Raw genomic sequence first — 112839 nt, 5'->3', positions numbered from 1 at the left:
GAGCTGCGCTCGCGCGACAGGTGGGAGAACACCGCCGCCTGGTCCAGGATGGCCTGCGGGTCGTCGCTGCTGACGAAGCCCGTCACGTCCGAGTCGCCGTTCTTGTACGCCTCCGCCGCCATCTGCGCGATCCGGGTGCGCTGCTGCTCGAACGCGGTCTCCTCGGCCTTGCTGGCCTTCTTGGCCGCGTTCAGCTTCCGCTTGGCGATCTTGAGCTGCTCGCCGATCTGGTTGTACTTCTCGACCAGCTGATCGACCTCTTCGTTCAGCTTGGTCAGTTTCTTGCGAACCTCCGCCGCGCTCGGCTTCGGTGCGCTCGGTGCGGTGGGGGCCGCGAGCGCCGAGACCGGGGGGAGGGCGACGGAGGTGGCCACGACCAGGCAGGTCGTGGCCGCAAGGCGGCGGGAGACACTCCGCCTGCGCGGGACGCCCCGTCCGGCGCCGGGGGACGCCGGGGTCTCGCTGGGAACACTGGCCACGATCGAATTCGCCCCTCTCGTCCACGTCATCAGCGGACGACATTAGCGATAGGCGACACCCGTCACAACCGATTCGTCACTTATTGAGCGGCTTTCCGACGGGAAATCACGTTATGTATCCGCGTGTTGACATTTTGAAGTCAAAGCAGGTGGATCCCGGTGGACCTCTCATGCTCGGGCCAGCCGGCGCAGCAGCAGGGGAGAGGGCACCGGCCGGGCCCCCGCGCGGCGCGCCGCGTCCGCGACCTCCCGGTCCGACGACACGACCACCACGGCCCGGCCGTCCGGCTCGGCCCGCACCAGCTCCCCGATCAGCTCGTCCGCCGTCCGCCCCGGGTCGCTGAACAGCACCCGGACACCGCGAGGCGCGCCGGTCGCGACCGGGCCCTCCAGCTCGGCCCCGTCGAACACGCAGGTCACCTCGGCGCGCGTCTGCGCGGCCAGGCCGCCGAGCCCCGACAGCAGGCGGCGGCGCTGGTCCGACAGCGGCAGCTCCCCGTACCCGGTCTTCGTGACGTTGTAGCCGTCCACGATCAGATGCACCCGCGGCAGCGTGAGCAGCCGGTCGAGCAGCTGCGGGTCGGCGTCCGACAGCGCCCGCCCCGGCAGCGCCCGGTGCTCCAGGCCCGGCTCCACGCCGCCGACCGTGTCGGCGGGCCGCCCGATCGTCGACGGCAGCGCCAGCTCCCGCCCCACGCCGCGGGCCGCGTCCATCAGCGTGTCGAGCAGCATCCGCAGCCGGACGTCGTCCACGTTGCGGCCCTCGCGGGCGGCGCGCTTGGCCGTCTCCGCCGCGGCCTCCGCCGCCGTGACGCGGGCGCGCAGCCTGCGCAGCTCCTTCTCGGACGCGCCGCTCTGCTCCCGCGCCGCCTGCAGCTCCCGGTCGGCCTCGGCGGCCAGCGCGTCCGCGCGGTCCTGCGCCGCCCGGTACTTCGTGCGGGCGTCGTGCAGCTTGCGGCGCAGCTCCGCCACCTCGGCCTTGGTGTCGCGCAGCTCCGCCCTGACCTTCTCCAGCTCCGCGGAACGGGCAGACCGGGCCGCCGCGAGCTCCTCCCGCAGGGCGGCGAGCCGCCGCTCGGCGGCCTCGCCCTCCGACGCCGACGCCGACCGCTCCAGCTCCGCGCGGGCCGCCTCCACGAGGTCGGTCCAGCCGTCCGGGCGCAGCAGGTAGCCCAGCACCGCGACCTGGACCGGATCCGCGGCGGGCGGCACGGCACCGGACTCGACCGCCGTCACCAGGTCGGCGTGCGCGTCCCGCAGGGCCCCGGCGACCCGCTGCCGGAAGGCGTCGTCCTTCTCCAGCAGCGCCGCGATGTGCGGGCCGGCGAGCTTGGCGCGCTTGCGCCGCTCGAACCGGGCGAACCGCCGCAGCGGCGCCGGGACCTCGTCGCCGGGCAGCGCGCCGAGCACCTCGGCCGCCGTCTCCACGACCCGCTGCCGGACGGCCTCGGGCAGCGGCCGCCGCGGGCCGCCCGGATTCGCTTCGGGGCCGCCGTCGATGATCCGCTCCCTCCGGGCCGAGCCACCATTTCGGTCGTCCGGCAACCCTATCTGCCTGGGGAAGGTCGCGCCCCCGGCGAGCCGGGCGCCGCCCGGGTCTGTCAGAGGTGTCGTCTACGGTCCCGCTACATGACTGCCCCACACGTCCAGGGGACCCTGGACGACCTCGGGACGCCCTTGGCGGAGGTCACGTTCGTGGTGGTCGACCTGGAGACCACGGGGGGATCGGCGGCCGAGGACGCCGTCACCGAGATCGGCGCCGTGAAGGTGCGCGGCGGGCGCGAGCTCGGCGAACTCGGCACCCTGGTCGATCCGGGCGGCCCCGTCCCGCCGTTCATCACGGCGCTGACCGGCATCACGACCGCGATGGTGACGGCCGCCCCCCGGATGGACTCAGTGCTTCCCGCTTTCCTGGAGTTCGCCCGCGGCTGCGTGCTGGTCGCCCACAACGCCCCCTTCGACATCGGCTTCCTCAAGGCCGCGTGCGCCCGGCACGGCTACGCCTGGCCCGCGTTCCCCGTGGTCGACACGGTCGACCTGGCCCGCCGCGTCCTGTCCAAGGACGAGGTGCCCAACTGCAAGCTCGCCACCCTCGCCCGGTTCTTCCGGACGGGCACCGAGCCGACCCACCGGGCCCTCGCCGACGCCCGCGCCACCGTGGAGGTCCTGCACGGCCTGATCGAGCGGCTCGGCTCGTTCGGCGTCACGTCGCTGGAGGAGATGAAGGGGTTCGCGAAGGCGCCGACGCCCGAGCAGCGCCGCAAGAGGCACCTCGCCGACGGCGTCCCCAGCGTCCCGGGCGTCTACCTGTTCGAGGACGCCGGGGGCGAGATCCTCTACGTCGGCAAGAGCGGCGACCTGCGGTCCCGGGTCCGCGGCTACTTCACCGGCTCGGAGACCCGGCCCCGCGTCCGCGAGATGGTCGGGATCGCCGAGCGGGTCCGGACGATCGAGTGCGCGACCGGGCTGGAGGCCGAGGTCCGGGAGCTGCGGCTGATCGCCGCGCACAAGCCCCGCTACAACCGCCGCTCCAAGTTCCCCGAGCGGGCGATCTGGCTGAAGCTGACCGCCGAGCCGTTCCCCCGGCTGTCGATCGTCCGGGAGTGCCGCGACGACGGCGCGTCCTACCTCGGGCCCGTCCCGTCGCCGCGGCAGGCGGAGGAGGCGCGGGCGGCGCTGCACGAGGCCGTCCCGCTGCGGCAGTGCACCCAGCGGCTCACCCTCAGGCTCATCGAGCGGGGCGGGGCCCGCGCCTGCACGCTCGCCGAGATCGGCCGGTGCGGGGCGCCGTGCGACGGGCGGGAGTCCGCCGGCGACTACGCCGTGCACGCCGCGACGGCCCGCGCCGTCATGGCGGGCGACGTCCGGCCGGTCGTCGCCGCCGCGCAGGTCCGCATCGACCGGCTCACGGCGGAGCTGCGCTACGAGGAGGCCGCCGCGCAGCGCGACCGGCTCGCCGCGTTCGTCCGGGCCGCCGCGCGCGGCCAGCGGCTCACCGCCCTCGCGCGCCTGCCGGAGCTGGTCGCCGCCCGGCCCGCGTTCGACGGCGGCTGGGAGCTGTCGGTCGTCCGGTACGGGCGGCTCGCCGCCGCCGGGACGGTCCCGCCGCGCGCCCGCCCCCGCCCCTACGTCGACGCCCTGATCGCGACCGCCGAGACGGTGTTCCCGCCCGCCGGCGGCGCCCCCGGCGGAGTCCCGCCCGGCGCCCCGTCCTCCGCGGGCGCGACCGCGGAGGAGATGGAGTGCGTGCTGCGCTGGCTCGACCTGCCGGGCGTCCGCCTCGTCGAGGTCGAGGGCGCCTGGACGTGCCCCGCGCACGGCGCCGAGGGGTTGCGCGCATGGATCGACAACGCCTACGCGAGCGCCGACCTCCCCGGCGCGCATTAGGGTGGCAGCACCGAGCCGCCCCCCGGCGCGGCCCCACCGCGCGGAGAGGACCGTCCCCCCGAATGGCCCTGCCCCTCTACGACAGCCAGCCGGTCCGGCGCGTGCCGTGGGTGACGTACCTGCTGGTGGCGGCGAACGTCCTGGTCTTCCTGCTCACCCCCATGTCGAACTTCGCCGTCTGGTACGGCGAGGGCGAGGTGCGGGAGTGCCGGGCGGCGCACTTCGCGTACGAGTACGGGGCCGTCCCGAAGGAGCTGACGAGCACCGAGCAGCAGCCGCTGCCCGCCCCGGTCGCCGACCGCTGCGGGCCCGCCGCGTTCGACAAGGCGCCCTGGACGGCCGCGTTCACCTCGATGTTCCTGCACTCGAACGCGCTGCACCTGCTGGGCAACATCGTCGCGCTGTTCGTCATCGGCATGGGCGTCGAGGACCGTCTCGGCCGGCTCCGGTACCTGCTCAGCTACGTGCTGTTCGGGCTGGTCGCCGTGTACGGGTTCGCCTGGACGTCACCGGACTCCATGATCCCGCTGATCGGCGCGTCCGGCGCCATCGCCGGGGTCCTCGGCGCCTACCTGATCCTCAACCCGCGCGGCCGGGTGGTCAGCCTGGTGCCGCCGGTCATCGTGATCCGGCTCCCGGTCTGGGTGGTGCTCGGGTACTGGTTCGTCCTGCAGTGGCTGTCGCTCGGCGACGACGACAGCAACGTCGCCTACACCGCCCACATCTACGGGTTCGCGGCCGGGATGCTGTTCGCGCTCCTCGCTCGCCGCGCCGGTCCCGCCCGGCGCCCGGCCGCCCTCAGCCGGGGCTGACCGGCGCCCCCGATAGAGTGCGGGGAGTCGAAGAGCGAGGGGGAGGCGCCATGGTCACGGCGATCGTGTTCGTGAAGTGCGACGTCGCGCGGATCCACGAGGTGGCCGAGACGATCGCCGCCCTGGACGGCGTCAGCGAGGTCTACTCGACCACGGGCGAGAACGACCTCGTCGTGATGGTGCGCGTACGAGGCCACGAGGAGCTCAACGACGTGATCCCCGGCCGGATCAACCAGGTCCCCGGCATCGTCGGCACCGAGACCCACATCGCGTTCCGCACGTACTCCCAGCACGACCTGGAGGCCGCGTTCGCCCTGGGCCTGCCCGACGCCGACTGAGCGCCCCCGAGGCCCGGCCGCCGGTCCCGGGAGCCCGGACGATCCGGCCGGTCAGGTGCGCGGGCCGCCGAGGCGCGCCGGTCGCCGGCCGCGCGGGTCTCTAGGCGCGCAGGGACCGGGAGGTCTCGACCCAGCGGTCCAGCAGCGCGCGGGCCGCGCCGGAGTCGACCGCCTCGGCGGCCCGGCCGAACGCGCCCCGCAGCGCCTCGGTGAGCGCGTCCGGGGACGGCGCGCCGTCGTAGGCGGCCATCAGCGCGGCGGCGTTCAGCAGCACCATGTCGCGGACGGGCCCGGTCCGGCCGTCGAACAGGTCGCGGGCCACCCGGGCGTTGAACGCGGCGTCGGCGCCGCGCAGGTCGTCCGGCCGCGCCGGAGGGATGCCGAGATCGGCCGGGTCGAACGTCGTCTCCGTCGCAGTCCCGTCCCGGACGACCCACACCGTCGAGGTGCCGGTGGTGGTCAGCTCGTCGAGGCCGTCGTCGCCCCGGAACACCAGGGACGAGCAGCCGCGCGACGCGAACACCCCGGCGATGACGCCCGCCATGCGGGGATGGAACACGCCGACGGCCTGCGACGCGGGACGCGCCGGGTTCGTCAGCGGGCCGAGGAAGTTGAACACCGTGGGGGTGCCGAGCTCGGAGCGGGCCTTCCCGGCGTACTTCAGGGCCGGGTGGTACAGCGGCGCGAAGCAGAACGTGATGCCGAGTTCCTCGGCGACGCGGGCGGTGGCCGCCGGCGGCAGGTCGATCGCGACGCCGAGCTCCTCCAGCAGGTCGGCGGCGCCGCAGGACGACGACGCGGCCCGGTTGCCGTGCTTGACGACCTTCACCCCGGCCGCCGCCGCCACGACCGCCGCCATCGTGGAGATGTTGACGGTGTGGGCGCGGTCGCCGCCGGTCCCGACGAGATCGGCGATCCGGCCCCCGACGGAGATCGGGGTGGCGTTGTCCATCATGCCCTGGGCGAGGCCCGCGACCTCGTCGACGGTCTCGCCCTTGGCGCGCATCGCGATGGCGAAGCCCGCGATCTGCACGTCGGTGGCCTCGCCGGACATGATGCGGTTCATCGCCCAGGCGGTCTCCTCGCCGGTGAGCGAGTCGCCCGCGAGCAGGGCGTTGAGCAGCGCGGGCCAGCTGGTGCGCGCGTCCATCTACAGGGCCGGGGTGCGGTTCTCGAGACGGGTGCGCATCAGCCCGGCGAGCGTGTTCGCCAGCGCGATCGGGTCGAGCGGCAGGCTCACCACGGCGTCGGCGCCCGACCAGGCCGCGAGCCAGGAGTCGTCCCGGCGCCCGATGATCGCGAGGACCGGCGGGCAGTCGTACACCTCGTCCTTGGCCTGGCGGCACACGCCGAGGCCGCCGGCCGGCTGGGCCTCCCCGTCCGCGATGAGGACGTCGACGCCGCCTTCGTCGAGGCGCGCCACGACGGCGGGCTGGGTGGCGCACTCCTCGAACTCCACGCGCGGGAGGTCCGCGGCGGGGCGGCGCCCGATCGCCATGCGGATCTGGGCGCGGGTGCTGGCGTCGTCGCTGTAGACGAGAACCTTCATCGGCTCCGGAGCGGTGCTCATGCACGTGAGGCTACCGGTTCGGCGGCCACGAGCACGAGGCCCCCTGGCGGCGGGGCGTTCCGGGGGCCGCGACACCTGGGCCGCCAGGGTCCGCGGGAACCTTTCCGGGGCTGCGGACGTCTCCCGTTGAGCGGGTTTGGACGCGCTACACGGGGGGTCATGCGCCGGTCGCCCGACAGGGGCGCAATAATGCTGCCCGTGGCAACAGCAACCGCGATAGAGACAACACCTCACGCTCGGGCGAACCGTCCCAATCTGGTCAGCGTGGGGACGATCGTCTGGCTGTCGTCCGAGCTGATGTTCTTCGCGGCGCTGTTCGCGATGTACTTCACGATCCGCTCTGTGACGATCGGCCAGCACGGTGCAGACGCATGGCCGGGGGCCCCGCTCGACCTGCCGCTGTCGGCGGTGAACACGACGATCCTCGTGCTGTCCTCGGTGACGTGCCAGATGGGCGTGTTCAAGGCCGAGGCCGGCAAGGTCGGCCGGGACGGCGGCCTGTTCAACTTCATGCGCTGGGGACTGCGCGAGTGGTACGTGCTGTCGTTCCTCATGGGCGCCTACTTCGTGGGCGGCCAGGCGTTCGAGTACTACAACCTCGTGACGCACGACGGGCTCACCCTCTCGTCCTCCGCCTACGGGTCGGTCTTCTACCTGACCACCGGCTTCCACGGCCTGCACGTCACCGGCGGGCTGATCGCGTTCCTGTTCGTCCTCGGACGGACGTACGCGGCCAAGCGGTGGACGCACGAGCAGGCCACCAGCGCGATCGTCGTGTCCTACTACTGGCACTTCGTCGACGTGGTGTGGATCGGCCTGTTCGCCGCGATCTACCTGCTCGACCTGTAACCAGTTCCACCCCACCAGACGACAATGACCCGAACGGGGATTTCCGTGAAAAGGTTCACCGCATGGCGACGGCGCCCCTGGGCGGGCTACGCCGTCGTGCTGGCGGCCCTGGCGGCGATCGGCGTCATCTACGCCGGCTTCTCGCCGCGGACCGACCGCGCCGAGGCGGCGAACTCCGCCCAGGCCGCGCCCGACCTGGCGAACGGCAAGGCGCTGTTCAACCAGAACTGCGCGAGCTGCCACGGCCTGAACGCCGAGGGCACCAAGGACGCCGAGGGCAAGCCGATCTCGCCGAGCCTCATCGGCGTCGGCGCCGCATCCGTCGACTTCCAGGTCAGCACGGGCCGCATGCCCGCGATGAACCCGGGTGCGCAGATGCCGCGCAAGAGGCCGATCCCCGCCTTCGACACCTCGATCAAGACCGATCACGAGGACCCGGAGGAGCGGGCGGCGGCCGAGAAGCAGAAGGCGCAGGCGGAGAAGAACCTGGCCGACCTCCGGGCGTACATCGCCTCGCTGGGCGGCGGCCCGGAGGTTCCCCCGGCGTCGGCGGTCGACCCGAAGAAGGGCGACGTCGCGCTCGGCGGCAAGCTGTTCCGCACGAACTGCGCCCAGTGCCACAGCTTCACCGGCCAGGGCGGGGCGCTGACCGGCGGTAAGTACGCGCCGCCGCTGTCCAACGACGACGTCACGCCCACCCAGATCTACGAGGCCATGCTGACCGGCCCGCAGGCGATGCCGGTGTTCAACGACACCACGCTCACGGCCGAGGAGAAGCAGGCGATCATCGCCTACATCGTCCAGATCCGCGAGGAGCCCAACCCGGGCGGCAACGGCCTCGGCCGGATCGGCCCGGTGTCGGAGGGTCTCGCCGGCTGGCTGATCGGGATCGGCCTGCTGGTGCTGGCCGCGATGTGGATCACCGCGAAGAAGCCGAAGAAGCTGAAGAAGTCATGAGCGACGAGAACAAGGAAACCGCGGGCGCCCAGGAGCCCCGCGAGCGCGTGATCGGCACGCCGTCGCCGGCGCGCGACAAGGCGCTCCTCGCCGACGGCGACATGTCGGCCCCGGCGGGCGCCGGCGAGCAGCTGGACGAGGCGTCGGCCAAGCGAGCCGAGCGCATCGTCGCGCTGTTCTTCCTGCTCGCCTTCGCCGGCAGCGTGGCGTTCATCGCCTACTACATCGGGTGGAGCGGCCGCGACGGCGGCATGCACGGCGTCCTGCGGGCCCGCGAGTCGAACTTCTGGCTCGGCGGCACGATGGCGCTGTCGTTCCTGGCGATGGCCGCCGGCGTGACGATCTGGGTGCGGCGGCTCATGGCGAGCAAGCCGATCATCCAGGAGCGCCACGAGTTCGCGGCCGACCCGCAGAGCCGGGCGGTGTTCGCCGAGGACTTCATGGCGGGCGCCGAGGACAGCGGCCTCACCAAGCGGCCGCTGCTGCGCCGCACGCTGCTGCTGGCCGCCGCGCCGCTCGGGCTCGCCCCGCTGGTGCTGCTGCGCGACCTCGGCCCGCTGCCGGAGAAGCGGCTTCGCTCCACGCACTGGGGCGACGCCGTCGAGAAGGCGAAGCGCCAGGGCAAGAAGGGCGTCCGGCTCGTCGTGGACGGCACCCACCGGCCGCTGAAGGTCACCGACTTCGCCCAGGTGGGGTCGATGATCACGGTGCTGCCGGAGGGCATCGAGGAGGACGTCCCGCACGACCAGGTCCTCACCCAGGTCGCGAAGGCCGTCACCATCCTGATCAACGTGCCCGAGGAGAAGTTCAAGCCCGCCGAGGGACGGGAGAACTGGCACGTCAACGGGATCGTGGCGTACTCCAAGATCTGCACGCACGTCGGCTGCCCCGCGGCCCTGTACGAGCAGACCACGCACCACATCCTGTGCCCGTGTCACCAGTCGACGTTCGACGCGACGGACGCGGCCAAGGTCGTGTTCGGGCCGGCCGCCCGTCCGCTGCCGCAGCTGCCGCTGGACGTCGAGGACGGCTACCTGGTCGCGACGGGTGACTTCCCCGAACCGATCGGCCCGAGCTTCTGGGAGCGCGGATGAGCGAGTCGACAGCCCCGAAGGCGGTCGAGGCCCCGCTGAACTTCCTCGACGACCGCCTCGGCTCCACCACCTTCTTCAAGCGGAACATGAAGAAGGTCTTTCCGGACCACTGGTCCTTCATGCTGGGCGAGATCGCCCTGTACTCCTTCATCATCCTGCTGCTGACCGGGACGTTCCTGACGCTCTGGTTCAAGCCCAGCATGGTGGAGGTCGTGTACGACGGGTCGTACACGAAGCTGCAGGGCGTGAAGATGTCCGAGGCGTACGCCTCGACACTGCACATCAGCTTCGACGTCCGCGGCGGCCTGCTCATGCGGCAGATCCACCACTGGGCGGCGATCCTGTTCATGGCGTCGATCCTGGCGCACATGCTGCGGGTGTTCTTCACCGGCGCGTACCGCAAGCCGCGCGAGCTGAACTGGCTCATCGGCATCGGCATGTTCACCATGGGCATGCTGGAGGGCCTGTTCGGCTACTCGCTGCCGGACGACCTGCTGTCGGGCACCGGCCTGCGCATCACGCAGGGCGTGGCGGAGTCGATCCCGCTGGTCGGCACGTACATCTACATGTTCCTGTTCGGCGGGGAGTTCCCCGGCACGGACATCGTGCCCCGGATGTACATGCTGCACATCCTGCTGATCCCCGGCCTGATCCTGGGCCTGATCACCGCGCACATGATGATCATGTGGCATCAGAAGCACACCGCGATGCCGACCCAGCACCAGACCGAGCAGCAGGTGTACGGCTACCCGTTCTACCCGGTCTTCATGGCCAAGACGGGCGCCTACTTCCTGTTCACGTTCGGCGTGCTGGCGCTGCTCGGCGCGTTCGCGCAGATCAACCCGATCTGGCTGTTCGGCCCGTACGACCCGGGCGCGATCTCGTCGGCCTCCCAGCCCGACTGGTACATGGGCGTCCTGGAGGGCTCCCTGCGCATCATGCCGAACTGGGAGATCACCGCCTGGGGCCACACGCTCAGCCTGAACGTGCTGATCCCGGCGCTGCTGCCGCTCGGCATCGTGTTCGGCGGCGCGGCCGCGTGGCCGTTCATCGAGCAGTGGGTGACGGGCGACAAGCGGCACCACCACGTGAACACCCGTCCGCGCAACGCCCCGGTCCGCACCGCCACCGGCATGGCCGCCGTCACCTTCTACGGCCTGCTGTGGATCGCCGGAGCGAACGACGTGGTCGCGGACCGGTTCAGCGTGTCGCTGTTCGCGACGACCTGGTTCTTCCGGTTCGCGGTGTTCCTCGGCCCGGTCCTGGCGTTCATCGTCACCAAGCGGATCTGCCTCGGCCTCCAGCGCAAGGACGCCGACGTGATCGGCCACGGCGTGGAGAGCGGCATCATCCTGATGTCGCCGGAAGGGCGGTTCACGGAGCGGCACGAGCCGGCGCGCGAGGAGGAGCGGGTGGTGCTCCTGTCGAAGGAGAACGCCCGTCCCGAGGCGCCCGCCGTGGACGCCCGCGGCGTCCCGGCGCCGGGTGCAAAGGGCCCGCTGGGGCACCTGCGTTCGCGGCTCAACCGGGCATGGCAGTTCGATGACGTCCCCGTGGAGGAGCACGCCGAGAACGGCCACGCGGAGCTCGAGGGCGACAAGGAGACGGCGCGGCACTGAGCCGGACGTCCCCGATGTCTCGACAGGGCGGGCCCGCCACCGGATCACCGGTGGCGGGCCCGCCCCGTCTCCGCGCCCTATGCTGGGGCGGGCGATGACGAAGACCCTTGTTGTCACCAATGACTTCCCGCCGCGTCCGGGCGGCATCCAGGCGTTCGTGCACGGGCTCGCACTGCGCCGACCGGCCGGTTCGATCGTGGTGTACGCGCCCGCGTGGAAGGGCGACGCCGCGTTCGACGCCGCGCAGCCGTTCCCGGTCGTCCGGCATCCCGGGTCGCTGATGCTGCCGGAGCCGCGGGTGCTGCGCCGCGCGGCCGACATCGCCGGTGCCGAGGGCTGCGACTCGGTGGTGTTCGGCGCCGCTGCGCCGCTCGGGCTGCTGGCCCCGGCGCTGCGGCGGCGGGGCGTCGAGCGGCTCGTCGGGATCACGCACGGGCACGAGGCGGGCTGGGCGGCGCTGCCGGGCGCGCGGACGCTGCTGCGCCGCGTCGGGGACGGTGTCGACGTCCTCACCTACCTGGGCGAGTACACGCGGACGCGGATGGCGCGGGCGCTGTCACCCGGCACCCGGATGGCGCGGCTCGCGCCCGGCGTCGACGAGACGGTGTTCCGGCGCGGCGCGGGCGGCGAGGAGATCCGCCGGCGGTACGGCCTGACCGGCCGGCCGGTCGCGGTGTGCGTGTCGCGGCTCGTCCCGCGCAAGGGGCAGGACGCCCTGCTGCACGCGTGGCCGCGCGTCCTGGAGCAGGTTCCGGACGCGGCGCTGCTGCTGGTCGGCGGCGGCCCGTACCGCGCCGAGCTGGAGCGGATGGCGGCGCCGTTCGGCTCGTCCGTCGTGATCACCGGCGGGGTGCCGTGGGAGGAGCTGCCCGCCCACTACGACGCGGGCGACGTGTTCGCGATGCCGTGCCGGACGCGCCGCCGCGGCCTGGACGTGGAGGGCCTCGGGATCGTCTACCTGGAGGCGTCCGCCACCGGCCTGCCGGTCGTCGCGGGCGATTCGGGCGGCGCGCCGGACGCGGTGCTGGCCGGCGAGACGGGGGTCGTCGTGCCCGGCCGCTCGGTGGCGCGGATCGCCGCGGAGGTCGCGGGGCTGCTCAGCGACCCGGCGCGGGCGCGCGCGATGGGCGAGAAGGGGCGCGCCTGGGTGGAGCGTGAGTGGCGGTGGGAGATCCAGGCGGCCCGCCTTGGCGAACTCCTCGCCTGACCGCGCGCGCGGCGGTCCGCCTGGAAGCCCTCCGGGCCGGCCCGCGGCCGGCTCGCCAGGGGGCCGCGCCCCGTTCCCGGAGACCATTTCCACGCATGTGCCCCTGCCGAGGATGGGGGAGCGATCCGCCGCCTGCCGGTCCCCGCGCCCGGTGGGGGAGAACCTGGAGTTCGGGCGTGCCGGGGGAGCCGGATCGCTTCCCTGCGGCGGATCGAGTGCGCGTGGACGGGAACGGGGCGGGGCCCCGGCCGGGGTGGGGTGCGTGCCCACCCGGCGCGACCGCGCGGGAGGGGTGGGCCGCCCCGCGGGGGCCGGGTACGGATCGCCCTTCCATGGCGGGGCACCTCCCGTCCGCTGTGCGGTGTTTCGCGGTCGTTGACGTCTGCGACGCTAGGCGGCCGGACGGCCCCGGGGAACCGCGTTAAACCGGGCTTAAGGGACGGCTCACCCACCGCTAAGTCATCGAGCGAGAAGCAATCATCAACCACCGTATACACGGCATTTCATTCGCTGGGATGATCAAGCGTCCGGTCGGTCGCGGTACGGAGGCGGAATGCGCTCACGGGGTCTCGTGGTGCTCGCGGTGCTGGTGGGGGCCACCCTGGTCATCGGCCTCTTCTCGCTCTGGCGGGTGCACGGCGCGGAGGCCCGCCGGTCACCGCAGGACATCGCGGACGCGTACTTCGCCGCCTGGGGGAGCGGCGACCTCGAGGCGATGCGCGCGCTCGTCGACGGCCCGCCCGCCGACTTCGCCGAGCAGCACCGCGCGCTGTCCCGGGGGCTCACCGTCACCTGGGTCCGCCTGGAGCCGCGTCCCGTCGTCCAGTCCGGTGCGGACGGGGCGCGCGCCGACTTCACCGTCACCCGGGGGATCGCCTACCACGGCGAGTGGCGGTTCCGCTCGGCGCTGCGGCTCGTCCGGGCCGATGACCGGTGGCGGGTGAGCTGGACGCCGTCCACGCTGTATCCCGGGACGCGGACCGGAGGCACCTGGGCGCTGAAGCAGGTCGAGGTGCCCGCCGTCACCCTCACCGCGCGGGACGGCGAGCCGCTCGCCAAGGACGGGACGCTCGAGCCCTACGTCTCGGCCCTCGCCGACCGGCTCGGCGACGAGGACGCGGGCGGCGACGGCTGGGCCGTCGAGCTGACCGAGCGCGGCGCGCCGCCGCGCCGGGTGAAACTGTTCGGCGTCAAGGACGGCCGGAAGATCAAGACGACCATCGACCGGAGGATGCAGGCCGCGGCCGAGAAGGCGGTCGAGGGCTCCGGCCGGCAGGCCGCGCTCGTCGCGATCCGCCCCGGCACCGGCGAGGTCCTCGCCGTCGCGGACGGGCTCGGCGGCCTCGGCGCGTTCATCGGGATGTACCCGCCCGGCTCCACGTTCAAGGCGGTGACCGCGGGCGCGCTGCTCGCCGGCGGCGCCGGTCCCGGCACCGGCGCCGACTGCCCGGCGCAGGTCGTCACCGCGCAGCGGACGATCCGCAACCACGACGGGGAGTCGCTCGGCCGGACCGACCTGCGCAACGCGTTCGCCCAGTCGTGCAACACGACGTTCTCCCGGCTCGCCGTCGAGGGCCTCGGCGCCGCGCGGCTGGGGGAGAGCGCCCGCCGGTTCGGGTTCGGAGCGGACCTCGCGCCCGGCGTCCAGGCCGCGACCGGGAGCTTCCCGGTGCCGGAGAGCGGCGCCGAGCTGGCGGAGGCCGCGATCGGGCAGGGCCGCGTGCTGGCGAGCCCGCTGCTGATGGCGTCGGTCGCGGCGGCGGTCCGGGACGGCACGTGGCGCGCGCCCCGGCTGGTCGCCGCCAAGCTGATCGACGAGGACCGCCCCGCGCCCCGCGCGGTGCCGGGCGCCGCCGCGCTCCGCACGATGATGCGGGCGGTGGTCGCGGAGGGCACCGCCGCGGGCGCCGGGCTGCCGCCGGGCACGGCGGGCAAGACCGGCACCGCCGAGTTCGGCGGCGGTGGGTCCCACGCCTGGTTCATCGGCTACAAGGGCGACGTCGCGTTCGCCGTCCTCGTCCCGGACGGCGGCTCGGGCCCGAAGGTGGCGGCGCCCCTCGCGGCCCGCTTCCTGCGCTGACGACCCGCTGGAGAGAGACGCGCGAACGAACTGAACGTGTCGGGCGTTCGATGCGTACTTGGACAGATGGGCGGTACAGCGCCCTACCCAGATTGAAGCGATTTTTCGGCACCAATTCACATCGGGCCCCCCTCCGGGCGTATGCTCCGGGGTGATCGAGCGGATCCGCACGGATCCGTCCGGGGTGAACGGCTGGGAGCGAGCGGGCTCCCGCGGCCGCGATCCCCATGTCTCAGCAGGACCTCCGGAACCGCCGGCGTCCGCCGCGCACTCCGTCTCCTCCACAGGAGAGGGCATGGTGCGACGCGACACCAGGCATGCGTCCCGGAACAACGCGCATGCCCCAATGTGGCCCGAAGGGTCCTGGTGGGCGGAGCAGCCCGGCTGGACCGACCGCGGCGCACGAGAGCGCCCCGAGCGATCCGACGCCCGGCCGCCCAAGAGCCGTCCCCGCCCCGCGCGCCGGGGCGGTGCGCCCGGGATCCCGGATCGGCGTCCCTACGACGCCGGGGATCCCGTTCGGCAGGGCGGCAGGCGAAGCGACCCTGGACGCGGCCCCGGCGATGCGCGGAACTCCGGCCCGGAGGGCCGGGCGCGTGGCGGGCCGGGTCGGCGGGAATACGACGCCCGCGAGTTCGCCGGGCCGGCCGGTGGCGGGCGGCGCCCCTCCGAGGTGGAATGGTCCGCTTCCCGGGCCCACGCGAGCGCGGGTTCCGAGTGGCGTTCCCTCGACGACCGGGACGTCCGCCGGCGGGGTTCCGGCGCCGGGCGGAAGGGCCGTGCGCGGAAGGGGCGTGCGGGCAAGGGGCGTGCGGTCAAGGGCGGACGGGGCGGTCCCGAGCGGCCGCCCGTCGCGCGGCGCAGGCCGGCGGCGGCGCGGGCGCGGCGGCCGGCCGACCGGCTGAGCGTCTTCGCGCTCGTGCTGTCCGGGGTCGTCGGGCTCTCGCTGCTCGGGATCGTCGAGCGGGCCCTCCTGGACGGCGGGCCGATCGCGAGCGGTGACGCGGCGGGCGCGCGCGACCGGGTCCGGCGGCCGCAGGCGCCGCCCCGGCCCGAGACCCCGGTGACGCCCCGTGCGCGGCCCGTCCGGTCGGGTGCGCCCGCCCCGGTCGCGCGGCCCGACGCGCAGGCGCTCACCGCGCAGATCCGGAAGCTCACGCTGGACGAGCGGGGCGGCGCCGCCCGCGAGGCCTATGGCACCGCCCCCGCCGCGGCGCCGCTCGTCACCACGACGCGGACCAGTGCCGACCGGACGTGGGCGTTCGGCACCACCGCGATCCCCGTCCCGGACGGCAGCGCCGCCACCCCCGAGATCGCGCTGTTCGCGGCCCGCTGGCGCGGCGGCCGCTGGCAGGCCGGGCTGTCCGGCGGCACCGCGTTCGGCGCGCTGCTGGGGGCGATGCCCGCCTCGCTCATGTCGGCGGACGAGCGGCGCGTGCTCCGCCGCTTCGGCGCGGTGACCGCCGAGCAGGCCGCGGCGGCCGTCAACGGCACCCGCGTCGGCGACGGGCTCGTGCTCCCGTGGCGGACCGGCGCGGCATGGGCGATGGGCGCCGCGGGCGAGGACGCGCCCCGGCCGCTCGGCAACCTGTCGTTCTGGGGCGGCGACGGCCGTGTCCGCGCCGCCGGGGCGGGACGCATGTACCGGTTCTGCGGCGACGCCGCCGGCCGCGCGCTGGTCATGGTCGTCCACCCGAGCGGCGTCGCCAGCGTCTACTACCGGCTGCGGTCGGTGCCGCGGCTGCGGGACGGCGGCGTCGTCCGGCGCGGCGCCCCCCTCGGGACGACCGGCACCGACCGGCCGTGCGGCGGGGCGCCCTCGCCCCGCCCCGAGGTGGAGTTCGACCTGCGCCGGGGTGCCGAGGAGGTGCCCCTCGACGGCGCCGTGATCGGCGGCTGGACGTTCCGCGAGCGCGCCCGGCCGCTGCTCGGCTACGCCGAGCGCGGTGACCTCCAGGTCCTCACCGGGGGGCTGCTGGCCAACCTCGGCGCGCTGCCCCCGGCGGACGACTCCGAGGACGACCCGAAGAAGCCGGAGACCTCGCCCTCCGCCGAACCGAAGCCGGACGACCCGGCGCCTTCCGCGAAAAAGTAGAGGAGTCCGACCGGTGCGAGTACGCAACAGTGATGATCCCGTGGTCCCGGCGTGGGCGCTGCGCCTCGTCCTGGCGGGCGCGGTCCTGGTCATGATCGGTGCGGCGACCCCGCAGGGCGCCGTCGCCACCGCGAACGTCCAGTACTTCCTCTCGTACTTCGCGGGCGTCTTCACGCTGATCGCGCTGACCACGGCGGTGATCTTCGGGTTGCTCGCGACGGAGCGGCTGATTCTGCAGATCCGGCACAGAGTGCTGGCGCAGGCGGTGCACCGAGCGGCGGCCGTGCTGGCGCTGACGATGGTGGTCGCGCACCTGCTGGTGAAGATCCTGGGCGGGCTGGCGCAGCCCCTGCAGGCCGTGGTGCCGGGCCTGGACGCGGTCGGCCTCGGCACGGTCGCGTTCGAGCTGATGGTGCTCGTGGCGGTCACCGGGATGCTGCGGCCGCGGTTCGTGTCGCGGGGCAACCCGTGGATGTGGCGCTCGCTGCACGCGGTCGCCTACCTGGCGTGGCCGATCGGCATCACGCACGGCCTCACCGCCGGGCGCCCGGCCGCGAACTGGGTCGTCCTCAGCTACCTGCTCAGCGTCGTCGGCGTGGTGCTGGCGCTGATCGTCCGGATGATCGTGGTGATCAAGCCGCGGGACGTCCGGCGCGCCGGCGACGACTTCGGCGAGCGGGAGGTCGCCCGCGCCCGGGCCGGGGCGCGCGACGCCGTCCGGGCCCGCGAGCGGGCGGGGGCCGAGCTCCGCGAGGAGGAGATGGCGGCGGCGCGCGCGTCCCGCGGCGGCCGCGACCCCTTCGACACGCGCGACCCCTTCGACACGCGCGACCTCTTCGAGGCGACCGATGCCCGCGGCGCGTTCGACGCCCCGGACGACGGCGGGCGCCGCGATCCGCGCGGCGGGGGCGGCCCGCGGGACGCGTTCCGGTCCCGGGACCCGCGGTCGACCGTCACCGACGGCAGCGGGATCCCGGTGATCGGGCCGCACGGCGGTGATCGGCTCCGATGACCTCGACCATCGCCGTCTCCAACATCGGCGGCCCCCGCCTCACCCTCGGGTTCGACCGGTTCGACCGGCTGGACCTCGACCGGCACCTCGCCGTGCACGGCAAGCTCCGCACCCCCGAACTGGACGACCTCGCCCGGATGGCGGAGCAGGTCGACATGCGGGGGCGCGGCGGCGCCGGGTTCCCGTTCGCGCGGAAACTGATGGCGGTGGCGGCGCGGGTCCGGCGTCCGGGCTCCGACCGGCTCCCGCTGCTGCCCGGTGAGGAGGAGGCGCGGCGCTCCAGCGAGGACGTCGTCGTCGTGGTGAACGGCGCCGAGGGCGAGCCCGGCAGCATGAAGGACAAGGTGCTGCTCGGCCGCGCTCCGCACCTGGTGCTGGACGGCGCGCAGATCGCCGCGACCGCGCTCGGCACGCAGCGGATCGTCGTGGCCGTGGAGAGCGACGAGGCGGCCCGGTCGGTGCGCGCCGCGATCAGCGAGCGGCGGATGCCGGCCCGGGTCGTCCGGCTGACCGAGCGGTTCATCTCCGGCGAGAGCGGCGCGGTGGTCCGCGCCGTCAACGGGGAGTTCCCGATCCCGCCGGGGGTGAAGGTCCGCGCCGCGGAGTCGGGCGTGGACGGCTGCCCGACGCTGCTGTCCAACACCGAGACGTTCGCGCAGCTCGCCGTCCTGACGTCGCTGGGCCCCGATCTGTACGCCTCGGCCGGGACGGACGACGAACCGGGCACGACACTGCTCACGATCGGCGGGACGAAGGTCGTCGAGGCGCCGCTCGGCACCTCGCTGCGGGCCGTCCTCGACCACTGCGACGTACCGCCGGGCCAGGGCGTCCTGGTCGGCGGCTACCACGGCATGTGGCTGGACGAGGCGGCCGTGACGCGGGCCGTCCTGTCGCGCGCCGGGATGCGCAAGGTCGGCGGGACGGTCGGCGCCGGGATCATCCTGCCGCTCGGCCAGGGCACCTGCCCGCTCGGCGAGGCCACCCGGATCGCGTCCTACCTCGCGGCGCAGTCGGCCGGGCAGTGCGGGCCGTGCCGGCTCGGGCTGCCCGACGTCGTCCGTGCGCTCAACGCCCTCACCGAGGGGTCGGGGACCGTGGAGGACGTCCGCCGCGCCGCCGGCATCGGCCGGGGCCGGGGGGCGTGCACGCATCCCGACGGCACCGCGAAGTTCGTGCTGTCGGCGATGGAGGCGTTCGCGGAGGACATCGAGCTGCACCGGTTCGGCGGCGGCTGCGGCCGGTCGACCTACGGGGTGCTGCCGCTGCCGGTGCCGGACGGCTCGGAGGCCCGGGTCGCGATCGACTGGAGCCGCTGCGACGGGCACGGGCTGTGCGCGTACCTCGTCCCGGAGCTGATCCAGCTGGACCGCTACGGCTTCCCCGTCGTGCTGGGCACCGACATCCCGTCCTGGATGGAGAAGGACGTGCAGCGGGCGGTGGCGATGTGCCCGGCCCTCGCGCTGCGCGTCGTCGGCGGAATCCCGGGAAGTCCCGTCCGCCGTTCCTGAACGTCCTCTCATGCCCGTGTCGAAGGAATGGCAGGCGGGAGCCTGCCCGCAATTCCCAGGCATCCAAGAAAATGGAAATCGAGCGGAAATCGGTGAACCGGGTCGATGGGCGTCACGTATTACCCCTCGACCCGCGCCGGGCTCGTCACCGAGCCTTTCCGGAAGGAGGCAGAAGTTCCGTTGAGGAAGCCGTACGGCAGCGCCGAGACGCGCACGTTCCGCAGGCCGGGACGTGGCCGACTCCTCCTGGTCGTCGCGGCGGCGGCCGCCGCCCTGGCGGCCGTCGTGGTCGTCCTCAGCCCCGCGGGCGCCGTCGCGCCCGCCGACGGGGCCTCCAAGGGCGGCACCGTCGGCACCCGCTGGGGCCGGCTGAGCGCCCTGGACCGCCAGCTGCTCGTCAAGGTCAGGCAGGCCGGCCTGTGGGAGATGCCCGCCGGCCAGCAGGCGCAGCAGCGCGCGTCCAGCGCCCGGGTGAAGGAGGTCGGCGACATGATCATGCAGCAGCACATGACGCTGGACGCCGACACCCGGGTCACCGCGCAGAAGCTCGGCGTCCTGCTGCCCAACGAGCCGGGCAACGGCCAGAAGGCCTGGCTCCGCGAGATGTCGGGCAAGTTCGGAGCCGATTTCGACCGGACGTTCGTGCACCGGCTGCGCGAGGCCCACGGCCAGGTCTTCACCGTCATCGCCAAGGTGCGCGCGCAGACCGAGAACAGTGAGATCCGCGCGTTCGCCGAGCGGTGCCTGAAATTCGTCAACACTCACATGACGCTGCTCGAAAGCACCGGTCTGGTCACCCGGCAGGCCCTTTCCTGACGGCGCAACACCCCGCACAGGGAGTTTCCATGGAAAGAAAGAGAATAGCGTTCGCGGTGCTCGCCCCGGCGCTGGCGCTGGCCGTCTCGGCGGCCGGGACGACGCCGGCCGGGGCCGCCGCCCCCTACCTGCTCACCGCCCCGGCGGATCCGTCCCGGCCGCCGGACGGCGGCGCGCCGGGCGCGCCCGGCGACGGGACGGCCCCGCCGTCGCAGGACCCGGGCGGCGGGCAGACGGCCGATCCGTCGCAGCCGCCGGGCGACGGGCAGACGGCCGACCCCTCGCAGCCGCCGGGCGACGGGCAGACCGCCGACCCCTCGCAGCCCCCGGACGACGGGCAGAACGAGGGCGGCGACGCCGGGCAGGAGCAGCCGCCCCCGTCGGTGATCAAGCCGGGGCCGACGCCGGAGCAGTTCGTCAGCATCCGCCGCGCCCCCCGCGTCCAGGTGCCGCGGAGCAGCCGCCGGGCCTCCACCGGCCGGTTCACGTCGCGCTGCGGGGTGAACGCGGGGCAGCGGCACAGCAACCCCGACAACTTCATCGTGGCGCCGGGCGTCCAGAACGGCGCGCACCACATCCACGACTACGTCGGGAACCTGACCGCGGACGCGTTCTCCACCGACGAGAGCCTCGCCGCGTCCGGGACGACCTGCAGCAACGGTGACAAGTCCACCTACTACTGGCCGGTCGTCCGGCTCCGCGACGGGCAGGACGGCTCGGAGCGGGCCGAGCAGAGCAAGGCCGACGGCAACGTCGGCTCGATCGTCACGCCGTCGTCCGCCCGCATCCAGTTCCTCGGGAACCCGCGCGGCAAGGTCGTCGCGATGCCGCGGTTCCTGCGGGTCATCATGGGCGACGCGAAGGCCGGCACGAACGGCCTCGCCAACGCGAAGGCGTCCTGGGGCTGCTCCGGCGTGCCCGGACGGGCGTTCACCGACAAGTACCCGCTGTGCCCGCGCGGCAGCCAGGTGACCCGGACGCTGACCTTCCCGAGCTGCTGGGACGGCCAGAACACCGACAGCGCGAACCACCGCACGCACATCGTGTTCCCGGGCGCGAACGGCGCCTGCCCGCAGGGCACCCGCGCGGTGCCGCAGCTGCGGCTGACGCTGTCCTACCGCGTCCCGGCGCGGGCGCTGGCGTTCGCGCTGGACACGTTCCCCGAGCAGGGGCACGACCCGGTGACCGACCACGCCGACTTCGTCAACGTGATGTCGGAGGGCCTGATGCAGCGCGCGGTGAACTGCATCAACTCCGGGCGCCGCTGCTGACCCGCACCCGGAACGAAAGCGGCGTGCCGCCCCGGGGATCGCTCCCCGGGGCGGCACGCCGTCCGCATGCGGTGCCCGCGTGGATCAGGTGTAGAGGGCCTCGATCTCGTCTGCGAAGTCCTTCATGACCACGTTGCGCTTCACCTTCAGGCTCGGGGTCATGTGCCCGGCCTCCTCGGTGAAGTCGACGCCGAGGATCACGTGCTTCTTGATGGCCTCGGCGTGGCTGACGGACTTGTTCGCGTTCGCGACCGCGCCCTCGATCTCGGCGATCAGTTCGGGGTCGCGGCGCAGTTCGTCCACCGACATCGCGGCGGGCTTGCCGTGCCGCTCCTTCCACGGGCCGAGCGCCTCCTCGTCCAGCGTGACGAGGGCGCTGATGAACTTGCGGCCGTCGCCGACGACCAGGCACTGGCTGATCAGCGGGTGGGCGCGCAGCCGGTCCTCGAGCGGGGCGGGTGCGACGTTCTTGCCGGCCGCGGTGACGAGGATCTCCTTCTTCCGGCCGGTGATCTTCAGGAAGCCGTCCGCGTCGAGCGCGCCGAGGTCGCCGGTGCGGAACCAGCCGTCCTCGATGGCCTCCTTGGTGGCGGCCTCGTTGTTCCAGTAGCCGCGCAGGACGTTGATGCCCCGGACGAGCACCTCGCCGTCCTCGGCGATCCTGATGTCCACGCCCGGAATGGGCTGCCCGACCGTGCCGATCTTGAGGGCGCCGGGCCGGTTGACCGCGGCGGGCGCGGTGGTCTCGGTCAGGCCGTAGCCCTCCAGGATGATGATGCCGACGCCGCGGAAGAAGTGGCCGAGCCGCTCCCCGAGCGCGGCGCCGCCCGAGACCGCGTACTGGACGTGCCCGCCGACGGCCTCGCGCAGCTTGCCGTAGACGAGCACGTCGAAGAGCCTGTGCTTGATCTTGAGGCCGAGCCCCGGTCCGCCCGTGTCGAGCGAGCGGCTGTAGGCGACGGCGGTGTCGGCGGCCTTCGCGAAGATCCTGCCCTTGCCGGCGGCGGCGGCCTTCTGCTCGGCGCCGTTGTAGACCTTCTCGAACACGCGCGGGACGGCGAGCAGGAACGTCGGCTTGTAGGTCGCGAGGTCGGGCAGCAGGTTCGGGATGTCGCTGTGGCCGAGGATGATGCCGCCCTCGACGCAGGCCACCTCGATCAGCCGCGCGAACACGTGCGCGAGCGGCAGGAACAGCAGCGTGGCGCTGCCGTCCACCGCCACCTCGGCGATCGCGCCCTGGATCGCGTTGCGGGCCGTCGCCACCAGGTTCCCGTGGGTGATCTCGCAGCCCTTGGGCCGGCCGGTGGTGCCGGAGGTGTAGACGAGGGTGGCGATGTCGGAGCCGCCCCGGGAGTGGCGGCGCTCGGCCACCACGTCGCCCGGCAGGTCCGCGCCGTTCGCGGTCACCGCCGCGACGGCGCCCGCGTCGATGCCCCAGACGTGGGCCAGGTCGGGCAGGCTCCCCGCCACGCTCTCGACGTCCGCGACGTGCTGGGCCGTCTCGGCGAACACGCCCTTGGCTCCGGAGTCGCCGAGGATCCACTCGATCTGCTCGGCGGAGGACGTCTCGTAGATCGGCACCACGACGGCGCCGGCCGCCCAGATGGCGTAGTCGAGGACGGTCCACTCGTAGCGGGTCCGCGACAGCAGGCCGACGCGGTCGCCGGGCTCGATCCCGGCCGCGACGAGGCCCTTGGCCACCCCCGCGACCTCGGCCGCGAACTCGGCCGCGGTGACGGCGCTCCAGGCGTCGCCGCTCTTGCGGCGCAGCACGACGGCGCCGGGGTTCTCGGCGGCGCGGTCGAAGGGCGCGTCGGTCAGGTTGGCGGAGTCGCTGACCTCCACCATCGCGGGGACGCTGAATTCGCGCACGGCCCACTCCTCGGTTCTTCTCAGGGACGGCGGGGAAGTCGACGAGCGCTTCTCCAGTGGGTGAATGATACCCATCGGTAGGTAAAACGGCAGACCCTCCCGTTCGCCACATCCGCGGTGGTCCGGGGGACAGGCCGGTTAAGGCTGTGCAAAGACGGCCGGGTCGGCTCCCACCGGCCGGCGGGGCCTCGCCTACGCTGGGCGCACACCGGCCGCCACGCACGGGAATTCGGGGGACGCATGTCGCTGCTCGAGGTGATCGCGCTGACCGCCGATGACGCGCGGGCAGCGCAGGACGGCGGCGCCGACCGGATCGAGGTCGTCGCCGACATGGCGGCCGACGGGCTCACCCCCGACCCGCACGTGGTCGAGGCGATACGGGCGGCCACCACCCTGCCGATGCGGGTGATGCTGCGGGCCAACGCCGGGTTCCGCACCACCGGCGCCGAACTCGACCGGCTCTGCGCCGCCGCCTCCGATCTCGCCGCCGCCGGCGCGGACGGCTTCGTGTTCGGGTTCCTCGACCCGTCCGGGCACATCGACGCGGGCGCCACCGGCAAGCTCGCCGCGACCGCCGGCGCGCTGCCGTGGACGTTCCACCGGGCGGTGGACCACGCCGCCGACCCCGCCCAGGCGTGGCGGGCCGTCCGCGACCTCGGCGCGGGGCTCGACGCGGGCCTCGACACCGTCCTCACCGCGGGTGCCGCCCGGGGCGTGGACGCGGGGCTCGACACCCTCGTCCGGCGGGCCGCCGAGGGGCCGGCGCCGGCCTCGATGATCATGGCGGGCGGAGGGCTGCGCCGCCGGCACGTCGCGGTGCTCGCCGCCGCCGGGGTCGACGCCTTCCACGTCGGGACGGCCGTCCGGCACGCCGGCGACTGGGACGAGCCGATCGACCCCGACCTCGTCCGGGAGTGGCGCACGCTCGTGTCCGCCGCCACCGGCTGAGGACGGCCCGCGGCGGTGCAGTGGTTGGGGGCACGGTGTCCCATTAGAGTCGTTTCATGAGGATCCACGTGGTGAGCGACGTCCACGGCCGCGCGGACGCGTTGAAGGGCGCGGCGGACGGCGCCGACGTGTTCATCTGCCTCGGCGACCTGATCCTGTTCATCGACTACGAGGACCACGGCCAGGGCATCTTCGCCGACCTGTTCGGGCAGGAGAACGCCGACCGGTTCATCGCGCTGCGCACCGCGCGGCGGTTCGAGGAGGCGCGGGCGTTCTCCAGGAGCATGTGGGCGTCCCTCGGCGGGGACGCGTGGTCGCACATCGAGCGGGCCGTCGACCGCCAGTACGCCGAGCTGTTCGCGGCCATGCCCGCCCCCGCCTACCTGACGTACGGGAACGTCGACGTCCCGCACAGGTGGGGCTCGCACCTGCGGGAGGGGCACCGGGTCCTGGACGGCGAGGTCGCCGAGATCGGGGGCCTGCGCTTCGGGTTCGTCGGCGGCGGCCTGCGCACCGAGTACCGCACCCCCTACGAGATCGACGACGACGAGTACGCGGCGAAGGTCGAGGCCGTCGGCGCGGTCGACGTGCTGTGCTGCCACATCCCGCCCGCCGTCCCCGAGCTCCTCTACGACACCGTCGCCCGCCGGTTCGAGCGGGGCAGCGAGGCGGTGCTGGACGCGATTCACCGGACGCAGCCGAGGTACGTCCTTTTCGGGCACGTGCACCAGCCGCTCGCCCGCCGGATCCGGATCGGACGCACGGAATGCGTGAACGTCGGCCACTTCCGGGCGGGCGGCGTGCCGTACGTCCTGTCGGTGTGACACCGCCGGGCCGGTGTGCAAGATACTTCAGGAGGACCAACGGAGAGCCGGAGGGAAACGCACATGGCGGACCGCACGAGTTCTTCCATCGCCGTCAAGGCCGGGAAGGCCGAGATCATGGCGGTGATCGCCGACCTGGAGGCCTATCCGGACTGGGCCAGCGGGATCCGTGAGATCACCGTCGAGGATCGCGCCGCCGACGGCCGCGCCGTCCGCGCCCGGCTGACGTTCGACGGCGGCCCGTTCAGCGACACCGTCGGCCTCGCCTACACGTGGGAGGGCGACGAGCAGGTCACGTGGGAACTGGTCGACAAGGGCTCCGTCGTCACCGGCCTGCACGGCTCCTACCGCCTGGACGACGCCCCCGGCGGCACCGAGGTCACCTACGAGCTCGCCGTGGACGTGCGCGTCCCCATGATCGGCATGGTCAAGCGCAAGGGCGAGAAGCGGATCATCGACTCGGCGCTCAAGGGCCTCAAGAAGCACGTCGAAAGCTGAGCGGACCGGGCCGCACCCGGGCGGACCAAGGAGGAGGAAGCGTTACATGGCCCTGACGATCGGCGTTGATGTGGGCGGCACGAAGGTCGCCGCCGGGGTCGTCGACGACCGGGGGACGATCCTGGAGAAGGTCCGCCGGCCGACTCCCTCGACCAACCCCAAGGAGACCGCCGACGTCATCGCCGAGGTCGTCGACCTGCTGAAGGGCAAGTTCGAGGAGGTGTCGGCGGTCGGCCTCGGCACGGCCGGGTTCGTCGACGAGACGCGTTCCACCGTCCTGTTCGCCCCGAACCTCGCGTGGCGGGACGAGCCGATCAAGGAGAAGGTCGAGAGCCGGGTCGGGCTGCCGGTCGTCGTCGAGAACGACGGCAACGCCACCGCCTGGGGCGAGGCGCGGTTCGGTGCCGGACGGGGCGAGAACTTCCTCGTGCTGGTCACCCTCGGCACCGGGATCGGCGCCGGGATCATCATCAACGGCGAGCTGTACCGGGGCCGGTTCGGGATCGGGGCCGAGGTGGGCCACGTCCGCGTCGTCCCGGACGGGCGGCGCTGCGGATGCGGCAACCGCGGCTGCTGGGAGCAGTACGCGAGCGGGAACGCCCTCGTCCACGAGGCGCGGGAGCTGGCGCGGGTCGCGCCCGCGATGGCGGGCCGCCTGCTGGAGCTCGGCGACGGCCGCCCCGAGGGGATCAGCGGGCCGGAGGTCACGCAGGCCGCCCGGGAGGGCGACACCGCGGCGCTGGAGTGCTTCCGGACGGTCGCCCACTGGACCGGCCAGGGCCTCGCCGACCTCAGCGCGATCCTCGACCCGGGCGCTTTCATCATCGGCGGCGGCCTCTCGGACGCCGGCGACCTGCTGCTCGACCCGGTCCGCGCCGCGTTCGAGTCGGCCCTGACCGGACGCGGCCACCGCCCCCTGCCCGACATCCGCATCGCCGAGCTCGGCTCCGCCGCGGGCATCGTCGGCGCCGCCGACCTGGCCCGCGCCCGGCCCGCGACGGGCTGACGTGCCCCCGGTCCGCCTGCTCGGCTACAACATCCGGTCGCTGCGGGACGACCCGGCCGCGGTGGCCCGGGTCGTCCGGGCGATCGCCCCGGACGTCCTGTGCCTCCAGGAGGTCCCCCGCTTCCGCACCTGGCGGGTCCAGCGCCGCCGCCTCGCCCGCGCCGTGGGGATGCGCGTGGTCGCGGGCCGCCGCGCCTGCGGCCTGGCCGTGCTCGCGGCCCCGCACTTGGAGCGCGTCCGCGGCGAGTTCCACCTGCTCAGCCGCGCGCCGGGCCTGCACCGCCGCGCCCTCGCCCTGGCGGCGCTGGAGATCCACGGCACCCGCCTGATCGCGGCGAGCACCCACCTGGACCTGATGCCGGACCCCCGCCGGCGCCATGTGGGGGAGATCCTCACCCGCCTCGACCGCGCCAGGGCCCGCTACGGCGCCCCGGTGGTCCTGCAGGGCGACATCAACGAGGAGCCGGGCGGGCCGTCCTGGACCCTTCTGACCTCGGTCTTCCAGGACGCCCACGCGGTGGCCCCCGCGGGCGCGGCGCCGACGTTCAGCGCGCGGAACCCGCACAGGCGCATCGACGGAGTCTTCGCGGACCGGAACGTGGAGGTCATCGGCTGCGGGGTCCCGGTCGGCGACGGAGCGCTCGAGCCGGACTACGTGCTGGCCACCGACCACCGACCGGTCGTGGCCGACCTGCGCCTCCCCGGCCCGGACGAGGCCGCGCGCTGAGGACGCCCGGCCGCGGGCCGCGCCGGTGGCCCCCTGTCCCCGCGCCCTGACTTCGCGGGGGAGGGCCTAGACGACGGCGCCGTCGTCCGGGTCTCGGGGCTCGTCGCCCATCCGGAGCACCAGCGTCACGAAACCGCCGATGAACGCGGCGACCGCGAGGAACGCGGCCCAGCCGGGTACCTCCCAGTCGAGGATGACCGTGACCAGAAGGTACACCGGCCCGCCGACGAGCGCGATCCACGCGCCCTTCGTCAGCGGGTCGGCCGCCGGGAGCGGCGGAGGCGGCGGGGGGAGGTAGTGGCCCTCATCGTCCTCGTCCGGCGGGATCCCGTGGGTGTCGGCGGGGCGGATGACGCGGGCGGCGGGGAGGCGGCCGGTGCGGTCGTCGCCCTCGCGCGGCGGCGCGGCGGGCTCGTCGATGTTCTCCTGGTCGGGCCAGGGGACCTCGTCGCCCTCGGGCGCGGTGTCGAAGCCGGCGACGATCTCGGCCCAGATCGCGTCCTCGTCGCGCTCGGCGAGGCCCGGCGCCGAGTCGGCGCCCCGCTCCTGGGCGTGGCCGGGTGCGGCCGGGTCGTTCACGTCGATGTCGGGGAGGTCGGCGTCGGCGTCGGCGCGGTCCGCGCCCTCGCCGCGCCCGGCCGCGTCCCGCAGCCGGGTGAGGTGGTTGCGCAGGATGCCCTCGGCGGCCGGCTTCATCGCCGCGTCCACGTACAGGCGGTCGAGGTCGTCGCCGGGCTCGTCGGCCCCCGGCGGCGAGGCCGCGTACGCCGCCACACCGGCCTCGCCGAGCGCGGTGAGCATCGCGTCGGCGAGATGCGGGGCGAGGTCGGCCAGCGGGGCGTAGTCGTCCGCTGTCAGCCCGTTGCCGCGGCGGTTCACGGGGCCGGCTCCCTCGACGACTCCGGCTGCACCGGCATGGCGGCCTCCGCTCCCCCTCTGACATGTGCCCGGGCACCGGCGGCACTCCGGACACCCCGAAACGTGTGTCCCACGGTATTCGCTGCGCCGCCCGGTACAAGCCCCCGGGCACACCCGATTCACATTGCTTCCCCGAGCCTACGGTCAACCCGCGCCCGGCGCCGCCGGGACGGGACGACCCGAGGGCGGCGGTGGGCGGGCCGGGCGGGGGATGGGAAGATGTCCCATCGTCTCCCCGGCACGGACGGGGACCTGAGCGCGCCGCACCCGCGGCCGGAGGAAGGCGTCGGCATGCTGTGGTTCTGGATCCTGCTGAGGATCGTCCTGTCGCCCGTCATGTACCTGCTGTGGCGGCCGCGGAACCGGGGGATGCGCAACGTGCCGAAGCGCGGCCCGGCCCTGATGGTCAGCAACCACCTGTCGTTCGCCGACCACTTCTTCGGGCCGCTGCCCCTGATGCGCCCGATCTTCTTCATCGGCAAGGGCGAGTACTTCACCGGCAAGGGACTCAAGGGCCTGATCAGCAAGGCGTTCTTCACCGGCGTGGGCGTGGTGCCGGTCGACCGGACCGGCGGGTCGGCGTCGGAGGCGGCGCTCCGGACGGGCCTGCGGATCCTGGCGGAGGGCAAGCTGCTCGGGATCTACCCGGAGGGCACCCGAGCCCCCGACAACCGGCTGTACCGGGGGAAGACGGGGGTGGCGCGGCTGGCGCTGCAGTCCCGCGTCCCGGTGATCCCGATGGCCATGATCAACACGTTCGAGCTGATGCCGGCCGGACGGCGGCTGCCGCGGCTGGGCGTCCGTCCGGGCGTCCGGTTCGGGAAGCCGCTGGACTTCTCCCGCCACTACGGCCGCGAGGACGACCGCGAGGTGCTCCGCGCGATCACCGACGAGATCATGCAGGCGATCAGGGACCTGTCCGGGCAGGAGTACGTCGACCGGTACGCCGCCGAGGTGAAGGCGGAGATGGCGGGCAAGGCGGTCCGCCCGGTGGACGACGAGGAGGACTGAGCCACGGGCGGTAGCACGCGGGCGGTCGTGGGCGCCGACGGGGCCGGCGGTGACGCGCTGGGACTGGAGGCGGCGCTGTGGCGCGCCGTCGCCGTGTACCGCGGCATCGCGCTGCTCTACGCCGCCGTCATGATCGCGAAGAACGCCGGCGGGTACGCGCACCCGGTGGGCGGCTGGGCCGTCCTCGGCGTCATGACGGCCTGGACGGTGTGGGCCGTGGCGGCGTTCCGCGACCCGCGCCGCCGGGGACGGCCGCTGCTGGCCGCCGACCTCGCCGTCGCGGCCGGCTGCGTCCTTACGACCGCGTGGGTGGAGACGCACGCCGGGATCGCGGAGGGCCGTCCGACCCTGCCGGTGTCGTGGGTCGCCGCGGCCGTGCTGGCGTGGGCGGTCGCGGGCGGGCGCCGCTGGGGCCTGGCCGCCGCGACCGTGCTCGCCGCGTCCAACCTCGCCGTGCACGCGATCGCCGGCACGGCGGACGGGATGACCGGCGGCACGGTCAACGGGATCGTCCTGCTGTTCCTCGCCGGGTTCGTCGTCGGGCACGTGGTGCGGCTCGCGCGGGCGGCGGAGGCGCGGCTCGCGCGGGCGGTGCAGCTGGAGTCGGCCACCCGGGAGCGGGAGCGGCTCGCCCGAGACATCCACGACTCGGTGCTGCAGGTCCTGGCGATGGTGCGCCGGCGCGGCGGCGAGCTCGGCGGCGAGGCGGCCGACCTGGGCCGGCTGGCGGGGGAGCAGGAGGCGGCGCTGCGGGCGCTGATCGGGACCGGCCCGGCGCCCCGGCCGTCCGGTTCCGGCCAGGACGAGGACCTGCGCCCGCTCCTCAACGCCCTCGCGTCCACGATCGTGACGGTGTCCACCCCGGCGACGCCCGTGGAGCTGCCCGAGCACGCGGCGCGCGAGGTCGCGGCGGCGGTCGCGGCGGCGCTCGACAACGTCCGGCGGCACTGCCCCGAGGGCACCCGGGCCTGGGTCCTGCTGGAGGACGACGGCACGGGCGCGATCACCGTCAGCGTCCGCGACGACGGCCCCGGCATGCCGCCCGGCCGGCTGGAGGCGGCCGCCGCGGACGGCCGGCTCGGCGTCGCCCAGTCGATCCGGGGCCGGGTCCGCGATCTCGGCGGCGACGTCGCGATCGTGTCCGCGCCGGGCGAGGGCACCGAGATCGAGCTGACGGTCCCGCGCCGTAGGGTGGTCATGTGAGCGAGTCACCTCTCAGGGTCATGGTGGTGGACGACCACCCGATGTGGCGCGAGGCCGTCGCCCGCGACCTCGCCGAGGCGGGGCACGAGGTCGTCGCGACCGCCGGGGACGGCCGCACCGCCGTCCGCATCTCCGCCGCAGCGCGCCCCGAGGTCGCGGTCGTCGACCTTCGGCTGCCCGACATCAGCGGCGTCGAGGTGACCCGCCGCCTGGTCGCCGCCGACCCGCCCGTCCGCGTGCTGGTCCTGTCGGCCAGCGGCGAGCAGCAGGACGTCCTGGAGGCCGTGAAGGCGGGCGCCACCGGCTACCTGCTGAAGTCCGCGGCCCGCGAGGAGTTCCTGGACGCCGTCCGGCGGACCGGCGCGGGCGACGCCGTCTTCACCCCCGGGCTGGCCGGCCTCGTCCTCGGGGAGTACCGCCGCCTCGCCGCGGCCCCCGCCCGCGAGGACGACGACGCGCCCCGCCTGACCGAACGCGAGACCGAGGTCCTGCGGCTCGTCGCCAAGGGCCTCGGCTACAAGCAGATCGCGGCCCGTCTCGTCCTGTCCCACCGGACGGTCCAGAACCACGTGCAGAACACGCTCCGCAAGCTCCAGCTCCACAACCGCGTGGAGCTCGTCCGCTACGCCATCGAGAAGGGCCTCGACCAGGAGGACGAGTAGGCCGCAACGGGCCGTTCGTTCCCGCCGCCTCCGTGACGCGCGATGATCTTCCTGAGTCCGATCCGCGACGCGTCCCCGCGAAGCTGGTGCGCGGCGGTGACCCCGGCGCTCAGCGAGGCGGCCGGGCCCTCCTCGGCTCCGCCGAGGCGCCGGAGTTCTCCCCGCCCGGCTCCTGACGGTCTCCGCGGATCCCGCCGAACAGGATGCCGGGGGCGGCCTCCGGCGGCTATGGTCTAGACCAATGGCGCCACGCCCGACGCCCGGCGAATGCCCGGGGCGGGGGCGTGCCGCGAACTAGCCTGGCGGCGAGATACGAGGGAGGAGCCCTGTGGCGGAAGAGGGTGACGGCATGCGCGTCGGGGTGCTGACCGGTGGCGGGGACTGCCCCGGCCTGAACGCGGTGATCCGCGCGGTCGTCCGCAAGGGGGTGCAGGTCTACGGCTACGAGTTCGTGGGCTTCCGGTCGGGCTGGCGCGGCCCGCTCGAAGGCGACACCATCGCCCTGGACGTGCAGGCGGTGCGGGGGATCCTGCCGCGCGGCGGGACGATCCTCGGCTCGTCCCGGACCAACCCGATCAAGGTCGAGGGCGGCGTCGAGCGGATCAAGGACAATCTGGCCGGCCTCGGCGTGGACGCGCTGATCGCCATCGGCGGCGAGGACACCCTCGGCGTGGCCCGCGAGCTGCACTCGCACGGCGTCAAGGTCGTCGGCGTCCCCAAGACGATCGACAACGACCTGAACGCCACCGACTACACCTTCGGCTTCGACACGGCCGTGAACATCGCGATGGAGGCCATCGACCGGCTGCACACCACGGCCGAGAGCCACCACCGCGCGCTGATCTGCGAGGTCATGGGCCGGCACGCGGGCTGGATCGCGCTGCACGCGGGCATGGCCGCGGGCGCCAACGTGATCCTGATCCCGGAGCGGCCGTTCGACATGGACAAGGTCGTCGAGTACGTGGAGAGCCGGTTCAAGACCCGCTACGCGCCGATCATCGTGGTGTCCGAGGGCGCCCACCCGGTCGACGGGCAGATGGAGCTGCAGACCGGCGCGCTCGACGCGTTCGGGCACGTCCGGCTCGGCGGCATCGGGCAGCAGCTCGCCGACGAGATCGAGAAGCGCACCGGCAAGGAGGCGCGCGCCACCGTCCTCGGCCACATCCAGCGCGGCGGCACGCCCACCGCGTTCGACCGCGTCCTCGCGACCAGGTTCGGCCTGCAGGCGATCGACGCGGTCAGCGCCGGCGACTACGGCAAAATGGTCGCGCTGCGGGGCACCGACATCGTCCGCGTGGGCCTGGACGAGGCGACCGAGGAGCTGAAGACCGTGCCGCTGGAGCGGTACTCCGAGGCGGAGGTCTTCTTCGGCTGAGTCGTCCCCCGGGCGGGGGCCGGATAGTGGTTCGCGGTGGTCGCGGCTCTGGGCCACACTAGAAGCGCCCCAACCGGTTCCCGCCAGGAGGATCACGCATGACCACGCTCGACACCGCGCCCGCGGACGCCCAGGAGCAGCCGCCGGTCGACGGTGAGCCGTGCGTCCTGCTGAAGCTGGGCGAGGTGGTGCTGAAGGGCAAGAACCGAGAGCTCTTCGAGCGGCGCCTCGCCGACAACGTGCGGCTGGCCGTCCGGCCCATCGCGCGCGTGGACGTGATCAGGCGGCACGGCGTCTTCATCGTCCGCACCAAGGACGCCACGGCCGAGGTCGTCGACCGCATCGCGATGCGCATCACGGACGTGATGGGCATCGTGTGGGCGCACCGCGCCTGGCGCGTCGGCAAGGACCTCGCGAGCGTCGAGCGGGCCGCCCTGGAGCTCATGGCGGGCCGGACGGGCACGTTCGCGGTCCGGTCGAGGCGCCGCGACAAGCGGTTCCCGATGACCTCCACCGAGCTCGACCGGCACATCGGCACCCTCCTCAGCGAGCGCTACGGGCAGCCGGTCAGGCTGAGGAACCCCGACCACACGCTGTCGATCGAGGTCGACCGCGACGAGGTGTTCGTGTTCTCCGGCGGCCTCCCCGGCCAGGGCGGGCTGCCCGTCGGGATGAGCGGCCGGGGCCTCGTGCTGATGTCCGGCGGCATCGACTCGCCGGTCGCCGCGTACCGGATGATGCGCCGCGGCCTGCGCGTCGACTACCTGCACTTCTCCGGGATGCCGTTCACCGGCCCCGAGTCGATCTACAAGGCGTACGCGCTGGTCCGCGAGCTGGACAAGTTCCAGGGCGGCTCCCGGCTGTTCGTCGTCCCGTTCGGCAAGGCGCAGCAGCAGATCAAGTCGTCCGGCGCGGACCGGCTCGCCGTGATCGCGCAGCGCCGGCTGATGCTGCGCACCGGCGAGGTGCTGGCGCGCCGGCTGAAGGGCGCCACGCTGATCACCGGCGACGCGCTCGGCCAGGTCAGCAGCCAGACCCTCACCAACATCACCGCGCTGGACGACGCGGTCGAGCTGCCGATCCTGCGGCCCCTCGTCGGCATGGACAAGATCGAGATCATGGACCAGGCGCGCCGGATCCGGACGCTGTCGATCTCCGAGCTGCCGGACGAGGACTGCTGCACCCTCCTCGCCCCGCGCCGCGCCGAGACCAGGGCCAAGATCGACGACCTGCGGCAGATCGAGAAGCGCCTGGACATCGGCGAGCTCGCAGACCAGCTCGCCGCCTCGGTGCAGGAGCACCGCCCCGTCTACGGCGACGCGAGCTAGCACGAGCCGGCTCCGAAGCCGCCTCAGCCGTCGCGCGGGCGCTTCCCGGCCGGACCGCGAAGCGATACCGCGCCCGCCCGAGAACGGCCGGAGGGATGAGCCCTTCTTCCGGGCCGGGCCGTCGTCAGCGGGCGTCGACGTCGGCCGGGCGCGGGGGCTCGGGGCCGTCCGGGCCGAGCAGGGTGACGCGCTCGATCCGCACGACGCGGAACCGGCGCCCGGCGGCGGCGACACCGTTGCGGCGGGTGCCGTCGGCCATCAGGTCGGCGGCCTCCGCGTAGGCGGCGGCGTCGGCGGGGTCGGGGTCCTCGACGACCGGGACGACATGCCGCAGGTACGTCACCAGCGCCTCCCTGGCGGCCTCGGGCGCGGCGTGCAGCCGCCCGGCGGGGCGCCAGCGGCCCCCGTTCCGCTCGGCGAGCGTGAACGCGGGCGCGAGCGTGACGGGCGTGAGGTGGTCGCCGGACGGCTCGCGCCCCGCCTCCGTGCCCGCGTCCAGCACCTGGCACAGCAGCTCGGCGGCGAGATCGGGCGGCGGGCCGTCCACCGGCAGGAGGTCGGGCGCGTGGGGCCGCGCGTCGCCCGTGTCGAGGTCGGTCGGTCGCGGCGGCTCGGGGCCGTCCGGGCCGGTCCGGATGAGCTGCTCGACGCGCACGATCCGGAACCGGCGCCCGGCCGCGCTCACCTCGTCGGCGGGCCGCCGCCGCAGCTCCCGCGCCGCCGCGCGCAGCTCGCCCGCCGCGTCGGGCGAGGCCACGAGGGCCTCGTCGTCCAGGAGGCCGGCGAGCAGCTCCCGGGCCCCCTGCGGCAGGGGATCGAGGGGGCGGACGAGCCGCCAGCCGCCGGGGACCTCCTCGGCGGACGTGAACAGCGCGCCCGCCCCGACGAGCTCCGGGTAGGCGGCGAGGGCGCGGCGCGCGTCCGCCAGCAGTACCGCGGTGATCGGATCGACACCGTCCAGGCCCCTCGGGAACAGCCGTCCGCCGGCGTCGCCCTCGCCCATCGTCATGCCGAACATCATCCCCGCCGCGCCCTCGTCTGGCGAGTGGTTCAGACCAATTTCATCGGCGCGGCCGGGCCGGCATGACGAGCAGCAGCAGGCTCGCCGCCATCAGGGCCAGCCCCCCGGCCGCGACCGCGCCGAGCCGTTCGCCGAGGACGGCGACGCCGAGCACCGCCGCCACCGCCGGCTCCGCCAGCGTCAGCGTGGTCGCCGTCGTGGCGGGTGTGGTGCGCAGGCCCCGGGCGAACAGCAGGTAGCCGCCGCCCGTGGTGAGGACGCCGAGGTAGCAGGCGATGAGCACGCCGGTTCCGGTGGCGGCCCAGCCGGCCGGTGTCAGCGCGAGCACCGGCAGCAGCAGGACGGCCGCGGCGCCGAACAGCGCCGCCGCGACCGCCCGGTCGTGCCCGCCGCGGGTGATGAGCCCGGACGCGACGCTCGCGTACACCGCGTACGCCGATCCGGACAGCAGGGCGAGCAGGATCCCGGCGGGCTCGACGCCCGCGTCCCGTCCGCCGCCGGCGAGCGCGGCGCATCCCGCGACGGCCCCGGCGGTGGCGAGCAGCCACCGCCCGGACGGCGCGGACCGGCGGGACAGCACCGCGATCAGCCCGGCGAACGCGGGCGCGCTGCCGATCGTGACGACGGTCCCGGCCGCGACCCCGGTGCGGGCCACGGCGGCGAAGAAGGCCGTCTGGTACACCGCGATCGCGGCCGCGCCGAGGGCCAGCGCCGGCCAGGACGCGCGGCGGCACAGCAGCCGGCGCAGGTCCGCGCCGCGGGTGAGGGCGGCGAGGGCGAGCAGCACCGCCCCGCCGACGACGATGCGGACGGCGGCGACCGACAGGTCGGACGCACCGTCCGCGAAGGTGCGGACGGTGCCGGTCGTGCCCCACAGGCACGCGGCCGCGAGGATGTCGGCGCCGCCCGGCGCCGGTCGGCGGGACGGACGGGAACCGGACGACCGTCCGGAAGAGATGTCGACGTGCGTGTTCACAGACACGGAAGAACGCTCCTGAACGCGAATCGGAAGGAAGATGATCCGGATTCGGGGCGCAGGAGAACCTGGCCGGGCGCGTTATCGCGCCGGCCCGATGGTCGCAGAGGAGGTGCCGCGCCCCGTCAGGAGCGGGGCGGCCCGCAGTTCGCCGTCCAGTAAGCCACGGGCCGACCCTACCTCACGCCGGTCAGGCCGGAACGGCGTCGGCGTCGGGGACCCCGGTCAGCGCGCGGCCGACGATCGGCGGCAGTTCGCGGACCAGCCGGGCGAGGTCGCGCAGGTCGCCGTCCACGAGCGCCTGGGGGCCGTCGCACAGGGCGGTCTCCGGGTGCGGGTGCACATCGATGATCACGCCGTCGGCGCCGATCGCGATCGCCGCGCGGGTCAGCGGCAGGACGAGGTCGCGGCTGCCGCCCGAGTGCGACGGGTCGACGATCACCGGCAGGTGGGAGAGGCGCTGGGCCACCGGCACGGCGGAGATGTCGAGCGTGTTGCGGGTGGCGGTCTCGAACGTCCGGATGCCCCGCTCGCACAGCACGATGTCGAGGTTCCCGCGCTGCGCGACGTACTCCGCCGCCATCAGCCACTCCTCGATCGTCCCGTTCATGCCGCGCTTCAGCATGACCGGCCGGCCCGCCTCTCCCGCGGCCTGCAGCAGCGCGAAGTTCTGCGCGTTGCGCGTGCCGATCTGCAGCATGTCGGCGTACGACGCGACGAGCTCGACGTCGGCGGCGTCCACGACCTCCGTGACGACCGGCATGCCGGTCTCCGCGCGGACGTCGGCGAGGATGCGCAACCCGGCCTCGCCGAGCCCCTGGAACGCGTACGGGGACGTGCGGGGCTTGAACGCGCCGCCGCGCAGCAGGGTCGCCCCGGCCGCCTTCGCCATCAGCGCGGCCTGCAGCGTCTGCTCGGGGGTCTCCACCGCGCAGGGGCCGGCGATCAGCGTCATCGTGCCGGGGCCGATCGGCACGCCGCCGACGCGGACGACGGAGCGCTCGGCGTGGTTCTCGCGGCTCACCAGCTTGTAGGGCGCCGAGATGCGGAGGACGTCGGTGACCCCGCGCATGCCGCGCAGGTTCAGCGAGCCGAACTGCTGGACGTCCCCGATCAGCCCGACGATGGTGCGCTCCACGCCGCTGCTGACGAAGGCCTCGCCCCCCGCCGTCTCGACCAGTGAGACGACGGCCTTGATATCCGCTTCGGTGGCCTCCGGGGCCATGACGACGACCATGCTGTGCTGCCTCTCCTCTGCCGCGCGGGAACCGGGAGGGTCCCGCGGATCATCCCCTGGAACGCGAAGAGCCCCGGGCCTTCCGGCCCGGGGCTCCTCGCCTGTGGTCTGTCAGCGCAACGCCTGGCAGACCAGCCTCCCGGGCCGGTCGTACCGAAAGAAATAGACGAGGTTGCGCATGGGGTCACAGTAGCCGACGCGGGACGCCGGGCGCCCGCACGCCCCCCGAATATGGCTCAGCTCACGCCGGGTGGCAGGATGGCCCGCGTCATGTCCCCACCCGAAGAGCCCGCACCGAAGCCCCGGGAGCTCCCGCCCGGCCAGTACGTCCCCCGCGGATGGCCGGTGCTCCACTACGGCCCCGTCCCGAAGTTCCGTCCCACGGATTGGGATTTCCGGGTGTTCGGGGCCACCGCGTCGGCGGAGCCGCACCGCTGGGACTGGCCCGCGTTCGAGGCGCTGCCCCGCGCCACCGCCGTCGCCGACTTCCACTGCGTCACCAAGTTCACGGTCCCCGACAACGCGTGGGAGGGCGTCCCCGGCTCGGCGATCGCCGAGCTGGCGCCGCCCGCCCCGGACGCCACGCACGTGATGGTGTGGGCCGAGTACGGCTACAGCGCCAATATCCGGCTGAGCGACCTCCTCGCCGACGGGACGATGTTCGCCACGCACCGCGACGGCGAGCGCCTCAGCCCCGACCACGGCTTCCCGCTCCGCCTCGTCGTCCCGCACCTGTACGCGTGGAAGAGCGTGAAGTGGGTTCGCGGCATCGAGTACCTGGTGGAGGACCGCCGCGGCTTCTGGGAGGAGCGCGGCTACCACAACGTGGCCGACCCGTGGCGGGAGCAGCGGTACTCCTACCAGGAGGAGGACGGGGAGACCCCGCCGCTCTGAGCCGCGCCGCGTCCGGCCGGTCCACCGGCCTTCCCGGCAAACCGCCGAGGGGATGACCCGGGCACGGGTAATCCATTACCGTAAGTCGTCATGGACCTACCGTCCGTTGCGGCGTCCGCCGCCACCGCGACCGTTCCCGGCGCCCGCCCCGCACGCCGGCGCATCCCCCCGCCCCGCGGCCTGCTCCCCGGCCGCAGGGCCGCGTGGGGACGCCCCTGGAGCCGGATCGGGCGCCGGCGCCCCGCGGGCCCCGGCGAGGAGGTCGCGTTCACCGCGCTGCACGCGATCGCCCGCGCCGCGCGGCCGCTGCGCGGCGGGCTCAATGGCGAGGCGGCCCGTCCGGCCGCCCGGCACCTGCGCGCCCTGCTCGGCGCGCGGGCGGTCGCGCTGATCGCCGTCGCCGACCCCGGCCCGGTGCCGGGCGGCGTGGCCGACCCGGCCGGGTGCCTGCTCGCCTGGGACGGCGCGGGACGCGGCCACCACTCCGGCGACGCCGTCCCGCACGCCCTGCCGGTGCTCGCCACCGGCCGGCCCCGGATGCTCGCGCTCGACCCGCCGCCCTGCCCCGACCCGCGCTGCCCCGTCCGCGTCGCGATGGTCGCGCCGCTGACCGTCGAGGGGCGCGTCGTGGGCGCCTTCTCCGCGTACTGGGACCATCCGTCCGCGGCGCGGGTCCGGGCCGTCGGCGACGTCGCGCTGTGCGCCGCCGGGCAGCTCGAGCTCGCCGAGCGGGACGCGCTGCGCGCCCGGCTCGCCGAGGCGGAGGTGCGGGCCCTGCGCGCCCAGATCTCCCCGCACTTCGTCTACAACTCGCTGACGACGATCGCGTCGTTCGTCCGCACCGACCCGGACCGGGCCAGGGAGCTGGTCCTCGACTTCGCCGACTTCGCCCGCTACTCCTTCCGCAACCCGCGCGACTTCACCACGCTCGCGGAGGAGCTCCGCTCCGTCGACCGGTACCTGCTGCTCGAACGGGCCCGGTTCGGCGACCGCCTGCGCTTCCGCGTCGAGGTCGCCCCCGAGGTGCTGCCGGTCGCCGTCCCGTTCCTGGCGCTCCAGCCGCTCGTCGAGAACGCCGTCCGGCACGGCATGCGCGACGCCCGCGAGGCGTTCCACATCTCGATCACCGCCCGCGACGCGGGCACCGAGGCCGCGATCAGCGTCGAGGACGACGGCGTCGGCATGGACCCCGACCGGCTCCGGGAGCTCCTGTCCGCACCGCTCGGACGGCCCGGCCCGACCGGCTGGGGCAGCTTCGGGGGCGGTGAGCGGCCGGGCGGGGAGGCGGGCCCCGGGATCGGCCTCGCCAACGTCGACGAGCGGATGCGGCAGGTCTACGGCGACGAGTACGGGCTCACCGTGGAGACCGCCCTCGGCGCCGGGACGAAGGTGCGGCTGCGGGTTCCGAAGTGCCGTCCGGGGATCTTCCCGGATTGACGCGCCGACCACGACACGCCGCACACATTGCGAAACCGATTGCGGACAGCCGGTAATCGCGGCAAAGTCGCCCTATGCTTCGCGTCCTCGCCGTCGACGATGAACGCCCCGCACTGGAAGAGCTGATCTACCTGCTCCGCAGGGATCCGCGCATCGGGGAGGTGTCCGGTGCGCAGGACGCGCCCGCCGCCCTGCGCGACCTCAGCCGGATGGTCGCGGACGGCGAGCGGCTCGACGCGGTCTTCCTCGACGTCCGCATGCCGGGGCTGGACGGCCTCGACTTCACCCGGCTGCTCACCGCGTTCGCCGCGCCCCCGCACGTCGTGTTCGTCACCGCGCACGACGACTGCGCCGTCACGGCGTTCGAGCTCGGCGCCCTCGACTACCTGCTGAAGCCCGTCCGGCCCGAGCGGCTCGGCGAGGCGGTGCGGCGGGTCGCGGAGGCCGCGCGGCGGGACGCGCCGCCCGCGGCCGGCGCCGACCCCGAGGACGAGATGATCCCGGTCGAGCTCGGCGGCCGCACCCGGCTCGTCTCGCGCCGGTCGGTGACGCACGTCGAGGCGCAGGGCGACTACGTCCGGCTGCACACCGCCGAGGGGGGCTACCTGGTCCGGATGCCGCTGTCCGCGCTGTCCAAACGCTGGGAGGCCGCCGGGTTCATCCGGATCCACCGGAGCACCCTGGTCGCCTCCGCGCACATCACCGAGCTGCGCTTCAACGGCGGCCGCGCGTCCGTCCAGATCGGCGACGAGCTGCTGCAGGTGAGCCGGCGCCACACCCGCGAGGTCCGCGACCTGTTCGTCCGCCGCTTCCACAACCAGCCCACCCACACCCAGCCCACCCACACCCAGGCGACCCGCCAGCAGCCGACCCGTACCCAGCCGGCCCATCCGCAGCCGGCCCACCCGCAGCCGGTCCCCGCACAGCCGGGCGCCCGCCCCCGGAACGGACGCCATGCCTGACGACCGCCCGAAACCGGTCGACGGCCCAGAGCCGCCCTACCGCGCGGAGCCGGGCGACGGTGCGGAACCGGTCCGTCGTGTGGGGCGGGTCGGCCGTGTGGAGGCCGTCCGCCGGCCCTCGGGGGGCGTACCGCGTCCGCGGTGTTCGGGTCCGGTCGTGTTCCGGTCCGGTGTGCGGCCGGAGGAGGTGGCCGCGAGCCGCGCCCTCATCCGCGTCCAGCTCCGCATCGCGCTCGGCACCTGCGCGGTCGTGCTCGCGGTCGTCGCGGTGCCGCCGCTGCTGCTCGTCCTCGTCCCGGGCCTCGGCGACCTCCGGATCGGAGGGGTGCCGCTGGTCTGGCCGCTGCTGGCGCTCGGCGTCCAGCCCCTCTGCATCATCGTGGCGCTGCGGCAGCTCCGGCACGCCGAACGCGCCGAGAACGCGTACCGCGCCGGCATGGACACCCGGTGACCGTGCCGGCCGTCGCGGCCGCGCTCACCGTGCTCGTCGTGGTGCCGGCGGTGACCGCGCTGCTCGGTGCGCACGCCCGCAACCGGGCCCGCACCACGTCCGACCTGCTCGCCGCGTCCCGGGGGGTCGGCCCCGTGCGGAACGCGACCGCGATCGGCGGCGAGTGCGTCTGCGCCGCCGTGTTCCTCGGCACCGCCGGACTCGTCCTCGTCCACGGCGCCGACATGCTGTGGCTGCCGCTCGCCGCCACGGCCGGTCACGTCCTGCTGCTCGCGCTCGTCACCGCGCCGCTGCGCCGCTCCGGCGCCTACACGCTGTCCGACTTCGCCGAGTGGCGCCTCGGCTCGTGCGCGGTGCGGCGGATCGTCACCGGCTGCGTCTGCTTCGTCGGCTGGTTCTCCCTGCTGCCCCAGTTCCACGGCGCGGGCGTGACGCTCCGCGTGCTGACCGGCGCCCCCGAGGAGGCCGGCTGGGCGGTCGTCGTCGGCGCGGCGCTCGCCCTGGCCGGGGCCGGCGGCCTGCGCGGCGCCCGGTTCTGGCTGAAGCTCGTCGCGGTCGCCGTGCCCGCCGTGGCGCTGCTCGCGATGTGGCGCCTCGACGGCGCCCCCGACCCGGCGGCGGACCGGCTGCCGCACTTCCCCCGCGACACGGTCGTGCGGGTCAGCGCTCCGGCGGCCTTGACGGTCCCCGCGGACGTCGCCGTCACCGTGCGCGGACGCGTCGACGGGGTCCGCCATGACGGCGGCGGCCTCACCCTGTCGTCCGGACGGCACACCGTGGGGAAGGGCACCGAACTCGCATTCCCGGCCGGCGCGGTCGTCCCGCACGCCGAACGGCTGCCGGTCAAGGACGGCGCCACCTGGGCGACCCCCTTCGGCGGCGCCCACTCCCACGCCCTGTACGGCACCTTCTCGGCCCTGCTCGGCGTCCTGCTCGGCACGATGGGGCTCCCGCACATCCTGACCCGCTTCTACACCAATACGAGCGGCGCCGCCGCCCGCCGGACGGCCGCCTACATCCCCGCCTTCCTCGCGCTGTTCTCCCTGTTCCCCGCCGTCCACGGGATGCTCGGGCGCCTCTACACGCCCGAGCTCCTCGTGACCGGCGACATGGACGCGACGGTCCTGCTGCTCCCGCAGCGGATGCTGCCCGGCGCCCCCGGCGCGCTGCTGACCGGCCTGGTCGCGGCCGGCGCGTTCGCCGCCTTCATCTCCACCGCCTGCGCGATCGTCGTCGCTATCGCCGGCACGCTCTCGCAGCGCATGCGGCGCGGCGGCGGCGTCACCGCGTTCCGGCTTTGCGCGGTGCTCGCGCTGGCGGCCCCGCTCACGGTCGTCCCTCGGATCGGCGCCGAGGGCGCCGCCCTGCTCCTCACGACCGCCCTCACCGTCTCCGCGTGCTCGCTCTGCCCGCTGCTCGTCCTCGGTATCTGGTGGCGCGGCCTCACCGCCGCCGGCGCCGCCGCGGGCCTGCTCGCCGGCGGCGGCCTGGCCGTGGCGGCCGGGATCGTCCGGCTGCTCGGCGGCGCCGGGACGGGCTGGCCCGCCGCGATCATCGGGCAGCCCGCCCTGCTCGCCGTCCCGCTGGCCTTCGCGACCATGGTCGCGGTGTCCCGGGGCACCCGTCCGCCGCAGGCCGCCGAACGCGCCCTGGCCCGGCTCCATCTCCCTGAAAAGCATGCCTGACCAGTACGGCGACGAACTCACGGTAAGAAAATCACGACCGCCCGGAGCGGCCTGGAAGCCGTTCGTCCCGCGAAACCGACCACTCGACGTACGACTACCGAACGCATATCGTTGACTACATACCGTTCAGCGAGGGTGGCGTCATCACGGTACCCCCGGCGCCCCCCGGCCTCTAGTGTTCTCAGTGGCACCACACGCCACACCGCCCACGGAGGGGCGGGCGGCCACCACCGCGAAACCTCCCACAACAGCAAAACCGGGGACCCGGTGCCGCACTGCGCGCACTGGGTCGTGAGTCGCCCGATCCCGTACCGGGGGGGTGGGATCAGGCGACCTGTGGCTCGGGCGCCGCTGCACAGTCGGGGGGTTGTGCATCGGCGCCCGAGTCTTTTGCGTTCTCAGACCCTCCGGGCGTGCGGGCCATCCGAGCCTCAGGCGTCCCTCAGCCTCTTCAGGGTCTCTATGTCCTTCGCGTGGGGTTCGGGGGCCCGGCCCGGGGTCTCGATGATGAGGGGGACGCCCTTCGTCTCCGGGTGGCGGAAGAGGTCGGCGAAGGGGCGCTCGCCGATCTCGCCGGCGCCGATGTTCTCGTGGCGGTCCTTCGCGGAGGCGCAGGGGTCCTTGGAGTCGTTGGCGTGGATCAGCTTCAGGCGGCCCTGGCCCACCGTCGCCGCCAGGGCGTCCAGCGTCTCCTTGACGCCGCCCGGGGCGGTCAGGTCGTGGCCCGCGGCCCAGGCGTGGCAGGTGTCCAGGCAGACGCCCAGCTTCGGGTGGTGCTCCAGCCTCTCGAAGAAGCCGCCGAGGTCCTGGACCTTGGCGCAGAGCATCTTGCCCTGGCCCGCCATCGGCTCCAGGAGGAGGTGCGGGCCGTCCTCCGGGATCTCCTCGAGGAGGGGGAGGACATGCTCGTGGATCTGCGCCATCGCCTCGTCGTAGGTCTGGCTCACCGCGGAACCGGTGTGGACCACGACGCCGCGGGCGCCTATCGCCCGGCCCCGGGTGAGGGAGTGGCGGACCGTGGCGAGGGACTTCTCCAGGGTCTCCTCGCTGGGAGAGCCGAAGTTCACCAGGTACGGGGCGTGGACGTAGACCGGGAGGCCGGCGGCGCGGAGCTTCTCGTCCTCCGCCGCCTTGCCGTCGGGCAGGGCCCAGCCGCGCGGATTCGACACGAAGACCTGGACCGCCTCGGCGCCGATCTCGGCGGCGTACTTCAGGCCGCCGGTGGCGAGGCCGCCGGCCACGGGCACGTGCGCGCCCACGGGGTTGTTCGCTGAGGTCATAAGGCGTTCAGAGTATCCGCTGGGTCAGGGTCCCTTGACGATCGTGACGGTGGAGCCGCGGGGCGCCCGGCCGTTGCTCGGGCTCTGGAAGCGGACGATGTTCCCGCCGAAGCCCGTCACGTTCACCTGGAAGCCGGAGTCGCGGAGCACGCGGGACGCGTCCTCCACGGTGCGGCCCGTCACGTCGGGCACGGGGATCCTGCTGTTGTCTCCGTCGTCGCAGCCGATCTGGATCGGGCCCGCGTCGACCAGGCAGTCCCGCTTGTTCACGACGATCGTGACGTCGTCGCCGCCGGACACGCCGGTACCGGGCGCCGGGTTCTGGCTGATGACGCTGCCCGGGGGCTTGCCGCCCACCTGCTTCTTCTCGACCTTGACGTCCAGGCCCATGGAGCGCAGGCGGTTCGCGGCGTCGTCGCCGTCGTCGCCCACGAGGTCGGGCATCGACATGCCCGTGCTCACGACGATGTCGACGGGGTCGTCCGGGGAGTGCTTCCGGCCGGCCTCGGGGGCGGTCTGGACGACCTTGCCCTTCGCGACGGTCTGGGAGGGGGTGCTGCTCTCCCGGCCCACGGTGAAACCCTCCTTCTGGAGGGTCTTCCGCGCGTCGCCCAGGGACTTGCCCGTGACGTCCGGGACCTCGCGCGGCGCCCGGCCCGCGGACGGGGTCAGGACGACCGTATGCCCCTTCGCCACGCGGGCGCCCGCCGGAGGGTCCGACTTGGCCACCTCGCCCTTGCGGACGCGGTCGCTGTACTGGCGGTCGGCGACGCGGACCACCAGGCCGCCGTCCTCCAGCCGCTCGCGGGCGTCCGCCACCCTCATCCCGATGATGTCGTCCGGGACGTGGTCGTACTGGCCGTACGTCTGGTACCACACCGCCCACCCGAGGACGATCGCCGCGACCACACCCACGGCGGTGACGGCCCATATGCCGACGGCGCGGTTCGATCGTTCCTCCTGCGCCGGACGTGCCGGGTACTCCCGCGGGTCCAGGACGGCGGTGTGGCCAGCGCGCGGCGGCGGCAGCAGCGCCGTGTGCCGGACGCGGGTCGACTCCTCCAGGCGGCGGTCGAAGTCGCGGGGGAGACCGCCGAAGACCTCGGCGACCTCCGCCAGGAACCGGTTCGCGTCCTGCTGGCGGTGGTCGGGGTCGCGGCTGGTCGCGCGGGTGACCAGTGCGTCGACCTGGTGCGGGAGGCCGGGGACCGCCGCCGACGGCGGCGGGACGGTCTCGTTCACGTGCTTGTAGGCGACCGCGAGGGGGGTGTCGCCGCGGTGCGGGGGCTCGCCGGTGAGCATCTCGTACAGCATGATCCCGGCGGCGTACACGTCCGAGCGGATGTCGGCGGTGCCGTTCAGGACCTGCTCGGGCGCGAGGTACCCGACCGTGCCGATGATCATGCCGGTCCTGGTCATGCCGCTGGACGCCTCGGCGCGGGCGAGGCCGAAGTCGGCGACCTTCGCCTGGCCGTCCTCGGCGATGAGGACGTTCTCCGGCTTGACGTCGCGGTGCACCAGGCCGGCCCGGTGCGCGGCGCCCAGGGCGGCCAGCACCGGCTGCATGATCTCCAGCGCGGCGCGCGGGCCCAGCCGGCCGTGCTCGTCGAGGACGTCGCGCAGGTTGCGGCCGGCGACGTACTCCATCACGAGGAAGACGTGCTCGCTGTCGGTGCGCTGGTCGTAGACCGCGACGACGTTCGGGTGCGACAGCGCCGCGGCGGCCTTCGCCTCGCCGATGAAGCGCGCCACGAAGCCCTCGTCGGCGGCCAGCGCCGCGTGCATCACCTTGATCGCGACGGTGCGGTCGAGCCTCAGGTCGCGGGCCTCGTACACCGTCGCCATGCCGCCGCGCGCCACCCGGGACTCAATGCGGTAGCGCCCGTCGAGCACCTGCCCGACGAGTGGATCTGCGACCGACGTGTCCATCACGCGAAGTTTAAAGGTGATTTGCCATGAATCTCATCAGTCCCGAGTATGAGCATCCATCAATGGTGCCGCAGGGTCGGGTGTCACGGGGGTGGCCGGCGCGTCTCCCCTGCTGCGGGAGACCGCCACGCCCGCAAGGCACAGGATGCCGCCCGCGAGGGTGACCAGGCCGGGGATCTCGCCCAGGAACAGCCACGACATCGCCACCACCAGGGCGGGGACGGCATAGGTCGTGGCGCCCATCTTGCCCGCCGACGTGCGGGCCAGCGCGTACCCCCATGTGGTGAACGCCAGGGCGGTGGGGAAGACGCCCAGGTAGACCATGTTCAGGGTCGCGCCGGCGGAGGCGTCCCCCGCCTCGCCGATCAGCCGCCCGGCGAACGGCAGGCACGCGACGGTGCCGATCGCGCAGGCGAACGTGGTGAACTGCAGGGCGGACGCGTGCCGCAGCGCCGGCTTCTGGCTGACCACGCCGCACGCGTACGTGACGGCCGCGACCACGCACAGCACCACGCCGAGGACCGAGGACGTCCCCTCGCCCGACATCGAGAGGCCAACGACGACCGCGCCCGCGAAGGAGACCGCCATCCCCGCCATGAGGCGGGGGGCGAAGCCCTCGTTCAGGAGCCAGCCGCCGAGCAGGGCGATCAGGATCGGGCCGATGTTGACGACCAGGGCGGCGGTGCCCGCGTCCACCAGGCGCTCGCCCCAGTTCAGGGCGACCATGTACGCGCCGAACCAGAGCAGGCCCGCCGTCGCGATGCCGGGCCAGGCGGCCCTCGGCGGCAGGCCCTCGCGCCGGGCCAGCCAGATCGCGCCGAGGACGATCGTGCCGCATAGGAGGCGGCCCAAGGCCAGGGCGCCGGGGCTGTATTCCTCGCCGGCCGAGCGGATCGACACGAAGGCGGACGCCCAGAGCAGGACCGTCACCGAGGCCGCCGCGACCGCAAGCCGGTCGATCGTCTGTTCGCGCATGTCACGCAGTCTGTGCGGCGCTCATCGTCCAGGTCCAGTTAATATCTCTATACCCGACATGTAAGTATCGCTATAGATTTGCCCGGCCGGACGCCAGGCCCTCGAAGGGGGAGGACGCCTGCGCGTAGCGGCGCATGGGGATGCGCCCCGCCCGCCTCGCGAGGCGGCCCGCCTCCACCGCGTGGCGCATCGCCGCGGCCATCGTCGCGGGGGACTGCGCCCGGGTCACGGCGGTCGCCAGGAGGACGGCGTCGCAGCCCAGCTCCATGGCCAGGGCGGCGTCGCTGGCCGTGCCGAGACCCGCGTCCAGGATGACCGGCACGTCGGCCCGCTCGACGATCAGCTCGATGTTGTGCGGATTGCGGATGCCGAGGCCGGAGCCGATGGGGGAGCCCAGCGGCATCACCGCCGCGCAGCCGGCCTGCTCCAGCCGGCGCGCCAGGACCGGGTCGTCGCTGGTGTAGGGCAGGACGACGAAGCCGTCGGCGACGAGCTGCTCGGCGGCGTCGAGGAGCTCGACGGGGTCGGGCAGCAGGGTGTGCTCGTCCGCGATGACCTCGAGCTTCACCCAGTTCGTGCCGAGCGCCTCGCGGGCGAGCTTCGCGGTCAGCACCGCCTCGCCCGCCGTGAAGCAGCCTGCGGTGTTCGGCAGGACGCGGATGCCGCAGGCGGCGAGGACGTCCAGGACCGAGCCGCGCGCGGACGGGTCGACCCGGCGCATCGCGACCGTGGTGAGCTCGGTGCCGGAGGCGGTGAGCGCCTCCCGCAGGACGTGCATGCTGGGCGCGCCGCCGGTTCCCATGATCAGCCGCGAGCCGAACTCCTCCCCGGCGATGACGAGGGGGTCGGCGCCCGTATCGGTCATGGTCAGCCTCCCTGGACGGCGGTGAGCACTTCGAGGCGGTCGGCCTCGCGGAGCGGTGTCGCGGCCCACGCGGACCGGGTCACGACCTCGTCGTTGAGCGCGGCGGCGACGCCGGACGGGGCGGCGGTGACGGCCGCGACCGCGTCGGCGACGCTGGCGCCCGCGGGCAGGTCGCGGGCCTCGCCGTTGACGATGACGTTCACTGGGACACCTCGGCGGTGAAGCGGTCGGCGGTGAAGCGGTCGGGGGTGAAGGCGGCGGCGATGTCCGGGACGGGGCGGTCCAGCAGCAGTGCCGAGAGGATGTCGGCGCTGACGGGGGTGAGCAGGATCCCGTTGCGGAAGTGGCCCGTGCCGAGGAGGAGGCCGGGCAGGCCGGTCGCGCCCATCATGGGCGCGTTGTCCGGGGAGCCGGGGCGCAGACCGGCGGTGACCTCGGCGAAGTCGAGTTCGGTGATGCCGGGCAGCAGTTCCCGGGCGTCCCGCAGGAGCTCCCAGAGGCCGCCCGCGGTGACGCGGGTGTCGAAGCCGAGCTCCTCCTGGGTGGCGCCGACGACGATCTCGCCGTCCGCGCGGGGGACCAGGTAAACGTGGGAGCCCTTGACGAGCCCCCGGACGGTGCGGCCGAGGAACGGCGCGCGGGTGCGGAGACGGATCACCTGGCCCTTGACCGGCCGGACGGATGGAACGGTCCCGGGAGGGAGGCCGTCGAGGTCGCCCGACCAGGGGCCCGCGGCCAGCAGCACCCGGTCGGCGCGGACCTCCGTGCCGTCGTCGAGTCGGACGCCCGCCGCCGCGTCCCGCTCGACGACGATCCCGGCGGCCCTGCGCCGGACGAGCCGCACGCCGGTCCGCTCGGTGGCGGCGAGCAGCGCGGCGGTGAGCCTGCGCGGGTCGATGGAGCCGTCCTCGGGGGCGAGGAGGCCGCCCCGGACGCCGGGCGCGAGCATCGGCTCCAGCCGCCGGGCCTCGCGTCCGGTCAGGGCCTCGGACGGGATGCCGAGCGACTCCTGGAACCGGCGCAGATCGTCCACGTACCGGAGGTCGTCGGAGTCGAACGCGACGAGCAGGATGCCGTCGGTGCGGCGGCCGGTGCCGAGACCGGTCAGCTCCTCCAGTTCGGCGACGAACGACGGGTACCGCTCGCGGGACGCCAGACCGAGGCGGAGCAGCGGCTCCTCGCCGTAGGTCAGCTCGCTGACCGGGGTCAGCATCCCCGCCGCGACGTGCGTGGCGCCGCTCCCCGGGGCGGGGTCGATGAGGGTGACGGCGGCGCCGCCCTCGGCGGCCTTCCAGGCGGTCGCGAGACCGATGGCGCCCGCCCCGATGATGGCGATGTCCATGCGCGCTCCCTTCGCCGGCATGATCCGGATCAGGTCAGGCGGTCGGCGGCCCGTCCAGCCGCCCTCTCAGCCCGGTCGCACCGGACTCCCGCGCTCTACGCTCCCACCATACGGCCACCGTGAGATGTCCTACTGTCTGGACACTCGTCTACAAGGCCCGGTTCGTCCCCGGATAGGGTGGTATCCCATGGACCGAGTGATCGTCGTGGGTGGCGGGCTGGCCGGCGTGCGCGCCGTCGAGGCCCTGCGTGGCAAGGGGTACGCGGGCGCGCTGTCGCTCGTGTCGGCCGAGCGGCACCGGCCGTACGACCGGCCGCCGCTGTCGAAGGCCGTCATCGCCGGTGAGACCGACGACACCACGGTCGACGCGGACTGGGACGCCCTGCGCTGCGAGCTGCGGCTCGGCGAGCGCGCCACCGGCCTGCGGCTGGACGCGCCGGGCCGCGGCGGCGTCCTCGCCACGACGGCCGGCGACATGCCGTTCGACGGGCTCGTCATCGCGACCGGCGCCGCCCCCGTCACCCTCCCGGGGGACGGCCGGCAGCACATCCTGCGCACCATCGACGACGCCCGCGACCTGCGCGGACGCCTCGTCGAAGGCACCCGCGTGGCGATCGTCGGCGCGGGCTGGATCGGCGCCGAGGTCGCGACGACCGCCGCGAAGAAGGGCTGCGAGGTGACGGTCGTCGAGGCCGCCGACGCGCCCCTCGCCCACGCGCTCGGTCCCGAGATCGGGCGCCTCACCGTCCCCTGGTACGCGGAGGCGGGCGTGGCGCTGCGCACCGGCGTGAAGGTCGCCGAGGTCGACTCCGGCGGCCTCGCGCTCGCCGGCGGCGGCCGGATCGACGCCGACGAGGTCGTCGTCGGGATCGGCGTGCGGCCCGTCCTGGACTGGCTCGCCGGGTCCGGTCTGCTGCTGGAGCGCGGCGTGGTCACCGACGGCGCGTGCCGCACCGTGCGGGAGGGCGCCGAGCCGGGCACGGCGGGGGAGGCGCGTCCCGACGTCGTCGCGGTCGGCGACTGCGCCGAGTGGTGGTCCGGGCGGTACGGGCGGCGCCTGCTCGTCGAGCACTGGGACACCGCCCTCAACGCCCCCGAGACCGCCGCCGCGACCCTCCTCGGGCAGGACGCGGAGTACGACGCCGCCCCCTACTTCTGGTCGGAGCAGTTCGGCCGGATGGTCCAGTACGCCGGGAACCACGCGGCGTCCGAGCGGCTCGTGCACCGCGGCGACCCGTCCGGCGCGAAATGGTCGGTGGCGTGGCTGACCGGTGACCGGCTCGACGCGATCCTCGCCGTCGACCGGCCGCGCGACCTCGCGCAGGCCCGGCGCGTGATCGGCGCGGGCACCCCCGTCGACCCCGGCCTGATCGCCGATCCGGACGTCGCCATCCGGCAGGCCGTTCGCCCATAGCGCAGCACAGTGGGGCCTATCGGGCGCCGAACGGGTTTGCGGCTTCCGAAGGAGTGGTAGGCAGGTGGCGTGACGCAGATGCACGCAACCGTCGACAGCGCCCTCGACCCCCGGACCGACGCCCTCGCCGGCGAGTGGCTCTCCCTCCGGGAGACGGCCGACCGGCTCGGGCTCAAGACCAACCGGATCAAGCAGCTCCTCAGCGAGCGCAGGCTGCTCGCCGTGCGCCGCGGGGGAGAGCCCATGGTGCCCGCCGCGTTCATCAAGGAAGGCCAGGTCGTCAAGGGACTGTCCGGCACGCTCACGCTCCTGTCGGACGCGGGGTTCGACGAGGTGGAGACCCTCCGGTGGCTCTTCACCCCCGACGACACCCTGCCCGGCACGCCCGTCCAGGCCCTGAGCGAGAACCGCGGCACCGAGGTCCGGCGCCGCGCCCAGGCCCTGGCGTTCTAGCTCTCGGCTCACCGCGGCCGGGGTCACGTCCGTGACCCCGGCCTCCGACTCTGGAAGGAACTCCCGCCGCCGTGTCCAGGCACATCCCCACCGAACGCGCCGTCGCGCTGCGCTCCCGCCTCGCCCGGGCGCGGCTGTACCTCTGCACGGACGCGAGGGAGCGGCAGGGCGACCTGCCGGAGTTCCTGGACGCGGCGCTGGCCGGCGGCGTCGACCTCGTCCAGCTGCGCCAGAAGGGCCTGGAGGCACGGCAGGAGATGGCGTACCTGGAGGTGTTCCGGGACGCGTGCGACCGGCACGGCGCGCTCCTCGCCGTCAACGACCGGGCCGACATCGCGCACACCGTCCGCGCGGACGTCCTGCACCTCGGGCAGGACGACCTGCCGGTGCCCGCCGCCCGGGAGATCGCGGGCGGCGACCTCCTCATCGGGCGGTCCACGCACGCCGACACGGAGGCGGACGCCGCCGCCTCCGAGCCCGGCGTCGACTACTTCTGCGCCGGCCCGGTGTGGCCGACGCCGACCAAGCCGGGCCGTCCCGCGCCCGGCCTGAAGCTGATCGAGCACGTGGCGGGGCGGCGCGGATCCCGGCCGTGGTTCGCGATCGGCGGCATCGACCTGGCGAACCTGGACGAGGTCCTCGCCGCGGGCGCGCGCCGCGTCGTGGTCGTCCGCGCGATCACCGAGGCGGACGATCCGGGCGCGGCCGCCGCCGCGTTCTCCCGGCGGCTCGCGGAGCTCCCCCTCTAGGCGAGAATGGGATCATGACCGTGGGACCCGATGACGACCGGCACGTCGACCTGGACGACGAACCGGCCCTCCTGCCCGACCAGACGTCCGACGACACCGACGGCGGCTGGGGCGAGTGGCGCGGCGAGCCCGACGACGACACGCGGCTGATCGAGGACCGTCCGCCGCACTGGTGACCCGGCGCGGCGCTCAGACGAGGACGCCGAGCGCGAACCCCGCCACGATCACGCCGAGCAGGGCCACCATCATCCGCCAGCGGTAGCGGGGGATCCGGGTCGGCTTCGGCTTCGGCGCGGGCTCCTGCCCGTCCCGCAGGGCGCGGACGAGCTGGCGCGCCGTCGGACGCGCCGACGGGTTCTTGTCCAGGCAGCGGGCCGCGAGCTCGCGCAGCGGGCCCTCCATGTCGCCGAGGTCGGGGCGCCGGGTGGTGACCCGCCGCATCACCGCCGCGCTCGGGCCCGTCCCGAACGGCGGGCGCCCGGTCGCGGCGAACACCAGCGTCGCGCCCCAGGCGAACACGTCGGCGGGCGGTCCGACCGGTTCGTCCTCGATCTGCTCGGGCGCCATGTAGGCGGGCGTGCCGATGGGGCTCGTGGTCAGCGGCGCCGCGTCCGGCACGCGGGCGATGCCGAAGTCGATGACCTTCGCGCCGTCCGGGCCGAGGACGACGTTGGCCGGGGTGAAGTCGCGGTGCACGATGCCGGCCCGGTGGATCGCGGCGAGCGCCGCGGCGGTGCGCAGCGCCATCTTGCGGAGCTGCGGGCCGGGCAGCCGCCCGCGCTCGGCCACGACCCGCTGCAGCGGCGGTCCGTCGACGAACTCGCTGACCAGGTAGGGGTCGTCGGCGGCGACGTCGGCGTCCAGCACCCGGGCCGTGTGCCGCCCGGCGACCTGGAGCGCCGCGTCCGCCTCCCGGGCGAGGCGCTCGCGGGCCCGCCGCCCGGACGCGGCGCCGCTCCGCAGCACCTTGACGGTGACGAGCCCGCCCTCGGCGTCCCGGCCGAGGTACACCACGCCCTGCCCGCCCTCGCCGAGCCGGCCGATCAGCGGGTAGCCGCCGATCCGGTCCGGGTCGCCGGGGCGCAGCGGCGTCTCGCCCCGCTCGCCGCGCGGCGCCGTCCGGCCCGCGCCGACCGGGTGGGCGGGACGCGGGGGATGGGTGTTCACCCTCCCTCGGGAGGTGTCGTTCGGCACGTGGGACTCCGACTCGGCGGGGACGGACGAAGAATGCCTCCTTTGTACCGCGCCACATCCGGCAAGGGCAGCGGAACCCCATTTTTCACACGTTCCCCCTGTTACCGGCAGGTTCCCAGGGTGCCCGCCTGGACGATCCGCCGTGACGAGGTGCCGACCATGACCCGGTGGCAGCCCGGGGCGACCCTCCACGCGTCCGACGCCGTGTCCCAGTAGGCGAACGACCGGGACGTCAGGGGGAACGTCACCCGCGTGCTCTGCCCCGGGGCGAGCGTGACCTTCGCGTAGCCCTTCAGCTGCCTCGGCGGCTGCACGACCCCGGCGCGCGGCGACGGCAGCCCGAGATAGAGCTGCGGGACGGCGGTCCCCGTCCGCGCGCCCGTGTTCGTCACGGTCACCTGGACGGCCGTGGACGAGACCTTCAGCCCGCCGTAGCCGAACGTCGTGTACGACAGGCCGTGCCCGAACGGGAAGGCGGGCGTCAGCCCCTTCCGGTCGTAGTGCCGGTAGCCGACCAGGACGCCCTCGGAGAACGTCGTCGTCTTGTTCACTCCCGGGTACTGCGCCGGGTTCCCGGCCGCGGGGGCGTCGCCCTCGGCGGCGGGGAACGTCACCGGGAGCCGCCCGCCCGGGTCCGCGTCGCCGTACAGGACGCGGGCCAGCGCGTCGCCGCCCTGCTGTCCCGGGTACCACGCCTCGACGATGCCCTTCACCCTCCCCGCCCAGGGGGTGAGGACGGGGCCGCCCGTCTGCAGCACCACGACCGTGTTCGGGTTCGCCGCCGCCACCCGGGAGATCAGCCCGTCCTGGTCGCCGCGCAGCGGATCACCGCAGTTCAGCGTCAGGCACGACTTGTCGAAGAACTCGCCCTGCGCGTCGGTCGCGAACACGATCGCGACCTCGGCGCCGCGCGCCGCCGCGACCGCGTCGTCCGCGTTCCCGCCGTCCCGGTAGGTGATCCTCGTCCCGGCGCCGGCCCGGCGGGCGAGCGCGTCCCGCGCGCTCACGGCCGTGAACGGCACGACGTTCGCCGACCCGAACCCGCTCTGCGCCTGCTCGGCGGCCCTCCCGATCACGGCGATCGACGCCGGCGCCGCCAGCGGCAGGATTCCGCCCTCGTTCCTCAGCAGCGTCATGCCGCCCTCGGCGACCTGCCGGGCCGTCGCCTCGCTCGCCGACCGGTCGATGCCCGTGAGGTCGTTGGCGTACGCGGGCCGGTCGAAGACCCCGAAGGCGAACATCGTCCGCAGGATGTTGCGGACGTGCCCGTCGACCGTCGCCTGCGCCACCGTCCCGTCGCGGACGGCCCGCTTCAGCAGGAAAGCGTTGTACTTCATGCCGATCGGCAGCTCCATGTCGAGCCCGCCGTTCGCCGCCGCGACCGCGTCGTGCACGGCCGTGTGGTCGGACGGCACGAATCCCGTGAAGCCCCACTCGCCCCGCAGGATCCGGTTGAGGACCGAGCCGTCCTCGCACGCCCAGCGGCCGTTCAGCCTGCCGAACCCGCACATCACGGTCGCGGTGCGCCCCTGTGTCACCGCGGCCTCGAACGGCACCAGGTAGATCTCCCGGAGCGTGCGGGCGTCGACCCTCATGCTGAGCGACAGCCGGTCGGTCTCCTGCGCGTACACGGCGAGGTGCTTCACCGACGCCATGACGCCCTGCTCCTGCGCGCCCCGGATCCAGGACGCGCCGAGCCCCGCCGACAGGTGGGGGTCCTCGCCGAACCCCTCGAACGTCCGGCCGTTGCGGGGGGTGCGGAGCACGTCCACGGTCGGGCCGAAGACCAGGTCGTTGCCGCGGTGCCGCGCCTCCCAGCCGACGGTCCCCCCGTACCTGCGCGCCAGCGCCGGGTCGAACCCGGCGGCGAGCGCGATCGGGGCGGGCAGCGCCGTCGCCCTGCCCTGCCGGACGCCCGCCGGGCCGTCCGTCATGTAGAGCGGCGGGACGCCGAGCCGGGGGACGCCCGCGTTGGTGTCGGCGTGCGCCGTCTCCATGAACCCGCCGAGCGGGCCGCCGAGCGGATCGTCCGACGAGAGCAGGCCGATCTTCTCGTCCTCGGTCATCCTCGCCAGCAGCAGCGTCGTTCGCCGGTCCGGGGTCAGGTCCGTCCGGCACCAGGGGCGCTGGACGGGATCGCCGCAGCGGGACGGCGCCGCCGCCGCGCCCGCCGGGACGAGCGCCGCCCCCGCCAGCGCCGCCGCCGCGCCGGCCGCCGTGAGGACGCGGCGCATCACGGCTCCTCGTCGGGCTGCACGCGCAGCGCGTTCAGCGCGAACGCGAGCATGTGGTACTGGCCGACGAGCATCACCAGCTCGATCAGCTCCCGCTCCCCGAACCGGGTCGCCAGCGCGTTCCACGTCGCGTCGGTGACCGTGCCGTGCGCGTGCAGCTCGTCGGCGGCGGCGAGGACCATCCGGTCGTCCTCGCTCCAGCCGTGGGCCTCGAGGTCCAGCCGGAGCGCGGCGATCTCCCTCTCGGTGAGCCCCGCCTCCAGGCCGAGCCGGCGATGGTGGCCCCACTCGTAGTCGCACCCGCGCTGGTGCGCCACCCGGAGGATCGCGAGCTCCCGGTCGCGGGCGCCCAGCGAGCCCTGCAGCAGCATCATCGACCCGAAGCCGATCCACGCGTTGAACAGCTCGCGGTGCCGGCCGAGCGTGGTGAAGACGTGGAGCGGTCCGGTGGTCGCGGCCACCGCCTTGAGGACGTCGTCCCACTCCTCCTCGGGGAGGGGGGCGATGCGGGGGACGCGGCTTCCGGGGTTGTCGGCGCACATGCCGACATTTCTGCCACCAAATGGTGGGATGGTGCTACCCCGCCGCGCGAGATTGGCCGGATCGTGTCACATTCGACACTTCGTCAACGGTGAGCACGGCCGGCCCGCGCCGGCGTTCCGGGTACGGGGTGCGTCGGGTGCGGCGTGCGTCAGGTGCGGCGGGCGATCGCCGCGACCGCGAGCTCGCCCAGCGCGTGCCGGGCCGCCTCGTCGATCGGCGCCGCCGCCAGCGCCGCGCGCGCGTCGCCGGCGAACCGGTCGATCATCTCCTCGCAGGCCGCGAGCCCGCCGCTGCCCGTGATGATGCCGCGCAGCTCGTCCACGCCCGCCCCGTCCAGGCCCGGATCGCCGAGCCGCCGCTCCAGCACCGCCGCCTCCGCCGCCGTGGCGCGCTCCAGCGTCAGCGCGATCAGCGCCGTCCGCTTGCCCTCGCGCAGGTCGTCGCCCGCCGGCTTGCCCGTCTCGGCCGGGTCGCCGAACACGCCCAGCACGTCGTCGCGCAGCTGGAACGCGATGCCGACCGGCAGGCCGTACCCGGTCAGCGCCGACATGACGTCCTCGCCCGCGCCGGCCAGGGCCGCGCCCAGGTGCAGCGGGCGCTCGATCGTGTACTTCGCGCTCTTGAACTCGACGACCCGCAGCGCGTCCCGCGCCGACGCGTGCCCCCGCGTCCCGACCAGCATGTCCAGGTACTGGCCGCACATGACCTCGGTGCGCATCAGGTCGTAGACCGCCCGGCCGCGCGCCCGGCGCTCCTCGTCCAGCCCGCAGCCCTCGAACATCTCACCCGACCAGGACAGGCAGAGGTCGCCGAGCAGGATCGCGGTGCCCTCCCCGAACGGGCCCGCCGCGCCCGGCCAGCCCTCCGCCCGGTGCAGCGCCTCGAACCGGCGGTGCACCGACGGCTGCCCCCGCCGGGTGTCGCTGGAGTCCATCACGTCGTCGTGGATCAGCGCGCTCGCCTGCAGCAGCTCCAGCGACGCCGCCGCCGCGACCAGCCCCGGGTCGTCCGGCGCGCCGCCCGCCGCGCGCCACCCCCAGTAGCAGAACGCCGGACGCAGCCGCTTGCCCCCCGCGAGCAGGGCGTCCAGCGCGGCCATCAGCGGGGCGAGATCATCGCCGATGGCGGCCAGGACGGGGCGCCGGTGATCGACGAAGGCGTGCAGCGCCTCGTCGACCTCCTTGCGGATGCGGCTCGTCGACATGCCGAGATCGTATCCAGTCCGGGACGATCCGCCGTGCCTACGGGGGCGGTTCGCCGGGATGCGGCAGATCACGCGCCCGCCCGCCCCGCCGGAGGGGCGGCCGGGCCCGGACTCGGTAGTCTGGGGGGATGCAGCGCGCACGCCCCGAGCGGACCCCGACCGTCCGAGAGCTCCTCGCCTCGGGCACCCGGTCCTTCTCGTTCGAGTTCTTCCCGCCCAAGACCCCCCAGGGCGCGCGGACCCTGTGGCGCACCATCCGCGAGCTGGAACCCCTCCACCCGACGTTCGTGTCGGTGACCTACGGCGCCGGCGGCGGCACCCGCGACACGACCGTCGACATCGTCGAGCGCATCGCCACCGACACCACCCTCACCCCCGTCGCGCACTTCACCGCCGTGAACCACTCCCAGGCGGAACTGCGCCACCTCATCGGCCGGTTCGCGTCCGTCGGGGTCCGCAACGTCCTCGCGCTGCGCGGCGACCCGCCCGGCGACCCCATGGGCGAGTGGGTCCGGCACCCGGACGGCGTCGCCTACGCGGCCGAACTCGTCGAGATGATCCGCTCCTACGGCGACTTCAGCGTCGGCGTCGCCGCGTTCCCCTACAAGCACCCGCGCTCGGCCGACATCGAGAGCGACACCCGCCACTTCGTCGCCAAGTGCCGCGCCGGCGCCGACTACGCGATCACGCAGATGTTCTTCCGCGCCGAGGACTACTTCGGCCTGCGCGACCGCGTCTCGGCCGCCGGCTGCGACGTCCCGATCATCCCGGGCATCATGCCGGTCACGAAGATGAGCACGATCGAGCGGTCCGAGCAGCTGTCCGGCGCGCCGTTCCCGCCCGAGGTGAAGGCCCGCTTCGACGCCGTCGCCGACGACCCCGAGGCCGTCCGGCGCCTCGGCATCGAGCACGCCGCCGAACTGTGCGCCGAGCTCCTCGAACAGGACGCGCCCGGCATCCACTTCATCACGTTCAACCAGTCCACCGCGACGCGCGAGGTCTACGAGCTGCTCGACGCCGGCGGGTACGGCGCCAGCGGCAGCGTCCCGCCCATGATCGCGTAGGGCGGGCCCCCGCCCGGGAACTCGAACCCGGTCAGCAGATCGACCATGCCGACCGACCGGTAGAGCCGCCGCGCCGCCGTGTCGGGCCTCCGGTCCAGCGTCGACAGCACCACCGTCCGCTCCGGCCTGCCCTCGCACAACGCGGCCAGCAGCCCCCGGCCGAGCCCCCGCCCCTGCGCCTCCGGATGGACGTGCAGCTCCGCCACCTCGAACGAGTCGTCCAGCCACGCCTCCGCGTGCGCCGCCCCCGCCAGGTCCGACAGGGCCTGGAACACCACGTCGTGCCACCACTGGCCCGGCACCCCGCGGAACCCGTACGCGAACCCCCGGACCTGCCCGCCGAGCCCCGGCAGCGGCCCCCGCCGCTCCGCCACGAACGCCCGGAAGTCCGGGCACGCCGCATGCCGCTCCATGATCGTGTGCCGGCCCGGCAGCTGCTCCGGCGGCGGCCGCATCGCCGCCGCGTACACGTCCAGCATCGGCTCCAGCCTGCGCAGGAACGCACGATGGTCGATCTCCCGCAGCCTCGGCTCCCTCACCCGGGAAAGACTAGACCGTGCCGGATCCGCGACCGGGCCTCTCCGCTCGCCCGCGCTCGCTTCGTGACCGTTCCCGGCGGCGCGCGGTGGCCGAGGCGGCTGTGACGCCGGCTCAGACCCGGGCGATGGTGCGCTGGGTCGCCGAGAGGCGGTCGTAGATGTCCCAGAGGATGCGGTCGGCCGCCTTGCGGAGCGTGTCGCGGTTCTCGTCGAGGAGGCCGCCCCACCGCCGCGCCTCCGGGCCGAGCCACGCGTCGGTGCCGTTGAGCGTCCGGACGGGGGCGTCCAGGGCCTGGCGGAGGCGGTCGATGCTGCCGTACGCGTCCGCGTACGCCTGGTAGAGCGTCCGGTACTCCGGGTTGGGCTGCTCGGTGGGGGACAGCTTCGCGGCCGCCGGCGCGTCCAGCGGCGGCGGCAGGCTCCCGGGAGGGGGCGGAGCGGCCATGGGACCTCGCTATGTCGTCTTCAGTTCGAGCTTCGCGACGGCGGCGCGCACCTTCGGGGCCAGATCGGCCCCCAGGAGCACCTGGACGGCGACCGGGTGCACGCCCGCGCGGTCGGCCTCCGCCAGGAACGCCCGCAGCCACTTCACGTCCATCGCCATGTGGTGGCTCGCCGTCGCGAGCGACTTCTCGATCACCTTCAGCCGCGCCTCGCTCCCGCCCGCCGCCTTGAGCAGATCGGCGGTCGCGGCCGGGCCGAGGCGCTCGTACAGCTTCTCGGTGTAGTCCGGGTCGCCTGCGTTGGCCCCCAGATGCCGCCACACCGACTCGGGGACGGGCCTGCCGTCCTGGATCGCGGCCGCGACGGCGAGGGCGTCCGCCCGCGCGGCCTTGACCGCCGCGGGGCGGTCGGGGAACCCGCCCAGGTCGCCGGCGCCTCGCGGGGTCGTCCGGCGCGGCGCGGGCGCGACCGTGCGCGGCGGGTCCGACGGGCGCACCGGCGCGCCTCCCGTGCGCGGCCGGGGCGCCGGCGCGGGGGGCGCGTCCATCGCCCCGCCGTCCGGATGCGTGATCGCGAAGTTGTACCGGCGCATCAGCATCCCGAGCTGGTCGGCGGCCCACCGCCCCACCTGGTCCGCCTGCCTGTACCCCGCCGCCGGAACCCCCGGCGGCGGCCGGTGCCCGTCCAGCCACGCCCGGATCGCGTTCTGCGCGTCCTGCACCTGCCGGATCAGCCGGTCGAGGGCGGGCGGGTCGATCCCGCGGAACTCCGCGTCGCGCGCCGCCGGACCCGTGCGCATCTGCGCGGTCATCGCCCCTCCGCAGGTCGTGGTTCGGTCACCCAGACTCACATCCGCATCACGCGCTGTCGAGGGCCTTGCGGACCGATTCGGGGTCGCGCGCGACCACCGCGCCCGCGCCGCCCACCACGATCGGCCGCTGGATCAGCACCGGGTTCGCCACCATGACCTCGATCCAGCGCGCGCGGTCGCGCTCCATCTCCTTGAGCCCGAGCTCCTTCGCGAGCGGCTCGCTCAGGCGCGCCACGTCCCACGGCTCCGCGCCGATGCCCTTCAACACGGCGTCGAACTCCTCCGCCGTCGGCGGCTCGTCCAGGTACCGCCGCTCGGTGTACTCGACGCCGGCCTCGTCCAGGGCGGCCTTCGCGGCGCGGCTCTTGGAGCAGCGCGGGTTGTGCCAGATCTCCATCGTCATCCCACCTCCGCCGGGGTTCCCCCGGTGATCCTCAGCAGCTCGTCGTAGGACGTGGGGAACACCGTGTGCGGATGCCCGCCCGCCGCCCACACCTCGTCGTACCTCCGCAGCCACACGTCCACGAGCGTGCGGATCGGCGCCGGGTGCCCCACCGGGGCGACACCCCCGATCGGCTGGCCCGTGGCCTCCCGGACGAACTCCGGCGTGGCCCGGCCGACCTTCTCCGCCCCGATGAGCGCGGCGACCCGATCGGTGTCGACGCGGTGCGCGCCGCTGGTCAGCACGAGCAGCGGCGCGCCGTCCGCCGCGAAGACCAGGCTGTTGGCGATCGCGCCCACCTCGCAGCCCAGCTGGTCGGCCGCGGCCTGCGCCGTCCGCGCCGAGTCGGGCAGTTCAACGATCGCGCCGGCCGCGCCCCGCTCCTTGAGGGCGTCCGCCACGAGTTCGGCATTCGGATGCATGCCAGCACTCTACGGTTCGCGCGGCTCCGGGAGGGCCCGAAGCGGGGCACGCCGGGCAGGCTCGCGGGACCGTCGTACCCGGTCGCGACACTGGTTCGAACACGTTGACGAATCGCCGTCAGGGCGGTTTACTGGAGGCAGGTCGAACTTATGTTCGACTCGTGCGGGACTCGCGGCCCGCACCGGGCAACGTCCCCGGCGGGTGGCAGCGCGCGCTCCCGGCGGGAACGGCGGCCGGGCGGAGTGAGGGGAAGCTCTCCGCCCGGCCGGCCCGAGCCCCGGAAGGAGGCAGTCATGTCCGGAACGATCACCGCCCGCGGAGTCCACTCCGCGGCCCGCTTCGACGCGCCGAGCCCGCGCCCCCGTCCGCTGCCCGCACGCCCGGCGCACACGGCCGTCGGCCAGCTGCACGCCGCCCGGATGGGCCTCGCCGAGGCCGCCGAGGCGACCTCGCCCGCCGTCCGCTACGTCTGCGCCCACCTGGCCGCCCTCCGCGCGGCCGCCGCCGTCCTGGCGGCCAAGGAGCCCCTGGAGACGCATCGCCGGGGCCGTCCCCGCAGTGTCTGGGTCCTGCTGCCCGAGGCCGAGCCCGCCCTCCGAGAGTGGGCGGCCTTCTTCGCCGCCGGCGCCGACAAGCGCGCCGCCGCCGAAGCGGGCCTGCCCCGCGCCGTCACCCCCCGCGAATCCGACGAACTCCTCCACGACGCCGAGGTCTTCGTCACCCTCGTCGAGGACACGCTGGGCATCACGAGCCAGCCGACCCTCCCCGTCCCCGAGGCCAGCTGACCGATCACCCGCGGCCGCCTCCCCCTCCCCGGGCGTGGCCGAAGCGGAGGCCGGGCCGCCGCGTCCCCCTGCGCGGCGGCCCGGCCTCCGGCCCCCGAACGATCGCGCCGGTGGGGCCGCACCCCCCGAGCCGACCCCACCGGCGCGGTCCCGTACCCCTTGCGATGCGAACGCGAGCGGCATCGCGCCGCGGCCTTGTGGCGGATCGGCGGGTCCTTGCCACCGCGGTGCGCATGCCGTTCCGGCCGGTCAGGTGCTCCGGTGGGGTCGGCGAATACCCGGGGCGGACGGCGTGACCCGGGGGAGGGGCCGGTTCCGTCCGCGTGGGATCGTTGGGGCGGTCCGGGCGAGGAGGGGCGGTGGCGGTGCGGGGCGAGCGGGGGCTTGTCGCGCTGCTGGCGTTCCTCGGGGTCATGGCCTACTCGCTGTCGATGGCGGTGATGACGCCCGCGCTGCCGCAGGTGCAGGAGGGGCTGCGGACGTCGCCCGCCGGGGCCGCGTGGGCGCTGACGGCCATGACCTTGTCGGCGGCCGTCGCCACCCCCGTCGTGGGGCGGCTGGGGGACCTCCACGGGCCGCGCCGGGTGCTGCTCGCGGTGCTGGCGACCGCGACGGTGGGGATGGTGATCGCCGCGGCGGCGCCGACGCTGCCGGTGATGCTGGCGGGAAGGGTCCTCGGCGGGATCGGCGGCGGGGTCTTCCCGCTCGCCTACACGATCATCCGGGACGTGATCCCGCCCGCGCGGACGGCGTCGGCGGTGGGACTGATGTCGTCGATGCTGGGGCTCGGCGGAGCGGTGGCGTGGTGCGTCGCCGGGCCGGTCATCGACCTGCTCGGGTGGCGGTGGCTGCTGTGGGTGCCGGTGGCCGGGCTCGTGCCGGGGCTCGTCCTCGCCTGGTGGATCGTTCCGCGCGCGGCCCCCGCGCCCGCCGCGAGGGTCGACTGGTGGGGCGCCGCGCTGTTCGCGGGATGGCTCGTGGCCGCGCTCGCCGCCCTCACCCAGGCGATGGCGTGGGGCTGGACGTCTCCCGGCGTCCTCGGGCTGCTCGCGGTGTCCGCCCTGACCGCCGCGGTCTGGGCGCGGGTCGAGACGCGGGTGGCCGAGCCGCTCGTCGACCTGCGGCTCATGCGCGTGCGGGGCGTGTGGACGGCCAACGCCGCCTCGCTGCTGTCCGGATACGCGCTGATGGCGGGCGGCCTGCTGTTCCCCCTCCTCGTCCAGCTGCCGGCGGCCACCGGACACGGGTTCGGCGGCACGGCGACGGAGGCCGCGATGCTGCAGCTGCCCGCGAGCGCCGGGATGACGGCCGCCGGGCTGGCGGCCGGGCTGCTCGACCGGCGGGCCGGGTCGCGCGCCGTGCTCCTCGCCGGGACGGTCATGACGGGTGCCGGGTACGCGTTCGTCGCCGTCCGGCACGACGCGATGTGGCAGCTCTACGCGGGTGGGATCCTGCGGGGCGTGGGGCTCGGGCTCGCCTACGCCGCCGTGGCGAACCTGGTGGTCGCGGCGGTCCGGCAGGAGGAGACGGGCGTCGCCACCGGGATCAACACCCTCCTGCGTACGGTCGGCGCGTCGCTCGGCACGCAGGTCAGCGCGACCCTCCTGGTGGCGCTGCCGGGGGAGCGCGGCTACATCACCGGGTTCGCCGTCGCCGCGGTCGCGGCGGCGGCCGTGGTGCCGGTGGCGCTGCTCGCGCCCGGCCGGCGCCGGAAGGCGCTCACCGGGCGGTGCCGGGAGGCCGTCCCGGCGGGCGACCGGGCATGAGCGGGGGGCCTGGCGCGTTCCATGCCAGGCCCCCGGATGCTCGGGGTGTCGTCAGAAGGACTCGACGGCGCGGCGCGCCTCCGGGTCCAGGACGCCCCAGGTGATGAGCTCCTCGGTCAGCTCGGTCGGGGACTTGTCATAGATCACCGCAAGGGAGCGCAGGTCCTCCTGGCGGATGGACAAAACCTTTCCGTTGTAGTCTCCCCGCTGGCTCTGGATCGTCGCGGCGTAGCGCGCGAGGGGACCGGCCTTGTCCTTCGGAAGCTGCTGCAACCGCTCGAGGTCGATCACGAGCTTGGGTGTAGGCCCGAGCGGGCTCGGCGCGGCTCCGCCGGGCAGCAACTCGGAAACCGGCACGCCGTAGAAATCGGCGAGCTCGGCCAGCTTCTGAACGGTGACGGCGCGGTCGCCCCGCTCGTACGAACCCACGACGACGGCCTTCCAGCGGCCTCGTGACTTCTCCTCCACACCGTGCAGGGACAGGCCCTGCTGAGTGCGGATGGCGCGCAGGCGCGCGCCGAGAGCCTTAGCGTATTCAGACGGCATTCTCGGCCCCCCAGGCTCACTTTCGTCGTCGCGATCCCCCGGCGGCGCCGGGGGGAGACGGGATTCCGGGGCCCGCGGGCCTCAGCCTTCCGTCTCCAGGGATGGTTACGGACAGTGACGGTAAAACGGGGAAGGCCCCAGGTCAAGCCGATTGGAAAAAAGCGGTCGAATCCGCAGCCGTCCGGGCGGGCCGTCCGGAACGCGGGAACGCCGCGCGGGCAGGGCGTGTCCGCACCGTCACAGCTCCGGAGCCCGTCCGAATGTGACCCCTCTCACCTGGGAAGACGTGCTAGGGGCCGGTGTGGTGCACGGTGCGCGGACTGCTACCGTGTGGGAGGCAAGGCGTCCTTTAAGACCCGTCCCGTGAGGCGGGAAAGGAGGTTCAGGTGGTGAATGCTGCCTCCCGGCCGGACGAGCCGGTGGAGGTGCGCGTGGCGGACGGTGACCCCCGGCCCAAGGCCGTTCTGGAAGGTCCCGACATCCGGCGCGCGCTGACCCGCATCGCGCACGAGATCCTCGAGCGCACGAAGGGCGGGCACGACGTGCTGCTCCTCGGCATCCAGACGCGCGGGGTGACGCTGGCCGAACGGCTGGCGGGCGCGCTGCGCGAGGTCGAGGGCCGCCCGGTGCCCTGGGGGTCGCTCGACGTGACCATGTACCGCGACGATCTGCGGCTGCGTCCCGCGCGGGCGCTGGGCCGCACCGAGGTGCCGCCCGAGGGGGTCGACGACCGGGTGGTCGTCCTCGTCGACGACGTGCTCTTCTCCGGCCGCACCGTGCGGGCCGCGCTGGACGCGCTGAACGACCTCGGCCGGCCGCGCGCCGTCCAGCTCGCGGTCCTGGTGGACCGCGGGCACCGCGAGCTGCCGATCCGCGCGGACTACGTCGGCAAGAACCTCCCGACGTCGATGCGGGAGAACGTGAAGGTCCTGCTGGCCGAGAACGACGGCCGTGACGCCGTCCTGCTCGGCCCGACGGGGGGTGCGAAGTGAACCGCCATCTGATCTCGGCCGCGGACCTGAGCCGGGACGACGCGCTGCTCGTCCTGGACACCGCGGAGGAGCTCGCGCAGATCGCCGACCGGTCCATCAAGAAGCTGCCGACGCTGCGCGGCCGGACGGTCGTGAACCTGTTCTTCGAGGACTCCACCCGCACGCGGATCTCGTTCGAGGCGGCCGCGAAGCGGCTGAGCGCGGACGTCATCAACTTCTCCGCGAAGGGGTCGAGCGTCTCCAAGGGCGAGAGCCTGAAGGACACGGCGCTGACGCTGGAGGCCATGGGCGCCGACGGGGTCGTGATCCGGCACGGCGCCTCGGGCGCGCCGCACCGGCTGGCCGGCTGGGTGCGGGGCAGCGTCGTGAACGCCGGCGACGGGACGCACGAGCACCCGACGCAGGCGCTGCTGGACGCCTTCACGATGCGGCGGCGGCTCGGCGACCTGGAGGGCCGGAAGGTCACGATCGTCGGCGACGTCCTGCACAGCCGGGTGGCACGATCCAACGTGCTGCTGCTGCACACGCTCGGCGCGGACGTGACGCTCGTCGCCCCGCCGACGCTGGTGCCGGTCGCGGTCGGCACCTGGCCGTGCTCGGTCTCCTACGACCTGGACGCGGTGCTCCCGAAGAGCGACGTGGTGATGATGCTGCGCGTCCAGCAGGAGCGGATGAACGCCGCGTACTTCCCGAGCGTGCGGGAGTACAGCCGCCGGTACGGGCTGGACGGCGACCGCATGGCGCAGCTCCCGGAGCACGCCATCGTCATGCACCCCGGCCCGATGAACCGCGGCGTGGAGATCGCCGCGGAGGTGGCCGACTCCGTCCGGTCCACGATCGTCGAGCAGGTGGCCAACGGCGTCAGCGCGCGCATGGCCGTCCTGTACCTGCTGCTCGGAGGCTCCGAGCCCGCCATCGGCAAGGGAGTGTCCGAATGAGTTACCTGATCAAGGGCGCGCGGGTGCTCGGCGGGGAGGCCGCCGACATCCTGGTACGGGACGAGGGGATCGCCGCGGTCGGCGCCGGCCTGGACGCCGGCGGCGCCGAGGTCGTGGAGGCCGGGGGCCTGATCGCCCTGCCGGGCCTGGTCGACCTGCACACGCACCTGCGCGAGCCCGGACGCGAGGACGCCGAGACCGTCGGGTCCGGCACGAGGTCCGCGGCGATGGGCGGCTTCACGGCCGTGCACGCGATGGCGAACACCGACCCGGTCGCCGACACGGCGGGCGTGGTCGAGCAGGTGTGGCGGCTCGGCCGCGAGGCCGGGTACTGCGATGTGCAGCCGGTCGGCGCGGTGACCCGCGGGATCGCGGGGGAGCAGCTCGCCGAGCTCGGCGCGATGGCCGACTCGGCGGCGCGCGTCCGGGTGTTCTCCGACGACGGGCACTGCGTCTCCGACGCGGTGATCATGCGGCGGGCGCTGGAGTACGTGAAGGCGTTCGACGGCGTCGTCGCGCAGCACGCCCAGGAGCCGCGGCTCACCGAGGGCGCGCAGATGAACGAGGGCGAGATGTCGGCCGCGCTCGGGCTGCGCGGCTGGCCCGCGGTCGCCGAGGAGGCGATCATCGCCCGGGACGTCCTGCTCGCCCAGCACGTGGGGTCGCGGCTGCACGTGTGCCACGTGTCCACCGCCGGGTCCGTGGAGATCATCCGGTGGGCGAAGAGCAAGGGCTGCCCGGTGACCGCCGAGGTCACCCCGCACCACCTGCTGCTCACCGATGACCGCTGCGGCGGCTACGACCCGATCTTCAAGGTCAATCCGCCGCTGCGCACCGGCGACGACGTCGCCGCGCTCCGGCACGCCCTCGCGGACGGGACCATCGACTGCGTCGCCACCGACCACGCCCCGCACCCGGTCGAGGCGAAGGAGACCGAGTGGGCGGAGGCCGCCATGGGCATGATCGGCCTGGAGACCGCGCTGCCGGTCGTCCAGGAGGCCATGGTCGAGACCGGGCTGCTCGACTGGGCCGGGGTCGCCGACCGCATGTCGTACAAGCCCGCCCGCATCGGCCGCCTCTCCGGACAGGGTCGTCCGCTGGAGGCGGGTTCGCCCGCCAACATCACGCTGTACGACCCGTCGGCGCGCCGCGCTGTGGACCCGTCCGCGATGACCTCCAAGAGCCGCAACACCCCCTTCGCGGGGCTGGAGCTGCCGGGCCGGGTCGTCGCGACGTTCCTGCGCGGCCGGCCGACCGTCCTGGAAGGGAAGCTCCAGTGAACCCTGCACCGAATCCCGCGCTGCTCGTCCTGGAAGACGGCAGGGTCTTCCGCGGGGTCGCGTACGGGGCCGAGGGGGAGGCCTTCGGCGAGATGGTCTTCAACACCGGCATGACCGGCTACCAGGAGACCCTCACCGACCCCTCGTACGCCCGCCAGATCGTGGCCATGACGTCCCCGCACATCGGGAACACCGGCGTGAACGGCGAGGACCCCGAGTCCCGCCGGATCCAGGTCGCCGGGTACGTGGTGCGCGAGCCCGCCCGCGTGGCGTCCAACTGGCGCGCCACCGGCTCGCTGGGCTCGGCGCTGCGCGAGCAGGGGATCGTGGGCATCGCGATCCCCGGGACGCGGGCGCTGACCCGCCACCTGCGCGACAAGGGCGCGATGCGCGCCGGCGTCTTCAGCGGCCCGGACGCCGCCGCGCAGGGGGTGGACGCGCTCGTCGAGCGCGTCCGGCGGAGCCCCACGATGGAGGGCGCCGACCTCGCCCGGGACGTGTCCACGGACGAGGCGTACGTGATCCCCGCGCACGGCGAGAAGCGCTACACCGTCGCGGCCGTCGACCTCGGCATCAAGTCCATGACGCCGTACCGGATGGCGGAGCGCGGATGCGAGGTCCACGTCCTGCCGGCCTCCAGCACCGCGCAGGACATCCTCGCCCTGGACCCGGACGGCGTGTTCTTCTCCAACGGCCCCGGCGACCCCGCCGCCGCCGGCTACGCCGTGGACGCGCTGAAGGGCGTCCTCGACGCCGGCAAGCCGTTCTTCGGCATCTGCTTCGGCAACCAGATCTTCGGGCGCGCCCTCGGCCTCGGCACGTACAAGCTGCGGTTCGGGCACCGGGGGATCAACCAGCCCGTCCAGGACAGGTCGACGGGCAAGGTGGACGTCTCGGCGCACAACCACGGGTTCGCCGTGGACGCCCCCACCGACGGCCCCTTCGACACCCCCTACGGGCGCGCGGAGGTCAGCCACGTCAACCTGAACGACGGATGCGTGGAGGGGCTGCGGCTCCTCGACCGGCCCGGGTTCAGCGTCCAGTACCACCCCGAGGCCGCGGCCGGCCCGCACGACGCGTCCGGCCTGTTCGACCGTTTCTGCGAGATGATGGAGGGGTCGAGGTAATGCCGCGCCGCGAAGACCTGAAGTCCGTCCTGGTCATCGGCTCCGGGCCGATCGTCATCGGCCAGGCGTGCGAGTTCGACTACTCCGGCACGCAGGCGTGCCGCGTGCTGCGGGCCGAGGGCCTGCGGGTGACGCTGGTCAACAGCAACCCCGCCACGATCATGACCGACCCGGAGTTCGCCGACGCGACCTACGTCGAGCCGATCACCCCCGAGGTCGTCGAGAAGATCATCGCGAAGGAGCGGCCGGACGCGCTGCTGCCGACGCTCGGCGGCCAGACCGCCCTGAACACCGCGATCGAGCTCTACGAGAGCGGTGTGCTCGCCAAGTACGACGTCGAGCTGATCGGCGCGGACGTGGACGCGATCCAGGCCGGCGAGAACCGCGAGATGTTCAAGGAGATCGTCGCCAAGGTCGCCCGCGAGCAGGGCCTCAACGCCGAGTCGGCGAGGTCGGTCATCTGCCACACGATGGACGAGTGCACGGCGGCGGCGGCCGAGCTCGGCTACCCGGTCGTCGTCCGCCCGTCGTTCACGATGGGCGGCCGCGGGTCAGGCTTCGCGCACGACGAGGCCGACCTGCGCCGCATCGCGGGCGCCGGGCTCGACGCGTCCCCGACCAGCGAGGTGCTCCTGGAGGAGTCGATCCTCGGCTGGAAGGAGTACGAGCTCGAGGTCATGCGCGACCGCGCCGACAACGTCGTGATCGTCTGCTCCATCGAGAACCTCGACCCGATGGGCGTGCACACCGGCGACTCGATCACGGTGGCGCCGGCGATGACGCTGACCGACCGCGAGTACCAGAACATGCGGGACGTCGCGATCGCGGTGATCCGCGAGGTCGGGGTCGACACCGGCGGCTGCAACATCCAGTTCGCGGTGAACCCCGGCACCGGCCGGATGATCGTCATCGAGATGAACCCGCGCGTGTCGCGGTCGTCGGCGCTCGCGTCCAAGGCCACCGGCTTCCCCATCGCGAAGATCGCCGCGAAGCTGGCCATCGGGTACACGCTCGACGAGATCCCGAACGACATCACCGCCGAGACGCCCGCCTCGTTCGAGCCGACGCTCGACTACGTGGTGGTGAAGGTGCCGCGGTTCGCGTTCGAGAAGTTCCCGGGCGCCGACCGGACGCTGACGACGCACATGAAGTCCGTCGGCGAGGCCATGGCCATCGGGCGGTGCTTCACCGAGGCGCTGCAGAAGGCGCTGAGGTCGCTGGAGCAGAAGGGCTCGTCGTTCTCGTGGGCCGGGGAGGTCGACCGGGACGCGATGCTGGAGTCGGCGCGCCTGCCCCACGACGGCCGCCTGCGCGACGTCCAGCGCGCCCTCTGGGCCGGGGCGAGCGTCCAGGAGGTGTACGACGCGACCGGCATCGACCCCTGGTTCCTCGACCAGATCGTCGCCATCAACGAGATCGCCGACGGGATCCGCACCGCCGACGACGCGCTGACCGCCGACAAGCTGCTGCGCGCGAAGCGGCACGGGTTCTCCGACGCGCAGATCGGCGAGCTGCGGGGCCTGTCGGAGGAGGTCGTCCGGGAACTGCGGCACGCCCTCGGCGTCCGCCCCGTGTACCTCACGGTCGACACGTGCGCGGCCGAGTTCGCCGCCCAGACCCCGTACCTGTACTCGTCCTACGACGAGGAGACGGAGGTCCCGCCGGGGACCAGGCCCAAGGTGCTGATCCTCGGCAGCGGCCCCAACCGCATCGGGCAGGGCGTCGAGTTCGACTACTCGTGCGTCCACGCGTCCTTCGCCCTCGCCGAGGCGGGCTACGAGACCGTCATGGTCAACTGCAACCCCGAGACCGTCTCGACGGACTACGACACCTCCGACCGCCTCTACTTCGAGCCCCTCACGCTGGAGGACGTCCTCGAGGTCGTGTACGCCGAGCAGCGGTCGGGCGAGGTCGCGGGCGTCATCGTCCAGCTGGGCGGCCAGACCCCCCTCGGCCTCGCCCAGAAGCTGAAGGACGCCGGGGTGCCGATCGTGGGCACCTCCCCGGAGAGCATCCACCTCGCCGAGGAGCGGGGCGCGTTCGGGCGCGTCCTGCACCGGGCCGGGCTGCTCGCGCCCAAGCACGGCACCGCCACCTCCTACGAGGAGGCCCTGGAGATCGCCGCCGAGATCGGCTACCCCGTCCTCGTCCGCCCGTCCTACGTGCTCGGCGGACGCGGCATGGAGATCGTGTACGACGACGTCACGCTGGAGTCGTACATGGCGCGCGCCACCGAGGCGAGCCCGGAGCACCCCGTCCTGGTCGACCGGTTCCTCGACGAGGCCATCGAGATCGACGTGGACGCCCTCTACGACGGAAAGGACCTGTACCTCGGCGGCGTCATGGAGCACATCGAGGAGGCCGGCATCCACTCCGGCGACTCGGCGTGCGCGCTCCCGCCGATCACGCTGGGGCACGACGACATCCGCCGCATCCGCGAGGCGACCGAGGCGCTCGCCGAGGGCATCGGGGTGCGCGGTCTCATGAACGTCCAGTACGCCCTGTCCGCGGGGGTCCTGTATGTGCTGGAGGCCAACCCGCGCGCGTCCCGGACGGTCCCGTTCGTGTCCAAGGCGACCGCGGTGCAGCTCGCCAAGGCCGCGGCCCGCGTCATGATGGGCGCGAGCATCTCCGAGCTCCGCGCCGAGGGACTGCTGCCCGACCAGGGCGACGGCGGCTCCCTGCCGCTGGACGCGCCGATCGCGGTGAAGGAGGCCGTGCTTCCGTTCGACCGGTTCCGCAACACCCGCGGGCAGGGCGTCGACATCGTGCTCGGCCCCGAGATGCGCTCCACCGGCGAGGTCATGGGCATCGACGAGGTGTTCGGCACGGCGTTCGCGAAGTCGCAGCAGGCCGCCTACGGCTCGCTCCCGGTCAAGGGACGTGCGTTCGTCTCGGTCGCGAACCGCGACAAGCGGCACATGGTGTTCCCGGTCAAGCGCCTCGCCGACCTGGGATTCGAGATCCTCGCCACCGAGGGCACCGCCGAGATCCTGCGCCGCAACGGCGTCCGTGCCAAGATCGTCCGTAAGCACAGCGCGGGCCCCGGACCGGACGGCGAGCCCACGATCGTGCGGCGCGTCCTCGACGGCGAGGTGGACCTCATCGTCAATACTCCCTTCGGAAGCCCCGGCCAGTCGGGGCCCCGGCTCGACGGCTACGAGATCCGCACCGCGGCCGTGCTGCGGGGCGTGCCGTGCGTGACGACCGTGCAGGGACTCGCCGCCGCCGTCCAGGGCATCGAGGCCATCGCGGGAGGCCAGGTCGGCGTCCGCTCCCTCCAGGAGCACGCCGAGCGGCTCCGCGGGGCGCACGGCCGGCTGGGCCTCCAGGCGGCCCCGGAGGACGGGGCGGGCTGACGGAGCGGGCTGCGGCACGCGAGACGAGAAGAGGGAGACGGTGTCCGACACGCCGGTCCAGACGTCGGCGACCGTCCTGACGGTCCGCCAGGTCCAGGACTACCACGCGATGACGCTGGTGGCGCCGGCGATCGCCGAGCGGTTCCGGCCGGGGCAGTTCGTGGCGGCCGCCGTCGGCGGCGCGCACACCGCCCGGCTGGTCCGCCGCTGCTTCGGCGTGCACGAGGTGAAGTCCGACTACGGCGGCACCGTCGAGGTCGTCTTCGCCGACACCGAGCCCGGCACCGGCTGGCTGGCCGGGCTCCGCTCCCGCGACCAGCTCGACCTGGTGGGGCCGCTGGGGCGGCCGTTCCGGCTGCCCCGCGACCCCGTCGGCTGCGTGCTGACCGGCGGCGGCCCCGGCGCCGCCTCGCTGTTCGCGCTCGCCGACACGCTGCTGCGGCGCGGCTGCAAGGTGCACTTCGTGCTGGCCGGGCCGTCCGCCCGGCAGGTGTTCGGCAGCCGCATGGCGCAGCGCGTCGGCGACACCGCCGCGATCGTGACGGAGGACGGGTCGGTGGGGGAGGAGGGCACCCTCGACGACGTCCTGCCGCGCGTCCTGCAGGAGACGGGCGCGGACGTCGTCTACGGGTGCGGGCCCACCGACCTGCTCCGCACCATCACCCAGATCGCCGGGGAGCTCGGGCTGCCGTCCCAGGTGTCGGTGGAGGAGTTCCTCCAGCGGACCGGCGCCTGCGGGACGGGCCTGTGCATGACCTGCATGCTCCCCGTCCACGGCGAGGACGGCGTGACCCGCATGGTGCGCGCCTGCGCGGACGGGCCCGTCCTGCGCGGCGACCGGGTCCGCTGGAGCGATCTCGGCACCATCCCGTTCGACGCCCTGGGCGCCCCGCGCGTCCTGAGCGTCACGGAGGGGGGTTCCCGGTGAGCGACCGGGTCCGGACCGCCCTCGGTCCCCTGGAGCTGCCCAGCCCCGTCCTGACGGCCGCCGGCTGCGGCGGGACGGGCCGCGAGCTCGCCCCGTTCTTCGATCTCGGCCGGCTCGGCGCGTTCACCACCACGTCGGTGACCGCGCAGCCGCGCGCGGGCCGCCCCACGCCCCGCGTCGCGGAGACCCCCAGCGGGCTCCTCACCGCCATGGGCATGCCCGGCCCCGGCATCGAGACGTTCCTCGAGCGCGACCTGCCCTGGCTGGTGGAGCAGGACGTCCGGACGATCGTGTCGCTCGCCGGGCACAGCGTCGAGGAGTTCGCCGAGCTCGCGCACCGGCTGCGCGGCGTGCCCGGCGTCGCCGCGGTCGAGGTCAACGTGGCCTGCCCCAACGTCGCCGACCGGGGCCGCATGTTCGCCCGGCATCCGGCGGCCGCCGCCGCCGCGATCCGCGCCGTCCGGGACGGCACCCGGCCCGGCACGCCGGTGCTCGCCAAGCTCGCCCCCGACGCCACCGACATCGTCACGATCGCGCTCGCCTGCGTGGACGCCGGCGCCGACGGCCTCACCCTGATCAACACGATGGAGGGGATGGCGATCGACACCGGCACCCTCAGGCCCGCCCTCACCGGCGTGTCCGGCGGGCTGTCGGGGCCCGCGCTGCGGCCGGTCGCCGTCCGCTGCGTCTACCAGGTCCACGCCGCGCTTCCGCACACCCCGATCATCGGCACCGGCGGCGTCGCGACGGGCCTGGACGCCCTGGAGCTCATCCTGGCCGGCGCGTCGGCGGTCGCCGTCGGCACCGCCCTGTTCCACGACCCCCTGGCGGTGCCCCGCGTCCTGCGGGAGCTGGAGGAGGCGCTGGCGGCGCGCCGCATCGAGCGGCTCGCCGACGCCGTCGGCCTCGCGCACCGGCCGGCCGGCTTCGTGCCGCCCCAGGTGCGCCCGCACGAGCCCGAGAAGGAGAGGACGCCGTGACCGCCGCCCCCATCGCCGTCGCGCTGGACGCACCGGACCTGGAGACGGCCGCGCGCTGGGCCACCCTGGTCACCCCGCACGTCAGCACCGTGAAGGTCGGCCTGGAGCTGTACCTGCGCTACGGCCCGGACGTGGTCGCGAGCGTCCGGGGCGCGAGCCGCGTCCAGGTCTTCCTGGACCTGAAGCTGCACGACATCCCCGCGACGGTTCGCGGCGCCGCCCGCGCGGTCGCCCGGCTCAAGCCCGCCTACCTGACCGTGCACGCCTCCGGCGGCTCGGCGATGATCCGTGAGGCGGTGGAGGCGGCGCCGTCCACCACGATCGCGGCGGTGACCGTGCTGACCTCCCTGAACGACGCCGACCTCGCTCGGGTCGGGCTGGCCGGGCCCGCGCCGGACGCCGTCCGGCGGCTCGCCGTCATCGCGGTCGAGGCGGGCGCCCAGGCGCTGGTGTGCTCGCCGCAGGAGGCCGCCGCCGTCCGCGCCGAGGTGGGGCCGGACATCACGCTGATCACGCCCGGCGTGCGGCCCGCCGGGGCCGCCACGCAGGACCAGGCCCGCGTCGCCACCCCCGAGGCCGCCCTCGCCGCAGGCGCCGACCTGCTCGTCATCGGGCGCCCGATCACCGGTGCCCCCGACCCGGGCGCCGCGGCGGCCGCGATCGCCGCCGCGCTCCGCCGCACGTCCACCGACGCCTCCTAGCGGTCCCGGCGGGCCCTCACGGGCGCGCTCGGCGACGGTGCGGGCGGAACGCGCGGGGTTCCGGTGCGCCGCCGTGCCGGATTTCATTCCCGGTATGGCGGATGCCGGTGCGAACTGGAGCGCGCCGGAACGCCCTTTGTGGTTTTCCTCGCATTGCGAATAGGCGGGGGCGTCTTCCGCATTGCGGCAGGCGCCGAACCGGACCGGGTTCGGCGGTACCGGAACGGATTCCGGGCGCCGGACGTTCGACGGGAATCGTGCCGGTGTTCGTGTGCGCGTGTTCGTGTGCGGGCGGCGGTTCGCCGCGGGGAGCAGAAGTCGGGGCGGTTCCGGACGGGGTACGTGACGATCTTGGCGGGGGACTGTCGGAGAGGATGGCAGCCCGGGGCCGCCGAGGGTGTCCGGAACCCGTCCGGCGTGATGAGCGTCACGCCGCGGAGGCGGGCCGGGGCCGCCCTGTGCCCGAGATCACAACCGTCCCGGCGGCCTCTCCGGTCTCCGGCGGGATCGCGGGCGGGCGGCGCTCCGGGCCGTGGGACCGCCGGGACGCGTGGGCACAAAGTGCCGCAAAGTGGGTCGCCGCAGGGACTTTTTCACGATCATGTGAAAGTCCTGCAAGGCGCGGGGATGCCCCGCCGCACCGCCCGAGTTGGGTACACTCTGTATTCAGGACACTTCGGGGAGTGATTTTCGTGATTTTGTGGCGGGCCAAACGGCACTTCACGTTGCCTTATGGGGCGTGAACTCGCTAGTTTCCCAACCCGTCCGACTCCGTCGAGTGGAAACCTGAGGTGACCCGGCGTGGCTCTTCCGCCCCTAACCCCCGAACAGCGCGCCGCAGCCCTGGAGAAGGCTGCCAAGGCCCGCAAGGAGCGGGCCGAGGTTAAGAACCGGCTCAAGCACGGGGGAACCTCCCTTGCGGAGGTTCTCAAGGAGGGTCAGTCCGACGACGTCATCGGGAAGATGAAGGTGTCGGCCCTCCTGGAGTCCCTGCCCGGCGTGGGCAAGGTCCGTGCGAAGCAGATCATGGAGCGTCTGGGCATCGCCGAGTCCCGCCGTGTGCGGGGTCTCGGCACGAACCAGCGCGCCTCCCTGGAGAGTGAGTTCGGCGGAAGTGCGAACCGCTGACGCGCGACTCACGGGCGGGCGCGGCGGCGACGCCGCGGCCGGGCAGGGGCCTGCACTCTCGCAGCCCCGGCCCGGCACCATCCCGTCCGGCTCCGGCGCACCCATGACTGCGCCGGACGGCTCCATCCCGCACGGCGCCCTCGCACGGCGGCTGACGGTCCTCTCCGGGCCGTCGGGCGTCGGCAAGAGCACGGTCGTCGCCGAGATCCGGCGCTCACACCCCCGGGTGTGGCTGTCGGTCTCGGTGACCACCCGGGCCCCCCGCCCGGGTGAGACCGACGGCGTGCAGTACTTCTTCGTCGACGACGCCGGTTTCGACCGGCTCGTCGACGAGGGGGAGCTCCTCGAATGGGCGGAGTTCGCCGGCAACCGCTACGGCACGCCCCGCCGCCCCGTCCAGGAACGGCTCGCCCGCGGCGAGCCCGTGCTGCTGGAGATCGACCTGCAGGGCGCCCGCCAGGTGCGCCGGTCGATGCCCGACGCGCAGCTCGTGTTCCTCGCCCCGCCCTCCTGGGAGGAGCTCGTCCGCCGCCTCACCGGCCGCGGCACCGAGCCCCCCGACGTCATCGAGCGCCGCCTCGACGCCGCCCGGATCGAACTGGCCGCCGAGAAGGAGTTCGACGTCACCCTCGTCAACACGTCCGTTCAGGGCGTGTGCGACGAGCTGCTAACCTTGATGGCTGTTCGTCAGTAGCGTTTACGAGTGGAAGGCCACCGAGTGGCGACCAGCAGCGAAGGCATCACCAACCCGTCGATCGACGAGCTCCTGGAGGTCGTCGACACCAAGTACGGCCTCGTGAGCATCGCGGCCAAGCGCGCCCGGCAGATCAACGCCTACTACGCCCAGCTCGGCGAGGGCCTGCTGGAGTACGTCGGCCCCCTCGTCGAGACGCAGGTGCAGGAGAAGCCCCTGTCGATCGCGCTCCGCGAGACCCGCGAGGGCCTCCTCAACGCCGAGCCGATCGAGGGCTGACCGGCCCGGCCCCGGGCGTCCGGGGCCCGGCGCCCGATGGCAGAGTGGGCCCCATGACCTCCCTCAAGCCCCGCGTGGTCCTCGGCGTGGGCGCCGGCATCGCCGCGTACAAGGTGTGCGAGCTGCTGCGGCGGCTCACCGAGTCGGGGCACGACGTCCGCGTCGTCCCCACCGCCGAGGCGCTGCGGTTCGTCGGCGAGCCGACATGGGCCGCGCTGTCCGGCCATCCCGTCTCCAGCGAAGTGTGGGACGGGGTCTGCGAGGTGCCGCACGTCCGCCTCGGCCAGGAGGCCGACCTGGTGTTCGTCGCCCCCGCCACCGCCGACCTGCTCGCCAAGGCGGCGCACGGCCTGGCCGGGGACCTGCTGACCAACACCCTGCTCACCGCCCGATGTCCGGTCGTGTTCGCCCCCGCCATGCACACCGAGATGTGGGAGCACCCGGCGACGCGCGCGAACGTCGCGACGCTCCGCTCGCGCGGCGCGATCGTGGTGGAGCCCGCCTCCGGCCGCCTCACCGGCAGGGACACCGGCCCCGGCCGGCTGCCCGACCCCGCCGAGCTGTTCGAGATCGCCCGCCGGGTCCTCGCGGGCGGCGGCGATGATCTCGCCGGGCGGCACGTCGTCGTCTCGGCCGGCGGCACCCGCGAGGCCATCGACCCGGTCCGGTTCCTCGGAAACCGCTCGTCCGGCCTCCAGGGCTACGCCCTCGCCCGGACGGCCGCGGCCCGCGGCGCCCGCGTGACGCTCGTCGCCGCGAACACCGCGCTGCCCGACCCCGCCGGCGTCACCGTCGTCCGCGTCGGGTCGGCGGTCGAGATGCGGGAGGCCGTGCTGGACGCCTCGGCCGGCGCCGACGCGGTCGTGATGGCCGCGGCCGTCGCCGACTTCCGGCCGTCCGGCTACCGCGCCTCGAAGATCAAGAAGGCCGAGGGGGCGGAGCCGGAGCCGATCCGGCTCGTCAAGAACCCCGACATCCTGGCCGAGCTGGGCACCCTCCGGCGCCCCGGCCAGGTGATCGTCGGGTTCGCCGCCGAGACCGACGACGTCCTCGCCAACGGACGCGCCAAGCTCGCGCGGAAGGGATGCGACCTTCTCGTCGTTAACCAGGTGGGAGAGAACCTCACCTTCGGCAGTCCCGACAACGAGGCCGTGGTCCTCGGCGCCGACGGCACGTCCACGGACGTCCCGCACGGCACCAAGGAGGCGCTCGCGGGCGTCGTGTGGGATCTCGTGAACGCCCGTCTGAAGCCGGACGCGACCGCCTGACATCCCGCGGGAGGTCGGTCCGGTCGCGCCGGGTGTACCGCCGTCCGGCCCCGGTCCGGCTAGACTTCCGGCCTAGCCCTCGGGAAACCGGCGGGGGGCGGCCCCTGCCAGACCGAATACATCCGCCCTGCGACGTCAGTCAGCAGCCGCTGCAAGGAGTTCACGTACGTGTCTCGCCGCCTGTTCACCTCCGAGTCCGTCACCGAAGGACACCCGGACAAGATCGCGGACCAGATCAGTGACGCGATCCTCGACGCGATGCTCAAGGACGACCCGAAGAGCCGGGTCGCCGTCGAGACCATGATCACGACGGGTCAGGTGCACGTGGCCGGTGAGGTCACCACCGAGACCTACGTGGACATCCCCGCCCTGATCCGGGAGAAGATCCTCGAGATCGGCTACGACTCGTCCAAGAAGGGCTTCGACGGGCACTCCTGCGGCGTGTCGGTGTCCATCGGCGCCCAGTCGCCCGACATCGCGCAGGGCGTCGACGACGCCTACGAGACCCGCGAGGGCGAGGGGCGCGACGACCTCGACCGCCAGGGCGCCGGCGACCAGGGCCTCATGTTCGGCTACGCCAGCAACGAGACCGCCGACCTCATGCCGCTGCCGATCACCATCGCGCACAGGCTCGCGCACCGCCTGTCCGCGGTCCGCAAGGGCGGCGTGGTGCCCTACCTGCGCCCCGACGGCAAGACCCAGGTCACGATCGAGTACGACGGCGACCGCGCCGTCCGCCTCGACACCGTCGTCCTGTCCAGCCAGCACGCGCCCGACATCGACCTGCGCGAGCTGCTCACCCCGGACATCAAGGAGCACGTCGTCGACCCGGTGCTCGCCGAGTTCGACCTCGACACCGACGGCTACCGCCTCCTGGTGAACCCGACCGGCCGCTTCGAGATCGGCGGCCCGATGGGCGACGCCGGCCTCACCGGCCGCAAGATCATTGTGGACACCTACGGCGGCATGGCCCGGCACGGCGGCGGCGCCTTCTCCGGCAAGGACCCGTCCAAGGTCGACCGGTCCGCCGCGTACGCGATGCGCTGGGTCGCCAAGAACATCGTGGCCGCCGAGCTCGCCGACCGCGCCGAGGTCCAGGTCGCGTACGCGATCGGCAAGGCCAAGCCCGTCGGCGTGTTCGTCGAGACGTTCGGCACCGAGAAGCTGCCCGTCGCCAAGATCCAGGAGGCGGTCCTGGAGGTCTTCGACCTGCGCCCCGCCGCGATCGTCCGCGACCTCGACCTGCTCCGCCCGATCTACCAGCAGACGGCCGCCTACGGCCACTTCGGCCGTCCCGAGCCCGACTTCTCCTGGGAGTCCACCGACCGCGCCAAGGCCCTGGCGAAGGCCGCCGGTCTGTAGTCATCGCAACGGCATGAGGGGCGGGCGCCCGGCGCCCGCCCCTCATGCCGTCGCGCGCGCCGTTCGCGGGTTCAGGGCTGAGGGCACCGATCCCCGCGGGACAGGGCGTAGCGGGCCTCGACGGTGTAGCGGCCCGGACGCCGGGTGTGCAGCCGGACGAACTCGCCGTCCCGGGACAGGCAGGCCCCGGCGTCCGGGCCCGTGACGGTCAGCCAGGGCGACCAGGCCACGCGGGCCAGGGCCGAGCCCGGACGCCGCATGTCGACGACCAGCTTCGCCGACTCGAAGCGGTGGACCGCGCCCGGGTCGTCCACGACCGGGACCTGGCCGGCGACGCGGAAGACGCGCCAGTGGTCGTCCCGCCAGACCTCCGTCAGGTACGGCAGGCCCTTCGCGACCAGGGCGGCCTCCTCCTGCGCCGCCCAGTCGGGCTCCTGCTCGGGCAGGACGACGTAGTGGACGGCCCAGCGGCGCAGCCATTCGCGGTAGGACGCGGCGGTGAGCGCGCCCTCCTCGTAGAACAGGGGATTGCGCTCGGCGTCCACCTGGCGGTTCCAGCCGCGCGCCAGGATGAAGTCGCGGCTGAGGCCGGACGACTCCCAGTGGGACCGCAGCGGGACGACCTCGATCCGCGCCCGGTCGGCCTCCAGCGCGTCCAGCTTCTCGATGAGCGCGCGGCCGTGCCGGGCGGCCGCCTGCGCCGGCTCGGTGTGGATCACGTCGTCGACGGGCTTCACCACCTGCCAGGACGCCGTGACGATGAACGCGAGCGACAGCACGGCGATCCGGGCGGCCCCCTGCGCCCGCGCCACGGCGGTCAGCAGGAACATCCCGCCGAACAGCAGGGCGAGCCGCTCGACGTTGCTGCCCACCGGGGACGGGATCAGCCACGTCAGCGCGATGCCGAGCAGGTACACCGCGGCTCCGGTCCGGATCAGCCGCCACTCCCTCGGCGCGCACAGCGCCATCGCGATCACGCTGGTGACGGCGGGCAGCACGATCGTGGTGAAGGAGATGGGCTGGACGCCGGTGAAGGGGAACAGCAGGCTCGTCGTCCCGGACACGACCGGCAGGGGCAGTGCGAGCGCGATCCCGTCGGCGCGGCGGCCGGTGAGGAGCAGCGCGGCGGCCAGGACCAGGAGGAACAGGCCCGCGACGGGGCTGGCGAGGGTGGCGGCGAGGCCGAGCGCGATCATGCCGGCGATCCGCCGCGCCGGGGTGCCGCGCCCGCCGAACGCGACGACGGCCGCGGCGAGCGCGAACACCAGGCCCAGCCCGAACGTCACCCGTCCTGACGCGGTGTTGCAGACGAGCGCGAACGCGGCCCACAGGGCCGCCGGGAGCGCCATGCGCGCCTTGAAGCGCATCAGCAGGTGCGCGGTGAGGGCCGCGGACAGCGTGCCCGTGATGACGGCGACCGTGCGGATGCCGCACAGCGCCATCAGGTAGGGCGACACGACGCTGTAGGAGGCCGGGTGCATTCCCCCGTACCAGGCGAAGTTGTACGCGGCGCCGGGGTTCTCCCAGACGAAGTCGGTCCACGCGGCCTGGGCGGCGAGGTCGCCGCCCTCCGTCGCCAGGTACAGCGCCCAGACGAGGTGCATGGCGGCGGACGCCAGGGACGCCGCCACGACGGGATGCCGGAGGCGCGGCCTGCGCCGCCACGCGGGGCGGGCCGGCGCGGGGGGACGGCTCGGAGATCCCTGCGGGGCCGGGGCGTCCGTCCGTTCGGGGGATTGCGCTGTGGTCACTTGGCCTGCAGGGGGCTCGTCGGGCGTCGCGGGCGCGGCGGCATCGGGAGCGTGCCGGCCGGACGCGCGCCCGGGATGGGACGGGCCTCAGCCTAGCGCGGCGCGGGGGCGTCGGACGGATCTGGTAGGACAAGCACGTGGTCAAGGACGCCGGGGGAGCCGAATCCATTCCAGGGCTGGACGATCTGCCCCCGCCCGCCGCCACGCGCCCCGCGGCCGGGAGGAGACCGCCCCGCAAGGGGGCGAAGAGCCCGGCGGAGGATCTTCCGGTCGCGCGGATCGCGGTCGACGTGCCGCTCCCGCATCTGGACCGCCCGTTCGACTACCTGGTGCCCGCCGACCTGGACGCGCGGGCGGTGCCGGGCTGCCGCGTCCGGGTCCGGTTCGCGGGCCAGCTCGTGGACGGATTCCTCCTGGAGCGCGTCACCGAGACCGGCCACGACGGGCGCCTGCTGTTCCTCGAGCGGGTCACCTCGCCCGAACCGGTCCTGGCCCCCGGGATCGCCGCCCTGGTGCGGGAGGTCGCCGACCGCTACGCGGGTACCTTCGCGGACGTCGTCCGCCTGGCCGTCCCGCCCCGCCACGCCCGGGTCGAGGCCGAGCCCCGGAAACCGGCGCCGGAGCCTCAGCAGGCCCCCGGGCGGGGGGCCGGGGAGTGGGGGCGGTACCCGGCGGGGGCATCGTTCCTCGGGGCGCTGGAGGCCGGGCGGGCACCTCGCGCGGTGTGGACGGCCCTGCCCGGCCCCGGCTGGATGGAGGCCGTCGCCCGAGCCGTGGCCGTCACCCTGGACGCCGGGCGGGGAGCGCTCGTCGTGGTCGCCGACGGGCGCGACGTCGCGCGGCTCGACGCCGTCCTCACGGCGGAGCTGGGGGAGGGGCGGCACGTCGCGCTGACGGCGGAGCCGGGGCCGGCCGAGCGGTACCGGCGGTGGCTGGCCGTCCGGCGCGGATCCGCGCGGGCGGTGGTCGGCACCCGGGCGGCGATGTTCGCGCCGGTCGCCGATCTCGGGCTCGTCGTGCTCTGGGACGACGGCGACGACGTCCACGCCGAGCCCCACGCCCCCTATCCGCACGCCCGGGAGGTGCTCGCGCTGCGCGCGCACCGGTCGGGGGCCGCCGCGCTGATCGGCGGGTTCACCCGGACGACGGAGGCGACCCGGCTCGTCGAGACGGGCTGGGCGCACGCCCTCGGCGGCGGCCGGCCGCGCGTCCGGGAGGCGATGCCGCACGTCCGGTACGTGGGGGAGGACGGGCAGCTCGCCCGGGACGCCGCCGCCCGCACCGCCCGGCTGCCGAACGTGGCGTTCGAGGCGGCGCGGGGCGCGCTGGCCGACGGCCCGGTGCTCGTGCAGGTGCCGCGCCGCGGGTACGTGCCTGGGCTGGCGTGCGGCCGGTGCCGCGCGCCGGCGCGCTGCGCCGAGTGCCAGGGGCCGCTCACGCTGCCGTCGTCGCACGCGGCGCCGCACTGCCGCTGGTGCGGGCGCGTCGCGGGCGGCTGGTCCTGCGCGGAGTGCGGGTTCCTCCAGGTGCGGGCGGTGGTGGTGGGCGCGAAGCGGACCGCCGAGGAGCTCGGCCGGGCCTTCCCCGGCGTCCCGGTGCGCACGTCGGGCCGCGACGCGGTCCTCGACCGGGTCGGCGGCGAGCGCGCCCTGGTGGTGTGCACGCCCGGCGCGGAGCCGCCCGCAGACGGCGGGTACGCGGCGGCGCTGCTGCTGGACGGCTGGGTCCTGCTCGGCCGCCCCGACCTGCGCGCGGGGGAGGAGACGCTGCGGCGCTGGATGAACGCGGCGGCGCTCGTCCGCCCCGGGGGGCCGGTGGTCGTGTCGGCGGAGGGGTCGCTGCCGGCCGTCCAGGCCCTCGTCCGGTGGGACCCGGTCACGTACGCAGAGCGGGAGCTGGCGGAGAGGCGGGAGGTGGGGTTCCCCCCGGCGGCCCGCATGGCGTCCCTCACCGCCTCCCCGGCCGCCATCCGCGAGCTGCTGGCGGACGCCCGGCTGCCGCCCGGCGCGGAGGTCCTCGGGCCCGTCCCGGTGCCCGCTCCGCCCGGCGGGGACGGGCCGGAACGAGAGCGCGCCCTCGTCCGGGTCCCGTCCGGCGAGGCGCTCGCCCTCGCGCGCGCGCTCAAGGAGGCGCAGGGCGTGCGCAGCGCGCGCAAGGCGGCGGAGACCGTTCGTGTTCAGATCGACCCCCTGGAGCTCATCTAAGCCATAGGCTCCCCGTGTGGACGAGAACTGGGTGGAGAGCCTCTGCACCGACCTGCGGATCCGTTCGGACGAGCGCGGCGAGGCGGTCGACGCGGCCGGCGCGGCGCTGCTGCTCGAACTGGCCCGGGACGAGCTGGGCGTCACCGGTCCGGAGGGCCTGGCGCCGGACGTCCTGCGCGAGCTGCTGCTGGAGGTCTTCCCCGAAACGGTGATCGCCGCGGCCGACGAGGTGCCCGCCGTCCTCGCGACCGTCCGCGCGGTCGTCGCGCACCTGGGCGGCACCGGCGGCGTGCCCGCGTCCCGCGCGGCGGAGCTGGCGGCCGAGGTCGACCGGATCGCGCCCGAGTTCACCAAGGTCGTCGAGGAGGCCGACCGCGCCGAGCGGCGGCTCGCCGCCGAGGTGATCGGCGGGATGATGGCCGACGACGGCGTCCCGCTCGGCGACGAGGAGGCCGTCGCCCGCTGGGTGGGCGAGTTCGAGGCGCTGCCCGAGGAGGAGCGGTTCGCCCTCACCGAGGAGTACCTGGCGCGGATGGAGCGGCGCGCGGTGCCGCCCGTCCGGGTGGCGCCGGAGGCGGAGGTCGCGGCGGCGGCGCGCCGGTCGCCGCTGACCGGACGGCTCCGGGCGCTGGTCGACTGGGCGGGAGAGCGGGCGCTCGGCGAGTACGACTACCCCGTCGACGCCGAGACGGCGGAGGGCGCGCGCGCCCTGGGGCTGGACGTGTCGCGCCGGTCCGGCGAGACGCGGGACGACACCGCGTTCGAGCGGCTGTGGTGGGCGGCGGTCGAATCGAAGATCCTCTCCGTCGGGGAGGGGCGGGCCGGGCCGGGGCCGGCGCTGGAGGCGTTCCGCTCCGCCGACGACGGGGCGTTCCTTGCGGTCTGGCTGGAGGCGTTCGACTCCCTCGTCGTGCCCGACCACGATCCCGACCTCGGGCTGGACGGGATGGAGCTCGTCCAGAACGAGCTGACCGGCGTCCTCATCCAGCTGTACGAGCAGGAGGAGCCGACCCCGCCGGACGCCCTCGCGCAGGCGCTCCTGGACCACGTCGCGGAGGTCTACGACGTGTCCGACCAGGCGACGGTGGCGCGGACCGTCGCGGACGCGTTCGCCCTCGAGCTGGAGACGCTCGAGGAGTGGGGCATCGTCGAGCCCGCCGGGGACGGCGGCCGCGCGCTCACCCCCCTCGGCGTGTGGGCGGTGCGGGAGCTGCTCCGCGCGGACGGGTTCGCCGCCCCGGCCGTCGGGGAGCTGGCCTCCGCGTCCGCCGCCGAGCTGGTCATGGGGCTCACGCTGCACCGGCCGGACACCGCCGACGAGGAGATCGACGGCTGGCTGGCGGGCCGCGACGCCAAGGACGCCGCCGCCGACGTCCTCGACGTCATGCGCACGGCCGGGCCGGGCGCCCGCGGCCTCGCCGCCGCCGTGCTGAACCGGATCGGCCCGGAGGCGGCCCCCGTGGTGCGGGCCGCGAGCGAGCACACGCTGGTCTCGCCGTACGCGGCGCTGTGGCTGCGGGCCGCCGGCGACCCGTCCGGCCGCGACCTGAGCCGCGACGAGTACCTGTGGGTGTTCGTCGACACGGTCGCCGCGATGCTGGAGACGGCGGAGCCCGCCGAGGCGGTCGCGGCCGCGATCGCCGACGCCCCTTCCGGTGCCGACATGCGCGGCATGGTCGGTGAGCTGTGGCGCACCGACCACGACGACGTGGTCGGCGTCCTGGAGGCGCTGGGCGGGCACCATCCGGACAGGGCGACGGCCAAGGCGGCCCGGACGGCCGCGTACAAGGCGCGGTCCGCGTCCGGGCGTCCCTAGACTGGGGAGCACAAGCACCCCGCCCGCAGGAACGGAGCCCTTCGTTGGCCGTCAAGCCCATCCGCCTCTTCGGCGACCCCGTGCTGCGCACGCCGGCGGAGCCGGTGAAGGATTTCGACAAGGAGCTGCGCAGGCTCGTCAAGGACCTCACCGACACGATGATCGACGCGCCGGGCGCCGGGCTGGCCGCGCCCCAGCTCGGCGTCGGACTGCGGGTGTTCGCCTACTACGTCGACGACCGGCTCGGGCACCTGGTGAACCCCACCCTGGACCTGACGGACGAGCAGGAGACCGACGACGAGGGCTGCCTGTCCCTGCCGGGCCTGGCGTTCCCGACGCCGCGCTCGGTCGGCGTCGTGGCCAAGGGCTTCAACATGCACGGCGAGCCCGTCACGCTGGAGGGCACGCACCTGCTGGCGCGCTGCGTCCAGCACGAGACCGACCACCTGGACGGGATCATCTTCATCGACCGGATGGACGCGGACCAGCGCAAGGCCGCGATGAAGGCGATCCGCGAGGCCGAGTGGTTCGGCGAGCCCGCACCGGTCGTCAAGGAGTCCCCGCACCGCACGCTCGGGAAGGCCCTGTAGTGCGGCTGGTGTTCGCCGGGACGCCGGAGACGGCCCTGCCGTCCCTGGACGCCCTGCTGGCGTCCGGGCACGAGGTCGTCGCGGTCGTGACCCGCCCGGACGCGCCCGCCGGGCGCGGCCGGCGCCTGGTGGCGTCGCCGGTCGCCGAGCGCGCGGCGGCGGCGGGCGTCGAGGTGCTCAAGCCCGCCAAGGCCCGTGATCCGGAGTTCCTCGCGCGGCTGGCGGAGATCGCGCCGGACTGCTGCCCCGTCGTCGCGTACGGCGCGCTGCTGCCGCCGGCGGCCCTCGGCATCCCCCGGCACGGGTGGGTGAACCTCCATTTCTCGCTGCTGCCCGCGTGGCGCGGCGCCGCCCCGGTGCAGCGCGCCATCCTGCACGGGGACGACGTGACGGGCGCCGCCACGTTCCAGATCGAGGAGGGCCTCGACACCGGGCCGGTGTACGGCGTCCTCACCGAGCCCATCCGCCCGGACGACACGTCCGGCGACCTCCTGGGCCGGCTCGCCGTCGCGGGCGCGACGCTGCTGCTCGACACCATGAACGGCATCGAGGCCGGTGTCCTGGAGCCGCGTCCCCAGCCGGACGAGGGCGTCTCCCACGCCGCCAAGCTCACCCCGGAGGACGCGCGCGTCTCCTGGTCGGCCCCCGCCCACCACGTCGACCGGCTGGTCCGGGCGTGCACGCCCGCGCCGGGCGCGTGGACGACCTTCCGCGACACGCGCGTGAAGCTCGGGCCGGTGCGTCCGGCGGCGGGAGCGGAGCGGCCGGCGCCGGGCGAGATCCGTCCCGGCAGGAAAGAGGTCAGGGTCGGCACCGCCACGCACCCGGTCGTCCTCGGCGAGGTGCAGCCGCAGGGAAGGCGCCGAATGTCGGCCGCCGACTGGATCCGTGGCATCGATCTCTCCGAAAAGGACATGTTCCACTGATGCCACCCGCCCGGAACCACCATGATCGGAACCGCAGACCCGGGGGACCCCGGAGAACGGGGCGTCCTCAGGACCTCGTCCGGCGCACCGCGTTCGACGTGATCCGCGCCGTCGAGACCCGCGACGCCTACGCGAACCTCCTGCTGCCGGCGCGGCTGCGCGACCGCGGCCTCACCGGACGCGACGCCGCCCTCGCCACCGAGCTCACCTACGGCACGCTGCGGGGGCGCGGCCTCTACGACGCCGTCCTGGCGCTGTGCAGCGACCGCGAGCTGCGCCGCATCGACGGGCCGCTGCTGGACGTCCTGCGCCTCGGCGCCCACCAGGTCCTCGCGACACGCATCCCGCCGCACGCCGCCGTGGGCACGGCCGTGGAGCTCGCGCACTCCGTGTCCGGGCCGGGGCAGGCGAAGTTCGCCAACGCCGTCCTGCGCAAGGTCGCGGGGCGGAGCCTGGACGCCTGGCTCGGCATCGTCGCCCCGGCGGACGCCGACCCGGTGACGCGCCTGTCGGTCGCGCACAGCCACCCGAAGTGGATCGTGTCCGCCCTGCGGGACGCGGTCGGCCCGGACGAGATCGCCGATCTCCTCGCCGCCGACAACGAGCGCCCGCGCGTGACGCTGGTGGCTCGCCCCGGCCGCGCCACGCTGGAGGAGCTGTACGCCGCCGGCGCGGATCCCGCGCCCTACTCGCCTTACGCGGCGGTCCTGCCGGAGGGTGATCCGGCGGCGATCGCGGCCGTCCGCGAGGGACGCGCCGCCGTGCAGGACGAGGCGAGCCAGATGGTCGCCCTCGCCCTGGCCGCCGCCCCGCTCGACGGACGCGACGCCCGCTGGGCGGATCTCTGCGCCGGACCCGGAGGCAAGGCCGGGCTGCTGTCCGCGCTCGCCACCGAGAGGGGCGCGCGGCTCCTCGCGTCCGATGTCCAGCCCCACCGGGCGGGCCTCGTGCTCCGCACCGTCGACGACCGCGCCGGAGTGATCACCGCCGACGGCACGGTCCCCGCGTGGCGGCCCGGCTCGTTCGACCGCGTCATGGTCGACGCCCCCTGCACCGGGCTGGGGGCGCTCCGCCGCCGCCCGGAGGCCCGCTGGCGCCGCGGCCCGGAGTCGGTCGCGGAGCTGGGGCCGCTGCAGAGGCGGCTGCTGGCGTCCGCGCTGGAGTCCGTCCGCCCCGGCGGGGTCGTCGCGTACGTGACGTGCTCCCCGCACATGGCGGAGACCCGGGTGGTCGTGGACGACGTCCTGCGGGACCGCAAGGCCGAGCCCCTGGACGCCCCGTCCGTCCTCGGGTCCGCGGCGCACGGGCTCACCGGCCTGGGCGACGGCCCCTACGCGCAGTTCTGGCCGCACCGCCACGGAACCGACGCGATGTTCCTGGCCCTGCTCCGGCGCACGGACTGACGCTGTGCTGACGGGCTTCATGCATCTGATGTCCGCCATCGGCAGCGCCGCGTTCTACCTGCCGTTGATCGCCGTCCTGTACTGGTGCGTCGACCCGCGCCTGGCCGCCCGCCTGACGGTGATCCTGTCGCTGAGCTCGGTCGTGAACACCGTCCTGAAGCTGGTGTTCCACGACCCCCGCCCGTACTGGACGGACCCGTCCGTCAAGGGTCACGAGCCGATCGAGTCGTTCGGTATGCCGTCCGGCCACGCCCAGAACGCCGTGGCCGTCTGGGGCTTCCTCGCCACGCGGGCCCGCCGCGCCCTGTGGCCGGCCCCGCTCCTGGTGATCGTCCTGATCGGCGTCTCCCGCGTCCAGCTGGGGGTGCACTCGGCCGGGCAGGTCATGGTGGGCTGGGCGATCGGCGCCGGGCTGCTGGCGGCCGCGCTGGTGCTGGAACCGAAGGTCGTGCCCTGGTGGGCGGCCCGGCCCCTGCCGCTCCAGATCGCGATGGCCCTCGCCGTCTCCCTGGTTCCGCTCGGCGTCGCCTGGGTCGCCGTCCACTCCCTCCAGGACTGGACGTGGCCGCAGGCCTGGGCGGACGCCATCGTCCGCGCGGGCGGCGACACCCGGCCGATCGACCTCGAGCAGGCCGCGGCGGCGACCGGCGGGCTCTTCGGCCTGGTCTCCGGCGTGTGCCTGCTGGCGTCCCGCGGCTGGTTCGACCCGGGCGGGACGCGGGGGCGGCGCCTGGCCCGGCTGCCGGTCGGCGCGGCCGGGGCGGCCGTCCTCGCCCTCCCCGACCTGTTCATCGGCGGCCACCCATTCGCGATCTTCGTGGTGCAGGCGTCGCTCGGCCTCTGGTCGACCTTCGGCGCGCCCGAGGCGTTCGTCCGCCTCGGCCTGGCGGAACGCGCCCCCCGCCCTGCCGCCCGGGCGGGTGAGGGCCGGACGGCGGGGCGGCAATAGACTCGGGGCATCATGGCTCCGCAGATCTCACCCAGCATCCTGTCCGCCGACTTCGCCCGCCTGGCCGAGGACGTCGCGCTCATCTCCGACTCCGCCGACTGGGTCCATGTCGACGTCATGGACAACCACTTCGTGCCCAACCTGACCCTCGGGCTCCCCATCGTCGAGGCGCTGCTGAAGCACAGCGCCCTGCCCCTCGACTGCCACCTCATGATCGAGGACCCGGACCGCTGGGCCCCGCAGTACGCGGAGGCGGGCGCGGGCAGCGTCACCATCCACGCCGAGGCCGCGAAGGCCCCCATCCGCACGCTCCGCACCATCCGCGCCGCCGGTGCCCGCGCGGGCCTCGGGATCAACCCGGCGACCCCCGTCGAACCCTACGAGGACCTCCTCGGCGAGATCGACATGCTCCTGCTGATGACGGTCGAGCCCGGGTTCGGCGGCCAGAGGTTCCTGGACGTCGTCCTGCCGAAGGTCCGCCGCGCCCGCGAGCTGATCAAGGGCCGCGACCTGCCCGTCTGGCTCCAGGTGGACGGCGGCGTCAGCGCGGAGACGATCGAGCGCTGCGCCGAGGCGGGCGCGGACGTGTTCGTCGCGGGCAGCGCCGTCTACGGCGCCGAGGACCCGGACGAGGCCGTGCGGAGGCTGAAGGCCCAGGCCGTGGACGCCACGGCCGCGGCGTCCTGGTGATCCCCGCCTGACGTGCCGCGTCCGAGCGGGGCGACGTCAGCCGAACAGGGGGCCGAGACCCGCCGTCCACCCTCGGCCCAAGGTCGTCGAACCTCCGTCATCCGGCCGACGGTGGTCTTCGTCACAGCAACGGGGAACAGAACGCATGGCACACTGGTTGCCAGCAGTGAACGCGTGCTCCGGGGTCGGTGCAATTCCGAACCGGCGGTGACAGTCCGCGACCCGGCCGAAGCCATCGGCCGGTTGACCCGGTGGAACTCCGGGACCGACGGTGAAAGTCCGGATGGGAGGCAGCGCGCAACCTCGCCCCTGTGAAGGGGCGTGCCGTCGTTTCATGCACGATCCCCGGAGCCTTTCGAGTAGGAGGCCCGGGGAATGTTCACCGGCATCGTCGAGGAGCTCGGCGAGATCGTGGCGATCGAGTCCGCAGGCGACTCGGCCACCCTCACGATCCGCGGACCGGTCGTGACGCAGGACGCCGTGCACGGCGCGTCCATCGCGGTCAACGGGGTCTGTCTCACGGTCGTGGACGTCGCCGACGGGGTCTTCACCGCCGACGCCATCAAGGAGACGCTCGACAAGTCGAGCCTCGGCGCCCTCGAACCCGGCTCCCGGGTGAACCTGGAGCGGCCGGTCCGGCTGTCCGACCGCCTCGGCGGGCACCTCGTCCAGGGTCACGTCGACGGCGTCGGCGCGATCCTGTCCCGCGAGCCGGGGGAGCGGTGGGACGTCGTGACGATCTCCCTGCCGCCCGACCTGAGCCGCTATCTGGTCGACAAGGGCTCCATCACCGTCGACGGCATCAGCCTCACCGTGGTCGAGGCGAAGGACGACCGGTTCAGCGTCGCCCTCATCCCCACCACGCTCGCCCTCACGACCCTCGGCCACAAGAAGGCCGGCGACCCCGTGAACCTCGAAGTGGACATCGTCGGCAAGTACGTCGAGCGCATGTTCGGTGACCGGGCATGAACTGGCTCGGCGCCGGCTTCGAGGTCTTCGGGGAGCACATCCTCTGGACCGACCTCGTCGGCAACGTCCTGTCGCTCGCCGTCGTGTGGCTCGCGATGCGCAGGACCATCTGGACGTGGCCCGTCCAGCTCGCGGGCGCCCTGCTGCTGCTCGCCGCGTCGCTGCACGCCGCCGTCCCGGGCAACGCCCTCAAGCAGGTGCTCTTCCTCGCCCTCGCCGCCTACGGCTGGACGATGTGGACCCGCGGCCGCCGCGAGGAGCGGGGCCTGGCCGTCCGGGAGGCGACCGCCCGGGAGCGGATCGCCCTGCTCGCCGTGCTGGTGGTCGGGACGGCCGTCGTGGCGCAGCTGTTCACCCATCTGGACTGGCTCCAGGTGGCGTGGTCCCCGTGGGCGAACGCCTACATCTTCGTCGGCAGCGCGGTCGCGACGTTCGCGCAGAGCCGCGCCCTCGTCGACTTCTGGATCGTCTGGGTGCTCGTCGACCTGGTCGGCGTCCCCCTGGCGCTCAAGTCGGGCCTGTACGTGTCCGGCGCGGTCTACGGGATCTTCTTCGTCATGGTGCTGGCCGGTTTCCGCAACTGGCTCCGCGAGTCCCAGGCCGTCCCAACCCCCAGAAAGGCGGTGACCGCGTGAGCGGCAACGACAACGGGATCTTCGATTCGATCGAGTCGGCCGTCGCCGACATCGCGGCGGGCAGGCCCGTCGTGGTCGTGGACGACGAGGACCGCGAGAACGAGGGCGACATCATCTTCGCCGCGTCCAAGGCGACGCCGGAGCTGCTCGCGTTCACGATCCGCTACACCAGCGGCGTGATCTGCGTCCCGATGGAGGGCGCGGACCTCGACCGGCTGCAGATCCCCCTGATGACGGCGCAGAACACCGAGCGGATGCGCACCGCGTACACGATCAGCGTGGACGCCCGGCACGACGTCACCACCGGCATCTCCGCCGCCGACCGCGCGAGGACGATCCGGACGCTGTGCGACTCGGCGTCCGAGCCGCGCGACCTGGTGCGGCCCGGTCACATCTTCCCGCTGCGCTACCGCGAGGGCGGCGTGCTGCGGCGGCGCGGCCACACCGAGGCCGCCGTCGACCTCGCCCGGATGGCGGGGCTCACCCCCGCCGGCGTCCTCGCGGAGGTCGTCAACGACGACGGCACGATGGCCCGGCTGCCCGAGCTCCAGGTGTTCGCCAAGGAGCACGGCCTCAAGCTGATCTCCATCGAGCAGCTCGTCGAGTACCGGCGCCGCACCGAGGCGATGGTGACGCGGGTCGTCGAGACGCGGCTGCCGAACCGGTACGGGATGTGGCGCGCCGTCGGGTTCTCCAGCGCCATCGACGGCGGCGAGCACGTCGCCCTCGTCCTCGGCGATCTCGGCGACGGGGAGGACGTCCTCGTCCGGGCGCACTCCGAGTGCCTCACCGGCGACGTCCTGCACTCCGAGCGCTGCGACTGCGGCACCCAGCTCGACGCCGCCATGGAGCGCATCGCGCAAGAGGGCCGCGGCGTCGTCCTCTACCTGCGCGGCCACGAGGGGCGCGGCATCGGCCTGCTCGCGAAGCTCCGCGCCTACGCGCTGCAGGACAACGGCTCCGACACCGTGGACGCCAACCTGGAGCTCGGCCTGCCCGCCGACGCCCGCGAGTACTCCAACGCCGCCCACATGCTGCGGGAGCTCGGCGTCGGGTCGGTCCGGGTGCTCACCAACAACCCGCTGAAGCTCAAGGGCCTGGAGGGCTTCGGGCTGGAGGTGCGGGGCCGCGAGGCCATGCCGGTCGTCGTCACCGAGCACAACCGGCGCTACCTGACGGTCAAGCGCGACCGTCTCGGACACGAGATCGAGGGACTGGCATGAGCGGCGCCGGACGGCCCGAGGACACCACCGTCGACGCGTCCGGGCTCACGCTCGGCATCGTCTGCACCCGCTGGCACGGGCGGATCACCGACCGGCTGCTGGAGCGCGCCGAGGCCGCCGCGAAGGCGTGCGGCGTGGACGCGCCCGTCGTCGTCCGCGTCGCCGGCGCGCTGGAGCTGCCCGTCGTCGCGCAGCAGCTCGCCCGCGACCTCGACGCCGTGGTCTGCCTCGGCGCGGTGATCCGCGGCGAGACCGCGCACTTCGACCACGTGTGCGACTCCGTCACCGCCGGCGTGACCCGCATCGCGCTGGACGAGGCGACGCCCGTCGGCAACGGCGTCCTCACCTGCGACACCCTGGAGCAGGCCGTGGACCGCAGCGGCGTCCCCGGCGGGCACGAGGACAAGGGCTGGGAGGCGACGGTCGCGGCCCTCGACACCGCGCTGACCCTCCGCAACCTGCGCAAACCCGCCCAGGGGCAGCGGAGCGGCTTCCACCGATGACGGGGTCGGCCTGACCTCGCCGCGCGGACCGCGTAGGATCTGAACGGCGCCGGACGCGGTCCGCGCGCGGTCCGCGCGCGGCACGACGGAGCACGACAGGGATGAGGAGGCGACTGTGACCGCTACGGCACCGACCCCGCGAGGTCGCCGGCATCACGGTCACGCCGGGCACGGCCCGGAGCATCTGGGCTCCTGAGCGTCCCCGGACTTCCCGAACTCATCCCATCTGAAAGGGTCATTTCGTGCTGTCTCTCGTCCTGCCCAAGGGGTCCCTGGAGAAGGCGACCATGTCGCTGTTCGACGCCGCGGACCTCACCGTCCGGCGCACGTCCGACCGCGACTACCGCGCCTCCATCGACGACCCCCGCATCGACCGGGTCCGGGTCCTGCGCCCGCAGGAGATCCCGACCTACCTCGAGCAGGGCCTGTTCGACCTCGGCATCACCGGCCGCGACTGGATCACCGAGACCGACTCCGACGTGGTCAGCCTCGGGGAGCTGAAGTACTCCAAGGCCACCTCGAACCCCGTCCGCGTCATCATGGCGGTGCCGGTAGACGCGCCCTGGCAGACGGTGTCCGACCTGCCGGAGGGCGTGCGGATCTCCACCGAGTTCCCCGCCATGACCAAGCGGTTCCTCGACCGGCACGGCGTGAAGGCGAAGGTCGTCCCGTCCTACGGCGCGACCGAGGCGAAGGTGCCCGACATCGTGGACGTGATCGTCGACCTCACCGAGACCGGCTCGTCGCTCCGCAAGAACGGCCTGCGCATCCTCGACACCCTCCTGACCAGCTACACCGAGCTGGTCGCGAACCGCGAGGCCTACGAGGACCCCGACAAGCGCGCCGCCATGGAGGACGTCTCCCTCCTGCTGCAGGGCGCGATCCGCGCCCGCGGCAACGTCCTGCTCAAGCTGAACGTCGCGCAGGAGAACCTGCAGGGCGTCCTTGACATCATGCCGTCGATGTCCTCGCCCACGGTGACCTCGCTCGCGGGCGGCGCGTCCAACGCCGTCGAGTCCGTGGTGGCCAAGCGCGGCGTGAACACGCTCATCCCCGCCCTGAAGGCGGCGGGCGCCCACGACATCCTCGAGATCCCCATTTCGAAGATCGTTGACTGACACGCCCGCCCTGCCGACCGTGTGGCGCCCCCGCACCACCCGGCTCGTCGCCTACGCCACGGCGGGCGTGATCGTGCTCGGCATGATCGTGCTCGCCGTGGTGGTGGCGTCCACCTTCAAGCTGACCGACCGCCTGCTGATGGTGGCCTTCGGCCTGTTCATCGCGTGGATCCTGCACATGCTGGCGCGGTGCCGCGTCACCGCCGACGAGACGGGCCTCACGGTCGTGAACGCGTTCGCGACCCGCCGCCTCGAATGGCCCGAGGTCCTCGACGTCACGATGAGCGAGGGCGAGCCCTGGCCCACCCTCGACCTCGCCGACGGCACGTCCATCAGCGCCATGGGCATCAACGCCACCGAGAAGGCCCTCGCCGCCCGCCAGCTGGCCGAGCTCGAAGCCCTCCTCCACGCCAAGGGCGAGACCCCCGACCCCCACTGACCCGGCATGACGGCGCTCGCGTGCGGGCGGCGGGCGTCAGACGGCGGCCGCCAGGTGATCGTTCCGGCGCCCGGCAGGGCCGCGGCTCAGAGGCGGTCGAGGTCGAACCAGGCGCGAGGGCTGGGAGGGCGGCGCGCCGCTGAGTAGCCTGTGGGACGTGGGGCACACAGGGCTGAACGCCGCGTCTCCGGATGAACTGGCGGGTCTTCTCGAGCGGCATGCCTACCTCACCGACGACGGGCTCGCCACGGCGTGCTTCCTCGCGCTGCGGATGGGCCGCCCGCTGTTCCTGGAAGGGGAGGCGGGGGTCGGAAAGACCGAGCTGGCCAAGACCCTCGCGCGGGTGCTCGGGGCGCCGCTGATCCGCCTGCAGTGCCACGAGGGGCTGGACGCGTCGCAGGCCCTCTACGACTGGGACTTCCCGCGCCAGCTCCTGCACCTGCGGGCCGCCGAGGCGGCGGGCGTCGCGGACGTGGCGCGGCTGGAGGGGGAGCTGTACGACCGGCGGTTCCTGCTCGCGCGGCCCCTTCTCCAGGCTCTGGAGACGTCGCCGAGCGTCCTTCTGGTGGACGAGGTCGACCGCGCCGACGACGAGTTCGAGGCGTTCCTGCTCGAAGTGCTCTCCGACTTCACGATCACGGTGCCGGAGCTCGGGACGATCCGGGCCGAGGCGCCGCCCGTCGTCGTGGTCACGTCCAACCGCACCCGCGAGGTCCACGACGCGCTGAAGCGGCGGTGCCTGTACCACTGGCTGGAGCACCCGTCGTTCGAGCGGGAGGTCGCGATCATCCGGCGGCGGCTGCCGGACGCGGCGGAGCGGCTCGCCGGCCGGGTCGCCCGCGCGGCGCAGCGGCTCCGCGAGCGCGACCTGCTGAAACCTCCCGGGGTGGCCGAGACGATCGACTGGACGGAGGCGCTCGTCGCGCTCGGCGCCCGCGACCTGGATCCCGGGACGGCCGCCGTGACGCTGGGCGCGGTGCTCAAGTACCGCGAGGACCAGCAGCGCGTCCTGGCCGGCGGGCTCGACGCCCTCCTCGGCGGGGCATGAGCCGATGCGGGACGTCACCGAGACGATGGTCGGGTTCGCGCGGACCCTGCGGGCCGCGGGCGGCCCCGCCGACCCGCAGCGCGTGCAGACGATGCTGGAGGCCGTCGGCCACCTCGACGTCCTCGATCCCGGCGACGTGTACTGGGCGGGGCGGCTGGCGCTGTGCGCCGGCCCCGCCGACATCGAGCGGTACGACCGCTGCTTCGCCGCCTACTTCTCCGGCGCGACGCCTCGCCCGGGACGGAAGGCGCCGCCGGTCGTCGTGCGGCGCGCCGCCTCGCCCCGGCCCGGTGACGGGGAGGGCGGCGATGGCCGGGCGCTGCGTTCCGCCGCGTCCAGTACGGTCGAGGTCCTCCGTGACCGGGACGTCGGGCGGCTCACCGCCGCCGAGCGCGCCGAGGTGGCGCGGCTCATCGCGGTCCTGGACGCCGGTGCCGAGCACCGGCCGTCGCGCCGGTTCGCCCCCGCGCCGGGCGGGCGGATCGACCCCGCCCGCACCGTCCGGGAGACCCTGCGGCGCGGCGGAGAGATCGCGCCGCTGCGCCGGACCCGGCGCACCCGCCCCCGGCGGGTCGTGATCATCGTGGACGTCAGCGGCTCCATGTCGCCCTACGCCGACGCGCTGCTGCGGTTCGCGCACGCGGCCGCCCGCTCCGGCGGACGCGGCGTCGAGGTCTTCAGCGCCGGGACGCGCCTGACCCGCCTCACCCGCGAACTGCGGTTCCGCGACCCGGACGCGGCGATGGCGGCGGCGTCCGCGGCGATCCCCGACTGGAGCGGCGGCACCCGCCTCGGCGAGGAGCTGGAGGAGTTCCTCGACCGGTTCGGGCAGCGGGGTCTCGCGCGGGGCGCGATCGTGGTGGTCGCGTCCGACGGCTGGGAGCGCGGGGACGCCGCGCTGCTGGGGGAGCAGATGGCGCGGCTGCGCAGGCTCGCGCACCGGGTGATCTGGGCGAACCCGCACCGGGCGCGGCCCGGGTACGCGCCGCTGACGGCGGGGATGGCGGCGGCGCTGCCGCACGTCGACGACTTCACGTCCGGGCACAGCCTCGGTGCCCTGGCGGCCCTGGCGCACCTGATCAAGGGGAGGCCCCATGCGCGACGTCCTCGGTGACATCTCCGGCTGGTACGCGGAGGGCGAGACGTTCGGTCTCGCGACCGTCGTGCACACCTTCCGCAGCGCGCCGCGCCCGGCGGGCGCCGCGATGGCGGTGTCGCCGTCCGGAGAGGTGGCGGGCAGCGTGTCCGGCGGCTGCGTGGAAGGTGCCGTGTACGACCTCGCGCAGGCGGTGATGGCGAGCGGCGAGCCGGTGGTGCGGCGGTACGGGGTCGCCGACGACGACGCGTTCGCGGTCGGCCTGACCTGCGGCGGCGTCCTGGACGTCCTGGTCGAGCCGGTGTCGCCCGCGACGTTCCCCGAGTTCGCGGAGGTCGCCGCCGCGATCGAGGCGCACGAGCCGGTCGCCGTCGCGACGGTGCTGGACGGCCCGGGACGCCTCGGCGCCCGCCGCGTCATCTGGCCGGACCGCGCCGCCGGGAGCCTCGCCCCCGGCGAGGGGCACGCCGCCCGCCTGGACGCCGCCGTCGACGACGACGCGCGCGGCATGCTCGCGCAGGGGCTGACCGGTCGGCGCCGCTACGGCAGGGAGGGGGAGCGGCGGCTCGACGAGCTGACCGTGTTCGTTCATTCCTTCGCGCCGCCGCCGCGCCTGCTGGTGTTCGGAGCGATCGACTTCGCCGCCGCCGTCGCCCGCATAGGGAAGTTCCTCGGCTACCACGTGACGGTGTGCGACGCCCGGCCCGTCTTCGCGACCCCGAAGCGCTTCCCCGACGCCGACGAGGTCGTCGTGAGATGGCCGCACACCTATCTGGCCGATCCCGGCACGGTCATCGACGAGCGCACCGCCGTGTGCGTCCTCACCCACGACCCCAAGTTCGACGTCCCGCTGCTGGAGATCGCGCTCCGCACCCCCGCCGGATACGTGGGGGCGATGGGGTCCCGGCGCACGCATGACGACCGGCTGGCCCGTCTCCGCGAGGCGGGTCTCACCGATGCCGAGCTGGCGCGGCTGCGGTCCCCGATCGGGCTCGACCTCGGCGCCCGGACGCCGGAGGAGACCGCCGTGTCGATCGCGGCGGAGCTCGTCCAGCTGCGCTGGGGCGGGTCGGGCCGGCCGCTGACCGACACCACCGGCCGCATCCACGCCGACGCGGGGCGGGCGGGCTAACCTCGGGAGATGATGATGCGGCACGGGGACTCACCGGCGGGGCTGCTGCTCGCCGCCGGGGCGGGCCGCCGCCTGGGCGGCCCGAAGGCGCTGCTGGAGGTGGCCGGGGAGCGGTTCGTGGACCGCGGCGTCCGGACGCTCCGGGACGGCGGCTGCGCCCCGGTCCTCGTGGTGACGGGCGCCGCGCCGGTCGAGGTGATCGGCGCCGTGGTCGTCCCGAACCCGGACTGGCGGGACGGCATGGGGTCGTCGCTGCGCGCCGGCCTCGCCGCGCTGCCGCCCGGGTGCCCCGCCGTCGTCGTGGCGCTCGTCGATCAGCCGGGGGTGACGGCCGCCGCCGTGGGCCGCCTCGTCGCCGCCCACCGCGACGGCGCCTCGATCGCCGTGGCGGCGTACGGGGGCGCGCCGCGCAATCCCGTCCTGTTCGCCAAGGAGCATTTCGCCGCCGCCGCCGAGGCGGCCACCGGCGACAGGGGCGCCCGCGACCTCCTGCGCGCCCACCCGGAGCTCGTCACGCTCGTCGAGTGCGGGGACGTCGCGTCGCCGGACGACATCGACACCCCCGCCGACCTCATCGCCTACGAGAGCTTCGAGCCCTGACCCGCGCGGCGTCCTACCCGGCGGGCAGGACGCTCTCGTCCAGGGCGCCGCAGTCGACGCCGCGCCGGAGCCGGGCCGTGAGCGCGGCGACCGCGGGCGGCTCGGGCGCGGCGGTCCCCGCGTGCTCGCGCCAGGCGCGGACGCGGCCGATCACGTCGTCCACGCCGGTGAGGTGGTAGGCGTAGACGGCGGCGTACCGGGACGGCAGGTGCGCCGGGTGCAGGTCCCAGCCCTGGTAGAAGCCGTGCCGCAGCGAGTGCCGGACGTGCCCGGCATGGACCGCCCAGGCGGCGTTGACCTCGTCGGGGCCGTCGTTGCGGGGCATGACCTCGGTGCCGCCGTCCGCGAGCCGCACCCCTGTGCCCGCGAGGGAGACCTGGAGGGTGTGCCGGGCGAAGTCGCAGGACGGGTGGTCCAGGCGCCGCTCCTCCGGCGGCAGGCCGAGCGCGGCGGTGTAGGCGGGGACGCCGAAGTGCACGGCGGTGAGCCGGCCGGACGCGGCGGCGACGACGCCGGGCAGCGGGCAGCGGCCCTCCCCATCGATGATCATGTGGGGGGACTCCACCTGGATCTCGAACCGCAGGATGCCCGCGGGCAGGCCGAGCGCGGTCTCCAGGCGCTCCAGGTACTCGGTGAACAGGGGGACGTGCTCGTCCAGGACGTCCGGGAGCGCGATCGTGAACCCGCCGGGGAGCCGGCCGAGCCGGTCGCGCAGGGCGGTGAGGAACCCGTCGAGGGTGCGCATCGCGCGGTCGTGGCCGCCGCCGCCGAACGACTTGACCCGGACGCCCCAGTAGTGGGGGAGGGACTTCACCTGGTAGGCGGCGCCGACGGCCTCGACGACCTGCGCGATGTGCGCGTCCTCCTCGTCGTCGGAGCGGGTGCCGTACCCGTCCGCGAAGTCGATCCGGACGTCCTCCACCGGTTCGGCCGCGAGCTTGGCCGCGACCCGCTCCCGGACCGGCGCGGCGATCTCGGGGTCGAGGCCGAACGCGGCGCCGAACGACCCGGCGCCGGGCGTGTGGGTGTTGAGCAGCCGCAGCGCCTCGGCGCCGTAGTCGGCGGGCGTCGACCGGGAGAACCGGTCGGCCGGGACGTACACGGTGTGCACCGGCTGGCGGCCTTCGGCGGTCCCGGGGCGGCGCTCGGCATGCCGCTCGCGGACGGCGGCGATGCGCGCGGAAAGGTCGTCGAACGAGGAGACGCTGAGGTTCACCCCGCCATGATCCCCCAAGTGGCGGTGAAATGTGCGCCCGGTTCGAGGTGGATCAGGGCGCCGTCCGGACCAGGCCGTGGATCGCGCAGTCGCGGCCGGGTTCGGTGATGGCGAGGCGGTGCTCGCGCCCGCCGTACGCGTACCGGCCGCGGTCGACCCGGTTCGGCCACGGGATCAGCAGCTGCCCGTACGCGGCGGGGGCGGGCTCGTCGGCGCCGTGCGAGAGGATCAGCGGCCGGTCCCGGTGCGCCAGCTCCCGCAGGCTCGCCCCCGCCTCCGTGACGACGGCCCGGTACGGCCCGGCGGCGAGGGCGTGCTGCACTCCGGTGATCGGCTCGGTCATGTCCGGGACGTTACCCGTCCCGGGGCGGCTAGGCGGGCACGCGTCCCGCGCCGGGGCGGCGGGCCAGGGCGAGCGCCGCGCGGCACCCGGCGAGGACGCCCCAGGCCAGGTCGGCGCCCGAGGTGCGCCCGACGGCGAGCAGCCGCCGGGCGGCGGCGGAGGGCGCCTCGGACCCGGCGACGCCGCGCAGCACCGCGGCGACCTCCGCGCCCGCGCCGCCCGCCGCCGCGCAGTGCAGCAGGGTCGCGGCGGGCGCCGTCGTCCGGGTGCCGGCGTCGGCGGTGACGGCGGCGCCGAGCCAGTCCGCGAGCCACCGGGCGGTGTCCCCGCCGCCGCGCACCGCGCCGCCGACGTGCCGCAGCGCGAGCAGCAGCCCCGCGAGGACGTCGTCGCCGCTCGGGGTGAGGCCGGGGCCGAGGCCGACGATCCGCTCGGCCGCCTCCACGGCGCCCGCGAGGTCGCCGGCGGCGCACCGGTCGGCGAGCAGCAGCGGGTCGGGGTGCCCGGCGAGGCCGCCGCCGGTCATCCCGGCCGCGGTGAGCGCGGTCTCCAGCGCCCGGACGCCCCGCGCCAGCACGGCGGGCGGCAGCGGGCCGAGCGCGGGCCGCGGGTCCCACCAGCGGCGGATCCGGACGTGCAGCCCGCCGATGTCGGCCCTTCCCTCGCCGAGCGCCGCGTCCGCGCCCTCCCGCACGTCCTGGAACGGGCGGTCCCGGCGCGGCGCCGCGATCACCACCGCGTTCGGCGGCCGTCCCGCGTCGGAGGCGACGAGGGCGAGGACGCGGGGCTCGGGGCCGCCGCGCGCCTCCACGAGGACGGCGGACGGGAACACGGCGGCGACCCGGGCCGGGCGGCGCGGGGGCTCGAGCAGCGGGCGCAGCGCGAGGCTCGCCGCCCCGGCGATGGCCGGTACGGCCGGTGGGGCCGCGCCGATGGTCGGTGGGGCGGCGCCGACGGCGGCCCGGGGGGCCGTGGCGGGGAGCGGCCGGCCGGGGGGCGCCGGGGTGTCGCGGACGAGCGGGGTCACTGATCCTCCCGGGACCGGCGTCGGGGAGCCGTGTGCGTGCGCGCGCGGAGGTACCGGTCCCTGCGGCGACCGTAGAACGGGCGCCGCGGCGGACGTATGGGGAAAGCTGCCAAAGGACGGTTGTCAGCGTTGGCCTTTGTTGTCAGTGTTGATCAGGACCCGGTAGCGATCACGCCGGTACGGGCGATGTACGCACCAAAGGCGAGGTGACCCCTGGCATGAGTTACATCAGCGCGGACCCGGGCCTACCGGCCCTCCGGCTCGCGAGTACCGGAACACTGACCTACGGCCTCTCGGTCGGCGAGGTCCTCGGCGTCTCCACCCTGCACGGCGCGCGGCTCATCGCGGGCCGGGCCGGGCTGGACCGGATCGTCCAGCGGCTCAACGTGATGGAGGTCCCCGACATCCTGTCGTGGGTCAAACCGAACGAGCTGCTGCTGACGACCGGCTACCCGCTGCGGAACACCCCGCAGTCGCTCGGCGGCCTGGTCGCCGACCTCGACGAGCGCGGGGTGGCCGCCCTGGCGATCAAGCTGGGCCGCTATCTGGACGCGCCGCCCGCCGAGATGATCGCGCAGGCCGACCGGCGCGGCTTCCCGCTCATCCTGCTGCCGGACGACGTCGGCTTCGACGACATCCTGAACCAGGTCCTGACCGACATCCTGAACCGGCAGGCGGCCGTGCTCGCCCGCACCGAGGAGGTGCACCGGGCGCTCGTGCAGATCGTGCTGTGCGGCGGCGGCCTCCAGGAGGTCGTGGACGAGCTGGCGGCGCTGCTCGACGTCACGGTCGCGGTGCAGGACGGGGAGCGGAGGGTGCTCGCCGCCGCCGGACCGGAGGAGCACGTCCGGGCGCTGCGCGCGTCCGGCGGGGCGCCCGGCGCCGGGAACCACCTGGCCGTGCCGGTGATGGCGGGCGGCTTCGACCACGGCCGGATCATCGCGGTCAGCCCCGGCGGCACGCTGCGCGGCACCGACCTCGGCATCCTGGAGCGGGCCGCGACCGTCGCCGCACTGGTGGTGACGAAGCAGCAGGCCGTCGCGGCAGTGGAGAGCAAGTACCGGGCCGACTTCCTGCGCGACATCCTCGCCGGCCGCGCCGGCGGCGACGACCGCGTCGTCGCGCACTGCGACGGGTTCGGCTGGAACCTCGACCGCCCCGTGATGGTGGTCGTCGCGGAACTGGACGGACGTCCCCGCGCCGCCGACGCCAAACAGGCCGCCCAGGACGCCAGGCGCGACGGCGAGCGCGGCGAGCGCGGGGCGCGCGGCGGGCGCGGCGCCGACGAGCGGTCCGCCCAGGAGCGCCTCGCCGCCGCGTGGACGGCCGCCGTCCGGCGGCACGACCCGGGCGCCGCCGTGGTGAGCTTCGCGCACGAGGTCGTCGCCGTCATCGGCGCCGAGCCCCCGGCGGGGGACGCGGCCGTCCCGCCGCCGCGCCCGTCGCCCGATCCCGACCAGCCCCCGGGGCTGCCGCCGGGGCCGGTGCAGGCGATGATCAGGGAGGCGGGGGCGGTGTTCGCCGAGCACGTCCCGTCCCGCCGGACGTTCTCCACCGGCATCAGCCGCACCGTGGCGTCGCCCGCGGCGCTGCCCGAGGCGTACGAGCAGGCGGTGAAGGCCGTGCGGGTGGGGCGGCAGCTGCACGGCGACGGTGCCCGCGCGCACTTCGACCAGCTCGGCGTGTACCGGCTGCTGAGCCTGGTGTCGGATCCGGAGGAGCTGCACGCGTTCGTCCGGGAGACGCTCGGGGCGCTCGCCTCCGACGACGAGCCCGAGCTGCTCGACCTGCGCCGCACCCTCCAGGTGCTGCTGGAGACGAACCTCAACGTGGCGGAGACCGCGCGGCGCCTCCACTTCCACTACAACACCCTCCGCTACCGGATCGGGAAGCTCGAGCGGATGCTCGGCGCGTTCACCGAGGACGCGCATCTGCGGCTCAACCTCACCCTCGCCCTGCACGTTCTTCGGATGAGGGGGATATGAGCGGCCGCCGGTTCCACCGGTAGGGTCTCCCGCGCACGATCATCACGGCAGGGAGGGCCCCATGGGACTCGGCTGGAGGCTGCACGGCGACGGCGGGACGCCGCCGCCGGGCGAGGTGGTCCGCCGGTCGCGGCCGGGATCATCCTCGCGATCGGGAACGTGACGCTGCGGGTCACCGACGACTTCCCGCTTCAGGGCATCACGATCGCCGTCCTGGTCGGCTACCACGTCCTGAACGGGGTGTCGCGGTCCGCGCGCGGGCCGGAGGAGACCGGCGGCGGGATAATCGCGCCGCGGGAACGGGAGATCGGCGGGCCGGTGCGGCGGCAGACCGGCGAGCCCGGCGACCGGACCGCCTGAGCCGGCGTGGATGCCGGCGGGGCCGCTCAGGGAGCGGTGCGAACCACGGCCCCGCCGACGTCCCGAACCTAGCGCCGGACGGGCCCGCCGGGCCGCTGATCAGGGAATCCTCCCGGAAGGTCGCCTTTGGTGCGGACGGCCCGCTCAGGCGGGCTTGCCGGGCTTGTCGGGCGCGTTGCCGCCGAGTGCCCTCGGCAGGTAGTTCTCCACCGCCGCCGGGCGGAACCCCTGCTGCCTGATCCAGCCCAGGATCGTCTTGAACTGCTCGGCGAGCCCCTTGCGGTAGTGCATCAGGACGATGTCGCCCGGCTGGAAGTTCTTGCCCGACCCGTCCCCGCGCGCGAACCCGTTGAACCCGACGCCCGGCCCGGACGTCCCGTTGTAGAACTCCGTGTTCCACATCAGGAACGACTTGATGCCGCAGTCCCTCGCCACCTGGCGGGTCGTGTCGTTGAAGCTGCCGAACGGCGGCCGGAAGATCTGCGGCCGGTACCCGTACTGCTTCGCGATCTCGTCGGACGCGCCGCAGATCTGCCGCTTCTGCCCCTCCGGCGGCAGGGTGACCATGTTCGGGTGCGACACCGTGTGGTTCTCCATCTTGGAGCCCGCGTTGCGCAGCGCCCAGAAGTACTGCCCGTTGCCCTTGATGTAGGTGGACGTCAGGAACGTCAGGATCGGGACCCTCTCCTTGCGGACGAGGTTCACGAACTCGGCGTCGTAGGTGTAGCCGTCGTCGATGGTGAGGAACACGACCCTGTCCTGGGTCTGGATGTTCCGGACGACGGGCGGAAGGCCGTCCGGGGACGGCTGAGGCGGCGTCCAGGAGCCGGGCTTCGGCGCCGGCCATGTCGTGTCGGCGAGCACCGCGCTGAGCTCGCCGCGCAGGGGCGCCTCGGTGCCGCCCGCCTGGGCCCGCAGGACGGGCCAGCCGCCCGCGGCCACGCCGAGCGCTCCGGCGGCCACCATGGCGATCACGGGCGTCTTCCCTCGCATCGGCCGCGTTCTCCGTTTCGTTCGGGGGGATGGAGATGGGTGTCCGCATCGGTTGACGCGCGATCACCTGCGGGAGTTCGCGCGCCTCACCGTACCTAACGGACATCTTCCCGAAACGCGTGGCGCTTTCGACCGGGTGCGGTTCCGGGGGGGAGAACCGGCGGGCGGCCCCCGCGTGCGCGGAGGCCGCCCGGTACGTCCGCGGGTCCTACTTCACGTCGACGAGGTCGACGACGAAGATCAGGGTCTCGCCCGGCTTGATGGCCGGGCTGGGGCTGCGGTCGCCGTAGGCGAGGTGCGGCGGGATGACGAGCTTGCGCCGCCCGCCGACCTTCATGCCGACGATCCCCATGTCCCAGCCCTTGATGACGCGGCCGGTACCGAGCGGGAAGTCGAGCGTGCTCCCGCGGTTCCAGGACGCGTCGAACTCCTCCCCGGTCGACCAGGACACGCCGACGTAGTGCATGGAGACGGTCGAGCCCTTGGTGGCCTCCGCGCCGTCGCCCTGCTGGATGTCGGTGATGTCGAGGTGCGCCGGTGGCCGGCCCTCGGGGAAGTCGATCTCGGGGCGTTCAAGCGCCATGAACGGGCTCCAGGTCGTGGATGGAATCGGTCGAACGCGACTCAGCCTAACGGCAGGGTGTCGCCGCCGCCGAGCGCCGCCCCGTCCACCGCTCCGTCGACCGCCAGGTCCGCGCGGGACCGCGTCCCGTCCGCCGCGAACAGGGCGGCCTCGCGCGCCGACCACGCGTCCCAGGCGCCCGCGTACTCGGCGCCGTCGCGCTCCAGGGCGCGCCGGCGGCGGAGGGCGCGCGGGGCGTCCACCCAGATCCGGAACGCGGCGGGCGACCCCGCCCACGACGCGCCCACGCCCTCCACCACCAGCACCGCGACGGGCGGGATCTCCTCTTCCTCCCCGTACCGGTCACGACGCCAGTCGTATCGCCGCACAACCGCCGGACGGCCCGCGCGGAGGGGGGCGAGAACGGCCGCGAGAAAGGGGTCCCACCAGGTCAGCGGGTCGGCGTCCCAGGGGACGCGGAAGTCGTCCGACCGCACCACCGGCGCCCCGCCGAGCGCGTCCGCGAGCCGGTCGGCGAACGTCGACTTGCCGGCGCCGGACGGCCCGTCCACCGCCACGAGCCGCACCGCCCCGCAGGACGGCGGCAGCGCGCGCAGCCGCTCGGCGAGCGCGGGGTAGGTCGTCGGGGCGCCGGACACGGACGGCATACTGCCAGTCGACCACCCCCGAAGGAGGACGCCGTTGCCCGGACCGCTCGAAGGCGTCGTGATCGTCGACCTCAGCCGGGTCGTCGCCGGGCCGCACGCGACCCAGGCGCTCGCCGACCTCGGCGCTCGGGTGATCAAGGTGGAGCGGCCCGGCACCGGGGACGAGACGCGCGGCTGGGGGCCGCCGTTCGCGGACGGCGTCAGCACCTACTACCTGTCGATCAACCGGAACAAGGAGTCGGTCGCCCTCGACCTCAAGTCGGACGAGGGCAGGGCGACCCTTGAGCGGCTCGTCCGGCACGCCGACGTCCTGGTGGAGAACTTCCGCACCGGCGTCATGGACCGGCTCGGGCTCCCGGTGGCGCGGCTGCACGAGCTGAACCCGCGCCTGGTCGTCCTGTCGATCACCGGGTTCGGGCACGACGGGCCGGAGGGCGGCCGTCCGGGCTACGACGCGATCGTGCAGGGCGAGGCGGGGATCATGAGCGTCACCGGTCCGCCGGGCACGCCCAGCAAGGTCGGCCTGTCGATCGCCGACATCCTCGCCGCGCAGAACGGCGTCGCCGGCGTCCTCGCCGCGCTGTACGAGCGGGCGCGGACCGGGCGCGGGACGGTCGTCCGCACGTCGCTGCTGGCGTCGGTCGTCGGCGCCCACATGTTCCAGGGGACGCGGTGGACGGTCGCGAAGGACGTCCCCGAGTCCGTCGGGAACGACCACCCGTCCATCGCCCCGTACGGGACGTTCCGCTGCGCCGACGGCCAGATCCAGATCGGCGTCGCGAACCAGGGCCTGTGGCGCACGTTCGCGCCGCTCGTCGGCCTCGACCCCGACGACCCCCGCTACGCCACCGTGCCCGACCGCGCCGCGCGCCGCGCCGAACTGACCGCCGCGGTCGAGGCCGCCCTCGCGGACGGCACCCGCGCCGAGTGGCTGAAGCGCCTCGACGACGCGGGCGTCCCCGCCGGTTCGATCCGCTCCATCGACGAGGTCTACGAATGGGACCAGACCCGCTCCCAGGGCCTGGTCATCGAGGTCGACCACCCGGTGCTCGGCCCGATCGAGCTGCCCGGGCCGCCGCTGCGCTTCGACGGCGCCGAACCCCGCGCCCACACCGCGCCGCCGCTGCTGGGCGAGCATAACGACACGGTCATGGCCTGGCTCGACGAGCTCGAGGAGAGGGACGCGTGATGGACGATCTGTTCGGCGCCGAGGGCGGCTCCCTGCGCATCGACGGCCGTGAGCTCTCCCGCGACGAACTGCTCGGCCGGGCCTCGGCCGTCGCCGCCGAGATCGCGGGCGCGGGCACCGTCGCGGTGCACGCCACCGCGTCCGCCGAGACGGTCGTCGCGGTCGTCGGCGGGCTCCTCGCGGGTGTCCCGGTCGTCCCCCTGCCGCCCGATTCGGGTCCGGACGAACGCGCCCACATCCTCGGCGACTCGGGATCGGCCCTGCTCCTCGGCGCGCGCGGCGCGGCCCCCGACGGCGGCCCGCCGTTCGTCCCGGTCGACGCGCTGCCGCAGGGCTCCGCGGCCGCCCCCGCCCCGGTCGCGCCCGGCGCCACCGCGCTGATCCTCTACACCAGTGGCACGACCGGCCCCCCGAAGGGCGTGCCGATCTCGCGCGGCGCGGTCGCCGCCGGCCTCGACGCCCTCGCTGAGGCGTGGGAGTGGACGGCCGGCGACGTCCTCGTCCACGGGCTGCCGATGTTCCACGTGCACGGGCTCGTCCTCGGGGTGCTGGGGCCGCTGCGGGCCGGGTCGCCGCTCGTCCACACCGGGCGTCCCCGCCCCGACCGGTACGCCGCCGCCGCGCGCGACGACGGCGGCAGCCTGTTCTTCGGCGTCCCCACCGTCTGGTCGCGGATGGCGGACGACCCCGCGTCCGCCGAGGCGCTGCGGGGCGCGCGGCTGCTGGTGTCCGGAAGCGCCCCGCTGCCCGTCCCCGTCTTCGAGCGGCTGCACGCGCTGACCGGGCACCGGCCCGTCGAGCGGTACGGGATGACGGAGACGCTCATCACCGTCAGCGCCCGCGCGTCCGGCGACCGCCGCCCCGGCTGCGTCGGCACCCCGCTGCCGGGCGTCGGGACGCGGCTCGCCGCGGAGGACGGCGCGCCCGTCGCGCGCGACGGCGAGACCCCCGGCGAGCTGCACGTCCGGGCTCCGTTCCTCTTCACGGGCTACCTGAACCGGCCCGAGGCGACCGCGGCGGCGTTCACCCCGGACGGCTGGTTCCGCACGGGCGACATCGCCGCGATCGCCCCGGACGGCCGGCACCGCATCGTGGGCCGCGCGTCCACGGACCTCATCAAGAGCGGCGGCTACCGCATCGGCGCGGGCGAGATCGAGGACGCGCTGCTCGGCCACCCCGCCGTCCGGGAGGCGGCCGTCCTCGGCACCCCGCACGCCGATCTCGGCGAGCAGGTCACCGCGTTCGTCGTCGCCGACGGCGTCACGGAGGGCGACCTCATCGCGTTCGTCGCCGAGCGGCTCTCCGCCCACAAGCGCCCCCGCGCCGTCCGGTTCGTGGAGGAACTGCCGCGCAACGCCATGGGCAAGGTCGTCAAGCCCCTGCTGCGCGACCTCTAGAGCTTCAGCGGGACCCGCAGCGTCGTCACCGTCCCGGACGTCGTCGTCTCGACGCGGCCGCGGAGCCGCCGCGCCGGGGCGCTGGGCGCCGCGTGCCCCGGAGGCGCCTGGAACGTGCAGACCAGCGCCTCCGCCAGCGGCCACACCCGGACGACCGTGCCGGCCGCGCCGGTCCGCGCGAGCGCGGTCGCCACCTCCCCGGCCGCGATGACGAGCAGTGCCGCGCGGTTGCCGAGGACGCCGTGCCGCGCCGCCTCCGCCGCGACGAACCCGCACACCGCGGGCGGGTCGGTGCCCGCCTCCAGGGCGGGCGTCCCGGGCGGCGGCTGCGGTGCCTCCATGCGGCTCCGTTCCTCCGATGCTGCGTACGTGTCCATGCAGCGAGCGAAGCTACCCACGGTGACGCCGGCGCAACCATCGGATCCCGGTGTGACACCTGTCATGCGCGGGACATGACGGCCGCCGCCCAGTCCGGTGACACGCGCCCCTACCGGCGGGCACGGCCGTCCCGCGAGGCTGGGGGCATGAACAGCGAACCCGTGATCCATGTCGAGGGGCTCCGCCGGCGGTACGGGGACTTCGAGGCCGTCGCCGGCGTCTCGTTCGAGGTGGGCGCCGGAGAGCTCTTCGCCCTCCTCGGCACGAACGGCGCGGGCAAGACGACCACGCTGGAGACGCTGGAGGGCTACCGGCCCGCCCATGGTGGAACGGTCCGCGTGCTCGGCCACGACCCGCACGCCGACCGCCGCGCCGTCCGCCCCCGCATCGGGATCATGCTGCAGGACGGCGGGTTCTTCGGCGACCTCACCGTCGCGGAGACCGTCGCGCACTGGCGCGGCTTCACGCCCCGCCCGCGCCCCGCGGACGAGGTCATCGGGCTCGCCGGGCTGGAGGACAGGACGGCCGTGCGGGTGCGGCAGCTGTCCGGCGGCCAGAAACGCCGCCTCGACCTCGCGCTCGCCCTGCTCGGCCACCCCGAGGTCCTCTTCCTGGACGAGCCGACCACCGGCATGGACCCCGCCGCCCGGCACGCGACCTGGCGGATCGTCCGGGACCTCGTCGACGGCGGCACGACCGTCGTGCTGACGACCCACTACCTCGAGGAGGCCGAGCACCTCGCCGACCGGCTCGCCCTCATGCACCGGGGCAGGATCGGGACGTCCGGGACGGTCGCCGAGGTCGTCGCCGGGCACGGCGACCGCATCGCGTTCCGGCTGCCCGAGGGCCTGCCGGTCGCCGAGCTGCCCGCGCCGCGCGGCGCCGTCCCGGACCTCGCCGTCACCGGCGGGCGCACCGTCGTCACCTACACGGTCGGCGGCGGCGGGCTCCAGCCCGTCCTGTACGAGCTGCTGCGCTGGGCCGACGAGCACCGCGTCGCACTCGACGGGCTGAACGCCCGCAACGCCTCCCTCGAGGACGTCTTCCTCTCCACCGCCGAAGGAGCCGCCGCGTGAACGCCGCCCTCTCCCGCCGCGCTGCCCCGGTCCTCGCCGTCGTGCGCCTCGACGTCCGCCTGCTGTGGCGCAACCGGACCGCCCTGTTCACCGCCGCCGGCCTGCCGCTGATGTTCGCGGCGCTGCTGCTGCCCGCGCGCGGTGAGGAGATCGACGGCCGGAGCGCCGCGCTCGTCCAGGGCACCGGGCACCTCGGCTTCTTCCTCATCTTCGCGGTCTTCATGAACCTGGTCTCGGTGTTCACCGCCCGCCGCGAGGAGCGCACGCTCAAGCGGATGCGGGGCACCGCCCTGTCGGACGCCGAACTGCTCGGCGGCAGCGTCCTGACCGCCGTCGGCATGTACGCGGCGCAGGTCCTCGGGCTGCTCGTCCTGCTGGGCGCGGCGCTGGACGGCCGGTTCCCGGCCGACCCCCTGCTGCTGACCGCCGGGCTGGCGGGCGGCGCCGCCGTGTTCGCGCTGCTCGCGTTCGCCCTGTCGGGCGTGACGCCGAACGCCGAGATGGCGGGGCTGACGACGCTGCCGGTCATGTTCGCCTGCATGGCGGGCTCCGGGGTGATGTTCCCCCTCGACGAGCTGCCGGACGGACTCCGGGAGGCGGCGCGGTGGCTGCCGCTCAGCCCGGTCGTGGAGATCACCCGCACCGCGTACTTCGGCGAGGACGCCGACGGCGCCGCCGTCGGTCTCCTCGACGGCTGGTCCCACAGCCTGTACGCGTTCGCCGTCCTCGCCGCCTGGATCGTCGTCGGCCGGTACCTCGCGGGGCGGCTGTTCCGCTGGGAACCGCGGCGTGGCTGACCGGGTCGCTAGAGTGCCGTCTGGGGGAGGAACGTCACATGTCTGTCGCGACCACCGCGGACCTGGAGAAGCAGGACAGGCGGCGGCTGGAGCGGTACCGCAAGGTCACGCACCGCTCGTTCCTGTTCGCCGCCTTCGGCTTCCTCGGGCCCGGCGCCATGGCCGTGTGGACGCCCTACGGCGACGGCGAGATCGGGCTCCCGCTCGCCCTCGCGGGCACCGCCGGGCTCGGCGCCCTGCTCTGGTGCTACCTCCGGCTCGTCCGGACGGGGCTGGCGGGCGGCGCGTCCCGCCGCGACATCGCCGGCAGCGCCGCCGTCGCCGCGGTCCTCGCCCTGTTCGTCCTCGTCGACCCGCTGATGAGCGTCGTCCCCGTGTTCTGGGTGTCGGCGGTGGTGCTGTCCCCGCTGAGCCGGCGCGCCATCGCCGCCCTCTGCCTCGCCACCGGGACGGTCTGCGGCGCGGTCGCCACGGTCGCGGCGCTGCGCCACGAGGACGCCCCCGACATGCCCTGGTACGGCATCCTGACGATCCTCACCGCGATCTACACGGCGACGTGCGCGTTCACCGCGTACATCAACGTCACCCAGCGCCGCATGTGGGACCTGCACCAGGAGGCGTACGCCGCGCGCGACGCGCTCGCCCGCCTCGCCGTCACCGAGGAGCGGCTCCGGTTCTCCCGCGACCTGCACGACCTCCTCGGCCACAGCCTCTCGCTCATCGCCGTCAAGAGCGAGCTCGCGCTGCGGATGGCCGAGAGCGAACCCGTCCGCGCGGCCGCCGAGATGGCCGACGTCCGCAGCGCGGCGCGCGGCGCGCTCCGCGAGGTCCGCGCCGCCGTGCACGGGTACCGGGCCGTCGAGCTGGACGCCGAGCTCGCCGGGGTCCGCGCCGTCCTGGAGGCCGCTGGGGTGCGCTGCGACATCGAGGTGCCGCCGGACGGGCTGCCGCCGGACGTCCGGGCCGTCCTCGCCTGGGTGATCCGGGAGGGCGCCACGAACGTCCTCAAGCACAGCGACGCCCGCCGCTGCGGCATCGCCGTCACCGGGCACGGCGGGTCGGTCGTCCTGGAGATGAGCAACGACGGGGTGCGCGGCGACGGGCCCGGCGACGGCTCGGGCCTGACCGGCCTGCGCGAGCGGGTCGCCGTCGTCGGCGGCGAGCTCACCGCGGGCCGCCACGGCCGCGACGGATTCCTGCTGCGCGCCGTCGTGCCCTGCCGCATCGACAGCGGTGCGGTCACCGCCGGGAGCCCCGCGTGATCCGCGTCCTGCTCGCGGACGACGAGCACCTCATCCGCGGCGCCGTCGCCGCGCTCCTCGGCCTGGAGGCCGACCTCGAGGTCGCCGCCGAGGTCGGCCGCGGCGACGAGGTCGCCGCGGCCGTCGCCGCGTACGATCCGGACGTCGCCGTCCTCGACATCGACATGCCCGGCGCCGACGGCCTCACCGTCGCCGAGGAGCTCGCCGCGGCCGGCGCCCGCTGCTCGATCTGCATCCTGACGAGCTTCGGCCGCCCCGGCTACCTGCGCCGCGCGATGGCGGCGGGCGTCCGCGGCTTCGTCGCCAAGGACGCCCCCACCGAGGAGCTGGCCGCCGCCATCCGCAAGGTCCACGCGGGCGGCCGCTACCTGGACGCCGAGCTCGCCGCGAGCGCCATGGCCGCCGGCGACAATCCCCTCACGGCCCGCGAGCGCGAGATCCTCCGCCTCATCGGCGCCGGCACCGAGACCGCCCGGATCGCCGAGCTGCTCCACCTGTCCGAGGGCACCGTCCGCAACTACCTTTCGACCGCGATGTCGAAGCTCGGCGAGTCGTCCCGCTTCGCCGCCGTCCGCGCCGCCCAGGAGATGGGCTGGATCTGACCACAACGCGCTGCGTCTCGGCTGCTGTGATGCGTATCGGCCGCTGTGAGCAGCATGCTCCCCACGCACGTGGGGATGGGCCCCTAGGCTGTGGCCGTGACTGAGCCACTGGTCGAGCGCATGCGCGAATTCGGCGAAACCGTCTTCGCGGAGATGTCGGCTCTCGCCGTCCGGACCGGTGCGATCAATCTGGGGCAGGGCTTTCCGGACAGCGACGGTCCCACACGGATGCTGGAGACCGCTGTGGACACCATCCGGGCGGGGGAGTGCCAGTATCCGCCCGGACCCGGCATTCCCGAGCTCAGGGCGGCCGTGGCGGCGCAGCGGCTGGGGCGGTACGGGCTGGAGTACGACCCGGCGACCGAGGTGTTCGTCACGGTCGGCGCGACGGAGGGCGTCGCCGCGTCCGTGCTCGCGCTCGCCGGGCCGGGCGACGAGGTCATCGTGTTCGAGCCGTACTACGACTCGTACGCCGCGACGATCGCCCTCGCCGGGGCGGAGCGGCGGGCGGTGACGCTGCGTCCGGTCGAGGGCCGGTTCACGTTCGACCCGGACGAGCTGCGCGCCGCGGTCACGTCCCGCACGCGCCTCATCCTGGTGAACTCGCCGCACAACCCGGCCGGAACGGTGTTCACCCGCAGCGAGCTGGAAGAGATCGCGGCGGTCTGCCGCGAGCACGACCTGACGGCCGTGACCGACGAGGTGTACGAGTACCTCACCTTCGACGGCACCGAGCACATCCCGCTCGCCACCCTCGACCGGATGCGCGAGCGGACCGTGACGGTGTCGTCGGCGGGCAAGACCTTCTCCGTCACCGGATGGAAGACCGGCTGGGTCACGGCCCCCGCCCCGTACATCAGGGCCGTCCAGACCGTGAAGCAGTTCCTCACCTTCGCGACCAGCGCCCCCTACCAGCGGGCCGTCGCCTACGCCCTCGGCAACGAGATCCCGTGGGTGGAGGAGCTCCGCGCATCGCTCCAGGCGAAGCGCGACCGGCTGATAACCGGCCTGGAGTCCGCCGGGTTCACGACGTACCGGCCGCAGGGCACCTACTTCGTGCAGGCCGACATCCGCCCCCTCGGATTCACGGGCGGGATGGAGCTCGCGCGCGCCCTGCCCGGCAAGGCGGGCGTCGTCGCGATCCCCACGCAGGTGTTCTACGACCACCCCGAAGCGGGCGCGCACTTCCTCCGGTTCGCCTTCTGCAAGAAGGACGAGGTCATCGACGAGGCCGTGGCAAGGCTCTCCCGGCTCCGCTGACACCGACCGCGACGGAGGGTATCCGGATGAGTGCCCACGGTGGTCGTCAAAGGCTATAACCTTCCCACCGTGTCCGGTCTGACCATTCCCGAGCCTCAGTTCCCCGACGACGACGGCGGCGCCGACCCCGGGCTGTGCGAGGCGCTCGCCGGGTACGCGGCGGGGCGCACCGCGGAGCACGACGTGCTGCGGCGGCTGCGGGGCGCGCGGCTCCTCGTGCCGGTCGTGGCGATCCTCACCGAGGAGGAGGACGTCGCGCCGGGCGAGCTGCGCCGCGAGAAGTCGAGCGACATGGCGGTGCCCACCCTGATCGGCGCGGACGGCCGGCGCGGCGTGCTCGGCTTCACCTGCATGGAGACCATGAAGGCGTGGCGGGAGGACGCCCGGCCGGTCGCGGTGACCGCCGGGCAGGCGTGCCGGGCGGCGCTCGACGAGGGCGCGGACGCCCTGGTCGTCGACGTCGCC

The 112839-nt window shown here is 74.4% G+C and carries 109 protein-coding genes and 2 riboswitches (2 of these 111 only partly in view); of the genes, 76 read left to right on the top strand and 33 right to left on the bottom strand.

Annotation, left to right across the window (positions count from 1 at the left end; translation table 11 throughout):
• Together IE99_RS0101595 and IE99_RS0101590 are read right to left on the bottom strand one after the other, a co-directional pair.
• Positions 1-479 carry the 5' portion of a C40 family peptidase gene (locus IE99_RS0101595; RefSeq protein WP_245623013.1) on the bottom strand. It extends 577 nt beyond the left edge of the window, so only the first 479 of its 1056 coding nucleotides appear in the window; its start codon is at positions 477-479; the stop codon falls past the left edge of the window.
• 168 nt (positions 480-647) lie between these two features.
• A complete protein-coding gene (locus tag IE99_RS0101590) occupies positions 648-2024 on the bottom strand; it encodes an NYN domain-containing protein (protein WP_342666175.1) in 1377 nt (458 codons plus the stop codon).
• A gap of 84 nt (positions 2025-2108) precedes the next feature.
• On the opposite strand from IE99_RS0101590, the gene IE99_RS0101585 reads away from it, so the two are divergent.
• From IE99_RS0101585 to IE99_RS0101575, 3 genes are all read left to right on the top strand, one after another.
• Positions 2109-3866 carry a DEDD exonuclease domain-containing protein gene (locus IE99_RS0101585; RefSeq protein ID WP_030145059.1) on the top strand — a complete coding sequence of 586 codons (1758 nt, stop codon included), beginning with the start codon at positions 2109-2111 and terminating at the stop codon, positions 3864-3866.
• 62 nt (positions 3867-3928) lie between these two features.
• A complete protein-coding gene (locus tag IE99_RS0101580) occupies positions 3929-4678 on the top strand; it encodes a rhomboid family intramembrane serine protease (RefSeq protein ID WP_030145058.1) in 750 nt (249 codons plus the stop codon).
• Positions 4679-4728: 50 nt separating this feature from the next.
• Positions 4729-5016 carry an Lrp/AsnC family transcriptional regulator gene (locus tag IE99_RS0101575; protein WP_030145057.1) on the top strand — a complete coding sequence of 96 codons (288 nt, stop codon included), beginning with the start codon at positions 4729-4731 and terminating at the stop codon, positions 5014-5016.
• A gap of 100 nt (positions 5017-5116) precedes the next feature.
• On the opposite strand, the gene trpD is transcribed toward IE99_RS0101575, so the two are convergent.
• Complete coding sequence (gene trpD, locus IE99_RS0101570) at positions 5117-6166, bottom strand: anthranilate phosphoribosyltransferase (protein ID WP_030145056.1); 1050 nt, start codon at positions 6164-6166, stop codon at positions 5117-5119.
• Positions 6167-6586 (bottom strand): DNA-binding transcriptional response regulator, encoded by a 420-nt coding sequence (locus IE99_RS0101565; RefSeq protein WP_030145055.1) that lies wholly within the window; start codon positions 6584-6586, stop codon positions 6167-6169. It abuts the gene before it with no gap.
• Positions 6587-6745: 159 nt separating this feature from the next.
• Here IE99_RS0101565 and ctaE point away from each other — a divergent pair, with 159 nt between their 5' ends.
• From ctaE to IE99_RS0101510, 11 genes are all read left to right on the top strand, one after another.
• A complete protein-coding gene (gene ctaE, locus IE99_RS0101560; RefSeq protein ID WP_483852545.1) occupies positions 6746-7435 on the top strand; it encodes an aa3-type cytochrome oxidase subunit III in 690 nt (229 codons plus the stop codon).
• 45 nt (positions 7436-7480) lie between these two features.
• Positions 7481-8392, top strand: coding sequence for a cytochrome bc1 complex diheme cytochrome c subunit (gene qcrC, locus IE99_RS0101555; protein WP_030145053.1), 912 nt, complete (start codon positions 7481-7483; stop codon positions 8390-8392).
• Positions 8389-9486: a cytochrome bc1 complex Rieske iron-sulfur subunit gene (qcrA, locus tag IE99_RS0101550; protein ID WP_030145052.1), complete on the top strand. Its 1098-nt coding sequence runs from the start codon at positions 8389-8391 to the stop codon at positions 9484-9486. Before qcrC ends, qcrA begins: the two co-directional genes overlap by 4 nt.
• On the top strand, positions 9483-11105 hold the full coding sequence (qcrB, locus tag IE99_RS0101545) for a cytochrome bc1 complex cytochrome b subunit (protein WP_030145051.1): 1623 nt from the start codon (positions 9483-9485) through the stop codon (positions 11103-11105). Before qcrA ends, qcrB begins: the two co-directional genes overlap by 4 nt.
• Positions 11106-11199: 94 nt before the next feature.
• Positions 11200-12312: a glycosyltransferase family 4 protein gene (locus IE99_RS0101540; RefSeq protein WP_030145050.1), complete on the top strand. Its 1113-nt coding sequence runs from the start codon at positions 11200-11202 to the stop codon at positions 12310-12312.
• A gap of 553 nt (positions 12313-12865) precedes the next feature.
• Entirely contained in the window at positions 12866-14392 is a 1527-nt protein-coding gene (locus tag IE99_RS0101535; protein WP_030145049.1) for a penicillin-binding transpeptidase domain-containing protein, read from the top strand.
• A gap of 673 nt (positions 14393-15065) precedes the next feature.
• Entirely contained in the window at positions 15066-16487 is a 1422-nt protein-coding gene (locus tag IE99_RS29970; RefSeq protein WP_051711772.1) for a peptidoglycan DD-metalloendopeptidase family protein, read from the top strand.
• Between the two features lie 13 nt (positions 16488-16500).
• A complete protein-coding gene (locus tag IE99_RS29965) occupies positions 16501-17499 on the top strand; it encodes a ferric reductase-like transmembrane domain-containing protein (RefSeq protein WP_157609958.1) in 999 nt (332 codons plus the stop codon).
• A complete protein-coding gene (locus IE99_RS0101520; protein WP_051711768.1) occupies positions 17496-19007 on the top strand; it encodes an NADH-quinone oxidoreductase subunit NuoF family protein in 1512 nt (503 codons plus the stop codon). The genes IE99_RS29965 and IE99_RS0101520 overlap by 4 nt, the downstream gene beginning before the upstream one ends.
• Positions 19008-19187: 180 nt before the next feature.
• The gene (locus tag IE99_RS0101515) at positions 19188-19823 is read left to right on the top strand and encodes a DUF4142 domain-containing protein (protein ID WP_030145045.1); all 636 of its coding nucleotides are present in this window, start codon (positions 19188-19190) and stop codon (positions 19821-19823) included.
• Between the two features lie 29 nt (positions 19824-19852).
• A complete protein-coding gene (locus IE99_RS0101510) occupies positions 19853-21094 on the top strand; it encodes a DUF1996 domain-containing protein (RefSeq protein ID WP_030145044.1) in 1242 nt (413 codons plus the stop codon).
• An 84-nt stretch (positions 21095-21178) separates the two neighbouring features.
• Here the strand turns inward: IE99_RS0101510 and IE99_RS0101505 are convergent, their stop codons facing one another.
• On the bottom strand, positions 21179-22966 hold the full coding sequence (locus IE99_RS0101505) for an AMP-dependent synthetase/ligase (protein WP_030145043.1): 1788 nt from the start codon (positions 22964-22966) through the stop codon (positions 21179-21181).
• Positions 22967-23206: 240 nt separating this feature from the next.
• Here IE99_RS0101505 and IE99_RS0101500 point away from each other — a divergent pair, with 240 nt between their 5' ends.
• The 5 genes from IE99_RS0101500 to IE99_RS0101480 all read left to right on the top strand — a co-directional run bounded on the left by IE99_RS0101500 (position 23207) and on the right by IE99_RS0101480 (position 26969).
• On the top strand, positions 23207-23914 hold the full coding sequence (locus tag IE99_RS0101500; RefSeq protein ID WP_030145042.1) for a copper homeostasis protein CutC: 708 nt from the start codon (positions 23207-23209) through the stop codon (positions 23912-23914).
• A gap of 56 nt (positions 23915-23970) precedes the next feature.
• The gene (locus IE99_RS0101495; protein WP_030145041.1) at positions 23971-24738 is read left to right on the top strand and encodes a metallophosphoesterase family protein; all 768 of its coding nucleotides are present in this window, start codon (positions 23971-23973) and stop codon (positions 24736-24738) included.
• A 63-nt stretch (positions 24739-24801) separates the two neighbouring features.
• Positions 24802-25236, top strand: a complete 435-nt coding sequence (locus IE99_RS0101490) for an SRPBCC family protein (RefSeq protein ID WP_030145040.1) — start codon at positions 24802-24804, stop codon at positions 25234-25236.
• 46 nt (positions 25237-25282) lie between these two features.
• Positions 25283-26242 carry an ROK family glucokinase gene (locus IE99_RS0101485; RefSeq protein ID WP_030145039.1) on the top strand — a complete coding sequence of 320 codons (960 nt, stop codon included), beginning with the start codon at positions 25283-25285 and terminating at the stop codon, positions 26240-26242.
• A gap of 1 nt (position 26243) precedes the next feature.
• Complete coding sequence (locus tag IE99_RS0101480; protein ID WP_030145038.1) at positions 26244-26969, top strand: endonuclease/exonuclease/phosphatase family protein; 726 nt, start codon at positions 26244-26246, stop codon at positions 26967-26969.
• 66 nt (positions 26970-27035) lie between these two features.
• Here the strand turns inward: IE99_RS0101480 and IE99_RS0101475 are convergent, their stop codons facing one another.
• A complete protein-coding gene (locus IE99_RS0101475) occupies positions 27036-27848 on the bottom strand; it encodes a hypothetical protein (protein ID WP_030145037.1) in 813 nt (270 codons plus the stop codon).
• 330 nt (positions 27849-28178) lie between these two features.
• Between IE99_RS0101475 and IE99_RS0101470 the strand changes: the two genes are divergently transcribed.
• From IE99_RS0101470 to thiI, 5 genes are all read left to right on the top strand, one after another.
• Positions 28179-28898, top strand: a complete 720-nt coding sequence (locus tag IE99_RS0101470; RefSeq protein WP_030145036.1) for a lysophospholipid acyltransferase family protein — start codon at positions 28179-28181, stop codon at positions 28896-28898.
• 27 nt (positions 28899-28925) lie between these two features.
• On the top strand, positions 28926-30101 hold the full coding sequence (gene macS, locus IE99_RS0101465; RefSeq protein ID WP_245623012.1) for a MacS family sensor histidine kinase: 1176 nt from the start codon (positions 28926-28928) through the stop codon (positions 30099-30101).
• A 20-nt stretch (positions 30102-30121) separates the two neighbouring features.
• The gene (locus IE99_RS0101460; protein WP_030145034.1) at positions 30122-30763 is read left to right on the top strand and encodes a response regulator; all 642 of its coding nucleotides are present in this window, start codon (positions 30122-30124) and stop codon (positions 30761-30763) included.
• A 349-nt stretch (positions 30764-31112) separates the two neighbouring features.
• Positions 31113-32138: a 6-phosphofructokinase gene (locus IE99_RS0101455; protein WP_030145033.1), complete on the top strand. Its 1026-nt coding sequence runs from the start codon at positions 31113-31115 to the stop codon at positions 32136-32138.
• A gap of 98 nt (positions 32139-32236) precedes the next feature.
• Positions 32237-33466: a tRNA uracil 4-sulfurtransferase ThiI gene (thiI, locus tag IE99_RS0101450; protein ID WP_030145032.1), complete on the top strand. Its 1230-nt coding sequence runs from the start codon at positions 32237-32239 to the stop codon at positions 33464-33466.
• A 124-nt stretch (positions 33467-33590) separates the two neighbouring features.
• On the opposite strand, the gene IE99_RS0101445 is transcribed toward thiI, so the two are convergent.
• From IE99_RS0101445 to aroF, 3 genes are all read right to left on the bottom strand, one after another.
• Complete coding sequence (locus IE99_RS0101445; protein WP_157609957.1) at positions 33591-34475, bottom strand: DUF5954 family protein; 885 nt, start codon at positions 34473-34475, stop codon at positions 33591-33593.
• Positions 34476-34527: 52 nt separating this feature from the next.
• The gene (locus IE99_RS0101440) at positions 34528-35469 is read right to left on the bottom strand and encodes an EamA family transporter (RefSeq protein ID WP_245623011.1); all 942 of its coding nucleotides are present in this window, start codon (positions 35467-35469) and stop codon (positions 34528-34530) included.
• A gap of 184 nt (positions 35470-35653) precedes the next feature.
• Positions 35654-36700 (bottom strand): 3-deoxy-7-phosphoheptulonate synthase, encoded by a 1047-nt coding sequence (aroF, locus tag IE99_RS0101435; RefSeq protein WP_030145029.1) that lies wholly within the window; start codon positions 36698-36700, stop codon positions 35654-35656.
• Between the two features lie 270 nt (positions 36701-36970).
• Between aroF and IE99_RS0101430 the strand changes: the two genes are divergently transcribed.
• The 5 genes from IE99_RS0101430 to IE99_RS0101410 all read left to right on the top strand — a co-directional run bounded on the left by IE99_RS0101430 (position 36971) and on the right by IE99_RS0101410 (position 42129).
• Positions 36971-37594, top strand: coding sequence for a sulfite oxidase-like oxidoreductase (locus IE99_RS0101430; protein ID WP_051711766.1), 624 nt, complete (start codon positions 36971-36973; stop codon positions 37592-37594).
• Positions 37595-37684: 90 nt separating this feature from the next.
• The gene (locus tag IE99_RS0101425; protein WP_030145027.1) at positions 37685-39031 is read left to right on the top strand and encodes a histidine kinase; all 1347 of its coding nucleotides are present in this window, start codon (positions 37685-37687) and stop codon (positions 39029-39031) included.
• A gap of 74 nt (positions 39032-39105) precedes the next feature.
• The gene (locus IE99_RS0101420; RefSeq protein ID WP_084219200.1) at positions 39106-39993 is read left to right on the top strand and encodes a response regulator; all 888 of its coding nucleotides are present in this window, start codon (positions 39106-39108) and stop codon (positions 39991-39993) included.
• Between the two features lie 157 nt (positions 39994-40150).
• Positions 40151-40444: a hypothetical protein gene (locus tag IE99_RS0101415; protein ID WP_051711764.1), complete on the top strand. Its 294-nt coding sequence runs from the start codon at positions 40151-40153 to the stop codon at positions 40442-40444.
• Positions 40441-42129, top strand: a complete 1689-nt coding sequence (locus tag IE99_RS0101410) for a sodium:solute symporter family transporter (RefSeq protein ID WP_037558437.1) — start codon at positions 40441-40443, stop codon at positions 42127-42129. The genes IE99_RS0101415 and IE99_RS0101410 overlap by 4 nt, the downstream gene beginning before the upstream one ends.
• 431 nt (positions 42130-42560) lie before the next feature.
• Here the strand turns inward: IE99_RS0101410 and IE99_RS0101405 are convergent, their stop codons facing one another.
• The 6 genes from IE99_RS0101405 to thiO form a co-directional block, all read right to left on the bottom strand.
• Positions 42561-43409 carry a deoxyribonuclease IV gene (locus IE99_RS0101405; protein ID WP_030145023.1) on the bottom strand — a complete coding sequence of 283 codons (849 nt, stop codon included), beginning with the start codon at positions 43407-43409 and terminating at the stop codon, positions 42561-42563.
• Positions 43410-43433: 24 nt separating this feature from the next.
• On the bottom strand, positions 43434-45338 hold the full coding sequence (gene pknB, locus IE99_RS0101400) for a Stk1 family PASTA domain-containing Ser/Thr kinase (RefSeq protein ID WP_030145022.1): 1905 nt from the start codon (positions 45336-45338) through the stop codon (positions 43434-43436).
• A gap of 36 nt (positions 45339-45374) precedes the next feature.
• The gene (locus tag IE99_RS0101395) at positions 45375-46313 is read right to left on the bottom strand and encodes a DMT family transporter (RefSeq protein ID WP_030145021.1); all 939 of its coding nucleotides are present in this window, start codon (positions 46311-46313) and stop codon (positions 45375-45377) included.
• Between the two features lie 70 nt (positions 46314-46383).
• Positions 46384-47178, bottom strand: a complete 795-nt coding sequence (locus IE99_RS0101390) for a thiazole synthase (protein WP_030145020.1) — start codon at positions 47176-47178, stop codon at positions 46384-46386.
• A 2-nt stretch (positions 47179-47180) separates the two neighbouring features.
• Positions 47181-47381 (bottom strand): sulfur carrier protein ThiS, encoded by a 201-nt coding sequence (gene thiS / locus IE99_RS0101385; RefSeq protein ID WP_030145019.1) that lies wholly within the window; start codon positions 47379-47381, stop codon positions 47181-47183.
• A complete protein-coding gene (thiO, locus tag IE99_RS0101380) occupies positions 47378-48520 on the bottom strand; it encodes a glycine oxidase ThiO (protein ID WP_084219199.1) in 1143 nt (380 codons plus the stop codon). Before thiO ends, thiS begins: the two co-directional genes overlap by 4 nt.
• Positions 48510-48622: riboswitch (TPP riboswitch) on the bottom strand. (Overlaps the previous gene by 11 nt.)
• Before the next feature lie 85 nt (positions 48623-48707).
• Here thiO and IE99_RS0101375 point away from each other — a divergent pair.
• The 4 genes from IE99_RS0101375 (at position 48708) to IE99_RS32315 (ending at position 51312) form a co-directional block, all read left to right on the top strand.
• The gene (locus tag IE99_RS0101375) at positions 48708-49934 is read left to right on the top strand and encodes an NAD(P)/FAD-dependent oxidoreductase (protein WP_030145017.1); all 1227 of its coding nucleotides are present in this window, start codon (positions 48708-48710) and stop codon (positions 49932-49934) included.
• Positions 49935-50012: 78 nt separating this feature from the next.
• Positions 50013-50387, top strand: a complete 375-nt coding sequence (locus IE99_RS0101370; RefSeq protein ID WP_051711849.1) for an Rv2175c family DNA-binding protein — start codon at positions 50013-50015, stop codon at positions 50385-50387.
• Positions 50388-50458: 71 nt separating this feature from the next.
• The gene (gene thiE, locus IE99_RS0101365; RefSeq protein ID WP_157609955.1) at positions 50459-51136 is read left to right on the top strand and encodes a thiamine phosphate synthase; all 678 of its coding nucleotides are present in this window, start codon (positions 50459-50461) and stop codon (positions 51134-51136) included.
• Between the two features lie 14 nt (positions 51137-51150).
• On the top strand, positions 51151-51312 hold the full coding sequence (locus tag IE99_RS32315) for a hypothetical protein (RefSeq protein WP_169744375.1): 162 nt from the start codon (positions 51151-51153) through the stop codon (positions 51310-51312).
• Positions 51313-51325: 13 nt separating this feature from the next.
• On the opposite strand, the gene IE99_RS0101355 is transcribed toward IE99_RS32315, so the two are convergent.
• The 4 genes from IE99_RS0101355 to IE99_RS0101340 form a co-directional block, all read right to left on the bottom strand.
• Positions 51326-52330, bottom strand: coding sequence for a serine/threonine-protein kinase (locus IE99_RS0101355; protein WP_030145014.1), 1005 nt, complete (start codon positions 52328-52330; stop codon positions 51326-51328).
• A 101-nt stretch (positions 52331-52431) separates the two neighbouring features.
• The gene (locus tag IE99_RS0101350) at positions 52432-54564 is read right to left on the bottom strand and encodes a beta-glucosidase family protein (RefSeq protein WP_037558434.1); all 2133 of its coding nucleotides are present in this window, start codon (positions 54562-54564) and stop codon (positions 52432-52434) included.
• Complete coding sequence (locus IE99_RS0101345; protein ID WP_030145012.1) at positions 54564-55106, bottom strand: carboxymuconolactone decarboxylase family protein; 543 nt, start codon at positions 55104-55106, stop codon at positions 54564-54566. Before IE99_RS0101345 ends, IE99_RS0101350 begins: the two co-directional genes overlap by 1 nt.
• 149 nt (positions 55107-55255) lie before the next feature.
• Positions 55256-56311, bottom strand: coding sequence for a polyprenyl synthetase family protein (locus IE99_RS0101340; RefSeq protein WP_030145011.1), 1056 nt, complete (start codon positions 56309-56311; stop codon positions 55256-55258).
• A gap of 128 nt (positions 56312-56439) precedes the next feature.
• Here IE99_RS0101340 and metF point away from each other — a divergent pair, with 128 nt between their 5' ends.
• A complete protein-coding gene (gene metF, locus IE99_RS0101335) occupies positions 56440-57375 on the top strand; it encodes a methylenetetrahydrofolate reductase [NAD(P)H] (protein WP_030145010.1) in 936 nt (311 codons plus the stop codon).
• Here the strand turns inward: metF and IE99_RS0101330 are convergent.
• From IE99_RS0101330 to IE99_RS0101310, 5 genes are all read right to left on the bottom strand, one after another.
• On the bottom strand, positions 57312-57914 hold the full coding sequence (locus tag IE99_RS0101330) for a GNAT family N-acetyltransferase (RefSeq protein ID WP_051711763.1): 603 nt from the start codon (positions 57912-57914) through the stop codon (positions 57312-57314). The two genes, metF and IE99_RS0101330, sit on opposite strands and share 64 nt — an antisense overlap.
• Positions 57915-58026: 112 nt before the next feature.
• The gene (locus tag IE99_RS0101325) at positions 58027-58359 is read right to left on the bottom strand and encodes a hypothetical protein (protein ID WP_030145008.1); all 333 of its coding nucleotides are present in this window, start codon (positions 58357-58359) and stop codon (positions 58027-58029) included.
• Between the two features lie 9 nt (positions 58360-58368).
• Complete coding sequence (locus IE99_RS0101320; protein WP_030145007.1) at positions 58369-59169, bottom strand: hypothetical protein; 801 nt, start codon at positions 59167-59169, stop codon at positions 58369-58371.
• 46 nt (positions 59170-59215) lie between these two features.
• Positions 59216-59572 carry an ArsC/Spx/MgsR family protein gene (locus IE99_RS0101315; protein ID WP_030145006.1) on the bottom strand — a complete coding sequence of 119 codons (357 nt, stop codon included), beginning with the start codon at positions 59570-59572 and terminating at the stop codon, positions 59216-59218.
• Positions 59569-60033: a YbaK/EbsC family protein gene (locus tag IE99_RS0101310; protein WP_030145005.1), complete on the bottom strand. Its 465-nt coding sequence runs from the start codon at positions 60031-60033 to the stop codon at positions 59569-59571. The genes IE99_RS0101315 and IE99_RS0101310 overlap by 4 nt, the downstream gene beginning before the upstream one ends.
• A 294-nt stretch (positions 60034-60327) precedes the next feature.
• On the opposite strand from IE99_RS0101310, the gene IE99_RS0101305 reads away from it, so the two are divergent.
• The gene (locus IE99_RS0101305; RefSeq protein WP_157609953.1) at positions 60328-60819 is read left to right on the top strand and encodes an SAV_6107 family HEPN domain-containing protein; all 492 of its coding nucleotides are present in this window, start codon (positions 60328-60330) and stop codon (positions 60817-60819) included.
• Between the two features lie 359 nt (positions 60820-61178).
• Positions 61179-62585 carry an MFS transporter gene (locus IE99_RS0101300; RefSeq protein ID WP_245623010.1) on the top strand — a complete coding sequence of 469 codons (1407 nt, stop codon included), beginning with the start codon at positions 61179-61181 and terminating at the stop codon, positions 62583-62585.
• A gap of 51 nt (positions 62586-62636) precedes the next feature.
• Here the strand turns inward: IE99_RS0101300 and bldD are convergent, their stop codons facing one another.
• A complete protein-coding gene (gene bldD / locus IE99_RS0101295; protein WP_030145002.1) occupies positions 62637-63131 on the bottom strand; it encodes a transcriptional regulator BldD in 495 nt (164 codons plus the stop codon).
• Positions 63132-63550: 419 nt separating this feature from the next.
• On the opposite strand from bldD, the gene pyrR reads away from it, so the two are divergent.
• The 13 genes from pyrR to metK all read left to right on the top strand — a co-directional run bounded on the left by pyrR (position 63551) and on the right by metK (position 78167).
• The gene (gene pyrR / locus IE99_RS0101290) at positions 63551-64123 is read left to right on the top strand and encodes a bifunctional pyr operon transcriptional regulator/uracil phosphoribosyltransferase PyrR (RefSeq protein ID WP_051711760.1); all 573 of its coding nucleotides are present in this window, start codon (positions 63551-63553) and stop codon (positions 64121-64123) included.
• A complete protein-coding gene (locus IE99_RS0101285; protein WP_030145000.1) occupies positions 64120-65061 on the top strand; it encodes an aspartate carbamoyltransferase catalytic subunit in 942 nt (313 codons plus the stop codon). Before pyrR ends, IE99_RS0101285 begins: the two co-directional genes overlap by 4 nt.
• Positions 65058-66341: a dihydroorotase gene (locus IE99_RS0101280; RefSeq protein WP_030144999.1), complete on the top strand. Its 1284-nt coding sequence runs from the start codon at positions 65058-65060 to the stop codon at positions 66339-66341. The genes IE99_RS0101285 and IE99_RS0101280 overlap by 4 nt, the downstream gene beginning before the upstream one ends.
• A complete protein-coding gene (gene carA, locus IE99_RS0101275) occupies positions 66338-67468 on the top strand; it encodes a glutamine-hydrolyzing carbamoyl-phosphate synthase small subunit (protein ID WP_030144998.1) in 1131 nt (376 codons plus the stop codon). The genes IE99_RS0101280 and carA overlap by 4 nt, the downstream gene beginning before the upstream one ends.
• Complete coding sequence (carB, locus tag IE99_RS0101270) at positions 67468-70827, top strand: carbamoyl-phosphate synthase large subunit (RefSeq protein WP_051711758.1); 3360 nt, start codon at positions 67468-67470, stop codon at positions 70825-70827. The genes carA and carB overlap by 1 nt, the downstream gene beginning before the upstream one ends.
• 40 nt (positions 70828-70867) lie before the next feature.
• Entirely contained in the window at positions 70868-71755 is an 888-nt protein-coding gene (locus IE99_RS0101265; RefSeq protein ID WP_030144996.1) for an iron-sulfur cluster-binding protein, read from the top strand.
• Positions 71752-72735 (top strand): dihydroorotate dehydrogenase, encoded by a 984-nt coding sequence (locus IE99_RS0101260; protein ID WP_037558433.1) that lies wholly within the window; start codon positions 71752-71754, stop codon positions 72733-72735. Before IE99_RS0101265 ends, IE99_RS0101260 begins: the two co-directional genes overlap by 4 nt.
• The gene (gene pyrF / locus IE99_RS0101255) at positions 72732-73436 is read left to right on the top strand and encodes an orotidine-5'-phosphate decarboxylase (protein ID WP_030144994.1); all 705 of its coding nucleotides are present in this window, start codon (positions 72732-72734) and stop codon (positions 73434-73436) included. Before IE99_RS0101260 ends, pyrF begins: the two co-directional genes overlap by 4 nt.
• Positions 73437-74237: 801 nt before the next feature.
• Positions 74238-74564: an integration host factor, actinobacterial type gene (gene mihF / locus IE99_RS0101250; RefSeq protein WP_030144993.1), complete on the top strand. Its 327-nt coding sequence runs from the start codon at positions 74238-74240 to the stop codon at positions 74562-74564.
• Positions 74565-74643: 79 nt separating this feature from the next.
• Positions 74644-75258 (top strand): guanylate kinase, encoded by a 615-nt coding sequence (gene gmk / locus IE99_RS0101240; RefSeq protein WP_425423786.1) that lies wholly within the window; start codon positions 74644-74646, stop codon positions 75256-75258.
• Positions 75259-75282: 24 nt separating this feature from the next.
• The gene (gene rpoZ, locus IE99_RS0101235) at positions 75283-75537 is read left to right on the top strand and encodes a DNA-directed RNA polymerase subunit omega (protein ID WP_030144991.1); all 255 of its coding nucleotides are present in this window, start codon (positions 75283-75285) and stop codon (positions 75535-75537) included.
• 53 nt (positions 75538-75590) lie between these two features.
• A complete protein-coding gene (gene coaBC / locus IE99_RS0101230; RefSeq protein ID WP_030144990.1) occupies positions 75591-76805 on the top strand; it encodes a bifunctional phosphopantothenoylcysteine decarboxylase/phosphopantothenate--cysteine ligase CoaBC in 1215 nt (404 codons plus the stop codon).
• Between the two features lie 168 nt (positions 76806-76973).
• Positions 76974-78167 carry a methionine adenosyltransferase gene (metK, locus tag IE99_RS0101225; RefSeq protein ID WP_030144989.1) on the top strand — a complete coding sequence of 398 codons (1194 nt, stop codon included), beginning with the start codon at positions 76974-76976 and terminating at the stop codon, positions 78165-78167.
• A gap of 71 nt (positions 78168-78238) precedes the next feature.
• Here metK and IE99_RS0101220 read toward each other — a convergent pair whose 3' ends face one another.
• Complete coding sequence (locus tag IE99_RS0101220; RefSeq protein ID WP_245623009.1) at positions 78239-79798, bottom strand: MFS transporter; 1560 nt, start codon at positions 79796-79798, stop codon at positions 78239-78241.
• A 257-nt stretch (positions 79799-80055) separates the two neighbouring features.
• Here IE99_RS0101220 and IE99_RS0101215 point away from each other — a divergent pair, with 257 nt between their 5' ends.
• The 17 genes from IE99_RS0101215 to IE99_RS0101135 all read left to right on the top strand — a co-directional run bounded on the left by IE99_RS0101215 (position 80056) and on the right by IE99_RS0101135 (position 97259).
• A complete protein-coding gene (locus tag IE99_RS0101215) occupies positions 80056-82122 on the top strand; it encodes a primosomal protein N' (protein WP_425423780.1) in 2067 nt (688 codons plus the stop codon).
• A 16-nt stretch (positions 82123-82138) separates the two neighbouring features.
• Positions 82139-83938: a hypothetical protein gene (locus IE99_RS0101210; protein ID WP_030144986.1), complete on the top strand. Its 1800-nt coding sequence runs from the start codon at positions 82139-82141 to the stop codon at positions 83936-83938.
• A gap of 44 nt (positions 83939-83982) precedes the next feature.
• Positions 83983-84528, top strand: coding sequence for a peptide deformylase (def, locus tag IE99_RS0101205; protein ID WP_030144985.1), 546 nt, complete (start codon positions 83983-83985; stop codon positions 84526-84528).
• Positions 84528-85454, top strand: a complete 927-nt coding sequence (fmt, locus tag IE99_RS0101200) for a methionyl-tRNA formyltransferase (protein ID WP_030144984.1) — start codon at positions 84528-84530, stop codon at positions 85452-85454. Before def ends, fmt begins: the two co-directional genes overlap by 1 nt.
• A complete protein-coding gene (locus tag IE99_RS0101195; RefSeq protein WP_030144983.1) occupies positions 85454-86857 on the top strand; it encodes an RsmB/NOP family class I SAM-dependent RNA methyltransferase in 1404 nt (467 codons plus the stop codon). Before fmt ends, IE99_RS0101195 begins: the two co-directional genes overlap by 1 nt.
• A 28-nt stretch (positions 86858-86885) precedes the next feature.
• Positions 86886-87806, top strand: a complete 921-nt coding sequence (locus IE99_RS0101190) for a phosphatase PAP2 family protein (RefSeq protein ID WP_169744374.1) — start codon at positions 86886-86888, stop codon at positions 87804-87806.
• 12 nt (positions 87807-87818) lie between these two features.
• On the top strand, positions 87819-88496 hold the full coding sequence (rpe, locus tag IE99_RS0101185) for a ribulose-phosphate 3-epimerase (protein ID WP_030144981.1): 678 nt from the start codon (positions 87819-87821) through the stop codon (positions 88494-88496).
• Positions 88497-88666: 170 nt separating this feature from the next.
• Positions 88667-88797: riboswitch (FMN riboswitch) on the top strand.
• Positions 88798-88871: 74 nt separating this feature from the next.
• Positions 88872-89465, top strand: coding sequence for a riboflavin synthase (locus tag IE99_RS0101180; RefSeq protein WP_030144980.1), 594 nt, complete (start codon positions 88872-88874; stop codon positions 89463-89465).
• Positions 89462-90100, top strand: a complete 639-nt coding sequence (pnuC, locus tag IE99_RS0101175) for a nicotinamide riboside transporter PnuC (RefSeq protein ID WP_030144979.1) — start codon at positions 89462-89464, stop codon at positions 90098-90100. Before IE99_RS0101180 ends, pnuC begins: the two co-directional genes overlap by 4 nt.
• A complete protein-coding gene (locus tag IE99_RS0101170; RefSeq protein WP_030144978.1) occupies positions 90097-91323 on the top strand; it encodes a bifunctional 3,4-dihydroxy-2-butanone-4-phosphate synthase/GTP cyclohydrolase II in 1227 nt (408 codons plus the stop codon). Before pnuC ends, IE99_RS0101170 begins: the two co-directional genes overlap by 4 nt.
• Positions 91320-91826, top strand: coding sequence for a 6,7-dimethyl-8-ribityllumazine synthase (gene ribH / locus IE99_RS0101165; protein WP_030144977.1), 507 nt, complete (start codon positions 91320-91322; stop codon positions 91824-91826). The genes IE99_RS0101170 and ribH overlap by 4 nt, the downstream gene beginning before the upstream one ends.
• Before the next feature lie 242 nt (positions 91827-92068).
• On the top strand, positions 92069-92944 hold the full coding sequence (hisG, locus tag IE99_RS0101160; RefSeq protein ID WP_030144976.1) for an ATP phosphoribosyltransferase: 876 nt from the start codon (positions 92069-92071) through the stop codon (positions 92942-92944).
• Positions 92937-93383, top strand: coding sequence for a PH domain-containing protein (locus IE99_RS0101155; RefSeq protein ID WP_030144975.1), 447 nt, complete (start codon positions 92937-92939; stop codon positions 93381-93383). The genes hisG and IE99_RS0101155 overlap by 8 nt, the downstream gene beginning before the upstream one ends.
• A 157-nt stretch (positions 93384-93540) precedes the next feature.
• Entirely contained in the window at positions 93541-94431 is an 891-nt protein-coding gene (locus tag IE99_RS0101150) for an AAA family ATPase (RefSeq protein ID WP_030144974.1), read from the top strand.
• Positions 94432-94435: 4 nt separating this feature from the next.
• The gene (locus IE99_RS0101145) at positions 94436-95545 is read left to right on the top strand and encodes a vWA domain-containing protein (protein ID WP_030144973.1); all 1110 of its coding nucleotides are present in this window, start codon (positions 94436-94438) and stop codon (positions 95543-95545) included.
• A complete protein-coding gene (locus tag IE99_RS0101140) occupies positions 95526-96659 on the top strand; it encodes an XdhC family protein (RefSeq protein ID WP_030144972.1) in 1134 nt (377 codons plus the stop codon). Before IE99_RS0101145 ends, IE99_RS0101140 begins: the two co-directional genes overlap by 20 nt.
• A 9-nt stretch (positions 96660-96668) precedes the next feature.
• A complete protein-coding gene (locus tag IE99_RS0101135) occupies positions 96669-97259 on the top strand; it encodes a nucleotidyltransferase family protein (protein ID WP_030144971.1) in 591 nt (196 codons plus the stop codon).
• A gap of 13 nt (positions 97260-97272) precedes the next feature.
• On the opposite strand, the gene IE99_RS0101130 is transcribed toward IE99_RS0101135, so the two are convergent.
• The 3 genes from IE99_RS0101130 to IE99_RS0101120 are packed head-to-tail and all read right to left on the bottom strand — an operon-like array spanning position 97273 to position 99845.
• Complete coding sequence (locus tag IE99_RS0101130; RefSeq protein ID WP_030144970.1) at positions 97273-98475, bottom strand: DUF6986 family protein; 1203 nt, start codon at positions 98473-98475, stop codon at positions 97273-97275.
• A 52-nt stretch (positions 98476-98527) separates the two neighbouring features.
• Positions 98528-98818, bottom strand: a complete 291-nt coding sequence (locus IE99_RS28720) for an aldose epimerase family protein (protein WP_030144969.1) — start codon at positions 98816-98818, stop codon at positions 98528-98530.
• A gap of 28 nt (positions 98819-98846) precedes the next feature.
• On the bottom strand, positions 98847-99845 hold the full coding sequence (locus IE99_RS0101120; protein WP_030144968.1) for an oxamate carbamoyltransferase subunit AllH family protein: 999 nt from the start codon (positions 99843-99845) through the stop codon (positions 98847-98849).
• 218 nt (positions 99846-100063) lie between these two features.
• On the opposite strand from IE99_RS0101120, the gene IE99_RS0101115 reads away from it, so the two are divergent.
• Entirely contained in the window at positions 100064-101830 is a 1767-nt protein-coding gene (locus tag IE99_RS0101115) for a PucR family transcriptional regulator (protein ID WP_030144967.1), read from the top strand.
• Positions 101831-101989: 159 nt separating this feature from the next.
• A complete protein-coding gene (locus IE99_RS0101110; RefSeq protein ID WP_030144966.1) occupies positions 101990-102190 on the top strand; it encodes a hypothetical protein in 201 nt (66 codons plus the stop codon).
• A gap of 144 nt (positions 102191-102334) precedes the next feature.
• Here IE99_RS0101110 and IE99_RS0101105 read toward each other — a convergent pair whose 3' ends face one another.
• The 3 genes from IE99_RS0101105 to IE99_RS0101095 all read right to left on the bottom strand — a co-directional run bounded on the left by IE99_RS0101105 (position 102335) and on the right by IE99_RS0101095 (position 104413).
• Entirely contained in the window at positions 102335-103183 is an 849-nt protein-coding gene (locus IE99_RS0101105) for a polysaccharide deacetylase family protein (RefSeq protein ID WP_030144965.1), read from the bottom strand.
• Positions 103184-103391: 208 nt separating this feature from the next.
• Positions 103392-103766: an FKBP-type peptidyl-prolyl cis-trans isomerase gene (locus IE99_RS0101100; protein ID WP_030144964.1), complete on the bottom strand. Its 375-nt coding sequence runs from the start codon at positions 103764-103766 to the stop codon at positions 103392-103394.
• Positions 103767-103807: 41 nt separating this feature from the next.
• Positions 103808-104413 (bottom strand): uridine kinase family protein, encoded by a 606-nt coding sequence (locus tag IE99_RS0101095; protein ID WP_051711754.1) that lies wholly within the window; start codon positions 104411-104413, stop codon positions 103808-103810.
• A 34-nt stretch (positions 104414-104447) separates the two neighbouring features.
• On the opposite strand from IE99_RS0101095, the gene IE99_RS0101090 reads away from it, so the two are divergent.
• The gene (locus IE99_RS0101090; RefSeq protein ID WP_030144962.1) at positions 104448-105602 is read left to right on the top strand and encodes a CaiB/BaiF CoA transferase family protein; all 1155 of its coding nucleotides are present in this window, start codon (positions 104448-104450) and stop codon (positions 105600-105602) included.
• A complete protein-coding gene (locus tag IE99_RS0101085) occupies positions 105602-106999 on the top strand; it encodes an acyl-CoA synthetase (RefSeq protein ID WP_030144961.1) in 1398 nt (465 codons plus the stop codon). The genes IE99_RS0101090 and IE99_RS0101085 overlap by 1 nt, the downstream gene beginning before the upstream one ends.
• Here IE99_RS0101085 and IE99_RS0101080 read toward each other — a convergent pair.
• Positions 106996-107340 carry a hypothetical protein gene (locus IE99_RS0101080; protein ID WP_030144960.1) on the bottom strand — a complete coding sequence of 115 codons (345 nt, stop codon included), beginning with the start codon at positions 107338-107340 and terminating at the stop codon, positions 106996-106998. The two genes, IE99_RS0101085 and IE99_RS0101080, sit on opposite strands and share 4 nt — an antisense overlap.
• Positions 107341-107523: 183 nt before the next feature.
• Here IE99_RS0101080 and IE99_RS0101075 point away from each other — a divergent pair, with 183 nt between their 5' ends.
• From IE99_RS0101075 to IE99_RS0101050, 6 genes are all read left to right on the top strand, one after another.
• A complete protein-coding gene (locus tag IE99_RS0101075; protein WP_030144959.1) occupies positions 107524-108453 on the top strand; it encodes an ABC transporter ATP-binding protein in 930 nt (309 codons plus the stop codon).
• A complete protein-coding gene (locus tag IE99_RS32310) occupies positions 108450-109250 on the top strand; it encodes an ABC transporter permease (RefSeq protein ID WP_037558431.1) in 801 nt (266 codons plus the stop codon). The genes IE99_RS0101075 and IE99_RS32310 overlap by 4 nt, the downstream gene beginning before the upstream one ends.
• Positions 109251-109288: 38 nt before the next feature.
• The gene (locus IE99_RS28715; protein ID WP_051711752.1) at positions 109289-110512 is read left to right on the top strand and encodes a sensor histidine kinase; all 1224 of its coding nucleotides are present in this window, start codon (positions 109289-109291) and stop codon (positions 110510-110512) included.
• Positions 110509-111114: a response regulator transcription factor gene (locus IE99_RS0101060; protein ID WP_030144956.1), complete on the top strand. Its 606-nt coding sequence runs from the start codon at positions 110509-110511 to the stop codon at positions 111112-111114. Before IE99_RS28715 ends, IE99_RS0101060 begins: the two co-directional genes overlap by 4 nt.
• Before the next feature lie 96 nt (positions 111115-111210).
• Positions 111211-112374 carry a pyridoxal phosphate-dependent aminotransferase gene (locus IE99_RS0101055; protein WP_084219226.1) on the top strand — a complete coding sequence of 388 codons (1164 nt, stop codon included), beginning with the start codon at positions 111211-111213 and terminating at the stop codon, positions 112372-112374.
• Between the two features lie 69 nt (positions 112375-112443).
• Positions 112444-112839 carry the 5' portion of an SseB family protein gene (locus IE99_RS0101050; protein WP_030144954.1) on the top strand. The gene runs 300 nt beyond the window's last position, so the window shows 396 of its 696 coding nt (coding positions 1-396); the start codon lies at positions 112444-112446; its stop codon lies off the right edge, out of view.

Source organism: Spirillospora albida, from assembly GCF_000718255.1.
Taxonomy (GTDB): Bacteria; Actinomycetota; Actinomycetes; order Streptosporangiales; family Streptosporangiaceae; genus Spirillospora; species Spirillospora albida.
Note: the sequence above shows the minus strand (reverse complement) of the source record. Positions and strands in the feature narration are given on the sequence as shown.

What these genes read in the sequence shown, in the direction of transcription:
- IE99_RS0101585 (WP_030145059.1), top strand. Translation starts at nt 2,109, where the DNA reads ATGACTGCCCCACACGTCCAGGGGACCCTGGACGACCTCGGGACGCCC.
- IE99_RS0101580 (WP_030145058.1), top strand. Translation starts at nt 3,929, where the DNA reads ATGGCCCTGCCCCTCTACGACAGCCAGCCGGTCCGGCGCGTGCCGTGG.
- IE99_RS0101575 (WP_030145057.1), top strand. Translation starts at nt 4,729, where the DNA reads ATGGTCACGGCGATCGTGTTCGTGAAGTGCGACGTCGCGCGGATCCAC.
- trpD (WP_030145056.1), bottom strand. Translation starts at nt 6,166, where the DNA reads ATGGACGCGCGCACCAGCTGGCCCGCGCTGCTCAACGCCCTGCTCGCG.
- IE99_RS0101565 (WP_030145055.1), bottom strand. Translation starts at nt 6,586, where the DNA reads ATGAGCACCGCTCCGGAGCCGATGAAGGTTCTCGTCTACAGCGACGAC.
- ctaE (WP_483852545.1), top strand. Translation starts at nt 6,746, where the DNA reads ATGCGCCGGTCGCCCGACAGGGGCGCAATAATGCTGCCCGTGGCAACA.
- qcrA (WP_030145052.1), top strand. Translation starts at nt 8,389, where the DNA reads ATGAGCGACGAGAACAAGGAAACCGCGGGCGCCCAGGAGCCCCGCGAG.
- qcrB (WP_030145051.1), top strand. Translation starts at nt 9,483, where the DNA reads ATGAGCGAGTCGACAGCCCCGAAGGCGGTCGAGGCCCCGCTGAACTTC.
- IE99_RS0101540 (WP_030145050.1), top strand. Translation starts at nt 11,200, where the DNA reads ATGACGAAGACCCTTGTTGTCACCAATGACTTCCCGCCGCGTCCGGGC.
- IE99_RS0101535 (WP_030145049.1), top strand. Translation starts at nt 12,866, where the DNA reads ATGCGCTCACGGGGTCTCGTGGTGCTCGCGGTGCTGGTGGGGGCCACC.
- IE99_RS0101520 (WP_051711768.1), top strand. Translation starts at nt 17,496, where the DNA reads ATGACCTCGACCATCGCCGTCTCCAACATCGGCGGCCCCCGCCTCACC.
- IE99_RS0101510 (WP_030145044.1), top strand. Translation starts at nt 19,853, where the DNA reads ATGGAAAGAAAGAGAATAGCGTTCGCGGTGCTCGCCCCGGCGCTGGCG.
- IE99_RS0101500 (WP_030145042.1), top strand. Translation starts at nt 23,207, where the DNA reads ATGTCGCTGCTCGAGGTGATCGCGCTGACCGCCGATGACGCGCGGGCA.
- IE99_RS0101495 (WP_030145041.1), top strand. Translation starts at nt 23,971, where the DNA reads ATGAGGATCCACGTGGTGAGCGACGTCCACGGCCGCGCGGACGCGTTG.
- IE99_RS0101490 (WP_030145040.1), top strand. Translation starts at nt 24,802, where the DNA reads ATGGCGGACCGCACGAGTTCTTCCATCGCCGTCAAGGCCGGGAAGGCC.
- IE99_RS0101485 (WP_030145039.1), top strand. Translation starts at nt 25,283, where the DNA reads ATGGCCCTGACGATCGGCGTTGATGTGGGCGGCACGAAGGTCGCCGCC.
- IE99_RS0101470 (WP_030145036.1), top strand. Translation starts at nt 28,179, where the DNA reads ATGCTGTGGTTCTGGATCCTGCTGAGGATCGTCCTGTCGCCCGTCATG.
- IE99_RS0101460 (WP_030145034.1), top strand. Translation starts at nt 30,122, where the DNA reads ATGGTGGTGGACGACCACCCGATGTGGCGCGAGGCCGTCGCCCGCGAC.
- IE99_RS0101455 (WP_030145033.1), top strand. Translation starts at nt 31,113, where the DNA reads ATGCGCGTCGGGGTGCTGACCGGTGGCGGGGACTGCCCCGGCCTGAAC.
- thiI (WP_030145032.1), top strand. Translation starts at nt 32,237, where the DNA reads ATGACCACGCTCGACACCGCGCCCGCGGACGCCCAGGAGCAGCCGCCG.
- IE99_RS0101445 (WP_157609957.1), bottom strand. Translation starts at nt 34,475, where the DNA reads ATGACGATGGGCGAGGGCGACGCCGGCGGACGGCTGTTCCCGAGGGGC.
- aroF (WP_030145029.1), bottom strand. Translation starts at nt 36,700, where the DNA reads ATGGTCGTCGTCATGGCCCCGGAGGCCACCGAAGCGGATATCAAGGCC.
- IE99_RS0101430 (WP_051711766.1), top strand. Translation starts at nt 36,971, where the DNA reads ATGTCCCCACCCGAAGAGCCCGCACCGAAGCCCCGGGAGCTCCCGCCC.
- IE99_RS0101425 (WP_030145027.1), top strand. Translation starts at nt 37,685, where the DNA reads ATGGACCTACCGTCCGTTGCGGCGTCCGCCGCCACCGCGACCGTTCCC.
- IE99_RS0101420 (WP_084219200.1), top strand. Translation starts at nt 39,106, where the DNA reads ATGCTTCGCGTCCTCGCCGTCGACGATGAACGCCCCGCACTGGAAGAG.
- IE99_RS0101405 (WP_030145023.1), bottom strand. Translation starts at nt 43,409, where the DNA reads ATGACCTCAGCGAACAACCCCGTGGGCGCGCACGTGCCCGTGGCCGGC.
- pknB (WP_030145022.1), bottom strand. Translation starts at nt 45,338, where the DNA reads ATGGACACGTCGGTCGCAGATCCACTCGTCGGGCAGGTGCTCGACGGG.
- IE99_RS0101395 (WP_030145021.1), bottom strand. Translation starts at nt 46,313, where the DNA reads ATGCGCGAACAGACGATCGACCGGCTTGCGGTCGCGGCGGCCTCGGTG.
- IE99_RS0101390 (WP_030145020.1), bottom strand. Translation starts at nt 47,178, where the DNA reads ATGACCGATACGGGCGCCGACCCCCTCGTCATCGCCGGGGAGGAGTTC.
- thiO (WP_084219199.1), bottom strand. Translation starts at nt 48,520, where the DNA reads ATGGACATCGCCATCATCGGGGCGGGCGCCATCGGTCTCGCGACCGCC.
- IE99_RS0101375 (WP_030145017.1), top strand. Translation starts at nt 48,708, where the DNA reads ATGGACCGAGTGATCGTCGTGGGTGGCGGGCTGGCCGGCGTGCGCGCC.
- IE99_RS0101370 (WP_051711849.1), top strand. Translation starts at nt 50,013, where the DNA reads ATGCACGCAACCGTCGACAGCGCCCTCGACCCCCGGACCGACGCCCTC.
- IE99_RS32315 (WP_169744375.1), top strand. Translation starts at nt 51,151, where the DNA reads ATGACCGTGGGACCCGATGACGACCGGCACGTCGACCTGGACGACGAA.
- IE99_RS0101350 (WP_037558434.1), bottom strand. Translation starts at nt 54,564, where the DNA reads ATGCGCCGCGTCCTCACGGCGGCCGGCGCGGCGGCGGCGCTGGCGGGG.
- IE99_RS0101345 (WP_030145012.1), bottom strand. Translation starts at nt 55,106, where the DNA reads ATGTGCGCCGACAACCCCGGAAGCCGCGTCCCCCGCATCGCCCCCCTC.
- IE99_RS0101340 (WP_030145011.1), bottom strand. Translation starts at nt 56,311, where the DNA reads ATGTCGACGAGCCGCATCCGCAAGGAGGTCGACGAGGCGCTGCACGCC.
- metF (WP_030145010.1), top strand. Translation starts at nt 56,440, where the DNA reads ATGCAGCGCGCACGCCCCGAGCGGACCCCGACCGTCCGAGAGCTCCTC.
- IE99_RS0101325 (WP_030145008.1), bottom strand. Translation starts at nt 58,359, where the DNA reads ATGGCCGCTCCGCCCCCTCCCGGGAGCCTGCCGCCGCCGCTGGACGCG.
- IE99_RS0101320 (WP_030145007.1), bottom strand. Translation starts at nt 59,169, where the DNA reads ATGACCGCGCAGATGCGCACGGGTCCGGCGGCGCGCGACGCGGAGTTC.
- IE99_RS0101315 (WP_030145006.1), bottom strand. Translation starts at nt 59,572, where the DNA reads ATGACGATGGAGATCTGGCACAACCCGCGCTGCTCCAAGAGCCGCGCC.
- IE99_RS0101310 (WP_030145005.1), bottom strand. Translation starts at nt 60,033, where the DNA reads ATGCATCCGAATGCCGAACTCGTGGCGGACGCCCTCAAGGAGCGGGGC.
- IE99_RS0101305 (WP_157609953.1), top strand. Translation starts at nt 60,328, where the DNA reads ATGTCCGGAACGATCACCGCCCGCGGAGTCCACTCCGCGGCCCGCTTC.
- bldD (WP_030145002.1), bottom strand. Translation starts at nt 63,131, where the DNA reads ATGCCGTCTGAATACGCTAAGGCTCTCGGCGCGCGCCTGCGCGCCATC.
- IE99_RS0101280 (WP_030144999.1), top strand. Translation starts at nt 65,058, where the DNA reads ATGAGTTACCTGATCAAGGGCGCGCGGGTGCTCGGCGGGGAGGCCGCC.
- carB (WP_051711758.1), top strand. Translation starts at nt 67,468, where the DNA reads ATGCCGCGCCGCGAAGACCTGAAGTCCGTCCTGGTCATCGGCTCCGGG.
- coaBC (WP_030144990.1), top strand. Translation starts at nt 75,591, where the DNA reads ATGACCTCCCTCAAGCCCCGCGTGGTCCTCGGCGTGGGCGCCGGCATC.
- IE99_RS0101195 (WP_030144983.1), top strand. Translation starts at nt 85,454, where the DNA reads ATGCCACCCGCCCGGAACCACCATGATCGGAACCGCAGACCCGGGGGA.
- IE99_RS0101190 (WP_169744374.1), top strand. Translation starts at nt 86,886, where the DNA reads ATGTCCGCCATCGGCAGCGCCGCGTTCTACCTGCCGTTGATCGCCGTC.
- rpe (WP_030144981.1), top strand. Translation starts at nt 87,819, where the DNA reads ATGGCTCCGCAGATCTCACCCAGCATCCTGTCCGCCGACTTCGCCCGC.
- IE99_RS0101180 (WP_030144980.1), top strand. Translation starts at nt 88,872, where the DNA reads ATGTTCACCGGCATCGTCGAGGAGCTCGGCGAGATCGTGGCGATCGAG.
- pnuC (WP_030144979.1), top strand. Translation starts at nt 89,462, where the DNA reads ATGAACTGGCTCGGCGCCGGCTTCGAGGTCTTCGGGGAGCACATCCTC.
- ribH (WP_030144977.1), top strand. Translation starts at nt 91,320, where the DNA reads ATGAGCGGCGCCGGACGGCCCGAGGACACCACCGTCGACGCGTCCGGG.
- IE99_RS0101145 (WP_030144973.1), top strand. Translation starts at nt 94,436, where the DNA reads ATGCGGGACGTCACCGAGACGATGGTCGGGTTCGCGCGGACCCTGCGG.
- IE99_RS0101140 (WP_030144972.1), top strand. Translation starts at nt 95,526, where the DNA reads ATGCGCGACGTCCTCGGTGACATCTCCGGCTGGTACGCGGAGGGCGAG.
- IE99_RS0101135 (WP_030144971.1), top strand. Translation starts at nt 96,669, where the DNA reads ATGATGATGCGGCACGGGGACTCACCGGCGGGGCTGCTGCTCGCCGCC.
- IE99_RS28720 (WP_030144969.1), bottom strand. Translation starts at nt 98,818, where the DNA reads ATGACCGAGCCGATCACCGGAGTGCAGCACGCCCTCGCCGCCGGGCCG.
- IE99_RS0101115 (WP_030144967.1), top strand. Translation starts at nt 100,064, where the DNA reads ATGAGTTACATCAGCGCGGACCCGGGCCTACCGGCCCTCCGGCTCGCG.
- IE99_RS0101105 (WP_030144965.1), bottom strand. Translation starts at nt 103,183, where the DNA reads ATGCGAGGGAAGACGCCCGTGATCGCCATGGTGGCCGCCGGAGCGCTC.
- IE99_RS0101100 (WP_030144964.1), bottom strand. Translation starts at nt 103,766, where the DNA reads ATGGCGCTTGAACGCCCCGAGATCGACTTCCCCGAGGGCCGGCCACCG.
- IE99_RS0101095 (WP_051711754.1), bottom strand. Translation starts at nt 104,413, where the DNA reads ATGCCGTCCGTGTCCGGCGCCCCGACGACCTACCCCGCGCTCGCCGAG.
- IE99_RS0101085 (WP_030144961.1), top strand. Translation starts at nt 105,602, where the DNA reads ATGGACGATCTGTTCGGCGCCGAGGGCGGCTCCCTGCGCATCGACGGC.
- IE99_RS0101080 (WP_030144960.1), bottom strand. Translation starts at nt 107,340, where the DNA reads ATGGAGGCACCGCAGCCGCCGCCCGGGACGCCCGCCCTGGAGGCGGGC.
- IE99_RS0101075 (WP_030144959.1), top strand. Translation starts at nt 107,524, where the DNA reads ATGAACAGCGAACCCGTGATCCATGTCGAGGGGCTCCGCCGGCGGTAC.
- IE99_RS28715 (WP_051711752.1), top strand. Translation starts at nt 109,289, where the DNA reads ATGTCTGTCGCGACCACCGCGGACCTGGAGAAGCAGGACAGGCGGCGG.